100 protein-coding genes and 1 pseudogene (1 of these 101 only partly in view) are annotated in these 112,884 nt (G+C 74.2%); 49 read left to right on the top strand and 52 right to left on the bottom strand.

Annotated features, from left to right (window positions below; translation table 11 throughout):
* From ACFVTF_RS19205 to ACFVTF_RS19190, 4 genes are all read right to left on the bottom strand, one after another.
* Positions 1–445 carry the 5' portion of a flavin reductase family protein gene (locus ACFVTF_RS19205; protein WP_387814871.1) on the bottom strand. The gene continues 62 nt to the left of window position 1, outside the view, so the window shows 445 of its 507 coding nt (coding positions 1–445); its start codon is at positions 443–445; the stop codon falls past the left edge of the window.
* An 86-nt stretch (positions 446–531) separates the two neighbouring features.
* Entirely contained in the window at positions 532–1,731 is a 1,200-nt protein-coding gene (locus tag ACFVTF_RS19200; protein WP_387814869.1) for an aminotransferase class I/II-fold pyridoxal phosphate-dependent enzyme, read from the bottom strand.
* A gap of 67 nt (positions 1,732–1,798) precedes the next feature.
* Positions 1,799–2,254 (bottom strand): nuclear transport factor 2 family protein, encoded by a 456-nt coding sequence (locus ACFVTF_RS19195; protein ID WP_355669347.1) that lies wholly within the window; start codon positions 2,252–2,254, stop codon positions 1,799–1,801.
* Positions 2,255–2,457: 203 nt separating this feature from the next.
* Positions 2,458–3,489, bottom strand: a complete 1,032-nt coding sequence (locus ACFVTF_RS19190) for an aldo/keto reductase (RefSeq protein WP_387814866.1) — start codon at positions 3,487–3,489, stop codon at positions 2,458–2,460.
* A gap of 453 nt (positions 3,490–3,942) precedes the next feature.
* On the opposite strand from ACFVTF_RS19190, the gene ACFVTF_RS19185 reads away from it, so the two are divergent.
* From ACFVTF_RS19185 to argJ, 5 genes are all read left to right on the top strand, one after another.
* The gene (locus ACFVTF_RS19185; RefSeq protein ID WP_387814864.1) at positions 3,943–5,658 is read left to right on the top strand and encodes a thiamine pyrophosphate-binding protein; all 1,716 of its coding nucleotides are present in this window, start codon (positions 3,943–3,945) and stop codon (positions 5,656–5,658) included.
* Positions 5,659–5,660: 2 nt separating this feature from the next.
* The gene (locus ACFVTF_RS19180; protein WP_387814862.1) at positions 5,661–7,190 is read left to right on the top strand and encodes an asparagine synthetase B family protein; all 1,530 of its coding nucleotides are present in this window, start codon (positions 5,661–5,663) and stop codon (positions 7,188–7,190) included.
* Between the two features lie 57 nt (positions 7,191–7,247).
* Positions 7,248–8,198 carry an agmatinase gene (gene speB / locus ACFVTF_RS19175; protein ID WP_355669351.1) on the top strand — a complete coding sequence of 317 codons (951 nt, stop codon included), beginning with the start codon at positions 7,248–7,250 and terminating at the stop codon, positions 8,196–8,198.
* Positions 8,195–9,169 carry a clavaminate synthase Cs1 gene (gene cs1 / locus ACFVTF_RS19170; protein ID WP_387814860.1) on the top strand — a complete coding sequence of 325 codons (975 nt, stop codon included), beginning with the start codon at positions 8,195–8,197 and terminating at the stop codon, positions 9,167–9,169. The genes speB and cs1 overlap by 4 nt, the downstream gene beginning before the upstream one ends.
* 217 nt (positions 9,170–9,386) lie before the next feature.
* Complete coding sequence (gene argJ, locus ACFVTF_RS19165) at positions 9,387–10,568, top strand: bifunctional glutamate N-acetyltransferase/amino-acid acetyltransferase ArgJ (protein WP_387814858.1); 1,182 nt, start codon at positions 9,387–9,389, stop codon at positions 10,566–10,568.
* Positions 10,569–10,655: 87 nt separating this feature from the next.
* On the opposite strand, the gene ACFVTF_RS19160 is transcribed toward argJ, so the two are convergent.
* Positions 10,656–11,651, bottom strand: coding sequence for an alpha/beta fold hydrolase (locus ACFVTF_RS19160; RefSeq protein ID WP_387814856.1), 996 nt, complete (start codon positions 11,649–11,651; stop codon positions 10,656–10,658).
* A gap of 85 nt (positions 11,652–11,736) precedes the next feature.
* Entirely contained in the window at positions 11,737–12,921 is a 1,185-nt protein-coding gene (locus ACFVTF_RS19155; protein WP_387814854.1) for an LLM class flavin-dependent oxidoreductase, read from the bottom strand.
* 232 nt (positions 12,922–13,153) lie between these two features.
* On the opposite strand from ACFVTF_RS19155, the gene ACFVTF_RS19150 reads away from it, so the two are divergent.
* Complete coding sequence (locus ACFVTF_RS19150; protein WP_387814852.1) at positions 13,154–14,518, top strand: aspartate aminotransferase family protein; 1,365 nt, start codon at positions 13,154–13,156, stop codon at positions 14,516–14,518.
* 61 nt (positions 14,519–14,579) lie between these two features.
* Here the strand turns inward: ACFVTF_RS19150 and ACFVTF_RS19145 are convergent, their stop codons facing one another.
* The 5 genes from ACFVTF_RS19145 to ACFVTF_RS19125 all read right to left on the bottom strand — a co-directional run bounded on the left by ACFVTF_RS19145 (position 14,580) and on the right by ACFVTF_RS19125 (position 22,714).
* Positions 14,580–17,723, bottom strand: a complete 3,144-nt coding sequence (locus ACFVTF_RS19145; protein WP_387814850.1) for a BTAD domain-containing putative transcriptional regulator — start codon at positions 17,721–17,723, stop codon at positions 14,580–14,582.
* Between the two features lie 681 nt (positions 17,724–18,404).
* Positions 18,405–19,634 (bottom strand): MFS transporter, encoded by a 1,230-nt coding sequence (locus tag ACFVTF_RS19140; RefSeq protein WP_387814848.1) that lies wholly within the window; start codon positions 19,632–19,634, stop codon positions 18,405–18,407.
* Position 19,635: 1 nt separating this feature from the next.
* Complete coding sequence (locus ACFVTF_RS19135) at positions 19,636–20,904, bottom strand: ATP-grasp domain-containing protein (protein ID WP_387814846.1); 1,269 nt, start codon at positions 20,902–20,904, stop codon at positions 19,636–19,638.
* A gap of 496 nt (positions 20,905–21,400) precedes the next feature.
* On the bottom strand, positions 21,401–21,694 hold the full coding sequence (locus ACFVTF_RS19130; RefSeq protein WP_387814844.1) for a DUF6087 family protein: 294 nt from the start codon (positions 21,692–21,694) through the stop codon (positions 21,401–21,403).
* 768 nt (positions 21,695–22,462) lie between these two features.
* Positions 22,463–22,714 (bottom strand): hypothetical protein, encoded by a 252-nt coding sequence (locus ACFVTF_RS19125; RefSeq protein ID WP_387814842.1) that lies wholly within the window; start codon positions 22,712–22,714, stop codon positions 22,463–22,465.
* Positions 22,715–22,823: 109 nt separating this feature from the next.
* On the opposite strand from ACFVTF_RS19125, the gene ACFVTF_RS19120 reads away from it, so the two are divergent.
* Together ACFVTF_RS19120 and ACFVTF_RS19115 are read left to right on the top strand one after the other, a co-directional pair.
* On the top strand, positions 22,824–23,651 hold the full coding sequence (locus tag ACFVTF_RS19120) for a Scr1 family TA system antitoxin-like transcriptional regulator (protein ID WP_387814840.1): 828 nt from the start codon (positions 22,824–22,826) through the stop codon (positions 23,649–23,651).
* Positions 23,648–23,851 (top strand): DUF397 domain-containing protein, encoded by a 204-nt coding sequence (locus ACFVTF_RS19115; RefSeq protein ID WP_387814838.1) that lies wholly within the window; start codon positions 23,648–23,650, stop codon positions 23,849–23,851. The genes ACFVTF_RS19120 and ACFVTF_RS19115 overlap by 4 nt, the downstream gene beginning before the upstream one ends.
* A 157-nt stretch (positions 23,852–24,008) precedes the next feature.
* Here ACFVTF_RS19115 and ACFVTF_RS19110 read toward each other — a convergent pair whose 3' ends face one another.
* Positions 24,009–24,446: a hypothetical protein gene (locus ACFVTF_RS19110; RefSeq protein ID WP_371521916.1), complete on the bottom strand. Its 438-nt coding sequence runs from the start codon at positions 24,444–24,446 to the stop codon at positions 24,009–24,011.
* Between the two features lie 396 nt (positions 24,447–24,842).
* Between ACFVTF_RS19110 and ACFVTF_RS19105 the strand changes: the two genes are divergently transcribed.
* Positions 24,843–25,259 (top strand): DUF3592 domain-containing protein, encoded by a 417-nt coding sequence (locus tag ACFVTF_RS19105; protein ID WP_387814835.1) that lies wholly within the window; start codon positions 24,843–24,845, stop codon positions 25,257–25,259.
* A gap of 634 nt (positions 25,260–25,893) precedes the next feature.
* On the opposite strand, the gene ACFVTF_RS19100 is transcribed toward ACFVTF_RS19105, so the two are convergent.
* Positions 25,894–26,259: a hypothetical protein gene (locus ACFVTF_RS19100; RefSeq protein WP_371521913.1), complete on the bottom strand. Its 366-nt coding sequence runs from the start codon at positions 26,257–26,259 to the stop codon at positions 25,894–25,896.
* A 141-nt stretch (positions 26,260–26,400) separates the two neighbouring features.
* Between ACFVTF_RS19100 and ACFVTF_RS19095 the strand changes: the two genes are divergently transcribed.
* The 5 genes and pseudogenes from ACFVTF_RS19095 (at position 26,401) to ACFVTF_RS19075 (ending at position 30,326) form a co-directional block, all read left to right on the top strand.
* Entirely contained in the window at positions 26,401–26,760 is a 360-nt protein-coding gene (locus tag ACFVTF_RS19095) for a hypothetical protein (protein WP_363587515.1), read from the top strand.
* A complete protein-coding gene (locus ACFVTF_RS19090) occupies positions 26,757–27,779 on the top strand; it encodes a hypothetical protein (protein WP_387814832.1) in 1,023 nt (340 codons plus the stop codon). Before ACFVTF_RS19095 ends, ACFVTF_RS19090 begins: the two co-directional genes overlap by 4 nt.
* A complete protein-coding gene (locus tag ACFVTF_RS19085; protein ID WP_387814830.1) occupies positions 27,776–28,165 on the top strand; it encodes a roadblock/LC7 domain-containing protein in 390 nt (129 codons plus the stop codon). Before ACFVTF_RS19090 ends, ACFVTF_RS19085 begins: the two co-directional genes overlap by 4 nt.
* Positions 28,166–28,524: 359 nt before the next feature.
* Positions 28,525–29,478 carry an aldo/keto reductase gene (locus ACFVTF_RS19080; protein ID WP_371515313.1) on the top strand — a complete coding sequence of 318 codons (954 nt, stop codon included), beginning with the start codon at positions 28,525–28,527 and terminating at the stop codon, positions 29,476–29,478.
* Between the two features lie 328 nt (positions 29,479–29,806).
* Positions 29,807–30,326 (top strand): annotated as a pseudogene (locus tag ACFVTF_RS19075) (IS5 family transposase).
* A gap of 46 nt (positions 30,327–30,372) precedes the next feature.
* Here the strand turns inward: ACFVTF_RS19075 and ACFVTF_RS19070 are convergent.
* The 5 genes from ACFVTF_RS19070 to ACFVTF_RS19050 all read right to left on the bottom strand — a co-directional run bounded on the left by ACFVTF_RS19070 (position 30,373) and on the right by ACFVTF_RS19050 (position 37,113).
* Positions 30,373–31,431 (bottom strand): Clp protease N-terminal domain-containing protein, encoded by a 1,059-nt coding sequence (locus ACFVTF_RS19070; protein WP_387814827.1) that lies wholly within the window; start codon positions 31,429–31,431, stop codon positions 30,373–30,375.
* Between the two features lie 115 nt (positions 31,432–31,546).
* On the bottom strand, positions 31,547–33,118 hold the full coding sequence (locus ACFVTF_RS19065; RefSeq protein WP_387814825.1) for an APC family permease: 1,572 nt from the start codon (positions 33,116–33,118) through the stop codon (positions 31,547–31,549).
* A gap of 343 nt (positions 33,119–33,461) precedes the next feature.
* Positions 33,462–33,878, bottom strand: coding sequence for a hypothetical protein (locus ACFVTF_RS19060; protein WP_371521904.1), 417 nt, complete (start codon positions 33,876–33,878; stop codon positions 33,462–33,464).
* 3 nt (positions 33,879–33,881) lie between these two features.
* Positions 33,882–34,436, bottom strand: coding sequence for a universal stress protein (locus tag ACFVTF_RS19055; protein WP_387814823.1), 555 nt, complete (start codon positions 34,434–34,436; stop codon positions 33,882–33,884).
* 277 nt (positions 34,437–34,713) lie between these two features.
* Positions 34,714–37,113 (bottom strand): DUF4118 domain-containing protein, encoded by a 2,400-nt coding sequence (locus tag ACFVTF_RS19050; RefSeq protein WP_387814821.1) that lies wholly within the window; start codon positions 37,111–37,113, stop codon positions 34,714–34,716.
* A gap of 136 nt (positions 37,114–37,249) precedes the next feature.
* Here ACFVTF_RS19050 and ACFVTF_RS19045 point away from each other — a divergent pair, with 136 nt between their 5' ends.
* The 4 genes from ACFVTF_RS19045 (at position 37,250) to ACFVTF_RS19030 (ending at position 40,457) form a co-directional block, all read left to right on the top strand.
* Positions 37,250–37,597, top strand: a complete 348-nt coding sequence (locus tag ACFVTF_RS19045) for a GntR family transcriptional regulator (RefSeq protein ID WP_387814819.1) — start codon at positions 37,250–37,252, stop codon at positions 37,595–37,597.
* On the top strand, positions 37,594–38,607 hold the full coding sequence (locus tag ACFVTF_RS19040; RefSeq protein ID WP_387814817.1) for a DUF1648 domain-containing protein: 1,014 nt from the start codon (positions 37,594–37,596) through the stop codon (positions 38,605–38,607). The genes ACFVTF_RS19045 and ACFVTF_RS19040 overlap by 4 nt, the downstream gene beginning before the upstream one ends.
* A 119-nt stretch (positions 38,608–38,726) precedes the next feature.
* Entirely contained in the window at positions 38,727–39,488 is a 762-nt protein-coding gene (locus ACFVTF_RS19035; protein WP_387814815.1) for a hypothetical protein, read from the top strand.
* A gap of 129 nt (positions 39,489–39,617) precedes the next feature.
* A complete protein-coding gene (locus tag ACFVTF_RS19030) occupies positions 39,618–40,457 on the top strand; it encodes an SAM-dependent methyltransferase (RefSeq protein WP_387814813.1) in 840 nt (279 codons plus the stop codon).
* Between the two features lie 11 nt (positions 40,458–40,468).
* Here ACFVTF_RS19030 and ACFVTF_RS19025 read toward each other — a convergent pair whose 3' ends face one another.
* Entirely contained in the window at positions 40,469–41,179 is a 711-nt protein-coding gene (locus tag ACFVTF_RS19025) for a response regulator (protein WP_387814811.1), read from the bottom strand.
* Positions 41,176–42,543, bottom strand: a complete 1,368-nt coding sequence (locus tag ACFVTF_RS19020; protein WP_387814809.1) for a sensor histidine kinase — start codon at positions 42,541–42,543, stop codon at positions 41,176–41,178. Before ACFVTF_RS19020 ends, ACFVTF_RS19025 begins: the two co-directional genes overlap by 4 nt.
* Positions 42,544–42,675: 132 nt before the next feature.
* Between ACFVTF_RS19020 and ACFVTF_RS19015 the strand changes: the two genes are divergently transcribed.
* Together ACFVTF_RS19015 and ACFVTF_RS19010 are read left to right on the top strand one after the other, a co-directional pair.
* The gene (locus ACFVTF_RS19015) at positions 42,676–43,587 is read left to right on the top strand and encodes an ABC transporter ATP-binding protein (protein WP_387814807.1); all 912 of its coding nucleotides are present in this window, start codon (positions 42,676–42,678) and stop codon (positions 43,585–43,587) included.
* Complete coding sequence (locus ACFVTF_RS19010; RefSeq protein WP_387814805.1) at positions 43,584–44,435, top strand: ABC transporter permease; 852 nt, start codon at positions 43,584–43,586, stop codon at positions 44,433–44,435. The genes ACFVTF_RS19015 and ACFVTF_RS19010 overlap by 4 nt, the downstream gene beginning before the upstream one ends.
* Before the next feature lie 36 nt (positions 44,436–44,471).
* Here the strand turns inward: ACFVTF_RS19010 and ACFVTF_RS19005 are convergent, their stop codons facing one another.
* Positions 44,472–45,941 carry an MFS transporter gene (locus ACFVTF_RS19005; RefSeq protein ID WP_387814803.1) on the bottom strand — a complete coding sequence of 490 codons (1,470 nt, stop codon included), beginning with the start codon at positions 45,939–45,941 and terminating at the stop codon, positions 44,472–44,474.
* A 230-nt stretch (positions 45,942–46,171) separates the two neighbouring features.
* On the opposite strand from ACFVTF_RS19005, the gene ACFVTF_RS19000 reads away from it, so the two are divergent.
* Positions 46,172–48,238: an MDR family MFS transporter gene (locus tag ACFVTF_RS19000; RefSeq protein WP_387814801.1), complete on the top strand. Its 2,067-nt coding sequence runs from the start codon at positions 46,172–46,174 to the stop codon at positions 48,236–48,238.
* Here the strand turns inward: ACFVTF_RS19000 and ACFVTF_RS18995 are convergent.
* Positions 48,235–48,768: an N-acetyltransferase family protein gene (locus tag ACFVTF_RS18995; RefSeq protein ID WP_371521878.1), complete on the bottom strand. Its 534-nt coding sequence runs from the start codon at positions 48,766–48,768 to the stop codon at positions 48,235–48,237. The genes ACFVTF_RS19000 and ACFVTF_RS18995 overlap by 4 nt on opposite strands.
* 50 nt (positions 48,769–48,818) lie before the next feature.
* Positions 48,819–49,856: an aldo/keto reductase gene (locus ACFVTF_RS18990; RefSeq protein WP_371521876.1), complete on the bottom strand. Its 1,038-nt coding sequence runs from the start codon at positions 49,854–49,856 to the stop codon at positions 48,819–48,821.
* Between the two features lie 147 nt (positions 49,857–50,003).
* Between ACFVTF_RS18990 and ACFVTF_RS18985 the strand changes: the two genes are divergently transcribed.
* A complete protein-coding gene (locus ACFVTF_RS18985) occupies positions 50,004–50,666 on the top strand; it encodes a TetR/AcrR family transcriptional regulator (protein WP_387814799.1) in 663 nt (220 codons plus the stop codon).
* Between the two features lie 98 nt (positions 50,667–50,764).
* Here ACFVTF_RS18985 and ACFVTF_RS18980 read toward each other — a convergent pair whose 3' ends face one another.
* Positions 50,765–51,826: a TerD family protein gene (locus ACFVTF_RS18980; RefSeq protein WP_387814797.1), complete on the bottom strand. Its 1,062-nt coding sequence runs from the start codon at positions 51,824–51,826 to the stop codon at positions 50,765–50,767.
* Between the two features lie 206 nt (positions 51,827–52,032).
* Here ACFVTF_RS18980 and ACFVTF_RS18975 point away from each other — a divergent pair, with 206 nt between their 5' ends.
* Positions 52,033–53,292 (top strand): pyroglutamyl peptidase, encoded by a 1,260-nt coding sequence (locus tag ACFVTF_RS18975; protein WP_387814795.1) that lies wholly within the window; start codon positions 52,033–52,035, stop codon positions 53,290–53,292.
* Positions 53,293–53,321: 29 nt separating this feature from the next.
* Here ACFVTF_RS18975 and ACFVTF_RS18970 read toward each other — a convergent pair whose 3' ends face one another.
* Complete coding sequence (locus tag ACFVTF_RS18970) at positions 53,322–53,822, bottom strand: inorganic diphosphatase (RefSeq protein WP_387814793.1); 501 nt, start codon at positions 53,820–53,822, stop codon at positions 53,322–53,324.
* 107 nt (positions 53,823–53,929) lie between these two features.
* On the opposite strand from ACFVTF_RS18970, the gene ACFVTF_RS18965 reads away from it, so the two are divergent.
* The 4 genes from ACFVTF_RS18965 (at position 53,930) to ACFVTF_RS18950 (ending at position 57,763) form a co-directional block, all read left to right on the top strand.
* Positions 53,930–54,748 (top strand): hypothetical protein, encoded by an 819-nt coding sequence (locus ACFVTF_RS18965; RefSeq protein WP_387814792.1) that lies wholly within the window; start codon positions 53,930–53,932, stop codon positions 54,746–54,748.
* A gap of 137 nt (positions 54,749–54,885) precedes the next feature.
* On the top strand, positions 54,886–55,095 hold the full coding sequence (locus ACFVTF_RS18960; protein WP_371521868.1) for a ferredoxin: 210 nt from the start codon (positions 54,886–54,888) through the stop codon (positions 55,093–55,095).
* Entirely contained in the window at positions 55,085–56,452 is a 1,368-nt protein-coding gene (locus tag ACFVTF_RS18955) for an NAD(P)/FAD-dependent oxidoreductase (RefSeq protein WP_371521866.1), read from the top strand. The genes ACFVTF_RS18960 and ACFVTF_RS18955 overlap by 11 nt, the downstream gene beginning before the upstream one ends.
* Positions 56,453–56,545: 93 nt before the next feature.
* Complete coding sequence (locus ACFVTF_RS18950; protein WP_387814790.1) at positions 56,546–57,763, top strand: cytochrome P450; 1,218 nt, start codon at positions 56,546–56,548, stop codon at positions 57,761–57,763.
* Between the two features lie 57 nt (positions 57,764–57,820).
* On the opposite strand, the gene ACFVTF_RS18945 is transcribed toward ACFVTF_RS18950, so the two are convergent.
* The 4 genes from ACFVTF_RS18945 to ACFVTF_RS18930 form a co-directional block, all read right to left on the bottom strand.
* Positions 57,821–59,704, bottom strand: coding sequence for a CocE/NonD family hydrolase (locus tag ACFVTF_RS18945; protein WP_387814788.1), 1,884 nt, complete (start codon positions 59,702–59,704; stop codon positions 57,821–57,823).
* Complete coding sequence (locus ACFVTF_RS18940) at positions 59,701–60,126, bottom strand: cupin domain-containing protein (RefSeq protein ID WP_387814786.1); 426 nt, start codon at positions 60,124–60,126, stop codon at positions 59,701–59,703. The genes ACFVTF_RS18945 and ACFVTF_RS18940 overlap by 4 nt, the downstream gene beginning before the upstream one ends.
* Positions 60,127–60,287: 161 nt before the next feature.
* Complete coding sequence (locus ACFVTF_RS18935) at positions 60,288–61,022, bottom strand: Mut7-C RNAse domain-containing protein (protein WP_387814784.1); 735 nt, start codon at positions 61,020–61,022, stop codon at positions 60,288–60,290.
* A gap of 222 nt (positions 61,023–61,244) precedes the next feature.
* The gene (locus ACFVTF_RS18930; protein WP_387814782.1) at positions 61,245–62,510 is read right to left on the bottom strand and encodes an MFS transporter; all 1,266 of its coding nucleotides are present in this window, start codon (positions 62,508–62,510) and stop codon (positions 61,245–61,247) included.
* A 328-nt stretch (positions 62,511–62,838) separates the two neighbouring features.
* On the opposite strand from ACFVTF_RS18930, the gene ACFVTF_RS18925 reads away from it, so the two are divergent.
* The 3 genes from ACFVTF_RS18925 (at position 62,839) to ACFVTF_RS18915 (ending at position 66,968) form a co-directional block, all read left to right on the top strand.
* A complete protein-coding gene (locus ACFVTF_RS18925) occupies positions 62,839–65,220 on the top strand; it encodes a molybdopterin cofactor-binding domain-containing protein (RefSeq protein ID WP_387814780.1) in 2,382 nt (793 codons plus the stop codon).
* A gap of 29 nt (positions 65,221–65,249) precedes the next feature.
* Positions 65,250–65,714: a (2Fe-2S)-binding protein gene (locus tag ACFVTF_RS18920; RefSeq protein ID WP_387814778.1), complete on the top strand. Its 465-nt coding sequence runs from the start codon at positions 65,250–65,252 to the stop codon at positions 65,712–65,714.
* A gap of 87 nt (positions 65,715–65,801) precedes the next feature.
* Positions 65,802–66,968: an alpha/beta hydrolase family protein gene (locus ACFVTF_RS18915; RefSeq protein WP_387814776.1), complete on the top strand. Its 1,167-nt coding sequence runs from the start codon at positions 65,802–65,804 to the stop codon at positions 66,966–66,968.
* A gap of 29 nt (positions 66,969–66,997) precedes the next feature.
* On the opposite strand, the gene ACFVTF_RS18910 is transcribed toward ACFVTF_RS18915, so the two are convergent.
* From ACFVTF_RS18910 to ACFVTF_RS18865, 10 genes are all read right to left on the bottom strand, one after another.
* The gene (locus ACFVTF_RS18910) at positions 66,998–68,044 is read right to left on the bottom strand and encodes a hypothetical protein (RefSeq protein WP_387814774.1); all 1,047 of its coding nucleotides are present in this window, start codon (positions 68,042–68,044) and stop codon (positions 66,998–67,000) included.
* Positions 68,041–68,961: an ABC transporter ATP-binding protein gene (locus ACFVTF_RS18905; protein ID WP_387814772.1), complete on the bottom strand. Its 921-nt coding sequence runs from the start codon at positions 68,959–68,961 to the stop codon at positions 68,041–68,043. The genes ACFVTF_RS18910 and ACFVTF_RS18905 overlap by 4 nt, the downstream gene beginning before the upstream one ends.
* 31 nt (positions 68,962–68,992) lie before the next feature.
* A complete protein-coding gene (locus ACFVTF_RS18900; RefSeq protein ID WP_063350485.1) occupies positions 68,993–69,400 on the bottom strand; it encodes a GntR family transcriptional regulator in 408 nt (135 codons plus the stop codon).
* Positions 69,401–69,493: 93 nt separating this feature from the next.
* A complete protein-coding gene (locus ACFVTF_RS18895; RefSeq protein WP_387814770.1) occupies positions 69,494–70,885 on the bottom strand; it encodes a DUF2079 domain-containing protein in 1,392 nt (463 codons plus the stop codon).
* Positions 70,886–71,046: 161 nt separating this feature from the next.
* Positions 71,047–71,649 (bottom strand): TIGR03086 family metal-binding protein, encoded by a 603-nt coding sequence (locus ACFVTF_RS18890; protein ID WP_387814769.1) that lies wholly within the window; start codon positions 71,647–71,649, stop codon positions 71,047–71,049.
* Between the two features lie 223 nt (positions 71,650–71,872).
* Complete coding sequence (locus ACFVTF_RS18885) at positions 71,873–72,628, bottom strand: SDR family NAD(P)-dependent oxidoreductase (RefSeq protein ID WP_371521840.1); 756 nt, start codon at positions 72,626–72,628, stop codon at positions 71,873–71,875.
* A gap of 292 nt (positions 72,629–72,920) precedes the next feature.
* A complete protein-coding gene (locus ACFVTF_RS18880; RefSeq protein WP_387814768.1) occupies positions 72,921–73,685 on the bottom strand; it encodes a transglycosylase family protein in 765 nt (254 codons plus the stop codon).
* A 553-nt stretch (positions 73,686–74,238) separates the two neighbouring features.
* The gene (locus tag ACFVTF_RS18875) at positions 74,239–74,907 is read right to left on the bottom strand and encodes a response regulator transcription factor (protein WP_363374509.1); all 669 of its coding nucleotides are present in this window, start codon (positions 74,905–74,907) and stop codon (positions 74,239–74,241) included.
* A 122-nt stretch (positions 74,908–75,029) separates the two neighbouring features.
* Positions 75,030–76,679 carry a sensor histidine kinase gene (locus ACFVTF_RS18870; RefSeq protein ID WP_387814938.1) on the bottom strand — a complete coding sequence of 550 codons (1,650 nt, stop codon included), beginning with the start codon at positions 76,677–76,679 and terminating at the stop codon, positions 75,030–75,032.
* Between the two features lie 84 nt (positions 76,680–76,763).
* Positions 76,764–79,322, bottom strand: a complete 2,559-nt coding sequence (locus ACFVTF_RS18865) for a SpoIIE family protein phosphatase (RefSeq protein ID WP_387814765.1) — start codon at positions 79,320–79,322, stop codon at positions 76,764–76,766.
* A 93-nt stretch (positions 79,323–79,415) separates the two neighbouring features.
* On the opposite strand from ACFVTF_RS18865, the gene ACFVTF_RS18860 reads away from it, so the two are divergent.
* The 3 genes from ACFVTF_RS18860 to ACFVTF_RS18850 all read left to right on the top strand — a co-directional run bounded on the left by ACFVTF_RS18860 (position 79,416) and on the right by ACFVTF_RS18850 (position 81,875).
* Entirely contained in the window at positions 79,416–79,745 is a 330-nt protein-coding gene (locus tag ACFVTF_RS18860) for a DUF4326 domain-containing protein (protein ID WP_371521834.1), read from the top strand.
* A gap of 128 nt (positions 79,746–79,873) precedes the next feature.
* A complete protein-coding gene (locus tag ACFVTF_RS18855) occupies positions 79,874–81,172 on the top strand; it encodes a PQQ-binding-like beta-propeller repeat protein (RefSeq protein ID WP_387814763.1) in 1,299 nt (432 codons plus the stop codon).
* 67 nt (positions 81,173–81,239) lie between these two features.
* The gene (locus ACFVTF_RS18850; RefSeq protein ID WP_371521830.1) at positions 81,240–81,875 is read left to right on the top strand and encodes a uridine kinase; all 636 of its coding nucleotides are present in this window, start codon (positions 81,240–81,242) and stop codon (positions 81,873–81,875) included.
* Here the strand turns inward: ACFVTF_RS18850 and ACFVTF_RS18845 are convergent.
* The 5 genes from ACFVTF_RS18845 to ACFVTF_RS18825 all read right to left on the bottom strand — a co-directional run bounded on the left by ACFVTF_RS18845 (position 81,823) and on the right by ACFVTF_RS18825 (position 86,196).
* Entirely contained in the window at positions 81,823–82,680 is an 858-nt protein-coding gene (locus ACFVTF_RS18845; RefSeq protein WP_387814761.1) for a DNA-formamidopyrimidine glycosylase family protein, read from the bottom strand. The genes ACFVTF_RS18850 and ACFVTF_RS18845 overlap by 53 nt on opposite strands.
* A 42-nt stretch (positions 82,681–82,722) precedes the next feature.
* Positions 82,723–83,178, bottom strand: coding sequence for a universal stress protein (locus ACFVTF_RS18840; protein WP_387814759.1), 456 nt, complete (start codon positions 83,176–83,178; stop codon positions 82,723–82,725).
* A 221-nt stretch (positions 83,179–83,399) separates the two neighbouring features.
* Positions 83,400–84,407, bottom strand: coding sequence for a zinc metalloprotease (locus tag ACFVTF_RS18835; protein WP_387814757.1), 1,008 nt, complete (start codon positions 84,405–84,407; stop codon positions 83,400–83,402).
* A 77-nt stretch (positions 84,408–84,484) separates the two neighbouring features.
* Positions 84,485–85,150, bottom strand: a complete 666-nt coding sequence (locus ACFVTF_RS18830; protein ID WP_387814755.1) for an AAA family ATPase — start codon at positions 85,148–85,150, stop codon at positions 84,485–84,487.
* Positions 85,151–85,269: 119 nt separating this feature from the next.
* Positions 85,270–86,196, bottom strand: a complete 927-nt coding sequence (locus ACFVTF_RS18825) for an LLM class F420-dependent oxidoreductase (protein WP_371521820.1) — start codon at positions 86,194–86,196, stop codon at positions 85,270–85,272.
* Positions 86,197–86,338: 142 nt separating this feature from the next.
* Between ACFVTF_RS18825 and ACFVTF_RS18820 the strand changes: the two genes are divergently transcribed.
* Positions 86,339–86,692, top strand: coding sequence for a DUF6401 family natural product biosynthesis protein (locus tag ACFVTF_RS18820; RefSeq protein ID WP_371521818.1), 354 nt, complete (start codon positions 86,339–86,341; stop codon positions 86,690–86,692).
* Positions 86,693–86,711: 19 nt separating this feature from the next.
* Here ACFVTF_RS18820 and ACFVTF_RS18815 read toward each other — a convergent pair whose 3' ends face one another.
* The gene (locus ACFVTF_RS18815) at positions 86,712–87,533 is read right to left on the bottom strand and encodes a hypothetical protein (RefSeq protein WP_387814752.1); all 822 of its coding nucleotides are present in this window, start codon (positions 87,531–87,533) and stop codon (positions 86,712–86,714) included.
* Between the two features lie 201 nt (positions 87,534–87,734).
* Here ACFVTF_RS18815 and ACFVTF_RS18810 point away from each other — a divergent pair, with 201 nt between their 5' ends.
* On the top strand, positions 87,735–88,493 hold the full coding sequence (locus ACFVTF_RS18810) for an alpha/beta hydrolase (RefSeq protein ID WP_387814750.1): 759 nt from the start codon (positions 87,735–87,737) through the stop codon (positions 88,491–88,493).
* A 31-nt stretch (positions 88,494–88,524) separates the two neighbouring features.
* Here ACFVTF_RS18810 and ACFVTF_RS18805 read toward each other — a convergent pair whose 3' ends face one another.
* From ACFVTF_RS18805 to ACFVTF_RS18795, 3 genes are read right to left on the bottom strand one after another with little or no spacing between them, the layout of a single operon-like run.
* Positions 88,525–89,442 (bottom strand): ABC transporter permease, encoded by a 918-nt coding sequence (locus ACFVTF_RS18805; protein ID WP_387814748.1) that lies wholly within the window; start codon positions 89,440–89,442, stop codon positions 88,525–88,527.
* Positions 89,402–90,271, bottom strand: a complete 870-nt coding sequence (locus tag ACFVTF_RS18800) for an ABC transporter ATP-binding protein (RefSeq protein ID WP_387814746.1) — start codon at positions 90,269–90,271, stop codon at positions 89,402–89,404. Before ACFVTF_RS18800 ends, ACFVTF_RS18805 begins: the two co-directional genes overlap by 41 nt.
* A complete protein-coding gene (locus ACFVTF_RS18795) occupies positions 90,268–90,792 on the bottom strand; it encodes a MarR family winged helix-turn-helix transcriptional regulator (RefSeq protein WP_387814744.1) in 525 nt (174 codons plus the stop codon). Before ACFVTF_RS18795 ends, ACFVTF_RS18800 begins: the two co-directional genes overlap by 4 nt.
* 145 nt (positions 90,793–90,937) lie before the next feature.
* Here ACFVTF_RS18795 and ACFVTF_RS18790 point away from each other — a divergent pair, with 145 nt between their 5' ends.
* The gene (locus ACFVTF_RS18790; protein WP_387814742.1) at positions 90,938–92,893 is read left to right on the top strand and encodes a glycoside hydrolase family 5 protein; all 1,956 of its coding nucleotides are present in this window, start codon (positions 90,938–90,940) and stop codon (positions 92,891–92,893) included.
* 51 nt (positions 92,894–92,944) lie between these two features.
* On the opposite strand, the gene ACFVTF_RS18785 is transcribed toward ACFVTF_RS18790, so the two are convergent.
* Complete coding sequence (locus ACFVTF_RS18785) at positions 92,945–93,535, bottom strand: isochorismatase family protein (protein WP_387814740.1); 591 nt, start codon at positions 93,533–93,535, stop codon at positions 92,945–92,947.
* 174 nt (positions 93,536–93,709) lie between these two features.
* On the opposite strand from ACFVTF_RS18785, the gene ACFVTF_RS18780 reads away from it, so the two are divergent.
* Positions 93,710–94,711: a GlxA family transcriptional regulator gene (locus ACFVTF_RS18780; protein WP_387814738.1), complete on the top strand. Its 1,002-nt coding sequence runs from the start codon at positions 93,710–93,712 to the stop codon at positions 94,709–94,711.
* Between the two features lie 14 nt (positions 94,712–94,725).
* Here the strand turns inward: ACFVTF_RS18780 and ACFVTF_RS18775 are convergent, their stop codons facing one another.
* Both ACFVTF_RS18775 and ACFVTF_RS18770 read right to left on the bottom strand, forming a co-directional pair.
* A complete protein-coding gene (locus ACFVTF_RS18775) occupies positions 94,726–96,213 on the bottom strand; it encodes a sensor histidine kinase (protein ID WP_387814736.1) in 1,488 nt (495 codons plus the stop codon).
* Positions 96,214–96,239: 26 nt separating this feature from the next.
* A complete protein-coding gene (locus ACFVTF_RS18770; RefSeq protein ID WP_387814734.1) occupies positions 96,240–96,968 on the bottom strand; it encodes a response regulator transcription factor in 729 nt (242 codons plus the stop codon).
* A gap of 230 nt (positions 96,969–97,198) precedes the next feature.
* Here ACFVTF_RS18770 and ACFVTF_RS18765 point away from each other — a divergent pair, with 230 nt between their 5' ends.
* The 11 genes from ACFVTF_RS18765 to ACFVTF_RS18715 all read left to right on the top strand — a co-directional run bounded on the left by ACFVTF_RS18765 (position 97,199) and on the right by ACFVTF_RS18715 (position 110,512).
* A complete protein-coding gene (locus ACFVTF_RS18765; protein ID WP_387814732.1) occupies positions 97,199–98,554 on the top strand; it encodes a ferric reductase-like transmembrane domain-containing protein in 1,356 nt (451 codons plus the stop codon).
* A 78-nt stretch (positions 98,555–98,632) separates the two neighbouring features.
* The gene (locus tag ACFVTF_RS18760; RefSeq protein WP_387814730.1) at positions 98,633–99,178 is read left to right on the top strand and encodes an FMN-binding protein; all 546 of its coding nucleotides are present in this window, start codon (positions 98,633–98,635) and stop codon (positions 99,176–99,178) included.
* Positions 99,179–99,208: 30 nt separating this feature from the next.
* Positions 99,209–99,967, top strand: a complete 759-nt coding sequence (locus tag ACFVTF_RS18755) for an FAD:protein FMN transferase (protein ID WP_387814936.1) — start codon at positions 99,209–99,211, stop codon at positions 99,965–99,967.
* A gap of 195 nt (positions 99,968–100,162) precedes the next feature.
* Positions 100,163–100,696, top strand: coding sequence for an EF-hand domain-containing protein (locus ACFVTF_RS18750; RefSeq protein ID WP_371521794.1), 534 nt, complete (start codon positions 100,163–100,165; stop codon positions 100,694–100,696).
* A gap of 209 nt (positions 100,697–100,905) precedes the next feature.
* Positions 100,906–101,793, top strand: coding sequence for an SAM-dependent methyltransferase (locus ACFVTF_RS18745; protein ID WP_371521792.1), 888 nt, complete (start codon positions 100,906–100,908; stop codon positions 101,791–101,793).
* A gap of 126 nt (positions 101,794–101,919) precedes the next feature.
* The gene (locus ACFVTF_RS18740) at positions 101,920–102,678 is read left to right on the top strand and encodes a DeoR/GlpR family DNA-binding transcription regulator (RefSeq protein ID WP_371521790.1); all 759 of its coding nucleotides are present in this window, start codon (positions 101,920–101,922) and stop codon (positions 102,676–102,678) included.
* A gap of 217 nt (positions 102,679–102,895) precedes the next feature.
* Positions 102,896–104,167 (top strand): extracellular solute-binding protein, encoded by a 1,272-nt coding sequence (locus tag ACFVTF_RS18735; RefSeq protein ID WP_387814727.1) that lies wholly within the window; start codon positions 102,896–102,898, stop codon positions 104,165–104,167.
* Between the two features lie 43 nt (positions 104,168–104,210).
* The gene (locus tag ACFVTF_RS18730) at positions 104,211–105,140 is read left to right on the top strand and encodes a carbohydrate ABC transporter permease (protein WP_387814725.1); all 930 of its coding nucleotides are present in this window, start codon (positions 104,211–104,213) and stop codon (positions 105,138–105,140) included.
* A complete protein-coding gene (locus tag ACFVTF_RS18725; protein ID WP_371521785.1) occupies positions 105,137–105,997 on the top strand; it encodes a carbohydrate ABC transporter permease in 861 nt (286 codons plus the stop codon). The genes ACFVTF_RS18730 and ACFVTF_RS18725 overlap by 4 nt, the downstream gene beginning before the upstream one ends.
* 151 nt (positions 105,998–106,148) lie before the next feature.
* Positions 106,149–108,803 (top strand): TIM-barrel domain-containing protein, encoded by a 2,655-nt coding sequence (locus tag ACFVTF_RS18720; protein ID WP_387814723.1) that lies wholly within the window; start codon positions 106,149–106,151, stop codon positions 108,801–108,803.
* A 116-nt stretch (positions 108,804–108,919) separates the two neighbouring features.
* The gene (locus ACFVTF_RS18715) at positions 108,920–110,512 is read left to right on the top strand and encodes a phytoene desaturase family protein (RefSeq protein ID WP_387814721.1); all 1,593 of its coding nucleotides are present in this window, start codon (positions 108,920–108,922) and stop codon (positions 110,510–110,512) included.
* Positions 110,513–110,518: 6 nt separating this feature from the next.
* Here the strand turns inward: ACFVTF_RS18715 and ACFVTF_RS18710 are convergent, their stop codons facing one another.
* Positions 110,519–111,148, bottom strand: a complete 630-nt coding sequence (locus ACFVTF_RS18710) for an SRPBCC family protein (RefSeq protein ID WP_387814719.1) — start codon at positions 111,146–111,148, stop codon at positions 110,519–110,521.
* 361 nt (positions 111,149–111,509) lie between these two features.
* Between ACFVTF_RS18710 and ACFVTF_RS18705 the strand changes: the two genes are divergently transcribed.
* Positions 111,510–112,884: FAD/NAD(P)-binding protein (locus tag ACFVTF_RS18705; protein ID WP_387814717.1), on the top strand; the 1,375-nt coding region annotated here is incomplete at its 3' end.

Raw genomic sequence — 112,884 nt, 5'->3', positions numbered from 1 at the left:
CGGCCAGGTCGCGGACGGTGGCCGTGACGAACCAGTGGTCGCCCGCGTCCACCTCGCCCGCCGGTTCGCAGTCGAGCCAGGCGAGCGCGTCGAGCAGGGCGGGGCAGCCGGCCGGGGTCAGCCGGTACGGCACCTCCCAGCGGGCCGGGTCGCGGGCCGCGAAGCTGCGGCACACCTGCTGCTGGTCCGCGGCCAGCACGTTGACGCAGAACCGGCCGGCCGCGCGGATCCGCGGCCAGCTGGTCGAGGACTTGGCGGGCAGGAAGCCCACCAGGCGCGGGTCCAGCGAGACCGAGGTGAAGGTACCGACGATCATCGCGGGCGGGGACTGCGCCGGGGCCGGCGGCGGCGCGGTGACGAGCACCACCCCGGTGGGGTAGTGGCTCAGCACCGATCGGAACCGGTCCGTGCAGACCGGTGCTCCGCTCAGGGTGGAATCGGACATGGCAGCAGCGCTCCTTCCCTTCCGCGCCGCCGCGGGGACGTGCCGACCGGCGGCCGTGGCCAGCCGCGGCGCGTCCGCGCGACCGGTCAGGCCACGGCCAGTGGCGCGGGCCGGCCGGCGAAGGCGACCCCGGGGAAGGACCGGGCCAGGTCCTGCACGTCCGCGGCCACCGCCCGGGACGGCTCGCCGCGCAGCAGCAGCCGGGCGAGCAGCTCGGCCACCGTGGCCATGTCGTGCTCCTTCATGCCCCAGCGGGTCAACTCCTGGGTGCCGAGCCGCAGTCCGGAGCGGGCGCTGCTGGGCAGCACCACCGTGGTGGTACGGATGTCGGTCGCGGTGAGCAGGCGGCCCCACTCGTGCGGGGTGTTGCCCTCGGGGTGGTGCACCCAGACCTGGTGGGTGTCGGTGAAGCCGAACTCCGCGCCCGCCACGTCGAAGCCGCGGGCCGTCAGCTGCCGGGCCAGTTCGCGCGCGTTGGCGATCACCTGGCGCGGGTAGTCCTCCCGGTACGGCAGCAGCTCCTCCAGGGTGATCGCCAGGCTGCCGACGCTCGCCGAGTGGGAGCTCGACGCGGTGAACGGGATCCTGCCGCCCACCTGCTCGGCGATGGCGTCGCTGTTGGTGACCAGCAGGCCCTTCTGCGGTCCGGGCAGCGTCTTGTGGGTGCTGCCGGAGATGCTGTCGAACCCGCCGTCCAGTACCAGCGTTTCGGGCGCGGCCGGCAACAGGCCCAGCAGGTGAGAGGCGTCCAGGCAGAGCACCGCGCCGGGGGCGGCGGCGCGCAGCGCCCGGGCGTCCGGCATCCGCAACACCGTGGACGCGTCCAGGTAGATGACGTCGGCGGGGTGCTCGGCCGTCCGCTCGGCCAGTGCGGCGTAGTCGATCTCCAGTGCCTGCCGGTCGAACGGCACGTACTCGACCTGGTAGCCGAAGCCCTGGCAGATCGTCACGGTGGCGTAGTGGCCGCCGTGCTCGGGGGCCAGCACCATGACCCGGCCGCCGGGCGGCGTCACCGCGGTGAGCACGGTGTGCATGGTGTGCAGGCCGGACAGGAACTGCACATACGCGTGCCGGGCGCCGTAGAACTCCTTGGTGAGGGAGACGCAGTAGTCGTACACGCCGTTCAGGCCGCTGACGTCGCCGTAGACGGCCACGTCGGTCTCGGAGTACGGGTAGCGGTTGACCGCGTCGCTGGCGAGCGCCGCGGCCGCTCGCGGCGAGAGCCGGTTCTCGATCGGAAACAGGTTCAGGCTGTGCTTGCGTTCCAGGGCGGCCAGGACGTCCATGATGCTCCTCGGGCGGTGGGCGGTGGGCGGGTGGGGCGGCGGTGCGGGGTGGCGGGCGCGTCCGGGCTCAGAGCCACGGGTAGCGGGCGATGTCCTGGCCCGCGTAGTCGGGGTCCAGGTAGATGAAGGCGCGGTGGATCCGGAAGTCGCGGACCTCGAAGACGCCGCACCACCGGCCGGCGCCCCACTCGGGCTGACCGGCCCGCCACGGGCCGTCCCGGTGCTCGCCGTGCGTGGTGCCCTCCACCGCGAGGAGGTCCGTCCCGGAGAGGATCCAGTTGAAGGTCCAGAAGTGGTGCTGGACCGATTTGATGGAGCCACCGAGGTCGCCGAACATCTTCTCGATCGCCGGCTTGCCGTGCGCCAGGCCCCACTTGGGGAAGAAGAAGTCGGCGTCCTCGGCGAAGAAGTCGAGCACCGGGGTGCCGTCGTGGCCGGTGCCGCCGTTGTCGAAGGCTTTGAGGTAGGCGGTGACGAGCGCCTTGCGCTGTTCGTCCGTCATGTCCGCGGCTGCCGAGGGCATGGTGGGTCCTCCGAGAGTCTGTGCCCGCGAGTCTGTGCCCGCCGAGGGGATGGGCGCCCGCCGGGAGGGCGGGCCCGGCCCGCGGCGGCGGTCGATCAAGCCGCCGCCGGCCGCGTCCCACCGTGGCAGCGGGGGCTTGGACCATCCTTGGCGTCCGGTCGTCCAGCGCTTTTCAAGCGCCGCTCCACCGGGCCCGGCGTGGCTCAGTTCCCGGTCATGGCCAGCAGGTTCGGTGCGTAGCGCTCGCCGTGCACCGGCACGGCTGCTGCCTCGGCCACCGCCGCCAGGTCCTGCTCGGTGAGCTCGACCGTGGCGGCCGCCAGGTTCTCGGCCAGGTGCGCGCGCCGGCCGGTGCCCGGGATGGCGACCACGTCTCGACCGCGGTGCTGCACCCAGGCCAGCGCCAGCTGGCCGAGGGTCAGGCCGAGCCGGTCGGCGACCGGCCGCAGCCGGCGCAGCAGCAGTTGGTTGCCGGCCAGGCCCGCGGGGCTGAAGCGTGGCTGGGAGCGGCGGAAGTCGTCGGCGGCCAGGTCGGCGGTGGTGCGGATCGCGCCGGTCAGGAAGCCGCGGCCGAGCGGGGCGTAGGCGACCATGCCGATCCCCAGCTCGCGGCAGACCGGTACCACCTCGGCCTCCAGGTCGCGGGACCACAGGCTCCACTCGCTCTGCACCGCCGTCACCGGGTGCACCGCGTCGGCCCGCCGCAGGGTCGCCGCCGACGGCTCGGAGAGACCGAAGTACCGGACCTTGCCCTCCTCGACCAGTTCGGCCACGGCGGCGGCGGTCTCCTCCACCGGTACGGCCGGGTCGATCCAGTGCTGGTAGTAGAGGTCGATGTGGTCGGCGCCGAGCCGCCGCAGCGAGCGCTCGCACGCGGCGCGGACGTACGCCCGGTCACCCCGCAGGCCCTGGAACGCGCCGTCCGGCGAGCGCACCATGCCGAACTTCGTCGCCAGCACCACCTCGTCTCGGCGGCCCGCGACCGCCCGGCCGAGCAACTCCTCCCCGGCGCCCAGCCCTTGGACGTCGGCGGTGTCCAGGAGCGTGACGCCGGCCGCGATGGCGGCCCGGATCGTCGCGACCGCCTCGGCCTCGTCGGGCCGGCCGTAGAACACGGTCGTGGGCAGGCACCCCAGCCCCAGCTCCGACACGCGCAGTCCGCGCAGCTCGCGCACCGGCGGACCGGCGGGTGACGGGACGACCGGCGAACCGATCGGGGGTACGGCTGACGGCATGGCTGACCTCCGTTGAAGGGGTGCACGGGACGGGACCGGGTGCGGCCGCGCGACCATGGGCGATCGGGAGCCGGCTGCTGCCGCACCCGCCGGCTCTCCGTCACGACGGCGCCGTGGCCCCGTTGTGGGTGAGCGCGGCCGCAACGGCCCGACGCCCCCGGAGGCGTTCGCGGCCGGGGCGCGCTCGACGAACCCGACCCCAGCACCGTAGCGCCGGCGCCGTGGCGTCACAACGGGTGCTCAGCTGGGCGTTTGACGATTCGCTGACCACCCGGTGACCGCCCCGGCCGACTCCGCGCACCGGAGCTTCAAGGAGATCGTCCATGTACCTGCAAGGCCCCGGCCACAGAGTCGAGACGCAGCGTGCCGGCCGGCCGAGTCCCGGCGGCACGCGGTCCTTACGGCGCCGGGACTTCGGCGCCGCACCGAGATCCCCCTTGCCGAGGAGCTGCCATGTCCCGTGTGTCCACCAGCCCGAGCACCAACCCGACGACCGCCCACGCGCTGCTGCAGCGGCTGCGCGACCACGGGGTGCAGACGGTCTTCGGCGTGGTCGGCCGGGAGGCCGCCTCGATCCTCTTCGACGAGGTCGACGGCGTCGACTTCGTGCTGACCCGGCACGAGTTCACCGCCGGGGTGGCGGCCGACGTACTGGCCCGGATCTCCGGCCGGCCGCAGGCCTGCTGGGCCACCCTGGGCCCCGGTATGACCAACCTGTCGACCGGGGTGGCCACCTCGATCCTCGACCGCTCCCCCGTGATCGCGCTGGCCGCCCAGTCCGAGTCGCACGACATCTTCCCCAACGACACCCACCAGTGCCTGGACTCGGTCGCGGTGATGCGCCCGATGACCAAGTACGCGGTGGAGCTCCAGCGCCCCGACGACATCACCGACCTGGTGGACTCCGCGGTCGCCGCCGCGATGACCGAACCGGTCGGCCCGAGCTTCATCTCGCTGCCCGTCGACCTGCTCGGCAGCGACATCGACACCGCGCTGGTCCACCCCGCCGCCCGGACCCCCGCCAAGCCGGTCGGCGCGGTGCAGGACGGCTGGCAGGCCGCCGCGCGGCAGGCCGCGGAGCTGGTCGCGTCGGCGCAGCACCCGGTGCTGGTGGTCGGCGCCGCCGCGATCCGCTCCGGCGCCGTCCCGGCCGTCCGCGCGCTCGCCGAGCGGCTGAACATCCCGGTCATCACCACGTACATCGCCAAGGGCGTGCTGCCGCACGGCCACGACCTCAACTACGGCGCCGTCACCGGCTACATGGACGGCATTCTGTCGTTCCCGGCCCTGGAGGCGCTGTTCGGCCCGGCCGACGTCATCCTCACCCTCGGCTACGACTACGCGGAGGACCTGCGCCCGTCGATGTGGCAGCGCGGCGGGACCAAGACCACCGTCCGGGTGTCGCCCACCGTCAACCCGATCCCGCGGGTCTACCGGCCGGACGTCGACGTCGTCACCGACGTGCTCGCCTTCGTGGAGTACCTCGACGAGCAGACGGCCGAGGTCCCGGTGAAGACCCCGCACGACATCGCGCCGCTGCGCGAGCGGATCGCGGAGTTCCTCGCCGACACCGAGCACTACCAGGACGGCATGCGCGTCCACCAGGTGATCGACTCGATGAACACCGTGATGGCGGAGACCGCCGAGTCGGGCGAGGGCACCATCGTCTCCGACATCGGCTTCTTCCGGCACTACGGTGTGCTGTTCGCCCGCGCGGACCAGCCGTTCGGCTTCCTCACCTCCGCCGGCTGCTCCAGCTTCGGCTACGGCATCCCGGCGGCGATGGGCGCCCAGCTCGCCCGCCCGGGACAGCCGACCTTCCTGATCGCCGGCGACGGCGGCTTCCACTCCAACAGCGCCGACCTGGAGACCATCGCCCGGCTCAACCTGCCGATCGTCACCGTCGTCGTCAACAACGACACCAACGGCCTGATCGAGCTGTACCAGAACCTCGGCCACCACCGCTCGCACGACCCGGCGGTCAAGTTCACCGGCGTCGACTTCACCGAACTCGCCCGCGCCAACGGCGTGGAGGCCGTCAAGGCGGCCACCCGGGAGGAGCTGCTCGCCGCGCTGCGCAAGGGCGCCGCGCTCGGCCGACCGTTCCTGATCGAGGTGCCGGTGAACTACGACTTCCAGGCCGGCGGCTTCGGCGCGCTGAGCATCTGACGATGGCCCGGACACTGCCCGCCGCCACCGGCTTCCTGGCCGCCGTCCACCACGGCGGCGGCCAGGCCCCCGAGGCGGTCCTCGCCTCCGCCGGGTCCCGCGCCGCCCTGCGGGCGCGGCCCGGCGGCCTGACCCTGGACGCCGTCCTGCTGCACTCCGGCGCGCCCGACGCCGCCCACGCCCACGGGCGGGGCCGCACGGTGGTGCTCACCGGGGAGCTCTACAACCAGGACGAGCTGCTCACCCTGCTCCCGGGGCGCTCCCGGCCGGTCACCGACGCGGACCTGCTGCTCGCCCTCTTCGACACCTACGACGTGCACGCGTTCCGGCTCCTCAACGGGCGCTTCGCCGCACTGGTCGCCGGGGAGGGCCGGGCGGTCCTCGCCACCGACCACGCCGGCTCCGTCCCCCTGTACGTGAGCGCCGTACCCGGCGGCGTCCTCGCGGCGACCGAGGCCAAGGCGCTGCGGGCCGCACCGGTCGGCCGGCGGATCACGGCCGCCCGCCGGGTCCGCCGGCTGCCCGGCACCCACCAGGTGCCGGCCGGTACCGTCCTGGAGATCGAGGTGGCCACCGCCGACTGCACCGACCACCGCACCTGGGCGCCCTCGCCGGCCCGCCGGGTCATGGCCGAACAGGACGCGACCGAGGCCGTCCGGCACGCCCTGGACCGGGCCGTCCGCGCCCGTACCGGGCCGGACACCCCGCTGGTGGTGCTCTCCGGCGGCATCGACTCCTCCAGCATCGCCGCGCTGGCCAGCGGCCACCGGGCCGGGCCGGTCGACACCGTGTCGATGGGCACCGACCTGGCCGACGAGTTCCAGCAGGCCAGGGTGGTGGCCGAGCACCTCGGCTCCACCCACCGGGAGGTCACCGTCCACACGGACGACCTGCTGCGCCGGCTCCCGCACGCGGTCTGGGCCGCCGAGTCACTGGACCCGGACATCATCGAGTACCTGCTGCCGCTGACCGCCCTGTACCTGGCCCTGGAGGGCCCCGGCCGGCGCATCCTCACCGGCTACGGGGCCGACATCCCCCTTGGCGGTATGCACCGGGAGAACCGGCTCCCGGCCCTGGACACCGCCCTCGCCCACGACATGGCCACCTTCGACGGCCTGAACGAGATGACGCCGGTGCTGTCCGGGATCGCCGGCCACTGGTCGACCCACCCGTTCTGGGACCGCGAGGTGCTCGACCTGCTGGTGTCCCTGGAGTCCGGGCTCAAGCGGCGCCACGGCCGGGACAAGTGGGTGCTGCGCGCGGCCATGGCGGACCTGCTCCCGCACGAGACCGTCACCCGTCCCAAGCTCGGCGTGCACGAGGGGTCGGGCACCACCAGCTCGTTCAGCCGACTGCTGACGGACGCCGGGGTGCCCGCGGGCCGCGTGCACAGGGCCAAGGAGCTCGTTGTCCAGCACCTGTTCGACCAGGTCGTGGTCGACGGCCGGCACCCGGACGAGGTGGCGGCCGCCGAGGCGGTGCAGCTGGTCGCCGACGCCCTGGAGCACGACGCGACGCTGGTCCACCGGTGACGCCCGACGACCGGTGGCAGCGACCGCAGCACCCGAACCGAAAGGAGCGATGAACGCGTGGAACGCATCGACATCAAGGTCTCACCCCGCTACGCGCAGATCCCCACGTTCATGCGCCTGCCGCACGACCCCGAACCGCACGGCCGGGACGTCGTGGTCATCGGCGCACCGTACGACGGCGGCACCAGCTACCGCCCCGGCGCCCGCTTCGGGCCCCGCGCGATCCGCAACGAGTCCGGGCTCATCCACGGCGTCGGCATCGACCGCGGGCCCGGCACCTTCGACCTGATCAGCTGCGTGGACGCGGGGGACATCGACCTCACCCCGTTCAACATGCACATCGCGATGGAGACCGCCCAGCAGCGGCTGACCGAACTGCTGGACGACAACGGCGCCTTCCTGATGCTCGGCGGCGACCACTCGCTGACCCTCGCCGCCCTGCGCGCCGTCGCCGCCAAGCACGGGCCGGTCGCGGTGCTGCACCTGGACGCGCACTCGGACACCAACCCGGCGTTCTACGGCGGCGAGTTCCACCACGGCACGCCGTTCCGGCACGCCATCGAGGAGAAGCTCGTCGACCCGCGGCGCATGGTCCAGATCGGGATCAGGGGGCACAACCCGCAGCCCGACTCGCTGGACTACGCCCGCGGCCACGGCGTCCGGATCGTCACCTCCGACGACTTCTGCGACCGCGGGCCCGCCGCGACCGCGCGCCTGGTGCGCGAACTCGTCGGCGACGCACCCCTGTACGTCTCGGTCGACGTCGACGTGGTCGACCCGGCCTTCGCCCCCGGCACCGGCACACCGGCCCCCGGCGGGCCCAGCTCCCGCGAGGTGCTGGCGCTGCTGCGCGGCATCGGAGACCTGTCGCCCGTCGGCTTCGACGTCATGGAGGTCTCCCCGCTCTACGACCACGGCGGCATCACCTCCGTCCTGGCCACCGAAATCGGCGCGGAGCTCCTGTACCAGTACGCCCGCGCCCACGCCCGAGAAAGGACCACCTCGTGACCGTCCTGGACTGCTCCGAGCACGCGGCCGACCTGCGCGCGCTCGCCGCCCGGCTGCCGCGGGTCCCGCGCGCGGACCTGCCCGCCTTCCTCGACGCCGCGCACGCGGCGGCCGGCGACCTGCCCGCCGAACTGGCCGCGGCGCTGGACGACTTCAACACCCGCGGCAGCACCGACGGCCACCTGCTGCTGCGCGGCCTGCCGGTGGAGGAGGACGACGCCCTGCCGTCCACCCCGACCAGTACCCCGGCGCCGGTGGACCGCCCCCTGCTGGTCATGGAGGCCATGCTCGGCATCGTCGGCCGCCGGCTCGGCCTGCAGACCGGCTACCAGGAGCTGCGCTCCGCCACCGTCTACCACGACGTGTACCCCTCGCCAGGCGCCCACCACCTGTCCTCCGAGACCTCCGAGACGCTGCTGGAGTTCCACACGGAGATGGCGTACCACGTGCTGCAGCCCAACTACGTGATGCTCGCCTGCTCCCGGGCCGACCACGAGCGCAAGGCCGCCACCCTGGTCGGCTCGGTCCGCAAGGCCCTGCCGCTGGTGCCCGCCGAGGTGCGCGCCCACCTGTACGACCGGCCGGTGCCCTGCTGCGTGGACGTGGCCTTCCGAGGCGGCGAGGAGGACCCCGGGGCGATCGCCAACGTCCGGCCGCTCTACGGCGACCCGGCCGACCCGTACCTGGGCTACGACCGCGAACTGCTCGCGCCCGAGGACCCGCGGGACGTCGAGGCCGTCGCCGCGCTCTCCAAAGCGCTGGACGAGGTCACGGAGGCGGTGCACCTGGTCCCCGGGGACGTCCTGATCATCGACAACTTCCGCACCACCCACGCCCGTACGCCGTTCACCCCGCGCTGGGACGGCAAGGACCGGTGGCTGCACCGGGTCTACATCCGCACCGACCGCGGCGGCCAGCTGTCGGGCGGCGAGCGGGCCGGCGACGTGGTCGCCTTCACCCCGCGCCCCTGACCCGCCGCGCACCCGAAGGGCCCGCAGGAGTGAACGGCCGCCGGCCGCCCGCAGGCCCTTCGGCCGTACTTCCCATCAGAACGGACAAGTTGGCAGAGCGTCAGAAGCCGGCACCGGGCCGACTCGACCCGCCAGGCGGCACATGATGGGATCGACCGGACACCGCACCGGCGTGTCGGCACGCCGGTGCACTCGGACTCTCGGGAGACGATGGACCATGACCGAAATCGCAGCTGATGAGCCACGGGGGTTCGCGGTGCACACCGCGCCGGTCGGACTGGGCGACGACGGGCGGGACGACTTCACCGTCCTGCTCTCCACCCGACCGGCGGTGGTGAGCGCGGTCTTCACCCGCTCCCGGTTCGCCGGCCCCAGCGTGACCCTGAGCCGGGCCGCCGCCGCGGACCGCAGCGCCCGGGGCGTCGTCGTGCTGGCCCGCAACGCGAACGTCGCCACCGGAGCCCAGGGCGAGGCGAACGCCCGCGAGGTCCGGGCCGCCACCGCGCGGGCGCTCGGCCTCGCCGAGGACGAGTTGCTGATCGCCTCCACCGGGGTGATCGGCCGTCAGTACCCGATGGCCGGGATCCTGGACCACATCGGGACGCTGGACGGCCCGCTGCCCGAGGGCGGCTTCGACCGGGCCGCGCGGGCCATCATGACCACCGACACCCGGCCCAAGACCGCTCGCGCCCGGGTCGGCGACGCCGTGGTGATCGGCATCGCCAAGGGCGTCGGGATGATCGAGCCCGACATGGCCACCCTGCTGACCTTCTTCGCCACCGACGCGCTGCTGGACCCCGAGGAGCAGGACCGGATCTTCCGCCGGGTGATGGATCGGACCTTCAACGCGGTCAGCATCGACACCGACACCTCCACCAGCGACACCGCCGCGCTGTTCGCCAACGGCCTGGCCGGCGCCGTCGACCCGGCCGCCTTCGAGCAGGCGCTGTACGAGGTGGCGCTCGCCCTGGTCAAGGACATCGCGAGCGACGGGGAGGGCGCCGGCAAGCTCATCGAGGTCCAGGTCTCGGGCGCGCGGGACACCGCCCAGGCCAAGCGGATCGGCAAGTCCGTGGTCAACTCCCCGCTGGTGAAGACCGCCGTGCACGGCGGCGACCCGAACTGGGGCCGGGTCGCGATGGCGATCGGCAAGTGCGCCGACGACACCGACATCGACCAGGAGAAGGTTGCCATCCGCTTCGGCGACGTCGAGGTCTACCCGCCGAGCGGCCGCGGCGCCGAGGGCGAGGGCGAACTGCGGGCCGCCGTCGCCAAGCAGATGCAGGGCAGCGAGGTGGTCATCGGCATCGACCTCGGCATCGCCGCCGGTGCCTTCACCGTCTACGGCTGCGACCTGACCGAGGGGTACGTGCGGCTCAACGCCGACTACTCGACCTGACCGCGCCGGCCGCCGAACGGCGGCCGTACGGCTCGCGCCCCCGGGAGGCGGACCTCCCGGGGGCGCAGCCGCGTACGGGGCCCGCCGTCAGGCGGCCGCCGGCGCCGGCCGCCCGGCCAGCAGGGCGGAGACCGCGGCGCCGATGAACTCCCGGTCGGCGGCGGTCGCCCCCGCACCGGCCAGGTGGCCCCACACGCCCGGGATCACCCGCAGGGCGGCGCGCGGCATCAGGGTGGCCGCCCTCGCCTCGTCCTCCACCGCGAAGCACAGGTCACGGGCGCCGGGCAGCAGCACGGCCTCGGCCGTGACCGAGCCCAGCGCGGCCTCCGCCCGGCCGCCGAAGCCGGGCGTCGCCCCCACGTCGGCACGGGCCCAGGTCCCGATCATGGCCAGCAGGTCCTCGGTGGACGGCCCGGCGACGAAGAACTCCTCCCAGAAGCCGGTGAGGTACGCCTCCCGGGAGTCGAAGCCCAGCTCCCGGTACCCGCCCTCGGCCCAGAACGGGTGCGAGGCCGCCCACCCGGCGAAGACCCGGCCCGCGGCCCGCCGGCCCCGTTCGGCGCCCCCGTCGGCGCGCAGCGCGGCGGCCAGCGCCGCCAGGAACACCTGGTTGTGCTCGCTGGTCACCGCCGACCCGCAGACCGGCGCGATCCGGCGGACCATCTGCGGGTACGACACCGCCCACTGGTAGGCGTGTGCCGCGCCCATCGACCAGCCGGTCACCAGCGCCAGTTCGTTGACCCCCAGCTCCTCGGTGAGCAGCTGGTACTGGGCGTTGACGTTGTCCTGCGGGGTGATCCGGGGGAAAGCCGCCCCCAGCGGGTGGTTGCTCGGCGAGCTGGACACACCGTTGCCGAACAGGCCGACGGTGATGACGCAGTACCGGCTGGTGTCCAGCGGTCTGCCGTCCCCGATCAGCCAGTCGTACGCGGTGTGGTCGCCGCCGAAGAAGGACGGGCACAGCACGGCGTTGCGTCCCTCGGCGTCGAGCGTCCCGTGGACCGCGTAGGCGATCCTGGCCGACGGCAGGGTCCCCCCGTCGGCCAGCGGGAGGCTGTCCAGTTCGAAGACGCGGTGGTCCACCGGCTCCTCCTCTGTGATGAGCGGCCCCGCGGGGGCCGGACGGTCGGTCGGTGTCGTGGCGGGCGGTGTCCCACTACCGCCGGGTTCACAGCCAGTTGGGCGCGATCTCGGTCGCCCAGAGCTCCAGGCTGCGCATCTGCACGTCGTGCGGGATCAGGCCGGAGTACTGGCACTGCAGCAGGTACTCGGGGTCGTGCCTGGTCACCAGCTTCTCGATCTTGCGGTTGATGTCGTCGGGGGTGCCGACCCATTCGAGGCCCCGCTCGACCAGGGTCCGGTAGTCCGCGCCGATCGGGCCGGTCTCACCGACGTGGCGCAGGCTCTCGGTGAACCCCATCGGGCCGAACCAGTTCTCGAAGATGAAGCCGCCGCCGCGGGCCGCCCAGTGGTGGGCCTCGTCGGCGTCCCTGGCCACCAGCACGTCCTTCATCACCCCGACCCGCTCGCCGCGCCGCAGCCGGCCGTGCCCGGCGGCCTCGGCCTCCTCCTGGTAGAGGTCCATCAGGCGGCGGACGATCTGGTCGTCGGTGTTCATCAGGATCGGCACCACACCCTCGCGGGCACAGAACCGGAAGGTGTCCTCGCTGAAGCTGAACGGCTGGAACACCGGCGGGTGCGGGTGCTGGTACGGCTTCGGGGCGATGCCGACCTCCTGCACCACGCCGTTCTCGTCGAGGCCACGGCCGAAGCTGCGGACCGCGTCGTAGGGAAACTCCAGGCCCTTGGGCGGGATCGTCCACTGGGCGCCGGTGTGCGAGAAGGTCTCGGTGGTCCACGCCTTCTTGAGGATCTCCCAGTGCTCCTCGAACAGCGCCCGGTTGCGCACGTCGTTGGCGCCGGCGTCGGACAGCGTCCCGCCGACCCCGAACGGCTGGCCCATGATCTCGGCCCACCGCTTCTGGAAGCCGCGCGCGATCCCGACGAAGGTCCGGCCCCGGGTCATGTGGTCGAGCATCGCCAGGTCCTCGGCCAGCCGCAGCGGGTTGTGGAACGGCAGCACGTTGGCCATCTGGCCGACCCTGATGTGCTTGGTCTGCATGGCCAGGTACAGGCCCAGCATGATCGGGTTGTTGGAGACCTCGAAGCCCTCGACGTGGAAGTGGTGCTCGGTGAACGACAGTCCCCAGTAGCCGAGTTCGTCGGCCGCCTTGGCCTGCTGGGTGAGCTGCCAGAGCATGTTCTGGTAGTTCTGCCGGTTCACCCCGGACATGCCCTTGAGCACCTGGTCATGGCTGCCGACGGTCGGCAGGTAGAAGAGGATGGACTTCACTGGTGGTCCTTTCGCGCCGCGCTGCGACGCCGCGGCTGGATACGGAGGAGGGTGGGGTCGACGGTGGCACCGGGTTCTTGCGAATCGTTTGACGCGCCACCTGTCGGCCGACCGGCCCCGGCGGCGGCCGGCGCGGCCGGGCGGGTGGCGGCGCGGAGCGGGACGTCCAACGGGCGCCAAGGCGTCGCTGACAGCCTGGTGGCGGGCCTCATCCGATCCGAAGGAGCTCGCTTTGAACCCAGCAACTGCCACCGCCCCCGGTGCGACCGGCACCGGGCTCGCGGCCGCGGACCGCGCGACGCTCATCCACCCCACGCTGCCGGCCCACCGGACGGACCGCACCGTCCTGGTCTCCGGCGCGGGCTGCCGGGTCACCGACGCGGCCGGCCGCGAGTACCTGGACGCCTCCGCCGTCCTCGGCGTGACCCAGGTGGGCCACGGCCGCGCGGAGCTCGCCCGGGCCGCCGCCGACCAGATGACCCGGCTGGAGTACTTCCACACCTGGGGCACCGTGACCAACGACCGTGCGGTGGAACTCGCCTCCCGGCTCGCCGAGTTGGCCCCGGATCCGCTGCGCCGGACGTACTTCACCAGCGGGGGCGCGGAGGGCAACGAGATCGCGCTGCGGATGGCGCGGCTGTACCACCACCGGCGCGGCGAGCCGCAGCGCACCTGGATCCTGGCGCGCACGATGGGCTACCACGGCATCGGCTACGGCAGCGGCGGCGTGTCCGGATTCCCGGTCTACCACAACGGGTTCGGCCCCAGCATGCCGAACGTGCACTTCCTGACACCGCCGCACCCCTACCGCGAGGAGCTGTTCTCCGGCACGGACGTCACCGAGTTCTGCCTGGCCGAACTGCGGGAGTCGATCGAGCGGATCGGACCGGAGCGGATCGCCGCGATGATCGGCGAACCGGTGATGGGCGGCATCGGCGCGGTCGTCCCGCCGGCCGACTACTGGCCGCGCGTCGCCGAACTGCTGCGCTCCTACGGCATCCTGCTGATCCTGGACGAGGTCATCACCGGGTACGGCCGCACCGGGCACTGGTTCGCGAGCGAGCACTTCGGGGTGGTGCCCGACATCCTGGTCACCGCCAAGGGCCTCACCTCGGGGTACATCCCGCACGGCGCCGTGCTGGTCACCGACACGGTCGCCGACGCCATCACCGCCGAGCAGGGCTTCCCGGTGGGCTACACCTACACCGGGCACCCGACCGCGTGCGCCGTCGCGCTGGCCAACCTGGACATCATCGAACGCGAGGGGCTGCTGGCCAACGCCACCGCCGTCGGCGCTCATCTGCGAGGCCGGCTGGCGCAGTTGCTGGACCTGCCGGTGGTCGGGGAGGTCCGCGGGGTCGGGCTGATGCTGGCCGTCGAGCTGACCTCGGACCGGGCGGGCCGGCGCCCGCTGCCGCACGGCACCACCGAGGTGGCGGACGCGCTGCGCGAGCAGGCCGGCATCATCCTGCGGGCCAACCCGTACGCGCTGGTGATCAACCCGCCGCTGGTGTTCACCCGGCAGGACGCGGACCAACTCGTCGAGGGCCTGCGGTCGGTGCTCTCCCGGGTGGACCCCGACGGACACGTGCGCTGACCGGTCGACGGAGCCGGTCCGCGGCGGCAGCGAGGCGGACCGACCGCGCTGCCGCCGCGGGCTATCGCGTCCCGGCGAGCAGCGCGGCGAACGGCCACTGCGGCCGCCGCAGCACGTACTCGCCCCGCAGCTCGATCTCGTCGGCCATGGTCCGTACCGTCGCACGGGCCAGGTCCGGCATCCCGGCGTGGTGCTCCGCATCGGCGAGCAGCCCCAGGTGCAGGGCCCGCCGGAACACCGTGCCGGACCGGGAGGCCGCGTCCAGGGCCCAGCGCATCCGCCGCAGGCCGATGCCGGGCCGGCCGCGGTGCACCTCGGCCCAGCCGAGCAGGACGGCGAGCATGTACTGCCAGTGGCTCAGCTGGCAGCGCACGGTCAGGTCGACCCCGGCGGTGCTGGCCTGCCAGGCCCGTTCCACGTCCCCGTCGAGCACGGCCAGCAGCGCGTCGGCGTACAGTGCGAAGGCGCGGTCCCACGGCCGGTCGCAGCTGTCCGACTCGGAGAACTGCAGCAGTTCCTCGCGGTAGCGTTCGGCGGCCGCGGTGTCGCCGAGCAGGACGTGGCTGACGGCCAGGTGGGCCCGGTAGTTGATCCTGGGGTCGCTGCGGGACAGGCCCATGAACCGGTCCGGCCGTTCCTTCTCGCCCTGCGCGTCGACCAGCGGGAGCCCGCACTCCAGTTCGGCGACGGCCTCTTCCAGTCGGCCGGCGGTGTACCGCAGCACGCCCTTGCCGTAGCAGGCGGCCGTTCGGGCCTCGGTCCCGCCGCCGTGCTCGGCCAACTCGTCCAACAGCGCGACCAGTCCGGACACCCGGGGGTGGTCGCCGCCGGCCAGGTGCATGATGACCCGGGAGGCCAGCAGCGCGGTCGGCCGGGTGTTGTCGAGGGTCCTCTGCAGCACCTCCACCCGGGCACAGGCATCCGTGACCGCCGGCGACCCGTACCCGCGGGTCATGGACTGCAGCCAGACGACCCGCTTCTGCAGCTCCAGTTCGGCCGCGACGGATCGGTCCCGGGGCTGCCCGTGCAGCACGTCGATGGCATGCGACAGCCAGGCGTAGGCCTCGGAGTGCAGCAGCCGGCGCTCGGCGAGGTCGGCCAGGCCGACCAGGGGCTGCACCGCCTCGTGCAGATCGAGTTCCTGCGCCGCCCGGCCGCAGTGGTAGCCGATGGTCTCGGCGCAGTCGGCGCGGGCCGTGCCGACCGCGCCGTCGGCCAGCGCACCCGCCACCCGGTGGTGCAGCCGGGCGCGGTGGACCGGGTCGAGGTCGGCGAGCAGCATGTCCCGCACCAGGCCCTGGGCGAACCGGAAGCCGTGCGGGTCTACCGGGTCAGGACTCAGCAGCCCGCTGTGCAAGGCCTCGTTGATCAGGCCCGGCGATTCGCCCAGCCCGGCCAGCACGTCGGTGAGCAGCCGGCGGTCCACGGTCGGGCCGATCACCGCACAGGCCTGCAGCACCTGGGTGACGCCCTCCGGACACTCTGCGAGGCGCGAACGCAGCACCAGGCGCAGGTCGAAGGAGACCGCGGCGGTCGGTTCGGCGGAGTCGGCCACGGCGCCGGCCGACGGCCGCAACTTGGTGAGCAGGTACGGATTGCCGCCGGTGGCACGGTGCGCGGCCGACACCAGGTCCCAGGTGACCGGCTCGCCGTCGGTGCGGTCGATCAGCGCCCTGGTCTCGGCGAGCGAGAGCACGTTGAGGTGCATGTACTCGGCGGCGACCTCCTGGAGCAGGTCGGCCACCGCGCGCCCGAGTTCGGGGCGCAGGGCGAGCCGGTGCTCCCGGACGGTCGCGACCACCAGCAGGTCGGTGTCGCGGATCTCCTTGGTGAGCAGCTGGAGCAGGGCCAGGGTGCGAGTGTCGGCGAGGTGCAGGTCCTCCAGGAAGAGCGCCAGCGGGCGGCGGGCGGCCGTCAGCAGGGCCTGGCAGACCGCGTCCTGGTAGGCCAGGTGCTGGGCGGGAGAGAGTGTCGCCTCGGCGCCCGCGAGGCCCGGTGTCCGGTCCGGGCGCAGCATGCCGAGGGCGTCCAGGACCGGCTCGGGCAACGAGGCCAGCTCGTGCGCCCTGGTGCGGCGCAGCTTGCGGACGACCCGGGTCCACAGCCAGTAGTCCGGGAGTTCGGGTCCGGCGGCGCAGTGCGCCCAGAGGGTGTCCATGCCGGCGGCCGGCAGTCCGCTCTCCAGTTCCTGGAGCAGCCGGGTCTTGCCGACGCCCTGTTCACCGATCACCAGGACGGTACGGCCGCGGCGGCCCGGCCCGGTCAGCGCCCGGAGGGTGTCCAGCTCCCGGGTCCGGCCGACCAGGTGCCCGGCCGGTGCGGGGAGCGGCACTGGGGCCCGCGCGGGGCGCGGCGGTCCGGGCGCGGGCGCGGGGGTCGGGTCGGGCGGCCGCAGGGCGTCGACGTCGGTGACCACGGTGAGGCGGGGGCGGGGGGCGGCCGGGGAAGCGGCCGGCCGGCCCGCGTACACGAGGTCCTGACGCAGGATCGCCCCGTGCAACTCCTGGAGTTCCTTGCTGGTGTCGGCGCCCAGCTCCTCGGCGAGGTGTGCGCGGATCCGTTCGAAGGTCAGCAGCGCCTCGGCGGGCTGGCCGCAGTGGTACTGCGCCAGCATGAGTTGGCAGCCGAGGCGTTCAAGCATCGGGTTGCGCCGGACCTCGTCGTCGAGTTCGCGCACCACCTCGTCGTAGCGGGCGAGGCCCAGGCAGGCGTCGGCCCAGGTCTGCAGGCCCATCAGGCGCAGCTGTTCGAGCCGGGCGGACTCCAGCTGGGCGAAGTCATAGGCGGCCAGCTCCCCGTACGGGGTGCCGTGCCACAGACCGAGCGCGTCGTCGGTGGTGCTGCGGGCCGCGGCCAGGTCTCCACGGGCGAACTGCTCGCGCCCGCTCTCGACCGCGGACTGGAACCGGCTGGCGTCGATGCAGCACCGATCGACCTCCAGGACGTAGCCGGGGGCCTGGTAGCGCAGGGCCAGCAAGCGGTCCTTGGGCGGTCCGGGGGCGTGGTTGTCGATCGCCTTGCGCAGCCGGGAGACGTACGACTGGAGGGTGCCGACCACCGCCTGCGGCGGCGAGGATCCCCAGATGGCGTTGATGATCCCGGAGACCGACACCACCCGGCCCGCGTTGATCAGCAGCAGTGCCAGCAAAGCCCGTTGCCGCGGTGGGCCCAGGTCCAGCTCCCGTCGGCCGGCCTGCACCGACATCTGTCCCAGCACCCGGATCGGCGCGGGGGTCCGTAACACGAGATCGGCAGCTGCGTGGTCAACTTGGCTCATCTCATCACATCCCGTCAAGCAAGACAGCTGGTGCATCCGCGATGGCCGCAGGAGTGAGCCCGCGTCACGGCGCGATTCAGGTAATGTCCGAACATGGCCGGGGATGTCGCGGCAGCCAGCCGTACGGGGGTACGAACGGCGGGGGCCTCAGGGAGTCGCCGGTCCTGTGTGGTGGCCACTCCCTGCCGTCACCGACAGTTGCTGATCCGACGGTGCTGGGGGGCCGGGGAGGGCGCGGGAGCCGTCGACGGGAGTGGTGCCGGGCGCTCTCAGGCCAGGCGTCTGGAGGTGGTGCGACGAGGACGGCGTGGGGCGGAAATGGTGGTGCCTCCCTTGGCGCGACCAGCCGTGACCCGTATGCGTACGACACGGCGGAGCAGCTCGGGGCTTAGCCATGTCACTGTCATATGAATCATGAACGCTGCCAGGCTACCCCGGATGAGAGGGTCATAAAACCCACCATCGGACAGGGATACGTGTCCATCTTGACGGCTACGGAAGGTGACAGGAACGGGTCCGCGCCGGAGCACCGCACGCGGGTACGGGGGGAGCCGCCGGGCCGTCACAAGAGCGGTTTGGCAGGCGGGTCGGGCTGGAGCTGGGGCCGGATCAGGGGGACGTGGCGGTCTCCTTGCTGCCGGGCACGGCCTCGGCCCGGCGGTCCCCGCGCAGCCGGGCCAGCAGCAGGTGGCCCCCGGCGCAGACCACGGCCAGGCACAGGCAGGCACCCCACACCGTCGCGGTGCCGGAGGTCTCGATCACCCGGCTGCTGAGCACCGGCGCCAGCGCCACCGACACGCTCCAGGTCGACAGGAACCAGCCCTGGTAGCCGCCCTGCCGGCCGGGTGGCGACAGCGCGGCCACCAGCGCCATGCAGGTCGGCCAGACCACGATCTCGCCGAGGCTCCACAGCACGACAGTCGCCCCGTACCCGGCGGTGCCGTGCACGGCGGCGGTCAGCCCCATGCCGAGGCCGGTCACCAAGGTCGCCGCGGCCAGCGCGTACTCCGGCCGCAGCCGCCCCGCCAACCGGGTCAGCGGGAGCTGGAGCACTGCGATGACCAGGCCGTTCATCATCATCGCCGCGCCGTAGTCGGCGGCGGACAGCCCGTCCGCCGTCATCGCCAGCGGCAGTGCCACCAGCGGCTGTTGGAAGATCAGCCCGAGCAGCAGCACCGAGCCCAGCAGGACCAGGAACGCCGGCGCCCGGCGCACCGCCGCCGCCCCGGCCGCGCCCGCCGCCCGGCCGGTGCCCGGCGGCGGCCGGGTCTCCGGCACCCGCAGGTAGACCATGACACCGGCGAGCAGATTGGCCAGCGCGTTGACCAGGAACAGCAGCAGGAAGCCGTGGGACGCCGCGAGACCCGCCGTGACGGCGGCCGCCGAGAAACCCAGGTTGGTCGCCCAGTAGATCAGCGCGTACGCCCGCGGCAGGTCCTCGGGTGCCACCAGGTCCGCGACGGCCGCCGCCCGCGCCGGGCGGGTGGCGTTCAGGCCCACCCCCACCGTGAGGGTGAACAGCAGGACCGGCGCCCGGCCGTGGGCCAGGCCGAGCCCCAGCATGCCGATGACGGTGAGGACTTCACTCGCCAGCAGCACCGTCCGCCGCCCGACCCGGTCCGCCAGGATGCCGCCGAACAGCGAGGCGATCCCGCTGCCAACCCCGAACGTGGTCAGGGTCAGGCCGGTGAAGAAGACCGAGTAGCCGCGCACTGTGGTGAGGTAGATCGCCATGAACGGCACCACGAAGCCGCCCGCGGAGGTGACCAGCGTCCCGCCCCAGAGCCACCAGAACGGGCCCGGAAGCCCCCACGGTGCCCTGGCCGTCCGGGTCGGCACGTCAGTTCTGCCCTTCGTACTCGACCCTGAGGGTCCGTGAGAGATGGTCACGGAACTCCACCGCCGCAGCGTCCGAGGGGTGCTGCGACAGCACGATCGCCGGGTACCCCGACCAGTCCGGGTACGGCCGCAGCAGCGCACCGGGGCCGACGGTCTGCGCCACGTGGTCCACGCAGGGCTCTTCGCGCACCTCGTCCAGGCCGTGCACCCGGGCGATCCGGCCGCCGCTGCCCACCGGCACCAGGTAGGCCGCCGCGTGACCGGTGCCCACCGGCTCGCCGGTCCAGCACTCGGGTTCCCGGCCGAGGTGGATGCGGATCGCCTCCGCCGCGAGGTCGATCCCGCTGCTGACGTGCACCAAGTGGTGCATGAACCCGCCGCCGCCGATCCGCGCCCCCATCTCCAGCAGGACCGGCCGGGTGCCCGAGATCAGGCGCAGTTCGGTGTGGGTGGTGCCCTCGGTGATGCCGAAGGCGTGGTGAGCGCCGACCACCTCGCGCTCGACGGCCGCCAGCACGTCGGCCGGGAGCTGGGCGGGGGCCCGCAGCGTGGTCTCCTCGAAGTACGGTCCGCTCAACTCCCCCTTGTAGCTGATGGCGCAGACCCGGACCCGGCCGCGGTGCACCAGCGACTCGGCGGAGATCTCGGGACCGTCCAGGTACTCCTCGACCAGCACCCCGCAGCCCTCGGCCGCCGCGCCGTCGTACCCGAGGTGGGCGTTGCACAGCGCCCAGGTGGCGCGCACCGCCCGCTCCAGCTCCTGGGCCGAGTCGACCCGGATCACGCCGAGGCTCGAGTAGCCGTTGGCAGGCTTGACCACGACCGGGAAGCGCAGGCCCGCCGCGTCCGCCCAGTCGTCCGGGTGGCCGACGGCGACGAACCCCGGGACGGCCAGGCCGGCGGCGCGCAGCAGCCGGCGCATGCTGCGCTTGTCCCTGACCACCTCCGCCGCCTCCTCGGTCAGTCCGGTGAGCCCGAGCACCCGCGCGGCCCGGGCGACAAAGGGGACGGCCTTCTCGTTGCCCGCCATGATCCCGTCGAACGGCTCGCGGCCGAACCGCTCCACCAGCGCGGCCAGCGCCGCGTCGGGGTCCCCGTCGACGTCCAGCGGCAGGAGTTCGACCACCCCGGCGGCCTTACGGGCCCGCTCGACGTCGTCGTCCCCCCGGGGCACCAGGATCAGGTCGGCACCGGCGCGCTCCGCGGCCCCGAACACCCAGGGAAGAGCGGAGAACTGACCGACCAGGACGAGTTTCGGGAGCTGCCGCATAGGGATCTCCGTACGAGAGTGGTAGACGTGGGGGTGCCCGGCGACCGGGCGCCCGCCACGGCCGTTCGACCGGCCCGGTTCGCGGGCCGCGTCCGGGCGGCCGCGCGGAACACGACGCAGCCTTTCCCAGCACTCTTGGCGGATCCTTGCAAACGGTTTGACGTCCCGGTTCGAGCTCCCGGGCGGGAGCGGACCGCGGTGGCCGCCGCCTCCTGAGATCGCGGCGCGGCCTGCCGCCCACCCTCGTCCGCAAGCAGACCGTCGATGCGGTGCGAGGCATCGACTTCGACGTGGCCGCGGGGGAACCAGCCGGTTTCCTGGGCCCCAACGGGGCCGGCAAGACCAACGTGACGGCTCCCATCAGCTTCACTTCCTAAGCGGGTTCCTCACCGATAGACCTCTCATCGGCGAGGGCGGGTTCTTGCCGACGAGCAGACCGCCTGACCCTGAAACACGAAGAAGCCCCTCCCCTTTCAGGGACGGGCTTCTTCGTGTTTCAGGCCGGCTTTCGGTGCCTGCCAACCGACTTCTTACGGACCGGCGGTGGCGCTCCTTGAACCACCCCGTCACCCGAGATGCCGTGCAGGAACCTCTGGGCGCTCGCGTAGTTCTCGGCGTAGCCCTCAGGAGTCCACTGGTAGCCGTCCCAGCGGAGGAGGAGACGCGGAAGGTCCGGGTGGAGGTGAGAGGGCCGGTTCTCGTGACCGACGATGACGGCCTTCAACTGACCCACCGGGCGCAGGCGTCGATCCCGTCGCTCCGCCCACTGTGACAGCGATTCGTCGTCCATCCAGGCTTCCTTCACTCCCGCAGTCCGCCACCAGGCTACCGGCGGCCCTCCCCCAACAGACGTCGATCCGCGCCCTCACATTCCAGAAGCCGTCCTGGTCGTGCCCCTGGCCGCTCTTCGAGTCCTGGTTCGCGGTGCTTTTGGTCTCGGTTCCCGCACTGATAACCACCTGGCCTGGAGGGAGATTTCGTGGTGCGCGCCAGTGCTGACGCCGGCTCCCGCCCCCGGGGTCGCCGGGGGCGGGAGTTTCAGGCCCACCCGGGTTGTCCGTCCGTGACGTGTGACGGCTCCAGGGCGGGGGTTCCGGCCGGGGGATCAGGACTCCGCCGGCCGGTGGATTGAGGGGGACGGCCGCTCCCCGCCGGAAGGGGGGACTGGCGGGGAGCGGTGTGACTCGACGAGGGCCTGGCACCAACCCACCCTCGGAGCCGACCGGCAGGGAAGTAGGCCCGCCGGTACTCACCCGTCCGCGGCCGTCTTTCGCGGACGGGCGTTGAACCCCGTCGTCGCAGAGGATGAGTGCTCGCGCTGCGACGACGGGAGCCTGTCAGTCCGGCGGGTCCGGTTCCCACCCGCACCACACGCCGGCCGGGGTGACCACCATCCACTCGCGCCCGCCGCCCTGCTCGCGCTGCGGCCGGGCGGCCGGCTCGGCCTTGAGTCCCATACGCACTCGGATTGCGGCCAGTTCCTCAGGAGTACATCGGAGGTCTCGCGGAGCGGCGGAGATGCCCGCCAACACGCCTGTTGCGGCGACCAGTTCGACGTTCACGAGAGCGGCCGACGGTGCGGGTTGCACCCGGCGCCGGGCGCGATCTCCCGGGGGTCGCACCGCCGCAGTTGGTCGGGCCTGGTCGTCCACTCCTGTCCCCCGCCGATCGGCCTCAGGAAGGCCGCCCCGCAGAGGATCTCCATGAAGACCCCCTCTCGGGGCCTGCCGTCGGCGTCACGGTGCGCCAGGTCCTGCACCACCTCGTTGCGGACGAGGTCGGGCAGCGTGGATTTCGGGTCTTCGGACATGGGGGGCTCCGATCCGTAGTGCGATGACTACTCAGGGGCACCAACTGTCCTCTAGGCTTGACGGGTGTTCAACCTGACGGATCTGCTTGCTGAGTAGAAAGTTTGGCCCATGAACAGGTCTGAGCTAGACCCCGCCGCCTCCCCCCAGGCCAAGTTCGGCGCGTTCCTCCGCAGTTCGCGCGAGGAACGGCGGTGGACACAGAAGGACGTGGCAGAGATGATCGGCTGTTCCCCAACCCACATCTCGCATCTGGAAAATGGTCACCGACGCCCGACTCCACGCGTGGCACGGCAACTTGACACTGCATTTGGGATGGATCGGGTCTTCACCAATAAGGCGCTTGAGGTCGATTCTTCGACTCTCCTTGAGGGGTTCCCGGCGTACGTGGCCAAGGAATCGAAGGCTCGGGAGCTTCGGCTGTTCACCTTGGGCATCGTGCCGGGGGTACTTCAAACCATGGAGTATGCACGGGCCATTGCAGCGGCAGCCGTAGACCGAGGCAGCATCACAGAGGATCAGGCCGCTGAACGGGTGCGATATCTTGAGCGTCGACAAGCGAAGTTGAACCGTGAGCCTCCGCCCGTGATCCACGCCGTTCTGGATGAGAGCTGCCTCCGTCGGCCGGTCGGCGGCGATGCGGTGATGGCAGCCCAGTTTGACCGTTTGCTCAGCTTTGCCCGCCTGCCGCACACCGTGCTTCAGGTCGCCCCGTTCTGCATAGGGGAAGCCAGGGCTTTCGATCTCCCCGTGTACATCCTCACCCTGGCCGACCGCTCCCTGATGTCGTACGCCGAGAGTGCCCAACAAGGGAACCTGGAGCGGGACAGCGACGCTGTACAGCCCATGCTCACGACCTACTATCAACTACAGGCCCGAGCACTCTCGCAGGATGCGTCCGTGGCCCTGATCACGCAGCTAAGAGAGGATCTACCGTGACCGCCGAGCCTCAGTGGTTCAAGTCTTCGTACAGCAGCAACGGCGGCGAGTGCGTCGAGGTAGCCGGGAACCTGGTCGCAGAGGGTGCCGTTCCCGTCCGCGACTCCAAGGACCCCGAGGGGCCTGCTCTCATGTTCCCGGCTTCGGCTTGGTCGTCCTTCGTCTCCGCCGTCCGCTCCGGCGAGTTCGGCGACGTCTGACGTACGCGCGCTGCCCCGAGACCCCGCCACCCCTCTCCGGAGTGGCGGGGTCTCCTGGCTGACCGCTCCCTGATGAAGATGTTGAAAGCGCGCCCGGCTCGGGCAGCCGGAGCAAGATCTTCAAAAGGCTTCCAGGGATCCGGCCGCTGACTTCGGGTCAGGTCCGCTTGCGGCTCGCGATCTCGTCAGCGAGCTGCTGCACCTGGGCGGGGTCCGCGTCCCGGGCGAGGGCGACGTAGTGGTCCATGACGGCCGGCCGGTAGCGCACGGGGAACGTCTGTCCCGGGGCGAGTCGGGTGAGCTCGGTGATCGTGAGGTTTTCGTCCGCGATACCGCGGAACGAGATGCCGCCAGCGGTCTCCACGTCGAGCATCAGGACCACGCGTGGATTGCTGTTGACCTCCCGCCAGTCGACGAGAACGCCGAGCGCAAGCGCCCCCGTACGCAGTTCCGCATTGCGCTTCCGTGCCTCACTGCTCAGGACCGGGTTCGGGGCGACGCCCGGGAAGTCGGGCCCGACACCGAGCGATTCCCGACTCAGGTCGGGCCTGAGCTGCGCCATCATATCGTTGAGCTTCTTCCGCGAACCGAACATCCTGGCCCCTCCCTCACACCGGTGCCGGACTCTCGGCCTGGCGCTTCGCCTTCTCCGCGATCGTACGTCGCGGCCGTTCCCGACCTCCGGCGCATCGCGCCGTCCCGATGGGGTCGCCGTCTGCGGTCGCGGACGGACTCGGTCGGTGCACCCGCCTGTCGGACGAGCCACGTCCGCACGCCGAGAGGAGGACCAAGCCGTGATCGATACTGACCCCAACAGTGCGTCCCGGGCAAGACCGTACGGTGCCGCGATCCTGTGCGGAGAGAGGAGACCCCGTCACGCCTTTTCCGGAGTGGCGGGGCTTCGCCGTGAACTGGGCGGGTTCCAGGCGTCAGGAGTCCCTGCGGTCGGCAATACTGGGGTGTCCGGGGGCAATACGGGCAGGGAGGCGCGGTGGGCGGGACGGCCGGATTCGCCGTGGTGGTGTTCGGCGGCCTGGGCGGCGTGGTCGCCTACCTCGCCGGGGTGGTCGGCCTACGCGACCTCCGGCGGCTGCGCCGGGTCGGCGTCCCGGCCCTGGCCCTGGTGCGCGCCCGCATCCCCACCCACGAGGACCGCGCGCTGCCGCCGCGCCCGCTGCTGCAGTTCGAGACCGAGGACGGCCGGGTGGTGGAGGTCTTCTCCCCTGTCCCGTCCACCCCTCGCCACCCGCTGCCGGACGGCGGCCACGTGCAGGTCCGCTACGACCCGGCCGACCCCCGGCAGGTCCTGGTGGAAGGCCGCGAGCGCAGACGCCTGGAGTACGGCTTCGTGGCGCTCGGGCTGCTGATGGTGCTGGCCGCGATCACACTGGCGGTCGCCGTCCTGTGAGGCTGCCCGCCTGAATCGTCCTCAAGGACGAGGCCGAGGCCGCTTTCGCGATGACGCCGCCGCACGCCCGCACGTGGGGCCAGCCCGGACACACACCCTCATACACGCCCGACCTCAACCCCGTCGAAAGCCTCTGATCGCTCCTGCGCCGCGGCGTGGTCGAGCCGATTCCGCGGCACCGCCGGAACACCGGCGCTCCGGCGGTTCGGCGGTTCGGCGGTTCGGCGGTTCGGCGGTTCGGCGCTCCGGCGGTTCGGCGGTTCGGCGGTTCGGCGGTTCGGCGGTTCGGCGGTTCGGCGGTTCGGCGGTTCGGCGGTTCGGCGGTTCGGCGGTTCGGCGGTTCGGCCACGGTATTCCTACGCCCCCGTCGCCGGCCGGAACAGCCGGGGCGAATATGACGCCCAGTCATCGGAAAGTCACGCATTTCCATGGGCGGCGTACATCCGCGATATTCGCGGCCCGATTCCCACGGACGGATCTCCGTAGCCGGTTCGTCACGCCACGCATTCACTCCGCCCGGAATTCCACGCGCGAAACGCGGCCCGCGCGGGCCTTCCGGACGGGCCCTCGGGCAGGCCTTCGGGCAGGCCTTCCGGACGGCGCGCCGACACCCGGGCCACCGACCCGACCTCGGCTAGACGTCGAGGGCGGCCTCGATGCGCTTGAGACCGTGCCGGGCGAGCGCGAGGTTGGCGCGCGAGCGGTCCAGCGCCAGGTAGAGGAAGAGCGAACCGTGACTGCGGTTCAGCGGGCGGATCAGGTGGTACTGGGTGCCGAGGGTGATCAGGATGTCCTCGATGACATCGTCGATCGACAGCGCGGCCAAGGCGCGTATCTTCGCACGAACGACCTCGGTGTTGGCGGCGGCCGCAATCTCCAGGTCGAGCTGCGGCCCCCCGCCGAGGGACCCGAGCGACATACCGCTCTCGTAGTCGGCCACGGCCACTCCGATGGCCCCCTCGATGGCCATCGCGCCCTTGAGTGCGTCGTCAATGTTCATGCGCTGTTCGTCCTTTGCGTGACTTCCGGGCAGAACTCCCGTGTGCGGGAACAAAATAGCAAGAAGTCACCGGTTGTGGTCGCCTCGTGAAAATGATGGAATAAAGTACGCTACCGGGGTTCAGAACGTGAAGGGGTACTGGTGCGCGCACTCGAAGCTTCTCTCTCCGATGTGCTCGGCTCCCCCGGAGTGGTCGGTGCCGCGCTCGTCGACGCCGTCACAGGTCTCAGCTACCAGTCCGCCGGGGACCACCGGCTGCTCGGGACCGGGGCCGAACTCGCCGAGCTGACCAACCTGATCGGCGAGCGGCTGTACGAGGCAGGGGCGGAGAGCGAGTTGGAGAGCCTGGTGGTCACCAGCACCCGCCATCACCAGGTCGTCCAGGTGGTGTCCCGGAAGGGCGACCCCCTGCTGCTGGCCACCGTGCTGGACCGGGAACGGACCAACCTGGCGCTGGCCGTCCGCCAGACCGCCGACCGCGCGCAGGACTTGCTGGCATGACCGACCCGTCCCACGACACGGCGCCGCCCGCCAGGCCCGCAGCTCCCCCGGCGCCGGCTCCGCCCACCGCGCGCAACGTGCCCGCGCTGCTGCTCGCGCTGCGCCGGACGGAGTTCACCGGCTCGGTCACCGTCTCCAGCGCACCGGGCGGCACGATCCACCTGGAGCAGGGCCTGGTCACCGCGATCGAGACCCCCGGGGCCCCGACCGCCGAGACCCTGCTGCTGAAGTCCCGGCGCGTCGGCGAGGAGGAGTGGGCGTCCGCCGAGGTGGCCGCGTCCGCCGGCCGGCCGGCGGACGCTCCCCCGACCTGGGGCGGCGACCTCGGCGCGGCCCTGGTGGCTCAGGGGTCGATCGGCGCCGCCGAGCTCGAAGCCGTCTGCGCCGCCGCCGCCTTCGACGGGGCCTTCGCCCTGGTGCTGAGCCCGCCCGGCAGTTGGGAGACGGCCGAGGCGGCGCCGTCTGCCAGGATCGCGCTGCGCCCGGGCATCGAGCCGGAGCGGCTCTTCGAGGAGACCGCCCGGCGGACGGCCCTGCTGGCCCGCCTCTGGGGGCCTCCCGGCGAACTGGCCCGCATCCGGATCCGTCCTGCCGCCCGGGCCGAATCGGGCGCGCTGCGGATCCCGGTCCGCTACCGGGAGATCCTGGCCGCCGCCACCGGCCGCCGCACCGCGCGCGACCTTGGCTTCGCCCTGGGACGCGGTGTGTTCGCGGTGCTCCTCGACGTCGTACGGATGGACGCCCGGCACCTGCTCCACCGGGAACCGGCGCACCCGACTCCCCTGGCACCGAGCGTGGCCCCTCGCGTGCCGACGGGCGAACCGCCGCCGGCCGGCACCGGGCCGCTGCCGCGCCGCGTCCGCACCGGACGCGGCGCGGGTGGTCCGGGCGGCCCCGGCGGCCTGCCCGCCCGATCCGAGGGAGCGGCGGCCGCTTCCGACGGTCCACCGAACGCACACCGCGCCGAACACACCGCGCGCACCGAGACGACCCAGCAGAGCGAGAAGAGCGCACCATGAGCAGCCAGACACCGACCGCCGTGCTGGTCGACGAGTTGAAGTCCCTCCGCGACCGGGTCATGGGCATCTCGGAGAGTGTCATCTCCACCACCGACGGCCTGTTGGTGGCCGCCGACACGGCCACCGTCCACGCCGAGTCGGCCGCCGCCCTGTCGGCCGCCATGCTCGGCCTCGGCCGGCGCACCGCGGCCGAGGTCGGCGTGGGCGGCCTGCGCGACGTGGTCACCCGCTGCAACAGCGGCTACGTCGTGGTGCTGGCCATCGGGGAGCAGGCACTGCTGATGATCCTGGGAGACGAGGGCCTCGACGTCGCCGGCCTGCACCGCGAGTCGCCCGCCACGGTCCGCCGCCTGAGCGAGCTGCTCGGGATGGTCCCCGCGGTCTAGGGCCTCTCTTTCGGATCACGCCGGGCGCGCGACGTGATCCGAAAGAGAGCCCCTGGGGGACACGCCTCAGGGGCCTGTCCGGGTTGCACTCCCAGCTGAGGAACGGTCCTGGCCCGGCGCCCGCCGAGGGCAGCCGGGTGAGCGGCGGCCGACGCCCGAAGGCCGTCGCGTACGGCCTTCCCCTTCGTGCCGGTGCCGAGCGGCGGCGCCGATGCCGACCGCGCCCGCGGCGGCGGGAGAAGCCTCCCAAGTCGCGTGGGCAGGGCATGGGTTCGCGGCCGGCGGCCGGGACGTCCGTCGCGGCCGGAAGCAATCCCGGGGGTGGAACTCCCTGCAGCCGGAAGCACGTTGGTCGGGACGTGACTGAACTTCGATCCCTCGGCTCGTCCGACCTCCTCGTCTCGCCGCTCTGCCTCGGAGGCAACGTCTTCGGCTGGACCGCCGACAAGGCCCAGTCGTTCGCGGTGCTCGACGCGTACCTCGCCGGCGGCGGCAACTTCATCGACACCTCCGACTCGTACATGAACTACTTCGCCGGCAACGAGCCGGGGCAGTCCGAGAGCATCATCGGCGACTGGCTCGCCGCCCGCCGCAATCGCGACGACGTGGTCGTCGCCACCAAGGTCGGCGACCACCCCGAGTACCCGGGCCTCGCGCCCGCCAACATCAAGGCCGCCGTCGAGGAGTCCCTGCGGCGGCTGCGTACCGACCACATCGACGTCTACTACACCCACTTCGACCGGGACGAGTCCATCCCCGTCGGCGAGATCATCCTCGCTCTCGACGGTCTCGTGAAGGCCGGCAAGGTGCGTGCCATCGCGGCCTCCAACATCAGCCCCGAACGGCTCTCCGCATCGCTGGCCTTCTCCGACCGCGAAGGACTGGCCCGCTACGTGGCCCTGCAACCGCAGTACAACCTCGTCTCGCGCGACACCTACGAGGGCGCCCGGCGGGACGTCGTACAGCGCGAGGGGCTGGCCTGCGTTCCGTACTTCGCACTGGCCTCCGGCTTCCTCACCGGCAAGTACCGCCCCGGGAAGAGCACCGACAACGTGCGCGACGTCCCCGGACTCGCCGGTGGCTACGCGGACACGGAACGCGGCGTGAAGGTGCTCGACGCGTTGGAGCGGATCGCGACGGCGCGGGGGGTGGAGATGGCCACCGTGGCGCTGGCCTGGCTCGGACGGCAGCCCACCGTGACCTCGCCGATCGCCTCCGCGCGCACCGTCGAGCAACTGCCGGCGCTCTTCGCCGCGCAGGACCTGCACCTGTCGGACACCGAGCTGCGGACTCTGACGACCGCCTCCTCCTGACCGGGTGCGGGTCCTGGTGATCAGGGGGAGGCGACGCTCCCTGACTGCCGGGGATGCACCCCCGGCCAAGTCGACCTGGCCCGCTGCATCCTGACCCGGCGTCCTCCACACGCCGCGGCCGGTTCGCCAGGTGAGGCGAACCGGCCACGGCGATCGTCACCTTCGTCCCGTGCGCCCCGGCCTACGACGAACGCGACGCCGGGCCCTGCCACCGGACCTGCGATGGCAGCCCGCTCGGAGCCGGATGAACGCCCGGAGGATCAACGCGGCGCTGCGCCAAGGGTCGTCTTCAAAGCCGATCACCTGATGAGAGATCATGTCGGGCACGGTGCGTCGTCATGAGCTCTCGGATGCCGAGTGGGCTGTGTTGTCGCGGTTCCTGCCGAGTTCGGGGACCGCCGGCCGGCCACGGTCGGACGACCGGGTGGTGCTGAACGGGATCGTGTGGAAGCTGCGGACCGGCTCCTCCTGGCGGGATGTTCCGGAGCGATACGGCTCGTGGCGGACCTTGTACACGCGTTTCCGCAGGTGGGCGCTGGATGGCACCTTCTCGCGGCTGCTGCGGGCGATCCAGGCGGAGAAGGACGCGGCCGGGGACATCGCCTGGCTGGTGTCGGTCGACTCCACGATCGTGCGGGCCCACCAGCACGCGACCGGCGGTAAAAAGAAGAGGAAGCCGGGGCGGTCGCCCACCCGGCTTCGACCGCCGGATCCACAGGCTCCGCAACGTCGTAGAGCGCTGCTTCAACCGCCTCAAGCAGTGGCGCGGCCTGGCCAGCCGCTACGACAAGACCCGCGAGTCCTACCAGGCCGCCATCACCATCGCCTCAATCCTGCTCTGGATCTGACCCTTTGAAGACGACTCCTAGGCCCAACGCCGTTCGGTCACAGCAGTCAGGGGTGATCGGGCCGGTCGCCGCACAGGGCCTCGACCAACCGCCGGGCCCGGGTCTCCTCCGAGAGCAGCATCTCCACCAACGGCCCGGTTCCCTGCCTGTCCGCGGCGCCGGACAGGTAGGCATCGACTGCCCGCGGGTCGGCCGCGAGCGGCACCCGCCCGGCGGTGAGCGCGGCGTGGGCCCGGGCGTAGTCCAGGCCGAGCCGGGCCAGCCGTACCCCGCCCGCGTGCCGCTCGGCCGGGTCCACGCCGCCCTCGCCGGCCAACTGCGGGTGCCGGCAGGCGACTTCGTGCACGGCGAGAACGGCCAGCAGCACGTGCTCGGTGCCGGGCGCACGGCGGCCGAGGCGCTGCGCCTGCCCGTCGGCCTCCAGCCGGACCCAGGCCATCGGCGCGGCCGCGATGTTCACCTTGGCGAAGCCGGGTACCAGCAGCCGCTTCCAGCGCGGCAGCCGGTACGGCGTGCGGCCGAGCAGCGCGTCCCGGGTGGGGCGCAGCAGCGGGTCGAGGTCGTCGCGGTCGTCGGGGGCGCCCGGGGCGCCGGGACCGTCCGGCGCGCCGGGGCCGGCGGGCGCCGTCAGTCGCTCCAGCACCGCTCCCGGCGCGACGCCCGCCGCGCGCAGCAGTTCGACGGCCCGGGCGTGCGGATCGGCGAGCAGGGCGCGCAACAGGTGTTCGGCGCTGAACTTCCGCTCGCCGTCCCGCCGGGCCCGCTCCATGGCACCGGTCAGGGCGCGGGCGGCGGCGCCGCTGAGCAGCACGCCGCGCTCCCCGGTCGGGCCGAGCGCGTCGCGGGCCGGCACGCTCGCACCGGCCCCGTCGTCCGATCCCCAGCGTGCCTGGTCGGCCCCGCCCTGGCGGTCGCGCAGGACGGCGAGCAGGGCGGTCGCGGTCGCCCCGGCGGCCGCCAGAGCCTCGCCGGCCGGGCCCTTCGCCCCGGCGACGGCAGCCAGCAGGTGTTCCGTCCCGAGGCGGCCGTCACCCCCGCCGCGCGCGCCCCGGGCCGCGCCCAGGACGCCGAGCGTGCGCCAGTCCGGTTCCAGCGTCGTCTCCATCCGGCCCCTCCCACCACGATGCTTTGCCCGAACTATATGCCTGCTTTGCTAGCCCTTTACACGTGACTCCGCGTCAAGGAAACGTCAGAACCAGCCGGTTCGGAACGCCCTGGGCTCAGGGCGCGGAGGCCGGGTCGGCGGCGCTCACCGGGACGTCGGGGTGGCGGAACCAGGACCCCTGCACCACCCGCTGCACCAGCATCAGCACCGCGCCGAGCAGCAGCGCGCCCAGCCCGATCACCGTCACCCCGCCGACCCGGCCGATGCCCGGCAGGTCGATCGAGGTGGCGCCGTAGTCCGGGTCGGCGTAGACGTCGAAGGCGCCGTAGGCGAAGAAGTACAGCAGCATCAGGCCGCCGGCGAGCGGGAGCACACCCTTGAAGACGAAGTCCCGGACGCTGCGGGTGAGGACCCGGCGGTAGTACCAGACGCAGGCGAAGCCGGTCAGGCCGTAGTAGAAGGCGATGCCGAGGCCGACCGAGGCGATCGAGTCGGCCAGCACGTTGCCGCTGATCGCGGTGAGCAGGACGTAGAAGGCGATCGACGCCAGGCCCATGGCGACCGTCGACCAGGTCGGGGTGCGGTGGCGCGGGTGCACCCGGGCGAAGCCGGTCGGGATGGCCCGGTGGGTGGCCATCGAGAAGGTGGTGCGGGCGGTGGGCAGGATCGTCGTCTGGGTGGAGGCGGCGGCCGAGGTCAGCACCATCAGGATCAGCAGCCGGCTGAGCACCGCGCCGATCCCGGTGGTGCCGAACACCGCGTCACCGAGGCCGGACAGCACGTCCCCCGAGTGCGCCGGGTTGCCGAGCCCGATGCCGTCCGCGCCGACCCCGGCGAAGGACTGCGCCGAGGTGGCGACCAGGACGTAGATGAGGAGCAGCAGCACGGTGGAGATGACGGCCGCGCGGCCGGGGGTACGGGCGGAGTCGGCGGTCTCCTCGTTGACGGACACGGCGGTGTCCCAGCCCCAGTAGATGAAGACCGCGGCCAGCATGCCGGCGGTGAACGCGGAGGTCGAGGGCACGTTGAACGGGTTGAACCAGGAGGCGTCGACGGGGATGGCGGTCGGGGGCGCGGCGGCGCCGTACGCCTTGACGAGCGCGGTGACCGAGAAGGCGACCAGCATCACCACCTCGACGGCCAGCAGCCGGCGTTGCAGGGTCGCGGACAGTTCGATGCCGATGTAGCAGATCGCCGTCATCAGGACGATCCACAGCACCCCGGCGCCGGTCGTCCACACCCGGCTGTCCGCGAGCGAGTCCAGACCGACCAGCCGGAAGCCGTACACCCCGGCGATCTGCGCCAGGTTGGCCATCACGATGACGTCGGCGACGACGATGCCCCAGCCGCCCATCCAGCCGGTGCGCGGGCCGAACGCCCGGGCGGCCCAGGTGAAGGTGGTGCCGCAGTCCGGGTCGGCGGCGTTGAGCTCCTTGTAGGCGTAGGCGATCAGCAGCATCGGGATGAACGCCAGGACGGTGACGATCGGCGCCTGGAGGCCGACGCCGACCACGACGATGCCGAGGGTCGCGGCGAGGCTGTAGGCGGGGGCGGTGGAGGCGAGGCCGATGCACACCGAGGACAGCAGGCCCAGGGCACCGGTCTTCAGGCCTTTCTCGCCCGCGCCGGAACCCGTCGGACGGTCACGGGGACCGCCGGTCGGGGGGCTGGTCGGGGACGCCGACACTGGCCCCACCCCCTTGGGTGCGCAGCGGGGGCCGCGAGGACGGATCTGGTCGTCTCAGCGTAACGCCGCCCCCGGCGGGCGGCCCGGGGGCAGGGCTTGCGGGCGGCCGGGCTGCCGGGCTGGACGGACGACGCGCGGCGCGGGCCGTGGTGCGGTCGCGGCGGTGCCCGCCTGGCTCGGCGGGCCCGCTGTCCGAACGGCGACCGCTCCGCCGCCACGGAGCCGCGCGCCTCCTACCTGTTTTCCACCGGTTGCCGAGGGCTCCGGAGTACCGGCCGGAGCCCCGGTCTCGGCGTGGTCCGCCCGCCGGCCCGAAGGCCGGTGAGGGACCGTCCGTGGGGTTTCACCCGAGCTGGTCGAGGCGCAGCCGCGCCACCCGGACCGTCCGGCGCGGCAGCGCGGTGGGCAGGGCCACCAGCAGGGCGGTCGCGGTGAACATCGCGAAGTGCGAGCCCTCCGGCCAGGTCCCGGCCCAGCCCAGTTCGCCGTGCCGGTGCTCGGCGAAGGCGTTGCAGCACAGCCAGGCCGCCAGTCCGATCAGCGGCGCCGCCCTCGGCCGGGAGACGGCGCCGAGGATCGCGCACAGGCCGAGGTAGGCGACGTGGGCGAGGCCGCCCGAGTGCAGTTCGCCGAGCCCGCCGAGACCCATCGCCAGGACGCCGCCGGCGAGCAGGGCCACCGTGCCCGAGGTCGGGGCGGAGAGCCGCTCCAGGACCGGGTGGTAGTGCCGCCCGCCGGGCCGGGCCGCGTACATCCGCACGCCCTACCCCTTCGCGGCGACGAGTTCGGGCACCGGGCCGACCGGCAGGTGCCACCGGGTGCGCCGGTGCAGCGCCTCCAGCTCGCGCAGCAGCTCGGGCACCGGGACGGCCAGCACCGGGCAGCCCGCCTCGCGCGCGCAGTGCGCCGTGACCGAGCGCCGCAGCCGGCGGCGCAGCAGTCCGCCGCTCCGGCCGAGGACCAGCAGGTCGTCCGGCCGGTCGGCGGCCCGGACGAGGGCGGGACCGGTCTCGCCCCTGATCACCAGCGGGCGCAGCGGCACGCCGGGGTCGGCGCCGCCGAACGCCGCGTCGAGGGCGTCCAGCAGCCGTTGCTCGGCCGCCTCGCGGACCGCGGCGAGCAGCGGCGGGCACGGCGAGCGGCGGTACCCGAACTCACCGCCGGGCGGCTCCCAGGCGAGTACCGGGACGAGTTCGGCGCCACGGCTGCGGGCTTCCGCCACGCCGCGGTGCAGGGCGGCGAGGCTGCCGAGCGATCCGCTCACCCCGACCACCACCCTGCCGGTGCCGCTGCCCTGGTGCCGCCCGCTGCCGTGCATGGTCCGTCCTCGCGTCGTCGTTCCGGTACCCGGCGTGTCGCCCGGTCTGTCACCTGGTGTGTCGCCCGGTGTGTCGTCCTCCACCCAACCGCCGCGCCGGCCGGCCGCCGCCCGTCCTTGACGCCTTCCTGACGCCCCGGGCCGCCTTCCCAACGCGCTCCATACGCCGACCGCCCGCCGGCCTCCCGCCGGCACCTGGTTTCACCCGTTCGGCGGGGCCGGGAGGCGGGCGGCACGGCAACCCCGGATACCGGATCGCGGGCGATCAGCCGCGGCGTCAGGCCGGGGCGCGGGCGAGGTCGAGGGTGTAGGCGGTGCCGCCGGCCGGGGACGGCTCGACGGTGAGCTCGCCGTTCATCGCCTCGACGAAGCCCCGCGCCACGGTGAGGCCGGTGCCGTCGGCGGCCGGGCCCGGGGCCCTCACCCTGAGGTGGATCCGCCCGGCCACCGCGCCCGCGTCCACCAGGGCGGGCCCGGCGGCCCCCGCCAGGAGGTCCGCGAGGGCGCGTTCCAGCAGGCCGGCGTCGGCGAGCACGGGCGGCAGGCCGTCCGGGAGGGCGAGGCGCACGTCGCGCTGCTCGCCGCTCTGCTCGACGGGCAGGGCGGCCAGCGCGGCGGCGAGCACCGGGGCCAGGGCGGTCGGGCGCAGCAGCACCGGTTGCTCGCCGGCCCGCAGCCGGTCGAGGTCCAGCAGGTCGGCGACCAGGCGTTCCATCCGCCGTACCTCGGCGGCGATCCGCCGCCCGGGCGGCCCCGGCAGGTCGGCGGCCTCGCGGCGCAGCGCGGCGAGCGGGGCGCGCAGGTCCTGTCCGACGGCCTCCAGCAGTGCGGTGTGCAGGGCGTCGGTGTGGGCGAGGGTCTCGGCGGCGGCGGCCTGGGCGGCCAGCCGTTCGCGTTCCCGGGCCAGTCGCAGCTGGGTGACGTAGGGGCCGAGCAGTCGGGTGTCCTGCTCGGTGAGGGCCGGTCCGCGCAGGGCCAGGACGGCGTCCGGGCCGAGGTCGACGGCGAGCGAGGCCTCTTCGGGGCGCTGCGGGAGGGCGGTGCCGGAGGCGGCGGCGGGGCGCCAGAGCTCGCCGGTGCGGGCCAGGACGACGGCGCCCTCCAGGCCGAACACCTGGCGCAGGTCGGCGACCAGGTCGGGCACCGCGCGGGCGCCGGATTCGGCCGCCGCCCCGGCCAGCCGGGCCAGCACCGCCGCCTCGGCGCGGGCCCGGTCGGCCTGCTGGGAGCGGTGGGTGAGGCCGTCGATGAGGTGGGCGATGATCCCGGCGACGGCGAGGAAGAGCAGCAGCGCGGCGAGGTCGGCGCCGCGGGTGACGGCGAGGCTGTGCCAGGGCGCGGTGAAGAAGTAGTCGGCGGCGAGCGCCCCGGCGGCTGTGCTGGCGGCGGCGGGCAGCAGGCCGCCGAGCCGGGCGGTGGCGGCGACGGCCAGCAGCAGGCAGAGCAGGGCGCCGGGGAGGGCGAGCGAGTCGCGCAGTGGGGAGAGCGCCCAGGCCAGGGCGGCCGTTGCGGCCGGGCCGGCCAGCCAGGCCAGGCGTCGGCGGCGCGGCGGGACGGCGGCCGGGCGGCGGCGCCGGGGTGCGGGCGGGACGGCGAGCAGGCCGGGTTGGGGCGGGGGGACGACCCGGACGTCGATCGGGCCGGCCAGCCGGATGACGCGGTTGATCACCGAGCCCGAGACGAGTTCGCGCAGGCGGCTGCGGCTGGTCGGGCCGAGCAGGATCTGGGTGGCGCTCTCGGCGCGGGCGAAGTCCACCAGGGCCCGGGCGGCGTCGTTGCCGTCGACCTCGACGTAGCCGCCGTGGAGTTCGTGCAGCAGGGCGCGCTGGCCGGCGAGGGCGGGCGGTTCGTGGACGGTGGCGCCGTCGTCGGGCCGGACGTGCACGCCGATCAGGTCGCCGTGCACCCGGGTGGCGGTGCGGGCGCCGCGGCGGATCAGGTGCTCTCCCTGCGGGGCCCCGTTGAGGGCGACGACGATGCGTTCCTTGGTCTCCCAGGGCGCCCTGATGCCGTGCCGGGCACGGTAGTCGGCGAGTTCCTCCTCGACCCGGTCGGCCAGCCAGAGCAGCGCGAGTTCGCGCAGGGCGCCGAGGTTGCCGGCCCGGAAGTAGTGGTCGAGGGCGACGTCGATCCGGTCGGGCGGGTAGATCGCGCCCTGGGCCATCCGGGTGCGCAGGGCCTGCGGGCTGAGGTCGACGAGTTCGATCCGGTCGGCGGCACGGACCACCTCGTCGGGGATCCGCTCGCGCTGGGCGACGCCGGTGATCTGCTCGACGACGTCGTTGAGGCTCTCCAGGTGCTGGATGTTGACGGTGGTGGCCACGTCGACGCCGGCGTCGAGGAGTTCCCGGACGTCCTGCCAGCGTTTGGGGTGGCGGCCGCCGGGGGCGTTGGTGTGGGCGAGTTCGTCGACGAGCGCGAGCTGCGGGCGGCGGGCGAGCAGGGCGTCGACGTCGAGTTCGGTGAGGGTGGTGCCGCGGTGGCCGACGGTGCGGCGGGGCAGTACGGGCAGGTCCCCGAGCTGGTGCTCGGTGCCCCGCCGGCCGTAGGTCTCGACCAGTCCGACGACGACGTCGAGGGCTTCTTCGTCGCGCAGCCGGCGGCCCTCGGCGAGCATGGCGTACGTCTTGCCGACCCCCGGCGCAGCCCCCAGGTACACCCGCAGTCGTCCGCTCACCGCCGTGCCGCCACCTCCTCGGTGTCCATGCTCCGCCGGGGCGCCGGGGTGCGCGAGGGGACGGGCGCTCCGGTGGGTGGCGGGGTGCCCGAGGAGGCCGCCGCAAGATCTGGATGGTGCTATCGTCATTGGCACCATGTTGCTGAAGCTGGACACCGGCGACGCCCGCCCCCTGCACGAGCAGGTGGCGGGCGCGATCAGGCGGGCCGTCGCCGAGGGCGAGTGCGCCCCCGGGGACAGGCTGCCGCCGGCCCGGGAGCTCTCCCGGGCGCTGGGCGTGAACACCAACACCGTCCTGCGCGGGCTGCGCACGCTGCGCGACGAGGGTGTGCTGGAGTTCCGCCGGGGCCGTGGCGTCACGGTCGCCGAAGGCGCCGACAAGCGCTCCGAACTCGCCGAGCGGGTACGGCAGTTGGTCGCCGACGCGGCCCGGGCCGGCTACAGCAGGAACGATCTCGTGGACATGATCAGGGGGATGTCGTGACGGACGGGAAGCTCATAGCGAAGGAGCGCCGGGAGCCCGGGGCGGGCCACGGCGCGCTCTGGGGCGCGGTGGCCTGGTCGGCGGGCGTCCTGGCCCTGCTGATCGCGCTGCCGTGGGCCGCGCGCCACCGGCTGCCGGACCCGCTCGCCACCCACTGGAGCGGGCGGGACCCGGACGGCTCCATGTCGTTGACGGCCGCCGCGCTGTTCCCGGCCGGGGTCTGGCTGGTGCTGGTGCTGGCCGCCGCGGCCGCCCGCCGGTTCCGGGCCGGGACGGCGGGCGGCGCCACCGGGGCGGCACTGGCGTCCGTCGGGGTGCTCCTGACGGGCGCGCAGACCTCCATCGTGCACGCCAACCTGGACCGCGCCCGCTGGCAGGAGGCCGCGCCGATGGGCTTCGAGGTGGTCGTGCTGGTCGTGGCGGCGGGCCTGGCCGGCGTGCTGACCTGGCTGGCCGTCCGCCCGCGCGTCGGCGCCCCGACCGGGGCGCGCCCGACGGCCGGGGCGCCGACGCTGACGGCCGCGCCGGGCGAGCAGCTGGTCTGGCTCTCCCGGGCCGCCAACCCGTGGCTGCAACTGACCTCGGCCGTCCTCGCCCTGGGCGCCCTGGTCGCCGTGCTGGCACTGGCCAGCGGGCTGATCGCGCTCAACTGGTCGCTGATCGTGCCGTTCGCCTCCACCTCCGTCATCACGCTCGGCTGCTCCTCGGTCAAGACCCGGGTGACCACACAGGGCCTGTCCGTCGGCTTCGGCCCGTTCGGCTGGCCCAGCCGGAACTGGTCCCCCGCCGACCTCGACTCGGCCCGCGCCGAGCTGCGCACCCCCGCCCAGGCCGGCGGCTGGGGCTACCGCGTCAACGGCCTCGGCACCACCGTGATGCTGCGCGGCGGCGTCTGCCTGGTGGTCCGCACCCGGCGCGGGCGCGAGTTCGCCGTGAGCGTCGACGACGCCGAGCGCGGCGCGGCCCTGCTCAACTCCCTCATCGCCAGGTCCGCCAGCCCCACCGGCTGACCCCCGTCACGCCGCTGGGTCACATCTTCAAACCGCCCGTTCAGGTGGTGTGGACAGGGGCCGCACCGTGGGTACACCAGCTGACAGCTGCTCACAGTGCAGAGGGCAAGGAGGCGTCCGTGACCCACGAACGGCGGACGACGGAGGACCCGGAGCGCGACGCGGTCGACGCCCGGGGAGGCACCAACCAGGACGAACGGACCATCACCTTCCTACGACTCGGCGTCGGACTGATCGGCATCCTGCTGCCGCTCGCGCTACCCCTGGGAAACTGGCTGTTCGCCGAGCTCAGGGGCCAGAGCACGGCGGGATTCTGGCCGGCCTCGATGAGCGGCTCGTACTACACCAGCACCCGGAACCTCTTCGTGGGCGGCCTGTGCGCGCTCGGGGTGTTCCTGATCTGCTACCGCTCCGACCGCCGGGACGACCGCTGGAGCACCGCCGCCGGCGTGTTCGCGCTCGGGGTCGCCCTGTGCCCGACCGCGCCGCAGGGCGCCACCGCGTTCCAGAGCGCGGTCGGCCTGCTGCACTACGCCTTCGCCGGACTGCTGCTCTTCGTGCTGGCGATGTTCTGCGTCTACTCCTTCCGCAACCCGCGCTCCACCCAGCCGTCCTGGGTCAGCCGGGCCTACCTGGCGGCCGGGGTGCTGATCCTGGTGCTCCTGGCGCTCGCCGTCATCGCCGGGGTGGCCGGCATCGGCGCGGACTGGGCCGTCCGCCCGCTGTACCTGTGCGAGTGGTTCTCGACCTGGGCCTTCGGTGCCGCCTGGACCGGCGCCGCGCTCGAACTCGCCGCCGCCGGTCGATCGTACGGACACCACCCGCTCCTCCCGGGGCAGAGCGGCTCCCCGGCCACCGGCAGTCCGGCGGCCCAGCCCTAGGATGCGCTCTTAAGGGGGCCTTAACCCCAAGAGATGGTCATCTTGTCGTCCCGTAACACCGTTACCATGCGCACCAAGGCCCGCCACCAGGGCGGCCGGTGACGGAACCCCAGCAACGGGAGGACGAGCATGTCGAACGAGGTCCGGGCAGGGCGCGGTCCGCAGGAGGAGTACCCGTCGGTGGATCTGCGGATGGACGTACCGCACTCGGCGCGGGTCTACGACTACCTCATCGGCGGCAAGACCAACTTCGAGGCGGACCGCGTCGCCGCGCACGCCTCGGTGCAGGCCTGGCCGTCGCTGCCGATCTCCATGCGCACCACCCGCGACTTCATGCAGCGCGCCGTCCGCCACCTCACCGAGGAGTACGGCGTCCGGCAGTTCCTGGACATCGGCACCGGCATCCCCACCTCGCCCAACGTCCACGAGATCGCCCAGTCGATCACCCCGGACGCCCGGGTCGCCTACGTCGACAACGACCCGATCGTGCTCACCCACGCGCGGGCCCTGATGTCCAGCACGTCGCAGGGCCGCACCTGTTACGTGGACGCCGACTTCCGCGACCCGGAGTCGATCATCCAGAACCCCCGGCTGCGCGAGGTCCTCGACTTCTCGCAGCCGGTGGCGCTGTCGCTGATCGCCATCGTCCACTTCGTGCTCGACGAGGACGACCCGCAGGGCATCGTGCGCCGCTTCATGGACGCCCTGGCGCCGGGCAGCTTCCTCGCCCTCACCGTGTTCACCGGGGACACCGACCCGGTGGGCGTGGGCGGCGTCGGCCGGGAGTACAACGCGCGCGGCATCCCGCTGCAGATCCGCGACCAGAAGGAGACCGCCGCCTTCTTCGACGGCTACGACCTCCTCGACCCCGGCGTCACCCTGGTCCACCACTGGCGCCCGGACGCCGGGGCCGCGCCGATCCGCGACCAGGACATCGCGATGTACGCGGGCGTGGCGATCAAGCGCTGAGCCCGCCGACGTCAGCCGGGGACGGCGACCAGGCCCGCCTCGTAGGCCAGGATGACGAGGTGGACCCGGTCGCGGGCGTCGAGCTTGGCGAGCAGCCGGGTCATGTAGGTCTTCACGGTCGCGATGCTGAGGACCAGTTCGGCGGCGATCTCGGTGTTGGACAGGCCTCGGCCGACCAGGGTGAGGATCTCCCGCTCCCGGTCGGTGATCGCGCCCAGCCGCCGGGCGGCCGGTGTCGGCGCGGGGGCCGGTGACACGGCGGTTGTCGGGCCCGGGGCGGTCGCCGGGCCCGGGGCCGGCCGCTGCTCCGCGAAGGAGGAGATCAGCCGGCGGGTGACGCTCGGTGCGATCAGGGCGTCCCCGGCGGCCACCACCCGGACGGCCGCGAGGATGTCGTCCAACGCCATGTCCTTGACCAGGAAACCGGACGCCCCGGCGCGCAGCGCCGCGTACACGTGGTCGTCGTCGTCGAAGGTGGTGAGCACGACGACCCTGGTCGGCCCACCGCCGGCGGTGATCAGGCGGGTCGCCTCGATGCCGTCCATGCCGGGCATCCGCAGGTCCATCACCACGACGTCGGGGCGCAGTTCGCCGGCCAGCCGGACGGCCTCGGCACCGGTGCCGGCCTCGCCGACCACCTCGACGTCGGCGGTCTCGGTGATGACCATCTCCAACGCGGCCCGGACCAGCGGCTGGTCGTCGACCAGCAGGACGCGGGTCATGCGGTCACCTCCCCGGGGATCGGCAGTCGGACGGCGACCCGGAAGCCGCCCTCAGGGCGCGGCCCGGCCTCGAACTCGCCGTCCAGCAGGCCGACCCGTTCACGCAGCCCGGCCAGGCCGAAGCCGGTGCCCCCGTCCCGGCCGGTGCCGGTGCTTGTGCCGCGGCCCCGGTCGGTGATCTCCACGGCCACCTCGCCCGCCGTGCGGCGGTCGACCAGGACCTCGCAGGAGCGGGTGTCCGCGTGCCGCACCACGTTGGTGACGGACTCCTGGACGACGCGGAACGCCGAGAGGTCGATCTCCGGTGGCAGCGGGCCCTGTTCGCCCCGCCGCCGGACCTCGACCCGGACGCCGGCGGCGGTGGTCGCGGCGGCCAGCCGGTCGAGGTCGGCCAGGCCCTGTCCGGCGGATCTTGTCGGATCAGCGTGCGGCGTTGGGCGCCCGGCTGGGCGTGCGCCCGAGTCGTCCTCGTACTGGGCGTACTTGGGCGACTCGGGCGTACGTTCAGCCGGGATGCCCGGCGTCGCGCGCCCGGCAAGATCCGCCGGACAGGGCCTCTCACCTTGAGGGGTGGTGGCCGACGTCTCGCCGTCGGCCTGGCGCAGCGCGACGAGCATCCGGCGCAGCCCGGCCAGGGTGTCCCGGCCGGCGTTCTCGATCTCGCCGAGCGCCTGCTTGGCCCGTTCGGGGCGGGTGTCGATGACCCGGCGGGCGGCGCCGGCCTGGAGGGCGACGATGCCGATGGTGTGGGCGACGGTGTCGTGCATCTCGCGGGCGATCCGCAGCCGTTCGGCGGTGACGGCCTCGGTGGCCGCCCGGGTGCTCAACGCCCGGGCGTGCTCGCGGTTCTGCCGCATCGAGCGGCCGATCAGCCAGGCGACCAGGGCGAGCAGCGCGGCGCCGTCGGCGGAGCCGATGTGGGTGCCGGTGAAGATGCCGACGGTGTTGCCGTGCACCAGGCCGATGTGCAGCACGAGCAGGCTCATCACCAACGCGAACGCGGCCCGCGAGCTGCGGCGCGGCCGGGTGGCGGTGATCAGGCAGAGCGCGACGTCCACGGCCAGCAGGGCGGCCGGCGGCACCTGGGTGCCGGCGGCCCAGCCGTCGGTCTCGGTGAAGGCGGCGACGAACAGCAGCGCGACCGCGAGCACCGGAAGGCGGCGCACCAGCGCGGCGCCGGCGAAGGCCACCGCCGTGTCGGCCAGGGTGAAGGCCAGGCCGCCGTGGGCGGCGGCCCCGCCGTGGTAGCGGGCGTTGCCGCCGAGCAGGACGGCGGGGTAGGCGGCGGCCACGCACCAGGCGAGCCCGACCCAGACCTCGGGCGAAATGCGCCGGAACAGGGGCGGAGAGGGCGTCGCAAGCATACGAAGATCGTATCGGCGGCCTGAATCGCCGTCATCGGACCGTGGTTGTACGACCGGGGGTGACGGCCGGGGCCCGCGGTGTCAGCGCCGGTCCGATGCGGCGGCCCGGCCCCGCCCGGCACCGTGGAGCCCATGATCGAAGTCACCGAGCTGACCAAGCGCTACGGCCGCACCACCGCCGTCGAACGCCTCACCTTCACCGTCCGGCCCGGGCGTGTGACCGGCTTCCTGGGCCCCAACGGCGCGGGCAAGTCCACCACCCTGCGGCTGATCCTGGGCCTCAACGACCCGACCGGCGGCACCGCCACCGTCGACGGCCGCCCCTTCCGGGCGCGGACGCGCGGCCTGCGCGACGTCGGCGCCCTGCTCGACGCGGGCGACGTCCACGGCGGGCGCACCGGCGCGGCCCACCTGCGGGCGCTGGCCCGCGCCAACGCGATCCCGGCCGCGCGAGTCGAGGAGGTGCTCGCCGAGGTCGGTCTCGGCAAGGCCGCCGGGCGCCGGATCGGCGGCTACTCGCTGGGCATGAAGCAGCGGCTCGGGATCGCCGGCGCGCTGCTCGGCGACCCGCCGGTGCTGCTGTTCGACGAGCCGCTCAACGGCCTCGACCCGGAGGGCGTGCTGTGGGTGCGCGGCCTGTTCCGCCGCCTCGCCGAGGAGGGGCGGACGGTCTTCGTCTCCAGCCACATGATGGCCGAGATGGAGCACACCGCCGACCGGCTGGTGGTGATCGGGCGGGGCCGGCTGATCACGGACGAGAGCCTGGCGGAGTTCTCCGCCCGGGCCGGCCGCACCGGCGTCACCGTCCGGGCGGCCGAACCCGACCGGCTGGCGGCCGTGTTGACCGCGGCGGGCGCCACCGTCCGCCCCGACCCGGACGGCGCGCTCGCCGTGACCGGCCTGGACGCCACCCGGATCGGCGAACTCGCCCTGGAGCAGCGCCTGTTGCTGCACGCCCTGACCACCCGTGCCGCCTCCCTGGAGTCGGCGTTCATGGAACTGACCGCCGACAGCGTCGACTACCCGGCCGGAGAGCCCCGATGAGCACCGCGACCACCACCCCCCAGTCCCGCCCCCGGCCCCACCCCCGGCCGCGCGCCCGCTTCGGCGACCTGCTCGCCGCCGAGTGGATCAAGTTCTGGTCCCTGCGTTCGACCGTCTGGGTGCTGGGCCTGAGCGCCCTGTTCGTCATCGCCGCCAACCTCAAGGCGGCCCGGTACACCCACGACCACTACACCGTCGGCGACGGCGATCCGGCGACCATGCTGCAGGCCGCGCTCAGCACCTCCTTCACCATGATCGCCGCCGACGTCGTGATGATCGTCGCGGGCAGCGTCGGCGCGCTCGTCCTGGTCGGCGAGTACGCGAGCGGGCTGATCCGCACCACGCTGGTGGCCGTCCCGGACCGCCGGGCCGTGATCGCCGCCAAGGCCTGCGTACTGACCGCGGTCATGCTCGGCTACGGCGCCGTCACCGCGGGCGTCTCCTTCGGCGCCTGCCAGGCGGTCCTCGCCGACACGCACATCGGCGTGTCCGTCACCGACCCGACCGCGCTGCGCTTCGTCGCGGCCGCCGCCCTGTTCGCCCCCGTCTGCGCCCTCGCCGGATTCGCCCTCGGCGCGCTGATCCGGCACACCGCCGGAGCCGTGGTGGGCACCGTCCTGGTGCTGTTCTTCCTGCCGGCGTTCTTCAACGAGCGCTACCGCTGGTCGGCCGACCTCCTGCACGCCATGCCGCTCCAGGCCTGGCGCCGGCTGGCCCAGGTCGACCTGACCCACTCGCTGCCCTCGGCGCACCCGGCCACCGTCGCCGGCTCCTGGGCCACGTTCGCGCTCTGGGCGCTCGCCTCGGTGGTGGTCGCCGTGACCGTCGTCCAGCGCCGCGACCACTGACCCGCCGTCCGGCAGCAGCGGCGCCGGAAGCGGTGCTCACCCCTCGCGGCGGCCCGCCGCCAGGTCCGCCAGCGACACCAGCAGCGCCGCCAGGACCAGGCCCGCCGCGACCGTCACGCCCAGCTGGAAGGCCAGCGCCCAGTCCGGGCGCGGGCCCTGGGCGTGGGCGAAGAAGACCGAGCCGACGACGGCGATGCCGACCGCCGAGCCGACCCGCTGGGCGGTCTGCATGACGCCGCCGGCGCTGCCCGCCCGGGCGATCGGCACCTGCTGGAGGGTCAGGGTCTGGTTCGGCGCGATCACCAGCCCGCTGCCCACCCCGGCGACCAGCAGCGGCGCCACCGTCGCCCAGCCGATCGCCGACCCCGTCCACAGCTGCACCGCCAGGGCCGAGGCCAGCAGGCCGGCCAGCACCAGCACCAGGCCGAGCAGCACCAGCCGGCGGCCCAGCCGGTGCACCAGCCGTCCGCCGATCACCGCGGACACGCCCGAGCCCAGCGCGAACGGCGTGATCGCCAGGCCCGCCGTCAGCGCCGAGTAGTGCAGGCCCGCCTGGAGGTAGAGCGTGAAGATGAAGAAGATCGCGGTGAACCCGGCGAAGTACACCAGCGACAGCGCCACCCCCGCCGCGTACGGGCGCACCGCGAACAGCGCCATGCTCACCAGCGGCTCCCGGCCCCGCGCGTAGTACCGCTCCCAGCCCACGAAGGCCCCCAGCAGCACCGCCGCCAGCGGCAGCAGCAGCCAGCGCGTCGGACCGTGCCACTGCTGCGCCTGGACGAACGGCAGCAGCAGCGCGACCGTCCCGGCGCCGAGCAGCAGCACCCCGACCGGGTCGAAGTCCCGGTGCCCGGCCCGCGAGGCCGCCGGCGGGGGCGGCGGGAGCAGCCGGTAGGCGATCGGCAGGGCGGCCACCCCGATCGGCAGGTTGACCAGGAACACCCAGCGCCAGCCGTTCTGCGGGCCGAACAGGTGGATCAGCAGGCCGCCCAGCAGCGGACCGACGGCGGTGGACAGGCCGATGGTGGCGCCGAGCGTGCCGAAGGCCCGGCCGCGTTCGGCCCCCTGGAACAGGACCTGGATGAAGCCGGAGACCTGCGGCACCAGCACCCCGCCGGCCGCGCCCTGGAACAACCGGGCCAGCACCAGCCACTCCTGGTTCTGCGCCGCCCCGGCCAGCGCGCTGGCCGCGGTGAACAGGGCGAGCCCGGTGAGGAAGACGGCCCGGCGGCTGCGGGCGTCGCCGAGCCTCCCGGACGGGACCAGCACCAGGCCGAAGGCGAGCGCGTAGCCGCTGAGCACCCACTGCAGGCCGCTGTCGGACATGTGCAGCCCGGCCCGCACCGTCGGCAGGGCGACGTTGACGATGCTGACGTCCAGCAGCGTCATGAACCCGGCGACCAGGCAGACCGTCAGCGCCCGCCAGCGCCGCGCCTCGGCCCGCCGGCTCGCGGCGGCGGCGCCGGGCCGCTGTTCCGGGGTGCTGCACGGGGGTTGGGCCGTCATGGGAGCACCTTCCGGGCGTCCGGCGGTCGTCTGGCTTCGCGCCCGGCGGCCGGCCGTCGTCCGGCTTCCCGGTCCGGCTGTGCCCGCCCGCCACGCGTGCCCCCCTCCGAACGGCCATCGTGGACGGCGCGGCCCCGGAGCCGCCAGCCGGGCTGCGCCGCCCGCGCCGCCGCTCACCCGGACGGCCGAACCCGATCGCGGCCTCCCCCGGCGCCCCGGAGGCTGAGGACATGAACGCCGCCACCGAAACCCCGCCGACCGCCCCGCCGGTGCTGGACGCCCGGCAGCGCAACGTCGTCTTCGGCACCATCGTGCTCGGCATGCTGCTGGCCGCGCTCGACCAGACCATCGTCGGCACCGCGCTGCCCACCATCGTCGCGGACCTCGGCGGGGCCGCGCACATGTCGTGGGTGGTGACGGCCTACCTGCTGGCCGAGACGGTGGCCACCGTGCTGGCCGGCAAGTTCGGTGACCTGTACGGGCGCAAGCTGCTCTTCCAGATCTCGGCGGTCGTCTTCATCACCGGCTCGTTCCTCTGCGGCCTGGCGACCAACATGACGCTGCTGATCGCCTGGCGGGCGCTCCAGGGCATCGGTGCGGGCGGCCTGATGGTGACGGCCATGGCGCTGATCGCGGACGTCATCCCGCTGCGCGAGCGCGGCAAGTACCAGGGCGCGATCGGCGCGGTGTTCGGCGTGGCGACGGTCATCGGGCCGCTGCTGGGCGGGCTGTTCACCGACCACCTGTCCTGGCGCTGGGCGTTCTACGTCAACGTGCCGATCGCGATCCTGGTGGTGATCGCGGCCGCCCGGACCATCCCCTCGGTGCGCTCGGCGGTGCGCCCGGTGATCGACTACCTGGGGATCGCACTGGTCGCGATCGGCGCCAGCGCCCTGATCCTGGCGACCAGTTGGGGCGGCAACGAGTACGCCTGGGGCTCCGGGGTGATCATCACCCTGTTCGCCGGCGGCGCCGTCGCCCTCGGGCTGTTCTGCTGGGTGGAGAGCAGGGCCGTCGAACCGATGCTGCCGATGCGGCTGTTCCGGAACCCGGTGTTCGCGGTCTGCTCGGTGCTCAGCTTCATCGTCGGCTTCGCGATGCTCGGCGCGCTGACCTTCCTGCCGACCTTCCTGCAGTACGTCGACGGCGACTCGGCGACCGTCTCCGGGGTGCGGACGCTGCCGATGGTGATCGGGCTGCTGCTCGCCTCGATCGCCAGCGGCAACGCCGTCAGCAAGACCGGCAGGTACCGGGTGTTCCCGATCGTCGGCACCCTGGTGATGGCCGTCGGCCTCTACCTGCTCTCCCGGCTCGAGCCCGGCACGGGCACCGCGCTCGCCTCCCTCTACATGTTCGTGCTCGGCGTCGGCATCGGGCTGAGCATGCAGGTGCTCACCATCGCCGTGCAGAACACCGTCGACTACGCGGACCTCGGCACCGCCACCTCCGGGGTGACCTTCTTCCGCACCATCGGCAGCTCCTTCGGCACCGCCGTGTTCGGCACCATCTACGCCAACAGCCTCAAGACCGAACTCGCCCGGGGCGTGGCCTCCTCGGCCCGCCTCACCGGCGCGGACCCGGCGCTCCTCACCCGGGCCGCCGAGAGCCCGCAGGGCCTGCACCGGCTGCCCGCCGCGCAGGCGGCCCCGATCGTCCAGGCCTACTCCGACGCCCTGCACACCGTGTTCCTGTGGACGGTGCCGGTCGCCCTGGTCGGGTTCGTGGTCGCGCTCTTCCTCAAACAGGTGCAGCTGCGGGACACCGCCCGGGCCGGCTCCACCGACATGGGCGAGGGCTTCGCCCAACCGACCACCAGCGACTCCGACCCGCACCTGGAGTACGCCGTCGGCAAGCTCGTGCGCGGCGTGGACCTCGACACCGTCCGCTCGATCGTCGACGACGCCGACACCCGGGTCGACCTGGCCGGGGCCTGGGCGCTGATGGAGGTCGCCGGCCACACCAAGGCCGTCGGCCAGGCCTCCCTGGACCTCATCGCCGCCCGCAAGCGGGTGCCGCCCGAGGTCCTGGAGCCGGTCTTCGACCGGATGGCCGCCGAGGGCTACCTCACCCGCGACGGCGACCGGCTCTCCCCCACCGAGGCCGGCTCCCAGGAGGTCCGCGTCCTCGCCCAGGCCTGGTCGGACTGGCTCAACGCCCGGCTGGACGCCGACGCCGGCCGCCCGCGCAGCCCCCAGCTGCGCACCGCGGCGACCGCCATCGCCTGGCGCCTGATGGTCGAGGACCTCGCCAACGGCCTTCCGGCCCACGCCCGTCCGAAGGACGTGGCGCGGACCTAGGCCACCGCCAAGATCTCCTTCGCCAGGACCAGTTCGCGCCGCACGCCGTCGGCCATCAGGTCGCCGGGCTCGTCGGTCTCGGCGAACCCGTTGCGGTGGTAGAGGGCGATGGCCGCGTCGTTGTCGGGGTTCACCGCCAGCTTGAGGGTGGTGAACCCCTGCTCGGCGGCCCAGCGGGCGATCGCGCCGATCAGCCGGTCCCCCACGCCCCGGCCGCGCGCCGCCGGGCCGACCCACAGGGAGATCAGCTCGGCGGCCGCCCCGACCTCGTCGGCCGGGACGCCGCTGGCCATCGCGACCGGACGGCCGTCCAGCACCGCGACCAGGTCGAGGGCACCGGGGATCTCCAGGCGGGAGCGCCAGCGGGCCTCGTGGTCGCCGGCGCCCTGCCAGTCCGCCAGGGTGGAGCCGAAGGCGTACGGCGCCTCGGTCAGCGCGGCCAGGCGCAGCTCGCGCCAGAGCGGCCAGTCGTCGGAGCCAAGCCGGCGCAGTTCGGGTTCGTGCAGTTCGGGTTCGTGCAGTTCGGACATGGTGCGGACCTTGCCGCAGGCCGGGCGGGACGGCAAGCGGATTTCCCGGTTCAGCCCACGAGCGGCGGGTTGAGGCGGGCGAAGGCCTCCTGCCGGCGGTAGGGGAAGTACGGGTACGGCGCGGTGCGGGCGCTGGCCGCGTCGAGCCGGGCGACCTGCTCGTCGGTCAGCGACCAGCCGACCGCGCCGAGGTTCTGCCGCAGCTGCTCCTCGTTGCGGGCGCCGATGATGACCGAGGAGACGGTCGGGCGGCGCAGCAGCCAGTTGATGGCGATCTGCGGGACGGTGCGGCCGGTCTCGGCGGCGATCCCGTCGAGCGCGTCGACCACCCGGTACAGCAGTTCGTCCTCGACCGGCGGGCCGTAGTCGGCGGTGTCGTGCAGCCGGCTGTCGGCCGGGAGCGGCCGACCGCGCCGGATCCGGCCGGTGAGGCGGCCCCAGCCGAGCGGGCTCCACACCAGGGCGCCGACGCCCTCCTCCTGGGCGAGCGGCATCAGCTCCCACTCGTAGTCGCGGCCGACCAGCGAGTAGTAGACCTGGTGGGCGGCGTAGCGGGGGCGGCCGTGGCGCTCGGCGACGGCGAGGGACTTCATCAGCTGCCAGCCGGAGAAGTTGGAGACGCCGGTGTAGCGGATCTTGCCGGCCCGGACGAGGTCGTCGAGCGTGGCCAGCACCTCCTCGATCGGGGTGCCGGCGTCGTAGGCGTGCAGTTGGAAGAGGTCGAGGTAGTCGGTGCCGAGGCGGCGCAGCGCGTCGTCCACGGCCCTGGTGAGGCGGGCCCGGGAGGTGCCGGCGTCCTGCGGGCCGTCGCCGGTCGGCAGGCCGGCCTTGGTGGAGACGAGCACCTGGTCGCGGCGGCCGCGGATGGCCTGGCCGAGGACCTCTTCGGAGGCGCCGTCGGAGTAGACGTCGGCGGTGTCGAAGAGGGTGACTCCGGCGTCGATGGCGATGTCGAGCAGGCGGCGGGCCTCCTGGACGTCGGTGGTGCCCCAGGCGCCGAACAGCGGTCCACGGCCGCCGAAGGTGCCGGTGCCGAGGCTGAGCGCGGGGACCTTGAGGCCGGACGAGCCGAGTCGGCGGTACTCCATGGCGGTTGTCGTGCCGGTTGCCGTGCTGGTTGTCGTGCTGCTTTCCATGGTAGTTCTCCCCTCGGAGCCCTTAACGGGACTCCCATTCCGTTAGGATGGTTCGACCTTAGCAGGGCCCATCGACCTAATGGAACAGGAATCCCGTTAATGACTGCCGAGCCCTCCGCGCCGGACGCACCGGACACTCCGGACGCGCCGGAGACCCCCACGCCCGGGACGCGGCGCCCCGGCGGCCGCACCGCCCGGGTCCGCACCGCCGTCCTGCGGGCCGCCGAGGACGCCCTGGTCGAGCACGGTTTCGGCGGGCTCGACCTCGGCGACGTCGCCCAGCGGGCCGAGGTCGGCCGGACCACCGTCTACCGGCGCTGGGGCACCACCAGCGCGCTGGTCGCCGACCTGCTCGCGGACATGGCCGAGCAGTCGCTGCCGCGCACCCGCAGCGGCTCCCTCGCCGAGGACCTGCGGGCCAACGCCCGGCTGGTCCAGCGCACGCTGGCCGACCCCCGGCAGGGGGCGCTGTTCCGCGCCGTGATCGTCGCCGCCACCTGCGACCCGGGCGCCGCCGAGGCACTGCGGCACTTCTACCTGCGCCGGGTCGAGGAGTGGGCGCCGTGCGTCACCGAGGCCGTCGAACGCGGCGAACTCCCGCCGGACACCGACGCGTTCGAGGTGGTCCGGGCCGTCTCCGCGCCGCTCTACTACCGGATGCTCACCACCGCCGAGCCGCTCGACGAGGCCGCCGCCGACCGCGCCGCGGCCGCCGCCGAGGCGGCCGCCCGGGCGGGGGCGCACCGGCGGGAGAGCGCCTGACGGCCCGGGAACGTCCGGGAACGCCGCCGGCCGCGCAGTTCGTCGAACTCCGCGGCCGGCGGGAGGGCTGACGGTCCGGGGGCGACCCGGGAAACGACCTAGAAGAAGCTGTCGTCGTCGCCCTCGTAGTAGTTGTTCACGACCACCTCGGGCGTGTCGTCGCTGAACGCCTCGTTGAGCAGCGCGCCGCCGACCAGGCCGGCCGCGCCCGCGCCGATCAGCGCGCCGGTGCCGAAGCGGCGCCCGCCCTGGCCCTGCTGGCCCTGAGCGGGCTGGCCCTGGACCGGCTGCGGATAGCCCTGCTGGACCGGCTGCGGGTAGCCCTGCTGCGGGGTGTAGAACGGCGGCACGGTGGACTGCACCCGCTGGGCGCAGGCGGCGCAGGTCTCGATCTGGCGCGGCACGCCCCACTGCGGCGACCACAGCACCGCCGTCGAGCCGAAGCCGTGCGAGGGGTCGAAGAAACACGTCACGGGGGAACTCCCTGGTCCTGGCTGGGTCATCGGGACAGCGGGCGCCACGGCGGGCACGGCGGGCGCCATGGCCGGCGCGGCGGGCACGACCGGAGCCGGCGGGGGCGCGGGCGCGGCGGCGGGCGCCGGCTGCAGGACGTCCACCCCGAAGTCGGCGGCGATGCCCGCGAGCCCCGACGCGTACCCCTGCCCGACGGCCCGGAACTTCCAGTCCGCACCGTGCCGGTAGAGCTCGCCGAACACCATCGCCGTCTCGCTGCCCGCCTCGGCCGCCACGTCGTAGCGGGCCGCCTCGGCGCCGCCGTCCGGGTCGGTGAGCCGGATGTACGCGCCGCGGACCTGGCCGAAGCTCTGGCGCCGCTGCGCCGCGTCGTAGACCGCGACCGCGAAGACGATCTTCTCCACCCCGGCCGGGACGTCCGCGAGCCGGACGTCGATCCGCTCCTGGTCGTCGCCGCCACCGGCGCCGCCGTGGTGGCGGACCGAACCGTCCGGGCTCTGCAGGTTGTTGAAGAAGACGAAGTGCTGGTCCGAGACGACCTTCCCGGAGGCGTCGCAGAGCAGGGCGCTGGCGTCCAGGTCGTACCCGGCGCCGGCCGTCCAGCCGAGGCCGACCCGGACGACCCGCAGCCCGGGGGCCTGCTTGCCCAGGGAGACGTTGCCGCCCTTCGTCAGGGCCACACTCATGGGACTCCTCCACAACCGTTTGAATTGCCGCTGTTTCCGCTGTTCGACCACGACAACGCTGTAGAGCTCGCGCCGGTTCCCGACTTCCCGTCAGTACTGGACGGACGTTCCAGCAGGCCACGGGCCCGCGGCGCGACCTCGCCGACCGGCCCGCGCGGCCGGGGCGCCCTGGCGGGGTGTCGGCTCCCGACCTATTGTCAGGTGACATGACACGCCTTCGTCGCGCCACCACCCTGGCCGCCGCCCTCACCGGGACCCTCGCCGCCCTGCTCGCCCCGGCCACCGCCCAGGCCCGTCCGGCAGCCTGTCAGGTCGTCGGCACCGCCCCGGTGGACACCGAACAGGCCCGGCTCCAGGACCAGCGGACGACCGCCTTCACCGAGCGCTCCGGCCTGCGCGACCTGCTCCGGGGCTTCCCCGCCGCCCTGTGCGCCGCCCGGAACGCCCGGCAGGCGGAGCGGGTGGCGGGCGCCTGGGGCCGGGCGCTCTGGCAGGCCGGGGTGGACCGGGCCCAGGGCCGGCGGCCCGGCGGCGAACTCCCCGCCCGCGACGACCGCCCGCTGTACTGGACCAGGCTCGCGATGACCGTCCAACTGGCCCGCTGGCAGCCCCGGTTCGACGTCGACCCGGCCGACCTGCGGGCCCGCTTCGAGGACGCCTCCCGGGGCCTCGACGACGGCTTCACCGCCGCCCCCGGCATCCGGCGGATCTTCGTCAGCGGCTTCGACCCGTACGGCCTCGACACCGAGCCGCGCCGTGCCAACCCCTCCGGCGCGGCCGTGCTGCAACTGCACGGGCGCCGGATCACCCTCGCCGACGGCAGCCCGGCCGAAGTCCGGGCCGTCCTGCTGCCGGTCCGCTACGGCGACTTCGACGACGGCGTCGTCGAGCGCGCCTTCGGCCCGCACCTCACCCCCGGCCCACAGGCCGCCGACCTGATCACCAGCATCAGCCAGGGCTACCCGGGCCTGTTCACCCTGGAGGCCTGGGCCGGGCGGGCCCGCTCCGCCGATCCCGCCACCGACAACACCGGCACCCTCTCCGGCGGCACCCGGCAGCACCCGGTCACCGCCCCGGGCCTGGACGACGGCCCGGAGTTCATCCGCACCACCCTGCCCACCGACGCCATGACGGCCGTCCAGCAGCCCTACCCCGTCCGCCTCAACACCACCGTCACCGAGATCCCCGAGGGCGGCGTCGACCCCGTCGACCGCGCGGACGGCCCCACCCCCGGCTCCCGCGCCGTCGCCGGTGGCGGCGGCGGGTACCTCTCCAACGAGGTCGCCTACCGCTCCAACCGCCTGCGCCTCGACCTCGCCCCCGACCTCCCCGGCGGTCACCTGCACACCCCCGTGCTCACCGGCCTGCCCGCCCAGCAGGACCGCCTCACCGCCCCGGAGTTCGAGCAGAACGAGGCCGCCATCGCCGACCAGGTCCGCGAGATCCTGCGCCACGCCCGGTTCTGAGCCCTGGGCGCGCGCGGGGGGGGGGACGGCTACACCGGCCGGGCGAAGCGCGTCCCCGCCGCGCGCGCCCGGGACTCGGCGATCTGCGCGTACGCGGCCTCCCGGTCCGCCCAGTGCGAGCCCTCGACCGACTTGCCGCGCTCCAGGTCCTTGTAGACCTGGAAGAAGTGGGTGATCTCCAGCAGGTCGAACTCGCGCAGGTCGCCGATGTCGCGCAGGTCGCCGTAGCGCGGGTCGTGGGCGGGGACGCACAGCACCTTCTGGTCCGGCCCGCGTTCGTCCCGCATCACCCACATGCCGACCGCCCGGCAGGTGACCACGCACCCCGGCACGGCCGGTTCACCGCCGAGCACCAGCGCGTCCAGCGGCTCCGCGTCGCCGCCGAGGGTGCCCTCGACGTAGCCGTAGTCCGCGGGGTAGCGGGTGGCGGTGAACAGGGTGCGGTCGAGGCGGATCCGGCCCGCCGCGAAGTCCATCACGTACTTGTTCCGCGACCCCTGCGGGGTCTCGATCAACACCTCGAACTCCACCGCGGCCTCCTCCTCTGCGTCTGGGGAGATTGTCCGCCGTCCCGGCCGTCCGGGCACCCTCCGCAAACGCCCTCCGCGGCCCGCCGGGGTCCGTTAGCATCCGGATCATGGGGAGTTGGCGTGTCACCGTCCAGAACCACCACCGCCGCAGCGGCGGGCGGCCGCAGGGGCGCCCGGAGGGGCCGCTCGCCCGCCACGGCGACCTGGCGCTGTACGGGCGGGACGGCGAGATCAGCTGTGTCGACGCCGAGGGCCTGGTCCGCTGGCGCCGCCCCTGCGCGGGGCGCCCCAACGCGGCCCACCTCTCCGGCGGCCGGGCGCTGGTCACCACCGACTCCTTCGAGTACACCGCCTGGGGCCACCTCGGCCCCGCCCTGCTGCTGGACCTCGACGACGGCGCCCTGGTCGCCGAACTGCGCGGCGAGCGCGGCACGGCCCTGGGCGACGGCCGCTTCGTGCTCGGCCTGGAGGGCTACGGCGCCTTCGACACCTGGGCCTACGACCGGGACGCCACCCTGGTCGACTCCTGGCGCAGCTACGGCCACTACGTGGTCGGCGGCGGCCTGCGCGTCGTCGAGACCGACCGCCGCCGGCCGACCGGGAGCCGGGTGGTGCGGCTGCTGCCCGGCGGGGGGATCGAGAGCGGCCCGCTGCTCGCCGACCCGCAGGCCCCCGCGCCGGTGGTGCTGGCCGACGGCACCGTCCTGGTGCTGGACGCGGGGGTGCTGCGCGCCGTCGGGCACGACCTCGACGCCACCGTGCTCGCCGAGTTGCTCCCGCTGTCCGGCGACGACCTGCACCGGTTCACCGGCACCCTGCGCCGCACGGCCGACGGCCTGACCGTGACGCTCGTGGAGCGCCACCCGACCCGGATGGGCGGCTACACCACCCACCGCTGGACCCTCGGGCTGGAGTCGCCGAACTAGGGCATGCCTGGCTGCTCTCCTGGCCCCCGTCGTTCCCCGGCGGCCACTCTCCGCGACCGCTCCCACGGAGCAGTACCGGGCGCGCGGCCGCTCCGGCGGCGGTAGGACGGACACAGACGTGCCCGGGAGGAGAGACCGTGAAGATCGTCGTCGACCTCAACCGCTGCCAGGGCTACGCGCAATGCGCGTTCCTCGCTCCCCGAGTGTTCGAACTGCACGGGGAGGAGGCCCTGCTCTACACCCCGCAGGCCGCCGAGGACCAGCGTGACCGCGTCCGGCGGGCCGCCGCGGCCTGCCCGGTGCAGGCCATCGTGGTCGAGGAGGAGGACCGGTCCGATGTCCGATGACCTCAAGAACGGCCGGATCGTCATCGTCGGCGCCTCGCTGGCCGGCCTGCGCGCCGCCGAGACGCTCCGGGACGAGGGCTTCGCCGGGCAGCTGACCGTGGTCGGCGAGGAACGCCTTCCCCCGTACGACCGGCCGCCCCTGTCCAAACAGGTGCTGCTCGGGCGGGTGCGCGCCGAGGAGACCGCGCTGCCCCGGCGCCGCGAGGTGGACGCGCAGTGGAAGCTCGGCGTCCGCGCCACCGGTGTGGACGGGGCCGGCCGGCAGGTCCTGCTCGCGAACGGCGAGCAACTGCCCTACGACCGGCTGCTGATCGCCACCGGCACCCGGGCCAGGCCCTGGCCGAAGGCCGAGCAGGCCGCACTCGACGGGGTGTTCACCCTGCGCACCGCCGAGGACGCGGCCGGCCTGGCCGAGCGGCTGGACGCCGGCCCGAAGCGGGTGCTGGTGATCGGCGCCGGGTTCACCGGCTCCGAGATCGCCTCCGCCTGCCGGGAACGCGGACTGGACGTCACCGTCGCCGAGCGCGGCCCCGCCCCGCTGGTCGGGGCCCTCGGCGGGGCCTTCGGCGCCCTCGCGGCCAAGGTCCAGCTCGCCCACGGGGTCGACCTGCGCTGCGGGGTGACCGTCTCCGCGCTGACCGGCCGAGCGGGCCGGCTCACCGGCGCCGAGCTCTCCGACGGCACCCGGATCGAGGCGGACGTCGCCGTGGTCGCCCTGGGCGCCGTCCGCAACACCGAATGGCTGGCCGAGTCGGGGCTCGCCGCCGGCCCGCGCGGGGTGGCCTGCGACGCGGGCTGCCGCGCCTTCGACATGTACGGGATCGTCACCGACGACGTCTTCGTCGCGGGCGACGTCGCCCGCTTCCCGCACCCCCTCTTCGAGTACCAGCTGCTCTCCCTCGAACACTGGGGCAACGCGGTCGCACAGGCCGAGGTGGCGGCCCACAACATGGTCAGCCCGGGGCCGCAGCGGCGCCCGCACCTGAGCGTGCCGTCCTTCTGGTCCAGCCAGTTCGGGCTCAACATCAAGTCCGTCGGCGTGCCCACCTTCTCCGACCACGTGGTCCTCGCCCAGGGCTCGGTCGAGGAGCGCCGGCTCGTCGCGGTCTACGGGTACCGGGGCCGGATCACGGCCGCCGTCAGCGTGAACCGGGCCAAGTGGCTGGAGCACTACCAGCGGCTGATCGAGGCCGCCGCGCCGTTCCCGCCCGACTGGGACGGCGTGGAGCCGCCCGCCTCCCGCATCCCGGTCCCCTCCGACGTGCCCGACCCGAAGGTGCTCTCGCACGGCCCGACCGTCGCCCTCACCGGCCACCTGCCCGACCGGCGGCTGACCCTGCGGCGCTGGGGCGGCTGAGCCCACCCGCCACCGCTCGACGGGCGCACGCCCACCGGGCCCCGCCGTCCGTCGAGGACCACCACCGCCGCCACCCCCGAGGAGCCACCGCGCATGGCCGCCGCCGACACCCTGTTCCGCCGGATCACCGACTACGCCAACCGCGCCGACCCCTACCCCCTGTACGCCGAGCTCCGCGAGCACCGCGTGGCCCGCCAGGACGACGGCAGCTACCTGGTCGGCACCTACCACGAGGTCGCCGCGCTGCTGCACGACCCGAGGGTCAGCTCGGACCGCCGCAACCGCACCGTCCCGGACGAGCTGCAGGGCAGCGTCCCGGTCGCCTTCATCGGCCGGGACGACCCCGAGCACGAACGGCTGCGCAACATCGCCATGCGGCCCTTCGGCCCGCCCCACGCACCCGACCGGGTCGACGCCATGCACGACGAGATCGCGCGGATCACCGGGGAACTGATCGACGGGCTCCGGGGCCGCGACCGGATCGACCTGGTCGAGGACTTCGCCTACCCGCTGCCGGTCACCGTCATCTGCCGGCTGCTCGGCGTGCCGCGCGAGGACGAGCCGCGGTTCCACGCCTGGTCCGAGACGCTGATCGCGGGCTTCGACCCCACTCCCGACAGCGATCCGTCCGAGCGCCAGCAAGCGGCCACGCAGGCCCGGATGGAGATGGGGCTGTACCTCGGCGAACTCGCCGAGAGCCGCCGGGGCAAGCCGTCCGACGACCTGCTCTCCGCCTTCGTCAACGACCCCGGCCCGTCGGGCGGCTTCACCCAGACGGAGCTGATGGCCACCGCCGTCCTGCTGCTCATCGCCGGGCACGAGACGACCGTCAACCTGATCACCAACGGCGTGCTCACCCTGCTGCGCCACCCCGAGAACCTGGAACTGCTGCGCGACAAGCCGGAGTTGATGCCGCGCGCGGTGGAGGAGCTGCTGCGCTACGAACCCCCGGTCCAGCTGCTGCCGCAGCGCACCGCGCTCACCGACATCGAGGTCGCCGGGGTCACCATCCCCAAGGGCGCGCCGCTGATCCTGGTGCTCGCCGCCGCCAACCGGGACCCCCTGCGGTTCCAGGAGCCCGACCGCTTCGACCCGACCCGCCCGGACAACCAGCACCTCGGCTTCGGCAGCGGCGTGCACAGCTGCTTCGGCGCCCCGCTCGCCAGGGTCGAGGCGCAGCTCGCGCTCACCGCGCTCATCCACCGCCTGGACGGCCCCCGGCTGCTCCAGGACCCGCCCGAGTACCGGCGCAGCCCCGTCCTGCGCGGGCCCCGGCACCTGCCGCTCGCGCTCTCCGGGGTGAGGGACTGAGCAGCCCGGGCCCGGGAGGCGGCATCGGCCTCCCGGGCCCGGGATCGTTCGGCGGCGCTACGGGGTGCTGCGCACCACCGGCAGTTCCAGGAAGGACGGGTCGGCTCCGCCGTGCCCGATCCGGTAGCCGGCCCGGCCGTCGGCAGGGAGCAGTTGGAAGGAGTCCGGGTTGGCGGCGGCGACGGTGAGCCGGATCCGCTCGCCGGCCCGGAAGAGCACCGCGACGGGTTGCAGGTCGATGGTGACCTGACGGGCCCGGCCCTGCGGGAAGGGCGCCGCGTCGGTGGCCGCGTAGCTGCGGGGCGTGCGCAGCCGGCGCCAGTCGGGGTTGTCGTCCCGGTCGGCCACGGCCCGGTCGGCGAGGGCGAGTTGGCCCTCGGTCAGGTAGGTGACCCGGCCGTCGGGGGCGACGTCCTCCAGGTAGACGTGCAGGGCGCCCTGGGCGGTGCCGTCGAGGCCGGTGACGTCGAGCGTGACGCGGCCGTTGCCGGTCACCCGGGTGTCGCCGGTCAGCGGCGGGGTGGTGTAGCTGAGGAGTTTGGCGTCCACGGCGGCCCGGTCGGGGTAACTGACCGGGCTGCCGGTGAGGTTGGTGTTCCAGCGGTCCAGCGGGCCGGTGCCGGCGGTGGGGTCGAGGCGCAGCAGGTCGGCGCCGGGGCGGTCGTCCGGATCGGGCCGTCGGCGGCTGAGCGCGGTGTCCTCGCCGAGGTAGAGCCGCTGCGGGCGGGTGCCGGGCAGCGGCCAGCGGGTGGTGGTGCGCCAGACGCCCTCGTTGAAGGTGTAGTAGTGCAGTTGCCGGGTGCCGTCGGGGCGGCCGTCGGCCCGCACGTAGCGGTCGAAGAAGTCGAACGTCCGCTGGGCGAGCTGGGCGCGTTCCTGGTCGGTGAGGTGGCGGGCGGGTTGGAAGGGGTCGGCGAGGTAGCCCTGGCCGTGGCTCCACGGGCCGATCCAGGCGTCCTGGGTGTTGGAGAGGCCGGTGAACTGGGAGAGCACGCCGTTGGCGGTGCCCGCGTCGAGCCAGCCGGCGTCGGTGAGCACGGGGACGCCGCCGGCCTCGACGGCGTCGGCCTTCTCGCCGACGCTGCCGACCGTCCAGCTCTTCGGGCCGTCCTGGTAGTCGCGGTACACGCCGGCCTCGGCCATGTCGACCAGGTTGGCGTTGCCCGCGTGCTCGGCGCGCGCGGCGGCGAGCAGGGCCGGGCCGTCCGGGCCGTCGACCGGCCGGGGCACGGCGCCGGTCAGGCCGGCGGCGGCGCAGACCTGCCGGGTCTGCTCGTCGGTGTCGCAGGTGGTGCCGCCGGCCTGGTCGAGGATGCGCAGCAGCAGCGCGTACGGGGCGATCCGGGGCTCGATGAGCAGGCCGCCGGGGCGCACCAGGTCCTCGTACGGGTCGAAGTCGTAGGAGACCGGGGCGGCGGCGGTGATGTGGTGGTTGCCGAGGGCGGTGGCGAGCATCGCGGTGTCGCCGCCGTAGGAGACGCCGGTGGTGCCGACCCGGCCGTTGGACCAGGGCTGGGCGGCGATCCAGTCGCTGAGCGGGCCGCTGTCGGCGACGGTGTCGGCGCCGAGTTCGGAGCTCAGGGTGCCGAAGGAGGCGCCGGTGCCGCGCAGGTCGGCGACCACGTAGGCGTAGCCGTGGGCGTTCCAGCCGTCGGCGTCGCTGCTGCGGCCGCCGTTGCCGGGTGCGCCGGGGTAGACCCGGGCCCGCCAGTAGCGCTGGGTGACCAGGACGGTGGGCAGGTTCGCGCCGTCCCTGGTGCCCTCGGGCAGCCAGACGTCGACGGCGAGGCGGACGCCGTCGGGCATCGTCACGTAACGCGACTGGAGGTGCGGCTCGGCGGCCGGGGCGGCCGCGGCAGGCGCCACCGCGAGTCCGAACACGGCCGCGGCCGTGACCAGCGCCGCCAGCGGGCGGCGCGGAATCCCCCCTGTCCGGCTCACCGGGAGGTCGGCTTCCAGGGGCCTTCCTCAGGCCTGGCCTCGGTGTCGGTGCCTGGCCAGGGCGGCATGGTGACGGCGGCGATCCGCAGCGGCCGGTCGGCGTCCTCGTCGGCCCGGAACTGGAACGCCGTGCCGAGCGGGATCGAGGCCGCCGTCCCGGGCACGAGCCGGACGGTCTCCTCCCGCCCGCCCTGGCGGCGCCACAGCTCCCCGGCGCCGTCGACGACCTGCCACAGCTCCTGCACGGTGGCGTGCGACACGGCGTGCGACACCTGTCCGGGGGCGAGCTCGAACACCGCGAGGCTCCCCTGTCCGTCCAGGACCAGCAGCGGGAACACCGCGGCCCCGTCCGGTGCGGTCACCACCTGGACGTCGTCGACGTCCGCTGTCTGGAACGGTTGTTGCACTGGCTGACTGGTCATCCGACCCGGCCTCTCTCGCGTCACGGAGTACCTCGGTCTCGCCCCCCACCGCCGATGAGAACACGCCCCGGCGCCCGGCCGCCACCCTGAGATGTCCCGTAGTCCGACGCGCCGGCCCCGCGCCGCTCCGGCGGTGGCCCCGTGCCGGCCGCGCGCCGGTCTCAGCCGCCGCCGGGCGTGCCGAACTCGCGGAGGGCGTCGGTGACGATCGCGTCCAGCCGGGCGTGGTGGGCGCCGCGCCAGTAGGCCTGGCCGCAGTCGACGCACTGGGCGAAGACGTCGTAGGAGCGCTCGGTGCCGTCCCGCAGCTGCTCGCGCACCGAGGTCTTGTCGGCCTCGCGCAGCGTGCCGTTGCAGGTGGTGCAGCGGCTCCACGGGTCGAGCGGGGGCGCGAAGCGGGAGAGCACGTCGCGCAGCTGCTCGTTGGGGCGGTGGCTGTAGACGTAGGCGCCGGCCCACAGTTCGCGGCGGCGCAGCAGGCCCCGGTCGCGTGAGAGCAGGACGCGCTGCTCGGCGGCGGAGCGGGCGGCGAGCGCGGCGTCGCCGATGTCCGGGTTCTCGTAGGCGGCGTCGACGCCGAGCAGGCGCAGCCGGCGGGTGAGGGTGCCGAGGTGGACGTCCAGCAGGAAGCGCGGCGGGGCGGGCGAGGGCTGCGGCCGGTCCACGGCCCGGACGGTGACGTGTTCCTCGTCGACCGGCACGTGCGACCCGGGCACCGGCCGGCCGTCCACCAGCAGCGTGCCGACCTCGGTGAGCGGGACGCCCAGGGACTCGACGACATGGCCGAGCGTCGAGGTGCCGTCGGTGCGCAGCGCCGAGCGGCCGGCCCGCCGGGGCCCGGAGACGAAGAGGTGCAGCTCGGGGGCGAAGTCGAGCCAGATCTGGGGTCGGTCCACGCGGCCAGCATGCCAGCGGGCGGCGGCCCGGGCCACCGGTTTCCGGTCAGCCGTCGGAGCATTCTCGGGCGGGCTCGCGGCGGCGGCGGCCGGCGCGGGCCCCGACCGGGGCTGAGCAGCCGGTTCGGGGCGGCGCGCAGGGGCGTCGAGGACACCGTCGAGGCGGCGGGGAAAGCCTGTGCGAAGGGCACCGGGCCGGCGGGGAAGGCCGGCGCGGGGCCGCTACGGGACCGCGACGGCGGGGGTGACCGGCTCCGGGCGGCCCCGGTCGCGGTCCCGCTCGGCCCAGCGGACGACCGGCCCCATCGCGTACCCGGCCGCCAGGAAGAGGCCGCCCAGGACGAGCCAGCCCGCGAGCCCGCCGTCCAGCAGCAGGGTGGTCAGCAGCAGCGGCCCGAGGGTGCGGGCGACGGCCACGCCGGTGCCGAAGAAGCCCTGGTACTGGCCGATCCGCTCGGGCGGGGCGAGGTCGAAGCTGATCTGCCAGGAGCCCGCCGACTGCCGCATCTCGCCGATCACCTGGAGGACGGAGGCCGCCACCAGCAGCGCGGCGACCGCCCACACCGGGACGTCCAGGGCCGACAGGCCGAACACCGCGCAGGAGGCGAGCAGCACCGCCCCGGCCGAGCGGACGGCCCGCGCGGCCGGGCCCAGGCCGGTGACACCGCGCGCCGCCCGGACCTGGAAGACCAGCACGGCCAGGGTGTTGAGGACGAACAGGGCCGAGCCGAGCCAGCCGATCCCGGGCGCCCGGTCGGCGATCCAGAGCGGGATGACCAGGCTGAGCAGCGGCATCCGCAGCAGCAGCACGGCGTTGACCAGCGCGACGGCGGCGTACCGGCGGTCGCGCAGGACGGCCAGCCGGGGCCCGGCGCCCGACCGGGCCGGGGCGGGCGGGGCTTCGGGCAGCCGCAGCAGGATCAGCGCACCGGCCAGGAAGCCGAGCGCCGTCACCACGAAGGCGCCGAGGAAAGCGGCCCGGGTGCCGACGGTGAGCGCGATGCCGCCGATGGCGGCGCCGACGGCCAGCCCCCCGTTGAGGGTCGACTGGAGGTGGGCGAGCAATCCGGTGCGCTGGGCGGGCGGCACCAGGGTGGCGACCAGCGCCTGCCGGGCGGCGGTGAGCCCGGACTGCGTCGTGGCGTAGAGGCAGACCGCCGCCAGGAACGGCCCGTAGGAGCGGATCACCAGGAAGGCGGCGACCACCACCGCCGTGGCCAGGGCGAGCGCCACGGCCGTCCGGCGCGGGCCTCGGCGGTCGGCGAGGGCGCCGAGCGGGACGCCCGCCAGCGAGCCGAGCGCCCAGGCCACGGCGAGGCCGGCGCCGAGGGCGGTCGCCGACATGCCGACGACGTGGGTGAAGTAGAGCGCGGAGCAGGTGTAGTAGGCGCCGTCGCCGACAGAGCTGGCCAACTGGGCCGCGGCGAGGGTCCGTTGGGGCCCGGCGGGCGGGATGAGGGCGGGCGCCGGGGCGCTGCTGGTCGACACGGGTCTCCTGGCTGGGGGCGGCGCGCGGGCCGGGTGTTCGCAACGGTTCGCGGCCCAGCCTAGGCAGGAGGCGAACCGGCGGTAAGGTCCAGTGATCACGGAACTTCTTGGTCCACTTCCGGTCCCCACCGCACCGGCGGGCGAGCGCTGAACCCCCGTACGACGGCGGCGAATCGCTCCTCCCGCGGGCCCGGAACCGGCCCCGGCCGTACCGCCGCCGCGCCCTCCGTACCCGCTCCGAATCCGCCTCGCACACCGGTCTCAGGGCGTCACCGACCGTGCCGAAGGGCCAAGTTTTGCCGTATTGACCGGTCAGTAACGCGCTCCTATGCTCAACGGCATTCGCGATCCGGCACCGGGCCCGGCGCCGCCGTGCCCGCCCGATCCGCCGCCGTCATCGGCTCGAAGGGCTCTTCCCATCAGCACCTCCATCGCCCGCTCGGACGACACCGGCCACCCGGGCGACACCGGCCACCCGGGCGACGCACGGGACGGCGCCGGCACCCGCCGCCGCCGCTTCCTCACCTACCTGCTGGCCGCCCCGACCCTCACCGTCGGCGCCCGGCTCGGCCTCGACGCCGCCGCGCCCGCCACCGCGCGGGCCGCCGTCCGCGCCGCCGCCGTCGCCCAGGACGCCGCCGCCCCCTCGCAGTTGATCGGCCTGCCCGGCATCCCGGACATCCTCGACCTCGGCGACGCGCTGATCGTCGCCGGCCTGCCGACCTCGCACCTGCTCGTCCTGGAACTCACCGCCGCCGGGCGCGCCGTGCTGCACCTGCCCCGGCTGGAGGTCGGCCAGGGCCTCACCACGGCCATCGCGATGCTCGTCGCCGAGGAACTCGACGCCCGGATCGGCGACGTGGACGTGCCGCTCTCCGACGGCCGCCCCGAACTGCTCTTCAACCAGCTGACCGGCGCCTCCAACTCGGTGCGCTCGCTGTACGACCCGGTGCGCGCCGCGGCCGCCGCCGCCCGCGCCCGGCTGGTGACCGCCGCAGCGCGGCGCTGGAACGTTCCGGCAGACACCCTGCGCACCGCCGACTCCGCCGTCCTCGCCCCCGACGGCCGCCGCGCCGGCTACGGCGACCTCGCCGCCGAGGCCGCCGCCGTCGCACTCCCCGCCGTGTCCAGCTCCCCCAAGACCGCCGACCAGCTGCGCCTGGTCGGCCGGCCCACCGGCCGGATCGACGCCCGCGACATCGTCACCGGCCGCGCCAAGTACGCCGGGGACCTCGCGATCCCGGGCGCCGTCCCCACCGTCGTCGCCCGCCCGACCACCATCAAGGGCACGGTCAGGACCCTGGACGCCTCGGCCGCCCGCGCCATGCCCGGCGTGCTCGGCGTCGTCCCGATCCCCAGCGGCGTCGCCGTCCTCGCCGAGACCTTCGACCAGGCGCTCAAGGCCCGCGACGCGCTGCGCACCTCCTGGAACCCGGGCCCGGTCGCCAACCTCTCCACCCCCGACATCCGCGCCCGACTGCGCGCCGCCCACGCGCCGTTCCTCATCCCCCCGCTGCTCACCCAGTACGTGGACGGCGAATTCGACTTCGCCTTCGTCAACCACGCGCCGATGGAGGTGCTGACCGCCATCGCCGACGTACGGCCGAACCGGGCCGAGCTGTGGTTCGCCGCGCAGACGCCGATCGTCGCCCAGCAGGCCATCGCCGCCGAACTCGGCCTCCCGCAGAACGCCGTGACCGTCCACGTGGTCCGCGGCGGCGGCTCGTTCGGCCGACGGCTGTTCTTCGACGCCGCCCTGGAGGCCGCCCAGATCTCCAAGGCCGCGGGCCGACCGGTCAAACTCATGTGGACGCGCAACGACGACATGCGCCACGGCCGGATGCGCCCCGCCAGCCACCACCGGATCCGGGCCACCTACGCGCTCGGCCAGGTGCTCAGCTACGAGCACCGCGCCGCCACCGTCAAGACCGACTTCCGGCACGGCCTCGGCGAGATGCTCACCGCCGCCGGCTTCAACCTCACGCTCGCCGGGCTCAGCCTCGCCCAGGCCTTCTTCCTGCTCAGCGAGAAGAACCCGTACAACGTCGGCATCCCCACCCAGCTGCTCGCCGAAGTGCCGCTGGACGTACCCACCGGCAGCTGGCGGTCGGTCTACTCCGGCACCGTCCGGGTCGCCGACGAGATCATGATGGACGAACTCGCCCGCCGGATGGGCCAGGACGCCGTCGCGTTCCGCCGCGCCCGGCTGCGCGGCGCCGCCGGGCGGGCCGTCCTCGACACCGTCGCCAAGGCCGGCAACTGGGGCCGCCCGATGCCCCCCGGCCACGCCCAGGGCATCGGCTACCACGACGAGAACAGCGGGTGCACCGCCTACCTCGTCGAGCTCGACGCCACCGACCCGGCCGACCCCCGGGTCACCAAGGCCGTGATCGCCGCCGACGTCGGCCGGGTCATCAACCCCCGGGGCCTGGAAGCCCAGCTCACCGGCGCCCTGATCGACGGCATCTCGGTCATCCTGCAAGCCGGCAACCACATCGACAACGGGGCCGTGCGCGAGGGCAGTTACGCCGACTTCCGGTACGCCCGGCAGCGGCACACCCCGCCGGCCGTCGAGATCCACCTCATGCCGCCGAGCGGAGCGCCCGGCGGCGCCGGCGAACTGGGCGTCCCGGCGGCCTCCGCCGCGGTCGCCAACGCCTACGCGCGCGCGACCGGCACCAGCCCGCGCTCCTTCCCGATCAACTTCTGACTCCCCCAGCCAAGGAACCCCACCACCCCATGCCCACCCACACCTTCGTCCTCAACGGGCATCCCGTCACCGTCGAGGCCCCGGACGACATGCCGCTGCTCTGGGTGCTGCGCGACAAGCTCGGCGTCACCGGCCCCAAGTACGGCTGCGGGGTGGGCGTCTGCCGCGCCTGCACCAGCCACCTGGACGGCGAGGAGTTCCAGCCCTGCACCCGCTCCGTCAAGGACTGCGAGGGCCACCGCGTCACCACCATCGAGGGCCTGGCCGACGGCGACACCCTGCACCCCGTCCAGGAGGCCTGGCTCGGCTGCGACGTCGCCCAGTGCGGCTTCTGCCAGCCGGGCCAGATCATGACCGCCGTCGCCCTGCTGCGCCGCACCCCGAACCCGACCGACGCGGACATCGACCAGATCCAGAACATCTGCCGCTGCGGCAGCTACCCGCGCATCCGCGAGGCCATCAAGCAGGCGGCGGCCCGGCAGTCAGGAGCCTGACCGCACCGCTCCACCACCCCTGGCCCGGTCGGTCCGGACCGTTTAGGCTGACCGGACCTCAACCACCCCACCACCTAGGGATGCTGGATGATCAGGCGCCGTTCACTGCTGGCACTCGCGGGTCTGGGCGGCGCCGCAGCCCTGCTGCCCACCGGACCCGCCCAGGCCGCCCAGGCCTCGCAGCCCGCTCAGGCCGCCCGGCCGCGCACCATCGACCTGCCCACCCCCACCACCGGTCGCCCGGTCGGCACGACCACCCTGCACCTGGTCGACCGCGACCGCCCGGACCCGTTCGTGCCCGCCGCCGGCCCGCGCGAGCTGATGGTGCAGCTCTGGTACCCGGCCCGCGCCACCGCCGGCCACCCCCGCGCGCCGTACACCACGCCCCGGGTCGCCGCCGCCATCGATCAGCGGGTTTCGCTGGATCCGGGCACCATCGCGGCCCTCCGCTCCACCGCCCGCACCGACGCACCCGCGCTCCCCGGCCCGCTCCCGCTGCTGCTGCTCGGCCACGGCCGCACCGGCCTGCGCAGCAACTGCACCGCGCTGGCCGAGGAGTTGGCCGCCCACGGCTACCTCGTCGCATCGGTCGACCACACCTACGACTCCCTCGCCGTCGAGTTCCCGGACGGCCGGCTGGTGCGCACCGTGCTGGAGGACGAGCCGGCCGACTTGGAGGCCGCCGAGCGCCGCGAGATCGCCGCCCGGGTCGCCGACCTGCGCTTCGTCACTACCGAACTGACCGAGCGCCAGGACCGTTTCCGCGTCGACGGGAGCCGGATCGGCGTGCTCGGCCACTCGATGGGCGGCTCGGCGGCCGCCGAGGCGATGCGCCTGGACGAGCGGTTCCGGATCGGCCTCAACCTGGACGGCGGCCTGTTCGGCTCGCCCGTTCCCGACCTCGGCCTGGACCGGCCCTTCCTCCTGCTCACCTCCCTCGCCGACCACGAGACCTGGCAGCGCTGGCGCAGCCACCAGCACGCCTGGGGTCGGCAGTTGCGCACCCTCGGCGCCGGCCACCTCAGTTTCACCGACCTGCCGCACGCCGCCCTCCCCGGCAACCTGCCGGGCCACATTCCCGCCGACAGCTACGCCGCGCTGCTCGGCACCATCGCCCCGGCCAGGGCGACCGAGCTCACCCGCGCCTACACCCGGGCGTTCGCCGACCACTTCCTCCGCGGCCGCCCCGCGCCCCTCCTCGACGGCCCGTCACCGCGCTTCCCGGAGGTCGAACTCCGCTGGAGCCGCGACTGACGCCCACCCGGGGCCGCGGCCCCGGGGCGTCAGGCCCGCCGGGTCGCCCGCAGCGAGTTGCCGTCCCGCCGCACCCGGAGGAAGAGCACCGTCAGTGCCACGACGGTGAGCGCCACCAGGATCCCGGTCTCGACGAGCTGGATCGGCACGAAGTGCCCGACGGGGTGGTACTCGATCCAGTTGTTCGTGACGCCTTCGCAGCCCCTCGTTCGGTCGCCGTCCCAGCAGAACTGGTCCGAGACCCACCGGCCGTCCTGGAGCACGACCCCGCGGTCGACCAGCCACGCGTTGGTGGGCTGCCCGAAGTAGACGTTGTGCGGGACCAGTTCCCTGACCGACGGATAGAAGGAGGCGCGGTTCCACCGGAGGAGGCCGTGGACGACCGCCAGCAGCACGCCGGTGGCCAGGACCGAGGCCACCGTGCGGCGCAGCACCTGCCCGACCAGCAGGCCCAGCGCCAGCGCGAACAGCGACCAGGCGACCGGCACCACCCCGAGGCCGGGGTAGGTGAGGCCCTGGAACGGCGGATCGAAGGCGAACGGGCGGCCGCCGATGTCCGCGCGCCACACCCAGGTCGCCAGAACGGCGAGCACCCCACCGGCGGCCAGCACCGCCAGCCCGGGCAGGGCGATCCGCGCGGTGAGCCAGCGCAGCGGGCTGACGGACTGGGTCCAGGCGAGGCGGACGGTTCCCCGCTCGTACTCCTGGGCGAGCATCGGGGCGCCGAGGAACATGCCGATCAACAGGGGGACGGCGACCAGGACCGGCTGGAGCCACGTGATGTACAGGGAGGTGCGGCGGATGATGGGCCCGACCATGCCCTGGCAGCCGGCGTTGGACCAGCTGGCGATGTCGGAGCACTCGGCCCGGTGCAGATCCGCCATCAGCGACTGGACGGTGAAGTGCAGCCAGAGCAGGGTGGCCGACGCGGTGACGACCAGGACGGCGATCGCCCACAGCGCGGTGCGGCTCTGACGCCAGCTCAGCCAGAGCAGGCCGCCCGGGCGGGGCGTGGTCCGCGGCTCGCGCGGTGGCGCCGCGGTGGTGGCGCGGTCGGCCAGGACGTTGGTGCTCATGCGGCGATCCCGTTCTCGGTCGTCTGGGCCTGCGTGCCCGGTCCGGTGGCGGCCCGGGCGCTGCCGGCCGGGCTCCGGAGGTAGCCGAGCAGCAGTTCCTCCAGGCTCGGCCGGCCGCTCTCCCACGGGCCGTCGACCGGATCGCCGGTGCGGACCAGCGCGTCGACCCTGCGGCCGGTGGCGCGCTGTTCGACCAGGACGTCCTCGGGGAGCGCGCTGCCGACCGGGCCGGTGAGCAGTTGGTGTCCGTCCAGCAGGTCCTCCACGTCGCCGCAGAGCCGGATCCGCCCGGACTGCACCAGCAGCAGGTAGTCGATGACACCGTCCAGCTCGGGGATGATGTGCGAGGAGACCACGATGGTGGTGCCGCGCTCGGCGGCCTCGGCCATCAGGGTGCCCATCAGCTGGTGCCGGGCGAGCGGGTCGAGGTCGGACATCGGCTCGTCGAGCAGCAGCAGGTCGGGGCGCTTGCCGAGGGCGAGCGCCAGGGCGACCCGGGTGCGCTGGCCGCCGGAGAGCGAACCGATCTTCGCCCTCATCCGCAACTCGCCCTGATCGATGATCTGTTGAGCGAGGTCCTGGTCCCAGGACGGGTTCAGCTCCCGGCCGAGCCGCAGGGTCTCGGCCACCGTGAAGCCGGGGTAGAGCGGCTTGTCCTGGGCCACGTACGCGACCCGGGCGCGCAGGTCCTCGGTGGTGGCGGGTTCACCGAACACCCGCAGCTCCCCCTCGGTGGGGGTGAGCAGACGGGCGGCGATGCCGAGCAGGGTGCTCTTGCCCGCACCGTTGGGGCCGGCCACCCCGCAGATCCGCCCGGCCGGGACGGCGAACGTGCAGTCGCGCAGCGCCCACTCTCCCCGGTAGCGCTTGCCCAGGCCGTCGGCCGCGAGCGCCGCCGCTGCCGGTGGTGTGTTCATCGGGTCGTCCACCCGGTCCCCCCACTGTCCTCTAACTCGGTGTTTCCGGGGAGACCCCGGTGTCGAATCGCTGCTCCAGGACGGAGGCCATCAGCGCGGCGATGTCCTCACGCTCCAGTCCGACCTCTCGGGCCCGGTCCACCCAGCCGACCAGGTCCGCGCGCAGCGGCCCGTCGGCGGCCGCCTCCGGCCGGGCGAGCGAGCGCCGGACGAAGGTGCCGAGCCCCGGCCGGGGCTCGACCAGGCCCTCGCGTTCCAGTTCGCGGTAGGCCTTCAGCACGGTGTTGGGGTTGATCGCGGTCAGCTCGACGACCTCCCGCGCGGTCGGCAGCTTGTCCCCGGGCTGGAGCAGCCCGAGCCGCAAGGCCTGCTTGGTCTGCTGAACGATCTGCTGGTAGGTGGAGACGCCGCTGCGCCGCTCGATGCGGTACTCGATCACACGCGATTCGACCTTTCACTAGTCCAATAGTGGAATAGTGACCCACTGCGGCGCCCGGGTCAACCCGGACCGGGGGCCCGGCGATGCGGACGGTCAGGGCCGCTGCAGCAAGAGGAGGGAGTCCTGGTCGACGACCCGCCGGTAGCCGCGCCGCTCGTACTCGACCAGCATCCGGGCGGTGTCGGCGGTCGCGCACGGGGCCTGCACGCTCGGGTCCGTCCGGTCCACGACCACCCACTCGGGCCCCGGCCCGGTCGGCGCACGGCAGACCAGGGTGACGGTGGCCCGGCCGGTCAGCTGCGCGGCGAGGCGGTTGGAGGCGGCGACGGTCGCACCGTCGGGTATCGAGCCGAGCAGCGCCCGGGTGTGCGCGAGCCGGGCCGAGGTGCGCCACGCCTCGGGCATCACCACCTCGTGCAGCGGATAGACCGGCACCGTCACGGCCGCCACCAGGGCGCTGACGGCGAGCGCGCGCCGCGCCCGGCGCGGGTCGGTGCGGGTCAGGGCGTCCACCAGCGCGGCGAGCACCAGCGGCATCAGCACCGCGCTGTAGTGGTAACTGACGCCCCAGTAGTGCGGGTTGGCCGAGAGCAGCCGCCAGCCCAGGGTCGGCACGCAGAGCAGGACCAACGGCGAGCGCAGCCCGAGGAAGCCCGCGGTCGCGGCGAGCAGGAAGAGCAGCAGCCACTTGACCGGGGGCCAGCCGATCCGGGCCGCCAGCGACCAGGGCGAGGACTGCCCGCCGCCGTCCAGCTGCTGCCAGTAGTCGAACCCGCCGTGCGGGTTGAACGAGGGCAGCACCACCGTCACGGTCAGCACGGTGGCCGCGAGCCCGACGCCCGCGAGCACGAGCCCCGGCAGCGGGCCGCGCCGGCCGCGCCCGCCCCGGCGGGTCTGCCAGGCGATCAGCAGGCCGAAGGCGGCCACGGTCAGGCCGAGGTCCTCCTTGACCAGCAGCAGCGGCAGCGACCACAGCGCCGCGGCCAGCCGGCGGCGCCGGCCGAGCGCGGTGGCCGCGAAGGCCAACAGCGGTACGGCGAAGGCGATTTCGTGGAAGTCGTCACTGACGGCCCGGACGATCCCCCAGGACGCCCCGGTCACGCATCCGATCACCAGGGCGACCCGCGGCCCGCCCGACTCGTACGCCCACCGGGTGAGCGGCACGACCGCCAGCGCCATCAGCAGCGCCTGGGCGACCAGCAGGGTGACGGCCCCCGGGAACAACCGGTAGACCGGAGCGAGCACGGCGATCAGCGGGTGGAAGTGGTCCCCGAGCAGGTGGTAACCGGGCCCCTTGAGCGGCACGATCGGCGCCTGGCCGTGCGCGTACGCACGGACGGCCTGCTCGAAGATGCCCAGGTCGTAGGCCTTGCTCAGGCCGCGCCGGTAGCGGTTGACGGCGACGCAGGTGTAGAGCGCGGCGAACCCCGCGGCCAGGCCCCAGGCCAGGACGGCAGGTCGACGCGGCGGACGGAACAGGCGCATCGGCAAAGTACCCTTTCACTATTCGATTAGTGGAAGGGTGGTGGAAGGGCACACCGCCGTCAACCCCGGTCCGGCCGCGCCGACCGGGCCTCTGACCTGCCCGGATGCGGTCCGCTAGAGGGGTGACGCGGAGCCCGTGGAGGCTTCCGGATCAGCGGGACTCAGGGCCGCGCGGCCTCCGGGTCGCGGCCGAAGAAGCCGGCGAGCCGGTCGTACGGCGGGGCGTCCTCCGGCACGGCGACCTCGGGGCCGAAGGCGTGCTGCTCCTCCTCGGAGCCGCGGTACCCGGGCGTGAGGGCGCCGCGGGCCCAGGCCAGGGCGGCGAGGGCCACCTCGTGGTCCAGCCCCTCGGTGGACTGGTCGGTGGCATGGGCCAAGTCCCAGTCGTGGACGGCGAATTCGGCGATCTGCTGGTCCACCGGGAAGCGGGCCGGCAGGGTACCGACGCCGGGGACCTCCAGCGTGCCGGTGAGGTCGCCCGCCGCCCGCCAGGCGTCGACCAGCTCCTCGGCGCCGGCCTCGAAGGCGTGCAGCCAGTCCTCCTCCACCCGCTCGAAGGGCTGCGACCAGTCCGGCTGCCCGCCCCCGGCCCGGACGGTGAACTGCCGCAGGTCGAACAGCAGATGGCTGACCAGGTCGCCGACGTCCCAGGAGCGGCAGGCCGTCGGGTGCCCGGCCAGCTCGACGCCGACGCCGTCGATCAGCCCGGCGGTCTGCGCGAGGGCCCGGGCGAGCAGCTCGATCGGGTCTTCCGCTGCGGTCATGGCACACCTCTCGGTCGGGAGCGCGTCGCCGGCGTGGCCGGGTGCGGTCGGGAGCACCGCTCGGACCGGGCGATCGTAAACGCGCCCGTCGACGACCGCCCGCCACGACACCGGCCCGGTGGTCGCACCACCGGGCCGGTCTCCGTACTGCGACGCGCTGCGGGCCGTCAGACCCCGAGCGTCAGTCCCCCAGCATCAGTCCCTGGGTACCAGTCCCCGGCCGTCAGGCCGCGAACCCGCCGTCCACCGCGAGCTCCGCGCCCGTGACGTACCGGCCCTCCTCGCCCGCCAGGTAGGCGACGGCGGCGGCGACGTCCGCGCCCGTACCGAAGCGGCCGAGTGCGGTCAGGCTGTTCTGGAGCTCGGCGGCCTCACCGTCCGCCGGGTTCATGTCGGTGTCGATCGGGCCGGGGTGCACCACGTTCGCGGTGATCCCGCGCGGGCCGAGCTCCCTGGCCAGCGCCTTGGTCAGGCCGATCATCGCCGCCTTGCTGAGCGAGTAGATGGTGGCGCCGGGGAAGGCGACCCGCTTGGCGATGCAGCTGCCGATGGTGACGATCCGCCCGCCGTCGGCCAGGTGCGCGGAGGCGGCCTGGGCGAACAGGAACGGCGCCCGGACGTTCACCTCCAGGACCCGGTCGACGTCGTCGAGCGCCAGGTCACCGATCGGGCCGAGGACACCGACGCCCGCGTTGTTCACCAGGACGTCCAGCCGCCCGAACCGCTCCGCGACCTCCGCGACCACGGCCCGTACCGCCTGCGGGTCGGCGCAGTCCGCGCGGACCGCCCAGCCGCGGCGCCCCATCGCGGTGATCTTCGCCGCGACCTGCTCGGCCAGTTCGGCCCCGCCCTGGTAGGTCAGGGCGACGTCGGCACCGTCCTCGGCCAGCCGCAGCGCGACCGCCGCCCCGATCCCCCGGCTGCCGCCGGTCACCAGGGCCACCTTGCCGTCGAGCTTCGCCGCACCGTTCATCGTCATATCTCCAGAACTCCTCGTTCGGATGTGATCCGACTCGTTCCGATCAGAACCCCCGGTTCCGATCTCGGACATGACTCGATCCTGGGCCTCGGCGCCGGAAAGCTCCGGCGGTATTCAGACGTCGCGTTCAACCTTCAACTATCTCCCGAAGCGCCCGCGCACACAGCCTCACGCCCGCGCGCACGCCCGCCCCCTCACGCCCGGCCCCTCCCTCGTGCCCGGCCCCGGAAACGCGCCGGGCCGAGCGGCCGACCCCGGGGAGGGGCGGCCGCTCGGCGCGGGTGCGGAGGTGTCAGACGGTCAGGGTCTGGCCCGGGAAGATGAGATCCGGGTCGCCGCCGATGGTACGGGCGTTCTTGTCGTACAGGTTGCCGGTGTCGGTGCCGAACTTGGCCGCGATGCCGCTCAGCGTGTCACCGCTCTTGACGGTGTAGCCGCCACCGGAGGTGTTCTTCTCCGAGGACGGCGCCGACTGCGCCGGCTTGGCCGACTGCTGCGGCTTCGACGCCTCCTGCTGCTTCGGCACCGGCTTGCTCTTCGGCGCCTGCGGGGCCTGCGGCGCCTGGGTCCTGGGCGTCTTGGCCTTGGGCGCCGGCTTGGCGGCCGGCTTCGAGGGTGCGGTGTCGGTGGTGTCGGCGGTGTCGACGGCGGCCGGGGCGCCGCCCTTGCTCAGACCGGCCTTCTTGGAGCAGACCGGCCACGCGCCGGGCCCCTGCGAGGCGAGGACCTTCTCGGCGACCGTGATCTGCTGCGCCTTGCTGGCCTGGTGGGCCTGGGGGGCGTAGGCGGTGCCGCCGTACGCCCTCCAGGTGCTGGGGGTGAACTGCAGTCCGCCGGAGAATCCGTTGCCGTTGCTGATGCTCCAGTTGCCGCCGCTCTCGCACTGGGCGACGGAGTCCCAGCTGGAGGTGGGCGCGGCGGAGGCCGAGGTGGCCGTGACGAGGCCGGCCACCGGCAGGGCCGCGACGGCGGCTCCCGCGACGACCGCCATCCGCACGCGGTTGCGCTTGGTGGCGGTGGTGTCGGTGGCAGCGGCGGTCTCGTGACGGGAAGTCATATAAGTCCTCTCGGCAAGCCCCGGGCGGGCAGGCGGAACCAGACCCATGACGGGCCGATAGTTGCGCTCACCTCGCTCGACGGGCGGCCGGACACGTCTGGGACGCGCCGTGCCGCCCCGGCCACCTCCACTCGCCGACGACCTGTTCGAGCCGGTCGCGTCGGCGGGCACGGCCCTGGCGCCGGGGGTCAGGTCGGCGGGCCATGCGTCGGGGTGAACCCGGGTGGTGCTCGTTGCACCGCCAATGAAGCTACGGGCCACCTCGGGGTGCAGCAAGCAATTCCTGCTCCCCGCAGGTCAGTTGACTGTTACCGGCGGTATTGATCAAGGTGCCGTGCCCAGTTCGACCGGGTTTGACCACATTTACAAGATCAACTGATCAACTTTCACGCCCCCTCTTCACCTCTGTCCACCTGTGAGCCCGAGCACACCATCCACCCACCGTGACCATGGGCTGACGTACCGTCACCACCGAAGCCGGAGTTCCCCGTTCCGCCGGGCCATTTGGTGGTATCCGCCACACCCGACACGCTCCGCGACCGGTCGGACGCACTCAGTCCCGGGCGCCGAGCTCCGCGTCCCGCGCCAACAGCGCCGCCTGCACCCGGTTCTCACAGCCCAACTTGGCCAGGATCCGGCTGACGTACGTCTTCACCGTCGCCTCGCTCATGTGGATCCGCGCCCCCGCGTCCGCGTTGGACAGCCCCTCGCCGAGCAGCGCCAGCACCTCCAGCTCACGCGGCGTCAGCACCTCCAGCCGGCGCCGGGCCTCCGCACCCCGGGCGGCCGCCGAACCGCTGCGCCCGGAGGCCAGCGAGTCGACGATGTGCCGGGTGGCGGCCGGGGACAGGAAGGCGTACCCGCCGGCCGCCGCGCGCACCGCCTGGATCAGCTCGTGCGGCGCCGTGTCCTTGAGCAGGAATCCGGCGCCGCCCTCGGTCACGGCGCGCAGGACGTTCTCGCGCTCCCCGAAGGTGGTGAGGATCAGCGCCCGCGCGCCGGGTGCGACCCTCGGCAGCTCCGCGAGCGCCGTCAGCCCGTCCATCACCGGCATCTGGATGTCCAGCAGCACCACGTCCACCCGGTGCGCCCGGGCCAGCTCCAGCGCCTCCCGCCCGTCGGCGGCCTCGGCGACCACCTCGATGTCGGCGGCAGAGCCCAGGATCATCCTGATCCCGGCGCGGATGAGCGGCTCGTCGTCGGCGACGAGGACTCGGATCACGGCTGGTCATTCCCCTCGAACGGTGCTGCGGCAGGAACACCATCCTCACATCCGGCCGAAACCCGCGCCCCACCCGGTCCGAGCGGTCAGGGCGCTCCGAACGGTCAGGGCGGTCAGGGCGGTCAGGACTTCGTGAGGTAGTGCTCCTTCTCCACCAGCACCCCGTCCTTGAAGCAGAACCGCACCACGTTGTCCTGGCCCCAGGTGTCGCTGAGGTCACCGGACAGGTACCAGCGGCAGTGCGAGCCCTCCGGGGGCTTGGGCCCGCTGCCCTGGTAGTCGTCGGTGAAGAAGGTGTTCCCCGGCGGCAACCGGTTCAGCACGTCGGCCTCCGGCGTGCCGGTCTCCAGCCCGTCGTACACCGACTTCGGCACCGTCGCGTCGCCGGTGCCCTGGACGAAGGCCACCACGCCCCAGATCAGCAGGCCCAGCACGGTCAGGCCGACCGCCCCCACCCCGACCGCGCAGCCGATCGCCGGACTGCGCCGCCCCTCCTCCGCACCGACGACCGGCGGCAGGCCGTCCAGCACCCAGTCGTCGACCCCGGCGATCGCCGCGGCCCCGTCGCCCGTACCCTCCGCCCCCTCGTACGGCAGCACGCCGGCCAGCCGGAACCCCTGGTCCGGCGTCGGCCCGGCGTGCACCATGCCACCGACCAGCCGGGCCCGCTCGCGCAGGCCGGTCAGCCCCTGGCCACCGCTGACCGCCGGGCCCGCGCCGGCGGGCACGCCCACAGGCTCCGGGGCGCACGGGTTGACCACCTCCACCACCAGCGCGTCCGGCTCGTACCGGAGCGCGACGGTGATCGGCGCGCCGGGGGCGTGCTTGTGCGCGTTGGTGAGCGCCTCCTGCACCATCCGGTACGCCGCGTGGTCCACCGCGGCGGCCAGCGGACGCGGCTCGCCCTCCCGGGAGAAGGAGACCCGCGCACCGGCCGCCCGCGAGGAGTCGACCAGCCCCTCGATCCCGTCCACCCCGCCCCGGGCCGGCGCCGTGTCCGTCACCGGCCGCACCGCCGTCGACTCGTCGTGCAGGACGCCGACCACCTCGCGCAGCTCCCGCATCGCCGCGACCGCCGCCTGCCGCAGCACCCCGACCGCCTCGCGCTGCCGGTCGCTGAGCGTACGGTCCACCTCCAGCGCGCCGGAGTGCACGGAGATCAGCGCCAGCTGGTGGCCCAGGCTGTCGTGCATGTCCTGGGCGATCCGGTGCCGCTCGCGCAGCCGGGCCTGGTGCACCACCATGACCCGCTCGCGCACCAGCTGGTCGTTGCGCTCGCGCAGCGCGTCCAGCAGGGCACGGCGCTGCGCCCGGTAGCGGCCCCAGAGCGCGGGCAGCACGGCGACCAGCAGGAAGCCGCCGAGCGAGAGCCCGACGATCAGCTTGGGCGAAGCCGAGCCGGCGTCCTTCAGCACCCCGGTCACCATGAACAGCACCCAGCTCAGCACGAAGGTGCCGACCAGCGCGGTGACCTTGCGCAGCCTCGCCCCGGCCGACCAGCCGGCGCAGACCAGCAGCGGCATCGGGCCGACGGCCCAGCCGGCCGCGGCCGAGGTGAGCAGCAGCACCGTCGCCGGGAAGGCCGGCCGCAGCACCCACAGCAGCGCGACCCCCAGCCCCACCAGGACGGGGTGGCCGGTACCGGAGGCCACCTCCAGCAGGGCCGCGACCCCGCCCATCAGCAGGGCCAGCGCGCCCTGGCCCACCACCCGCCGGGGCGGCCAGGGCCCGGGAAACGCCGTCCGTACCGCCTTCTTCCAGGCCCGCGCCATCGCATCCACCCGTCGAGGCTATCGGGACGCGCCGCCCGGCCGCCGCCACCGTTCGTCGCCCCCGCCCCCGACGAAAGTCGCCGCTCACGGCGTTCCGGGCACCCCCGTGGGCATGCCCGTGGAGTCGTCCTCACCGAAGGCCATCAGCAGCAGCGCCACGTCGTCCACCCGGTGCGAGGAGCCGACCTCGCGCAGGATCCGTTCCGCCAGCAGCTCCAGGCCGTCCGGCCCCTGCTCCCCGCCGCGCCCGAGCGCGGCCCGCAGCAGGTCCACCCCCTGGTCGATCGCCACCGCCGGATCCTCCACCAGCCCGTCCGTGTACAGCGCGACCACCGTGCCGGGCTCCAGGCGCAGCTCGCTGACCGGGTACTCGGCCAGCTCCTCCACGCCCAGCAGCGGCCCGCCCGGCACGTACAGCGCCTCGGCCCACCCGTCCGGGAAGCGCAGCACCGGCGGCAGGTGCCCGGCCCGGGCGATCCGGGCGCGGCCGTCGGCGGGGGTGAGGCGGACGAGGCAGCAGCTGGCGAGCAGTCCGGGGTCGAGGTCGAGCAGGAGCCGGTTGGTGCGGGCGAGCACCTGGTCGGGCGGGTCGCCGCCGGTGGCGAAGGCGCGGACGGCGCTGCGCAGCTGGCCCATGGTGGCGGCCGCGCCGACGCTGTGGCCCTCGACGTCGCCGATCACCAGCGTGACGTCCCCGCCGGTGACGATCGCGTCGTACCAGTCGCCGCCGATCTCCATGCCCTGGGTGCCGGGCAGGTAGCGGGCGGCGATCCGGATGCCGGGCACGTCCGGGAGGCGGTGCGGCAGCAGCGCCTGCTGGAGGCCGCGGGCCAGGGTGAACTCGGCGTCGTACAGCCGGGCCCGTTCCAGGGCCTGGGCGATGAAGCCGCCGAGGGCGGTGAGCAGGCCGCGGTCCTCGGCGGTGAAGGGGCGCGGCCGGTCGAAGCCGAGGATGCAGCTGCCGACGGGGTGGCCGGAGGCGATCAGCGGCAGGAAGGCCCAGGCGCCCATCTCGTCGAGCGCGAGGCCGGGGTAGGCGGCGGCGAGTTCGCGGACCGATTCGAAGAAGATCGGGGTGCCGGTGCTGAGCGTCTCCGCGCCGGGGATGCGGGCGGCGACCGGGGTGCCCTCGAAGGCGTCCAGGAAGCCGTCCGGGTAGCCGGTCTGCGAGATCAGGTGCAGGTGCTTGTCGCGCACCCCGTAGATGGCGAGCTCCTGGCCGCCGAAGGCCGGCAGGATCTCCTCGGCCACGGCCCGACAGACCTCGCGCACGGTGACGCTTTCGGTGAGCGCGCTGGCGAGCTGGAGCAGGTGGTAGGTGCCGCCGATGCCGGCGGGGGCGTCGGTCGGGGTGGCGCCGCGGGCCGCGGGCGGCGGGGGCGCGGCCCGCGGTTCGGCGGCGCCCGGCGGGGCTTCGGCGGCCACCACCCGGACGGTGACGCCGTGCGTGTCGGGGTAGAGCGAGAAGGCGAGCCAGCCGTCCGGCGGGCGGGCGGCCAGGAAGGCGGTGGGCTGCTGGGAGAGCAGGGCGGCCCGGTAGCGGTTCTCGAAGAAGGGGTCGGCGAGCCAGGGCAGCACGTCCCACAGGTGGTGGCCGACCAGGTCCTCGCGGCGCGCCTGGAGCAGTGGCTCGGTGGCGCGGTTGGCGTAGCTGACCCGGCCGTCCGGGTCGAGCGAGAAGACGCCCGCGCGCAGTCGCTCGACGGCGGCCGCGGCCGCGGTGAGGGTGCGGGCGTCCAGCACGGCGCCGACCAGATGGGTGCGGCCGTCCGAGAGCGCCGCGGGCACCCGCGCCCAGAGCTCCACCGGGTACGGGTGGCCGTCCGGCCCGAGCACCCGGACCCTGGCCGCCAGCACCTCGCCCCGGGCCAGCGCCGTCCGGGCGGCGGCCCGGAACTCGGGCAGGTCACCGGGGGCGATCCGGCTGCCGAGGGCGGCCAGCGTGCCGTCGAACGCGCCGGGTTCGAGGCCGAAGATCGCGAGGAACTGCTGGTCGGCGGCCAGCGCCCCGGTGGCGACGTTCCAGTCGAACATCCCGAGCCGGCAGGTCGGCGCGGACGGCGGCGGCAGCTCGACCACGGCCGCGTCGCCGCCCGGTTCCACGGGGTGCCCGGCCGCCGCCAGGCCCGCCAGCCCGGCGGCCAGCCGCCCGGCCACCTCCGCCAGCCGCGGCGCGGCGTCCTCCGGGACGCCGTCGTCGGAGGCCGGCCAGAACACGCTGAGCACCCCGAACCGCTCCCCGCCGCCCGCCACCGGCACGCAGGCGGAGGCGAAGTCGTACGGCATGCCGACGGCGAGCTGCGGGAAGCGCCGCATGGTGTCCTCGGTGTCGGCGAGGGTGATGGTCCGCCCGGTGCGGAAGCTGACGGCGACGGGCAGCGGGCCGGCGGCGGCGATCCGCCGGAACGGGCTCATGATCGACAGCGGTACGCCCGCGATCGTGCAGAGCACCAGCGAGCGGCCGTCCCGCGAGCGCAGGTACACCATCGCCCCGTACGCCCCGGTGCCGCCGAGCGCCCGGCGGACGGCGCCCGCCAGCAGGTCGTCCCGCTCGGCCGCCGCCGGGGCGGCGTGGGGCTCCTGCGGCCGGTGCGGGCCGGGCGGCGCCGCCCGGTCACGGCCGCCCGCGTGCGGATGGCGCATGCTCTTTTGCTACGCCGGGCCCCGGGGCGTGTCAAGGCGAGCCCCCAGGGGCCCCGGGTGCCCGTCGGCCCCGGTTGCGCCAGCATGGACGGCATGCCGACCACCTCCGGCCGCACCACCGTGGTCAACCTCAAGGGCCACCGCGACGACCCCTCCTGCGCCGACGTCGTCTACGTCGGCCGCGCCATGCACCGCGGCGGCTGGCACCTGCCCGAATCCCCGCTGCACTGCCCCTACCGCCCCGGCCCCGACCTCACCCGCGAGCAGATGGTCGCCGACTACCGCGCCTACCTCCTCGCCCGCCCCGACCTGCTCGCCCTCGTCCCGCCCCTGCGCGGCCACCGCCTCGGCTGCTGGTGCGCCCCGCTCCCCTGCCACGCCGACGTCCTCGCCGACCTCGCCGACCACCCCCCGCACCACTGACGGGCGCGCGCCTCCGCTCCTGCGGACCGTTGCGCCCCGGGTCGGGGTTTCGGGTGGTTCGGGGGCTGTTCGATATCCTCCGGGCGAGTGGTGGCGCGCGGGGCGCCCTGGGGGAGGTGGGAGCCGGTATGCAGTCGCCGTCGTCCGAGGGGCCCGTGCGCGAGGCCTCGTGGCAGTGGGACGGGGAGGCGGACGGCGCCGCGCGGGAGCCCGTGGACGTGGTCGGCGGGGGCGGGGACGGGCCGCGGCTGAGCCGGCGCGGGCTGCTGGCGGGAGCCGGGGTGCTGGCGGCGGGCGCGGCGGTGTGGGCGTTCGGCCGTTCGGGTGCGGACCAGCCGGCCCCGCTGCCGAAGCCGCAGCCGACCGCGCTGTCCGGACCGACCCCGCTGTGGACGTACCGGGGGCCGGAGGCGATGACCCCGGAGCGGCTGACCGGCCCGCCGACCCGGCCGGTGTTCCTGTCCCGGACCGGGCTCCAGGTCCTGGACCCGGCCACCGGCGAGGCGGCGCGGCTGCTCACCCTCGACCGGCCGCGCGGGAACTGGCCGAGCGACCTGGAGGTGCCGGGCAAGGCGGTGCTCGGGCCGGACCGGCTCTTCACCACCTCCCCGGGCCACCTGGACGCCCGCCACCTCGGCGACCGCGCCGCCGACTGGAGCCTGCCGCTGCCCGACGACCTGGAAGGCTCCGTCGAGCTGTCCGGCTTCGACGACGGCACCCTGTACGGCTACGTCTGGGACTGGTCACGGGAGAGCTCGACGCCGAACGGCCGGCTCTTCGCCGTCCGGGTCGCCGACCGCTCGATGCTGTGGCACCTCCCCACCGACCGGAACGAGCAGCCGTTCACCCCGGTCACCACGCCCGGCGGCCGCCTCCCGTGCCTGCGCAACCTGGGCAACGGCAGCGAGCTGGTGGTCCGGGACGCCGCCGACGGCCGGGAGCTGTGGACGGCCCCCGGCGCCGGGGACCTGGGCTGGTGCGTCGGCGGCCCGGTGCACGTCTACGTCCCCGACGGGTCCGGCGGCGTCCGCGCGCTGCGCCCCGGCGGCGAGCCGGCCTGGACGGTCTCCCCCGCTCGGGGCGAGTCGTGGCGGGCGATGCCCGCGGTCTCCGACGGCCCGCGGGTCTACCTGGCCCGCGACAACGGCCTGGTCACCGGGCACGACGCGGTCACCGGCGCACGGCAGTGGGCCTACCGGCTGCCGTTCCTGCTGGACCGCCGCAGCCATCCGCTGGTGGTCGGCGGCACGCTGTTCGTCCCCGGCCCGGCGGCCGCCGGGGTGTGCGCGATCGACACCGCGAACGGCACGCCGCGCTGGACGTTCCTCGACTCGGGCCCCGGCAAGGACGTCTGGTCGCTCGCCGCCGACGCGAACCACCTCTACGCCGGCCACGACGACGTGCTGCACGCCCTCCCGCTCACCTGACCGCCCGGCACCACAGCCAGGACGGCACCACAGCCACGACGGCACGACGCCACGACAGGATGGCCTGATGCAGGTGCACCCGATCTCCCCCGAGCGGCTGGCCGACGTGCTCGCCGACCGCATCGCCGCGCTGCCCGGCGCCGGTGACCGGTGGCTGCGGGTCGCGGTGGACGGCGCACCCGCCGCCCGCCCCGACGTGCTCGCCGACGCCCTGGTGGAGCCGCTGCGGCTGCGCGGCCGCCCCGCGCTGCGGGTGTCGGCGGCGGGCTTCCTGCGCCCGGCCTCGATCCGGCTGGAGTACGGCCACCAGGACGCGGACGCCTTCCACGACCTCTGGCTGGACGACCGCGCCCTGCTGCGCGAGGTGCTGGACCCGCTGGAGCCCGGCGCCAGCGGCCGCGTCCTGCCCTCGCTGCGCGACCCGGTGACGGACCGCTCGACCCGCGCCGCGTACGCCGAACTGCCGCCCGGCGGCGTGCTGTTGCTGGACGGCGCGCTGCTGCTCGGCCGCTGGCTGCCGCTGGAGCTGGCCGTCCACCTCGCGCTCACCCCGACCGCCCTGGCCCGTCGCACGCCCGCCGACCAGCAGTGGACGCTGCCCGCCTTCGCCCGCTACGAGGCGGAGACCGGCCCGGCCGAGGCCGCCGACATCACCGTCCGGGTGGACGACCCGCGTCACCCGGCTCTGGTCGAGCGGACCTGACGCCCGCATCGGCGGGGGCCGGGCCGCGCTGGCAGTAGGGGCACCAGTACGCCACCCGGTCCTGCGGGGGCGTGCCCTGGCGGGCGGTCCGGACGAGGGTGCCGCAGCGCGGGCAGGGGCGGCCGGCCCGGCCGTAGACCCAGTGCTGGTGGCCGCGCCGGGTGTCGCCGGTGGTGATGTGGCCGGGGCGCAGCCGGTTGGCGTCGAGGAGCTCCCGGGCCCGCTCCACCAGCCGGTCGGGGCGCGGGAGTTGGCCGACCTCGGTCCACGGGGTGACGCCGGCCAGGTAGCAGAGTTCGGCGGCGTAGACGTTGCCGATGCCGGCGAGGTTGCGCTGGTCGAGCAGCGCCTCGGCGAGCGGGCGGCCGGGGTGGGCGAGCAGTCGACGGACGGCCTCCACCGGGTCCCAGTCGGGGCCGAGCAGGTCGGGCCCGAGGTGGCCGACGGCGCGTTGCTCGTCGGCGGTGCGCAGCAGGTCGACGACGGGCAGCCGGTAGCCGACGGCGGTGCCCCGCTCGGTGCCGAGGACGGCGCGGATCTGCCAGGCGGGGCCGCCGGACCAGCGCTCGCCGGGCCGGTAGACCTCCCAGCGGCCGTCCATCCGCAAATGGGTGTGCAGGGTGAGGCCGCCTTCGAGGCGGGTGAGCAGGTGCTTGCCGCGCGGGGCGACCTCCAGCACCCGGCGGCCGGCGAGGACGGCGGTGGCGTGCGCGGGCACCCGCAGGTCGGCGCTGGTCAGCACCTGTCCGGCGAGGGCCTCGTGCAGCCGGGCCGCCGCGCGGTAGACGGAGTCACCTTCTGGCATGTCTCCATCCTCCACCGCGCGGCGACCCGGCGGGGCCGCGCGCTACTCGGCCTCGGCCACCTGGCCCTCCCGGACGACGACGACCGGGCAGGGCGCGTGCTCGGTGAGGTGGCGGCTGACCGAGCCGAGCAGCACGCCGGAGAAGCCGCCGAGGCCGCGGCTGCCGACGACGAGCAGCGCGGCGCCCCTGGCGGCCTCCAGCAGGGCCTGGGCGGCGTTGCCGGGCATCACGCTCTCGCTGATCCGCACGCCCGGGTCGTCGCCGACGACCCTGACGACGGTGTCGGAGAGGGTCTTGCCGGCCAGTTCCTCGGGGTTGAAGACCTCGGCGGACGGCACGTTCGGCGCGGCCCAGCCGTAGAACGCCGGGTACTCCCAGGCGGCGATCGCGGTGATGGTCCCGCCGACGGCCCGTGCGTAGTCGACCGCCCAGCGCAGCGCCTGCTCCGAGGCGGGCGAGCCGTCCACGCCGACGACGATCCGGGGGTTGGCACTCATGGCGTTACTCCTTGGCGCTCAGTTCCTGCTCGGTCCCGACACCCCGAACATAGATCAAATCGGGCGTGTTGTCGGCATTTGCCACGCCGCGATCGGCGTTTTGCATTCAGATCGATGGCAATGGGCCTGAACGATCTGCGGTTCTGCGGTTCTGCGGTTCTGTGGTTCTGTGGTTCTGTGGTTCTGCGAGGACGCCCGGGCGTCGGACGAGCCCCGACGGCTCAACTCCGGTAAGCGGCCCAGGAGTCGGCCATCCGCTGGACCTGGCCGGGGGTGAACTGGCTCATGCAGGAGTCGTAGCTGTAGTCCATGAAGTTGTGGATCGGGTCCAGGCCGGGCCCGGTGCAGGTGTGGCGGCCCTCGGGGCAGCCGTACGCGGGGGTGCGCTCGGGCGGGGTGTCGTCCACGTAGTCGCCCGGGGGCAGGCAGCCGCCCTGGAAGGTGTGGAAGAGGCCGAGCCAGTGGCCGATCTCGTGGGTGGCGCTGCTGCCCTCGTTGTAGTGGGCGGCGGCGCCGCCCGGCAGGGAGGCGTCCAGGACGACCACGCCGTCGTCGGCGGGGTTCGAGCCGTAGGCGCTCGGGAAGGTCGACCAGCCGAGCAGGGACTGGCCGAGCTTGGCGGTGTAGAGGTTGAGGGTGCCCGCGTCACCCTTGCGCAGCGCGTTCTTCATCCCCGCCTCGGCCCCGGAGCCGGGGGTCATGCCGTCGTACCAGGAGGCGTTGTCGGTGTAGTCGGTGCCGGCCAGCTCGAAGTGGAACTGGCTGGGGGTGTTGCCGTCGCCCTGGCCGCCGTAGGTCGCGTTGAGGTGGTCGATCTGGGCGGCGACGACGCCCCCGTCGAGCCGGCCGGTGTCACCGGCGTGGATCACGTGGACGTAGACCGGCACCGTCGTCGGGGCGCCGATCCGGGCGTGGGCGGAGGAGAGCCGGGCGAGCCGGTCGTCGAGGTCCGTCTGCATCGCCCGGGCCTCGGCGGCGGTGACGGCGTTCGGGTCATGCCCGGCCTGGCCGCCGGCCGGCTTGCGGGCGGCGGCGTCGACAGCGTCGGAGTCGGAGTCGGAGCCCGCACAGGCCGCGGTCACGGCGGCCGCGGCGGCGGAGATCCGGGTCGCGGCGGCGGAGTGCGGGGCCGGGGCGGCGAGCTGGCCGAGACCGGCGGCCGCGACCAGCGCGGCGGCCCAGGGGAACAGACGGGGGGCACGCGAGCGCACCCGGGCAGTACGGCGCATCTGCGCTCCTGACAAGGGAGTTGGCGGATTGTCGGCCGCGCCCCGGGCCCGCCCGGCTCGGCGCGGACCCGCCGAGACTACGACGCGGCGAAGACGATCTCCCGCAGGGCGCGCGCGGCGGCCCGGTCGAGTACCACGGCCGACGCACAGCCCTCCGGCGGCCGTCCGGCCCCGGTGAGCCGGCGCCGCAGCCTGTCGACGGAGGCCCGGTGCCGGAGGAAGGCGTAGCGCGAGACGCTCTGCCCCCGGCTCTGCTGGCCCTCCCGCGCCTCGGCCGGTTCGGCGTCCAGCAGCAGCAGGTGCACCCGGCGGCCCTGCCGGGCGGCGGTGCGGGTCAGCCAGAGCCGCACCCAGGACAGCGAGCCGCAGTCGTGGACGGCGAGCGGCCCGCCGGCCAGCACCGCGCGCCGCAGCCGCCGGTAGTGCGCGATCCGCGCCAGCGGGCGGTAGAGGGCGTACGGGAGGCGGCCGGGCAGCCTGGCCGCGTACTCCTCGCGGACCAGCTGGGAGTCGACCAGCGGGGCGCGCACGCAGCGGCGCATCAGGGTGCTCTTGCCGCTGCCGGGCAGCCCGGAGACGACCAGCAGGTCGCCGGCGGGGTAGTGCAGCGCCACCGGGGCGGGGCCGGTCCGCAGGTCGTGCAGGCCGGGCTGCACCCGTAAGGCCTGCGGGGCGGCGGGGCCCCGTCCAGGGGGCGGCGGCACCCGGGGTGCCGCCGCCTCCGCCGTTCTCGTCCTGGTCACCGGTCCTCCCCGCGCCGTTCCCTCCCTCGGAGCATTACGCATTCCCAAGAGCGAGTAAAGAGCGGTGGTCTCCGGGCCCGGCCGGCCGGTGCCGGATCAGGTCGTGCCGTGCGGGTGGGTCAGCCGAGCTGGGGGGCGACCCGGGAGGCGATGAGCTCCAGGTGGTCGAGGTCGTCCAGGTCCAGAATCTGCAGGTAGACCCGCTCGCTGCCGACGGCCGCGTACCGGCCGATCTTCTCGGCGACCTCGTCCGGGGTGCCGGCCAGGCCGTTGGCCTTCAGCTCGTCCACGTCCCGGCCGATCACGGCCGCCCGGCGGGCCACCTCGGCGTCGTCGCGGCCGACGCAGGCCACCAGGGCGTTGGAGTACACCAGGTCGCCGGCCGAGCGCCCGGCCTGCTCGACGGCGGCCTTGACCCGGCCGAACTGGGCGGCGCTGTCCTCCACCGAGGCGAACGGCAGGTTGAACTCGTCGGCGAAGCGGGCGGCCAGCGCCGGGGTCCGCTTCGGGCCGAGCCCGCCGACCAGCACCGGGATCCGGTCCTGGGCCGGCTTGGGCAGCGCCGGCGAGTCGGTCAGCGTGTAGTACTCGCCGGCGAAGTCGAAGGTGTCGCCGAGCTTGGTGTTCCACAGGCCGGTGATGATCGCCAGCTGCTCCTCCAGCCGCCCGAACTTCTCCTTCGGGAAGGGGATGCCGTAGGCGGCGTGCTCGGCCTCGTACCAGCCGGCGCCGAGGCCGAACTCGACCCGGCCGCCGCTCATCGCGTCCACCTGGGCGACCTGGATCGCGGTGACGCCGGGCAGGCGGAAGGTGGCGGCGGTCATCAGGGTGCCGAGGCGGATGGTGCGGGTGTCGCGGGCGAGGCCGGCCAGGGTGATCCAGGCGTCGGTCGGCCCGGGCAGGCCGTCGACGTCGCCCATCTTCAGGTAGTGGTCGGAGCGGAAGAAGGCGCTGAAGGCGCCCAGGTCCTCGGCGGCCCGGGCGACCGCCAGGAGGGTGTCGTAGCTCGCGCCCTGCTGCGGTTCGGTGAAGATGCGGAGATCCATGCGGACCATTCTGGTACAGACCACCGGCGGATCGGCGCAGAGAACCGGCCAAGCCGCCGAAGCTCCCGAAGGTGGCCAAGGTCTCAGCACGGAACCGTCACGAGCCGCCGGTCCGGCCGACCCGCTCGCCTACCGTGGACGGATGTTCGCCACCCCCGACGAGTCCTTCCGGCGCTCCCCCCACGAGCCGGCCGGCTGCCCGCTGCCCGGCATCGTCGCCGCGTTCACGCCACGGCTGGCCGAGTTCGCCTTCGAGCCCGGCTTCGTCGCGATGGTCGACCAGCACGTCGCGATGCTGCGCGAACTGCTGTACGCACAGGGGCCGGAGCTGGCGCCCCGGCCCCTGGACCGTGAGGAACTGTCGGACTACGCGCTCGGCTTCCTGGACGCGCTCACCGAGATCGGCTGGCGGGAGCCGGTGGGGTACGACTACGCGGTGCACCGGCTGACCGCGATCTGCTGGCTGGTGCGCGAGCAGGGCCTGCTGCGGGCCTGAACCCGCTGCGGGTCGCTGCCTAGCTCGGCTGGTCGCCCGGGCGGCCCGGGTCGATGCCGGGCGGCGGCGGGGTGGTGCCCGGAGCGGCCTGGGTGGTCGGCCGGGCCGGCTGGTTGGCCAGCACGTCCGCCCGGCCCGCCTGGTAGGCGTTGCCGCGCAGTTTGGCGCTCTCCTGCTCGGCGTGGCCCAGCCAGCGCTCCCAGCGCTGGCGCATCGGCAGGATCAGGCCGCCTCCGACGCCCACCACCAGCACACCGGCGATCGTGGCGAGCACCGCGATCAGCACCGGTCCGGTGATCGCGGTGGCGATCCCGGCCTGGCCGAGCGCCGCGATCACGCCCAGCGCGACGATGAACGCCCAGGCGATCGTGGCGACCGTCCGGCCGTACGAGGCGCCGGCGAGCGCGTTGCGCACGATGTCGCGGACACCGTTGGCGATGGCCATCGCGACCACCACGATCGCGACCGCCACGATGCCCCTGGGCAGCCAGGCGACGATGCTGTGGATCATCACGCTGATCGGGTTCGGGCCGAAGACGCCGAACGCCAGTTGCAGCACCATCAGCAGGATCGCGTAGTAGACGATCTTGCAGATGATGCCGGTCATGTCGTAGTTCGACCCGCTCAGGTGGCGGGCCATCCCGGCCCGCTCGGCGACCCGCTCCGAACCGACCTTGCGCAGCACGCGGTCCAGGACCTTGGCGATCGCCTTCGCCACGATCCAGCCGATGACCAGGATCGCCAGGAAGGCGATGAACTGCGGGATGAATTTCGCGATCTTGGACCAGGCGTCGGTGAAACCCGATCCGAAGTCCACGGAGAGTGCGAGCTGCTGAGCCACGGAGTCCTCCACTCGGTGACACGGCGCCACGAGCGGCGCGTGCGGCCCCCCACCCTTCGTGGATAGCAGCACCCCGCCCGACCCGCGCGCGCCTGGTCCCCGGGCTGCTCCCCCCGGGTGAAACGGGCCCGTAGACGCCCCGCGTAAAGTGATGTTCAAGAGCACGGGGACGGGGGCGGGACGGGACGGGACGGTGCGGGTGTGAGCAGCGAGACGGTGGACGGCGGCACGACGACCGGCAGCACGGCCGGGCACCCGGCACTGCGCTGGCGGGTGCGGCCCGAGGCGCCGCGCGCCGCCGTCCTGGTGCTGCACGGGGGCGAGGAGCACAACCTCTCCCGGCCCGGTCCGGTCAACCTGCCGCTGCTGCGGATGCACGGCTTCCTGCGCTCCCTCGCCAAGGACACCGCAGGCGCCGACGTGGCCGTCGGCACCGTCCGCTACCGCCACCGGGGCTGGAACGGGCAGCGCGCCGACGCCGCGCTGGACGCCCTCGCCGCCCTCGACGAGCTGGCCCGGGAGCTGGGCGAGGTGCCGACCGTCCTGATCGGGCACTCGATGGGCGGGCGCGCGGCCCTGCGGGCCGGCGGTCACCCGGCCGTCACCGGCCTGGTCGCCCTCGCCCCCTGGTGCCCGGCCGAGGACCCGTGCGAGCAGTTGGCCGGGCGGGACGTGCTGCTGCTGCACGGCGACCGCGACAAGGTCACCCCGCCCGCCGAGACCCGGGCCTTCGCCGCCCGCAGCCGGGCCGCCGGCGCCCGCGTCTGCGGCTACACCGTCACCGGCAGCGGCCACGCCATGCTCCAGCGCATCCCCGACTGGCACCGGGCCACCACCCGCCTGGCCACCGCCCTGCTCGGCCTGCGCCCGCTCCCCGCCGAGACCGTCTCCGCGCTCGCCCTTCCGCCCGCCTCCCCCGAGGCCCTCACCCTCGCCCTGCCCCGCCAGCCGCGCGGCTGACCCCGCGTGCGGCCCGGCGGCGGCGCGGGGGTCAGCGGGCCAGGCGGCCGAGGAGGGCGGAGGCCGCGGTGATGCCGAGCACGGTGGCCAGGGTCAGGACGGCGAAGTCGAGCGGGAGGTGGGCGCGGGTGCCGATCAGCAGGCCGCGCAGGGCGTCGACCTGGTAGCTGAGCGGGTTGGCCCGGCTGACCACCTGGAGCCAGCCCGGCATCAGGTCCACCGGGTAGAGGGCGTTGGAGCCGAAGAAGAGCGGCATGGTGATCGCCTGGCCGATGCCCATCAGCCGGTCGCGGGTGAGCACGATGCCGGCGATGGTCATCGAGAGGCAGGAGAAGAACGCCGAGCCGAGCAGCACGGCGACCACGACCCCGAGCAGCCGCAGCGGGTTCCAGGTCATCGCGACTCCGAGCAGGGCGGCGATCACCACCACGACGACGGCCTGGATCACCGCCTTCACCCCGGCGGCGAAGGCCTTGCCGGTCACCAGCGCGGCCCGCGGGGTGGGGGTGACCAGCAGTTTGGTGAGCACCCCGGAGTCCCGCTCCCAGATGATCATGATGCCGTAGAAGATCGCGATGAACATGGCGGACTGGGCGATGATCCCGGGGGCGAGGAAGTCCAGGTAGGGGATGCCGCCGGTGGGTATGGCCTTGAGCCGGGTGAAGGTCTCCCCGAAGATCAGCAGCCACAGCGCGGGCTGCACGGCCCGGGTGTAGAGCTCGGTGCGGTCGTGGCGCAGCTTCTGCAGCTCGACGGTGCACATCGCCAGCGTCCGGGCGGGCACCAGCCGCCAGCCGGTGCGGGCGCGCGGGGGGACCAGCAGCAGGCCCAGGTCGGGACGGGCTGCGGTCGCGGTGGCGGAGGCGGAGGCGGAGGCGGAGGCGGAGGCGGCGGCGGGGCCCGGGGGCTCAGCCGACGCGGGAGGCGGTGCGGCGGGTACGGCGGACATCGCTGAACTCTCCTTCCGGGGCCTCGCCGGGGGCCAGCTCGCGGCCCGCGAAGTGGCGGAACACGTCGTCCAGACTGGGGTCGGTGAGCTGCGGATCCTGCGCGCGGACCACGGTCTTCAGCTCCTCGGTGGTGCCGAGCGCGCGGATCCGGCCGCGGTCCATCAGGGCGATCCGGTCGCAGTAGCGGTCGGCCTCGTCCATGTAGTGGGTGGTGACCAGCACCGTCATCCCGGTGGCCCGGCGGACCGCCTCGACGCACTCCCAGACGCCGGTGCGGGCGATCGGGTCCAGGCCGATGGTCGGCTCGTCCATCACCAGCAGGCGCGGGGCGCTGACCAGGGCCTGGGCGAGCTCCAGCCGACGGACCATGCCGCCGGAGTAGGTGCCGGCCATCCGGTCGGCCGCATCGGCGAGGCCGACGGCGGCCAGCGCCTGGGCGACCCGCTCGCGGCGCTCGCCGTGCGACACGTCGAAGACGCGGGCGAACAGCGCGACGTTCTCCCGGCCGGTCAGCCCGCCGTCCGCGGAGAGCTGCTGCGGCACGTAGCCGAGCAGCCGGCGGACCTCCATCCGCTGCCGGGCGGGGTCGTGGCCGAAGACCCGCACCATGCCGGCGCGGACCGGCAGCAGGGTGGTGATCGCCCGGATCGTGGTGGTCTTGCCGGCACCGTTGGGGCCGAGCAGGCCGAACACCTCGCCGGTGCGCACGGTCAGGTCGACACCGTCGACGGCCTTGGTGCCGGCGCCCTTCCCGCGCCCGTGGTGGAAGGTGTACTCCAGGCCGCGGCAGACCACCGCCGCGTCACCGCCGTCCTCCGGGAACGTCATCGCTCCTCCTCCCCCGGCTCACCGGGACGGGTGCGCAGGCCCGTCGCCACCTCGCGCAGCGCGGGCACCGCGGCGGCCAGGGCCGCGCGGGAGTCGGCGGGCAGCCCGGCCACCACCTCCCCCACCAGCGCCGCGCGCCGGGCCCGCCAGACCGCGAGCCGTTCGACGGCCTCGTCGGTGGCGTACAGCAGGGCGGCCCGGCGGTCGGCCGGGTCCACCTCCCGGCGCAGCAGCCGCAGCGCGACCAGCTGGTTGACCAGGGTGGAGACCGAGTTGCCGGCGAGGCACAGCTCCTCGGCCGCGTCGGACACCCGCAGTCCGGGGGCGTCCGTCACCAGGCGGAGCAGTTCGACCTGCGCTCCGCGCAGCCTCGGCTCGGTGAGTCCCTGCCGCAGCCGGCGGCGGACCAGGCGCTGGATGCCGACCAGCAGGGCGGAGAGTTCGTCGGCCACGTCGGGATCGGGGGTCGCCGGGAGGCCGGCGGCCGGTGCGGGGGCGAGCGTTTCCGGTGTCGCACTCATACCCCCGATTTTAGCTCTCAGTAAGAGGTATTCGTCCAGAGGGTGGACGGGGTGGACCGGAGGACTGCCGGGCGGGGCGCGGCTGTGCCAGGATCCCGGGTGACCGTGTACGGACACCCACCCACCCTCACCGCTGGGGACCATCATGAGAAGACTCGCGCTCCGCGTGCTGTCCGCGGCAACGGCGCTGTCCGCGTTGCTCGTTGCACCGGCGGCCACTGCCGCTGACGCCGCCCCGGCCGTCGCCACCGACAGCGCCGCCACCGCCGCCCCGGTGCCGCTCAGCGGCGCGCAGTTGGCGGCCTCCTGGGCGGGGCCGCTCAGCACCCGGGGGCGGTACGTCGTCGACGCGTCGGGCGACCGGTTCAAGCTGAAGTCCGGCAACTGGTCCGGCGCGCAGGGCACGTGGCAGGGCAGCGGCCCGACCACCGACCCGGCGAACAACCAGGCCGGCCAGGTCTCGTACAACCTGCCGCTCGGCCTCGACCGGGCGCCGCTGTCCGAGATCATGGCGGGCTTCCACAGCCTCGGGCTGAACAGCGTCCGGCTGCCGTTCGCGGACGCGATGATCCGGGACACCGCCGCCGTCCCGGACGCCGCCGTCGCCGCCAACCCCGGGCTGCGCGGCAGCACCCCGCTGCAGGTGTACGACGCGGTGGTGGCGGCGCTCACCGCCGACGGGTTCGCGGTGATCCTCAACAACCACACCACCGGGTACCGGTTCTGCTGCGGCCTGGACGGCAACGAGCGGTGGAACAGCGGCCAGTCCACCGAGACGTGGGAGCAGGACTGGCTGTTCATGGTGAACCGGTACCGGGCCAACAAGCGCGTGGTCGGCGCCGACCTGCGCAACGAGGTCCGCCGCGACACCTGGGACGACCCCAACTGGGGCCTGGGCGACGCCCACGACACGTACGCCGCCTTCGAGGAGGCGGGCAACCGGATCCTCCAGGCCGCCCCCGACCTGCTGATCATCATGGAGGGCATCAACTGGCAGGGCGTCCCGCTGGCGGGCCTGCCGCACGGCCGTCCGATGCTCAAGCCGGTGGCCACGCTCTCCCACACCCTGATCGACTCGGGCAAACTCGTCTACTCGGCGCACTTCTACGGGTACACCGGCTCGGCCAACACCGGCGCGGGCAGCGGCCCCGGCGCCACCGGCGATCCCCGCTACCAGGACCTGACGCCCAGTCAACTCGCCGCCGTGGTGGACGAGGAGGCGCTCTTCGTCACCCGCGCCGGGCAGCACTTCACCGCCCCCGTCTGGATCAGCGAGTTCGGCGCCGGTGGTCGGGGCCCGACCGACGCCAAGGAGCAGGCCTGGTTCGACCGCTTCACCGCGATCCTGGCCGAGCACGACACCGACTTCGCCGTCTGGCCGCTGGTCGGGTGGCACAACGACGGCGTACCGCAGGACAGTTGGGCGCTGCTCCACTACGACCGGGCGGGCCGGCGGCTGAGCGTCGAGGACCCGGGCGACTGGCGCGCCGCGTACTGGAACCGGCTGGTCGCCGCCCCCGGGTACACCGGCCGGGTGCCGGCCACCACCCGCTGGAACCTGCTCGACCTCGACCACGCCGACCAGAACGCCTCCCGGCGGATGCTGGCCCTGCCCGACTGGAGCAGCGGCAACCGCAAGGGGAACTGCCCGGACGGCCAGCGCCTGATCGGCCTCGGCCGCGGTGACAGCCGCGGCCTGTGCACCGACGCCGGACAGCCCGCCACCGGGCCGGACGCCTGGACGGCCGTCACGGACGAGCGCTACGTCACCGGCGGCGACTGGGCGCCCGGCTACGACAAACTCCAGTGCCCGGACGGCCGGTTCGCGGTCGGCTACAGCGTCCGCGCCGACGCGATGGCCGCCCTGCTCTGCGCCCCCGCGGCCGCGCCGCCCGCCGGGGCGAACCGGGTGCTCTGGTTCGACCACGGCGACAACCGGCCCCCGGTCACCACCGGCGCCGACTCGGCGGCCAGCGACTGGGCGCCCGGGGCCTACAAGGGGCAGTGCGCCTCGAACGAGTACGTCGCGGGGGTCGCCTTCACCTGGCGCTGGCTGCACGCCGGCGTCCCGGACGCGCTGCTCTGCCGTCCGCTGGCCTGACGCCGCCGCTGTCGGGGCCCGGCCGGCGGGCCGGGCCCCGACGGGAACGGTTCAGCCCAGCGCGGCCTGGGACTCCACGACCACGCCGTACAGGTCGCCGATGGTCGCCAGGGCGCTGCGGTGCAGCTGGTCGGCGCTCACCCGGGTACCCACCGAGGCGAGCGGGCGGGTCGCGCAGGCGTCGGCGACGACGGTCGGCCGGTTGCCGCGCAGGAAGGCGCCCGCGGTGGTGAAGGCCACGCACATGTGGGTCATGAAGCCCGCGACCACGACGTCCTGGTGGCCGGCCTCGTCGAGCAGGGCGCCCAGGCCGGTGCCGACGAAGGCGTCCGGGGCCTGCTTGACGACCACGGCCTCGCCCTCGGCCGGCGCCACGGCGGGGTGGATCTGCCCGATCTCGGCACGGACGTCGTACGGGGTGCCCGCGCCGCCGTCGTTGATCACGTGGATGACCGTGGCGCCCGCCGCGCGCGCCCGGGCGAGCAGGGCCGCGGCCGCGTCCAGCGCCTCCCGCCAGCCCTCCAGCTCCATCACGCCACGCACGTAGGTGTTCTGGTAGTCGATCAGGATCAGCGTGGACGCGGCGAGCGTGGCGGGCGTCTCGTCGAGGCCGTTCAGGGCACGCAGGGTCGTCGTGGGCATGGGGGGACCACCTTCGGTTCGGTACACGGGAAACGGCGGGCGGCGGCTGCGATGGCCGCGGCGGCCCACCTCCGGAACGCTACGGCCGGCCACCGGATGTCGGCAATGCCGTCTAACCTGCAGATTCCGACATCGAGAGAGCATCAAGAGAGCTTGAGAGAGCAAGGTGGGGCCGTGGGCGCCGTACAACGACTGATCGTCATCGTCCTGTTCGAGGGCGTCGACCTGCTCGACGTCACCGGACCGCCCGAGGTGTTCTCCCTCGTCCGGCGGGAGACCGGCGACGCGACCGGCTACCGCGTCGTCCTCGCCGCCGAGACCACGGACCCGGTCACCACCGCCGCCGGCGTGCGGATCCTGCCCGACCTCACCTTCGACGAGGCCGCCGCGAGCGCCATCGACACCCTGCTGGTGCCCGGCGCCGTCGAGGCGGACGGCCCGCGCCGGGTCCACCCGCGCACCGACCCGGCCGTGGTCGACCGGGTGCGCGCCCTCGCCGGGCGCTCGCGCCGCATCGCCTCGGTCTGCGTCGGCGCGCACCTGCTCGCCGCCGCCGGGCTCCTCGACGGCAAGCGCGCCACCACCCACTGGTCGACCGCCGCGCAGCTGGCCGCCGAGTACCCGCAGATCGAGGTGGACGCCGACCCGATCTTCATCCGCGAGGGCGACGTCTGGACCGGCGCGGGCATCAGCGCCTGCCTCGACCTCTCCCTCGCCCTGGTCGCCGAGGACTTCGGCGAGGAGCTCGCACTGAGGGTCGCCCGCCAGCTCGTGATGTACCTCAAACGCCCCAGCGGCCAGAGCCAGTTCAGCGTCCCGCTGGAACCCGTCTCCACCACCCGGCGGGTCGAGGAGCTGCGCCACCACGTCCTGCGCAACCTCACCGGCCGGCTCACCGTCCCCGATCTCGCCGCCCACGCCCACGTCAGCGAACGGCAGTTGACCCGGATCTTCAAGACCGAACTGGGCACCACGCCCAGCGCCTACATCGAGTCGGCCCGGGTCGAACTCGCCCGCCACCAGCTCGAATCCACCGATGCCACGCTCGACCGCGTCGCCGCCGACTGCGGGTTCGGCACCACCGACACCCTGGTCCGGGCCTTCCGCCGCCGGCTCGACACCACCCCGACCGAGTACCGCCAGCGCTTCCGCACCACCGCTCCCCCGCCCCGGTGACCCGGTGACCCGGATCAGAGTGGCAGCCGGACCGTGAACACGGTGCGCCCCGGCCGGCTCGCCGCGTCCACCGTGCCGCCGTGCGCCCCGACCACCGCCCGCACGATCGACAGGCCGAGCCCCGTCGACCCGGTCGAGCGCGAGCGGGCGCGGTCGCCCCGGACGAACCGCTCGAACATCCGGCCGGCCAGCTCCGGCGCGATCCCCGGGCCGTCGTCGGCGACGGCCAGCCGCACCTCCGCCCCGGCCGGCTCCAGGCTCAGCTCTACCTCGGTGCCGGGCGGGGTGTGGGTCCGGGCGTTCGCCAGCAGGTTGACCACCACCTGGCTCAGCCGGTCCGCGTCCCCGCGCACCAGCACCGGTTCCTCGGGCAGCGCCAGGCGCCAGCGGTGCCCGGGCCCGGCCGCCCGGGCGTCGGCCACCGCGTTCAGCGCGATCCGGGTCAGGTCGACCTCGGCGTCGGCCAGCGGCCGGCCGGCGTCCAACCGGGCGAGCAGCAGCAGGTCCTCGACGATCGCGCCCATCCGCACCGCTTCGGCGTCGATCCGCTCCAGCGAGTGCCGGACCGGCCCGGGCACCGCGCCCGGGTGGCGCAGCGCGAGTTCGGCGTGGCCGCGGACCGCCGCCACGGGGGTGCGCAGCTCGTGGCTGGCGTCGGCCGCGAACGCCCGCAGCCGCTCCTCCACCGCGTGCCGGCGGGCCAGCGCGTCGCCCACGTGCCCGAGCATCCGGTTGAGCGCCGCGCCGACCCGGCCGACCTCCGTCCGCGGATCGTCGTCCGGGACGCGTTCGGCCAGCGTGACGGCGCCGCTGGCGAGCGGCAGCGCGGCGACCCGCTCGGCCGTGCCCACCACCCGCCGCAGCGGGCGCAGCGACCAGCCGACCCAGACCGCCCCGGCCGCCCCCGCCCCGGCGACGGCGATCGCGAAGACGGTCAGCTCCAGGGTCGCCAGCCGGTCCACGGTGTCCTCGGCCGGGCGCAGCGGCAGTCCGCTGACCAGCACGTCACCGTCCCGGCCGGCCACCGCGCGCACCCGGTAGTGGCCCTGCGCGCGGCCCAGGTCGACGGTACGGGCCGGCCCGCCGACCGGCAGGGCGGCCAGGGCCCGCTGCTCGGCCGGCGAGAACACCAGCCGGTCGTCGGCGCTGGGGCCGTTGGCGTCGTCGGCGTCCCCGTCGACCACGCCCGCCGCGGTGACCCGGCCGTCCAGCAGCCGGGCGCCCAGGGTGCCGGGGGTCTGCGCCCGGGTGTCGGTGCCGCCGCCCTGGCCGGCGTGCTCCAGGCTGGCGGCGTAGCGCCCGCCGGCGTCGGCGAGCTGCTGGTCCAGGCGGTCCACCAGGAAGTGGCGCAGCGCCGCCGTGGTGGCGAGGCCGACCGCGGCGCAGGTCACCACCAGCAGCACCAGCAGGCCGGCGATCAGCCGGGCCCGCAGCGTCCGCGGCACCAGCCGGGCGGCCCGGCGGCGCGCCCTGGCGGCGCCCCTCGCGGGCGTGCCGGTCACGGGGCCGCCCGTCGTGGGCCCGCCGGTCACGGGGCCGCCTTGATCAGGTAGCCGGCGCCGCGCACCGTGTGGATCATCGGCGTCCGGCCCGCGTCCAGCTTCTTGCGCAGATAGCTGATGTACAGCTCGACGACGTGCGCCTGCCCGCCGAAGTCGTACGACCAGACGGCGTCCAGGATCTGCGCCTTGCTGAGCACCTGCCGCGGGTGGTGCATCAGGTGGGCGAGCAGCGCGTACTCGGTCGGGCTGAGGTCGACCACCTCGCCGGCGCGGGTGACCTCGCGGGCCCGCTCGTCGAGGACGAGGTCGCCGAGCACCAGGGCGTGCGCGGGCGGTTGGCCCGCGGCCCCCGGCGGGGCGGCGCGGCGCAGCAGCCCGCGCAGCCGGACCACCACCTCGGCCAGGCTGAACGGCTTGGTCACGTAGTCGTCGCCGCCCGCCGCGATGCCCGCGATCCGGTCCTCGACGGCGTCCCGGGCGGTGAGGAAGAGCACCCGCACCTCGGGCCGCTCGGCGTGGATGCGGCGCAGCACCTCCATGCCGTCGAGGTCGGGGAGCATCATGTCGAGCACCACGGCGTCCGGGCGCCAGTGCGCCGCCGCCCGGACGGCGGCCAGTCCGGTGGTCTCGCCCCGCGCCTGCCAGCCCTCGTAGCGGACCGCGCCGCAGACCACCTCCACCAGGTCCGGTTCGTCGTCGACGACCAGGACCCGCCAGTCCTGCCGGTCGGCGCTCCGCTCGGCGGTGTCGTCCATGGTGCTCCCTGGGTGCAGGCGGTCGGCCACCGTCATCCTGGCCCACCGCGATGAGAAAGCCCTGAGACCGGCAGCCACCCGGCAAACCCGCTCCACCTGCCCTGACCTGCGGCGACACTGTCGGGGGCGACGGGGGCGACGGCCCCGGTTCAGAGCCGGCTCAGAGGTTGCGGTGCGATCGTGGTGCGCCCCGGCGGTGCTCGCCCGCCGGGCCCGAAGGAGGATCCCCGATGGCCACCGCCGCCCCGCCGAGACCCGCCGCCCGCACCCGCCGGGCGGCCCCGCGCCGCCCGGCCGCCGCCCGGCCGGACGCGGTGCTGGGCCTGATCGCCGCCGGGGCGCTCGGCGTCCTCGCGCTGTGGTGGTCCGACACCCCGGCGGTCGCCGGCGCGGCCGGCTGGCTGACCGGGGCGGGCCGGATCACCGGCCTGCTCGCCGGGTACGCGGCGCCGGTGCTGCTCCTGCTGATGGCCCGGCTGCCGCCGGTGGAGCGCGGGGTCGGCGCCGACCGGCTGGCCCGCTGGCACGCGTTCGGCGGGCGCTGGCTGGTCGCCGTGGTGACGGTGCACGTGCTGACGGTCGTCTGGGGGTACGCGCTGACGGACGGGCGCGGCCTGTTCGGCGAGGGCGTGGAGATCGTCCTCCACTACCCCGAGATGCTCAAGGCCGCGCTGGGCACCCTGCTGATGCTGGGCACCGGCGCCGTCTCCGCCCGGGCCGCCCGGCGCCGCCTCCCGTACGAGGCCTGGTACTACCTGCACCTGGCCGCCTACCTCGCGGTGGCGCTCGCCTTCGGCCACCAGCTGGCCACCGGCGCCGACCTCGGCGACGGCCCGGCCCGCGCCGCCTGGTACGCGCTCTACCTCGGCACCGCCGCCCTGCTGGGCTGGTACCGGCTGGCCCGGCCCTGGCTGCTCGACCGCCGGCACCGGCTGCGGGTGGCGGAGGTCCGCCGGGAGGGGCCGGGCGTGGTGTCGCTGTTCCTGACCGGGCGGCGGCTGGACGAACTCCGGGCCGAGCCGGGCCAGTTCTTCCGCCTCCAGTTCCAGGCGCCCGGCCTGCGGTGGGCCGCCAACCCGTACTCGCTGTCCGCGCCGCCGCGCCCGGACTTCCTGCGCTTCACCGTCAAGGACCTCGGCGGGCACAGCGCCGCGGTGGCCGCGCTGCGCCCGGGCACCCCGGTGCGCGCCGAGGGCCCGTACGGGGCGTTCACCGGGCGGCTGCAACGGCGGCGCCGGGTGCTGCTGCTCGGGGCGGGGGTGGGGATCACCCCGCTGCGGGCGCTGTTCGAGACGCTGCCGGGCGAGCTGACCCTGGTCCAGCGGGCCGGGCGCCCGGAGGACGTGCTGTTCCGGGCCGAGCTGGCGGAGGTGGCCCGGCGGCGGGGCGCCGCGGTGCACGAACTGGTCGGCCCGCGGGCGCGGATCGGCGACCTCGGCCGCGCGCTCGCCCGGCTCGTCCCCGACCTCGCCGAGCACGAGGTCTACCTGTGCGGGCCGGACGCGCTGGCCGAGGAGGCCGTCCGTTCGCTGCGGGCCGCCGGGGTGCGGGCGAGGCGCATCCACCGGGAGTCCTTCGACTTCTGAGCCCGCTCGCCGAGCCCCCCGGACCTGCTGAGCCCGTCCCACCACGCCACCCCCGCCACACCCCGAGGAGCCCCGCCCATGCGCCGAGCCGTCGTCACCGGTGCCGCCACCGCGGCCGGAGTCGTCCTGCTGCTCTCCCTCAAACCGCACGGGGCCGCCGGGCCCGCGCCGGTGATCAGCTCCGGCGGCGCGGGCGCGTCCGGCACCGGTTCGTCCGGCACCGCAGGCTCGTCCGGCGCCGGTTCGTCGGGCGCCGCCGCCGGGGCCTCCGACGCCACCGCCGGGCCGTCGGGCTCCCCCACCGCACCGGCCGCCGGTGGCACCGGCGGCAACAGCGGCAACGGCGGCACCCGGAAGGTCACCGGCGACGCCGTGAACACCCGTTACGGCCCCGTCCAGGTCGAGGTCACCCTCGCCGGCAGCCGGATCACCGCCGTCGACGTCGTCAAGTACCCCACCGAGGACCGCCGGGACCGCGAGATCAACAGTTCCGCGCTGCCCCTGCTCAACCAGGAGGCGATCGCCGCGCAGAGCGCCGGGATCGACGTGGTCAGCGGCGCGACCTTCACCAGCGACGGCTACGTCCGCTCCCTGCAGAGCGCGCTCGACCGCGCCGGGCGGTGAGGCGCGGTGCTCCGCCACGCCGAACCCGTCATGGGCACCGTCTTCTCGATCGCCGTCCGCGATCCCGGCCCGGGCACGCCCGCCGCGCTCGGCCGGATCGCCGACCGGCTGCACCGGATCGACGCGGTGTTCTCGCCCTACCGGCCGGACAGCGACATCAGCCGCCTCGACCGGGGCGAACTCGCCCTCGCCGACTGCGATCCGCAGGTCCGCGCCGTCCTGGCCAGCTGCCGCGAGGTCACCGCGCAGACCGACGGCTTCTTCACCGAGCGGCCCGGCGGCCGGCTCGACCCGAGCGGCTGGGTCAAGGGATGGGCGGTCGAGGAGGCGGCCGGGCTGCTGCGCGCCGCCGGGGCCCGGCAGTACTGCGTCAGCGGCGGCGGGGACGTGCAGACCGCCGGCGGGCCGTGGCGGATCGGGGTCGCCCACCCGCTGCGGCCGGGCGCGCTGGCCGCCGTCCTGGGCGGCGACGGCCTCGCGGTGGCCACCTCCGGCACCGCCGAGCGCGGCGCGCACATCCTCGATCCGCACACCGGCCGGCCGGCGCTCGGCCTCGCCTCGCTGACCCTGGTCGGCGCCCCCGGCACCGGGATCGCCCGCACCGACGCCTGGGCCACCGCCGCCTTCGCGATGGGCCCCGACCGCGCGCTCGCCTGGGCCGCCCGGCGGCCCGGCGTCGAGGCCCTCGCCGTCCTGCCCGACGGGACCAAGCGCTGGACGCCCGGCCTGCCCCGGCACCTCCCGCCCACCGGCCCCGCCGACTGGCGGCCGGCCGCCCCGGCGGCCTGAGCAGGGCCGTTTGCGCGCCAACTGGCTTTCGAACGCTGATAGTTCACTCCATCAGGTGAAGAAATCGATCATGACTCATCCGCCCCGACCCGGGTGGCCGATAGTGGGGAGACCGATCGGACGCACACCATCCGGTCCCACCGGAACGCGTGGCCCCGCGGACACGCGTGAACCCACGGAAAGAGGTAGCGACACATGCCCACCGAGGCCACCCGGCGGATCGACCTCGTCTTCTCCCTGTTCGACGCCAACCGCAACGGCGTCGTCGAGGTCGACGACTTCAACCTGATGACGGCCCGCGTGGTCGCGGCCGCCGCCGATTCGGACGACGCCGCGAAGGCCGCGATCCGCGCCGCCTTCCGGCGCTACTGGACCGCCCTGGTCAGCGAGTTGGACACCGACGGCGACGGCGTGATCAGCCGCGAGGAGTTCGGCGGCTTCGTCCTCTCGCCCGAGCGCTTCGGCCCCACCGCCGGCGAGTTCGCCGACGCCCTGGCCGCGCTCGGCGACCCGGACGGCGACGGCCTGATCGAGCGCCCGCTGTTCGTGGCGCTGATGACCGCGATCGGCTTCGAGCACGCCAACATCCACGCCCTCTTCGACGCCTTCGGCCCCACCCCCGAGGACCGCATCACGGTGGCCGTCTGGGCCGCCGGGATCCGCGACTACTACGCCCCGGACAAGGCCGGCATCCCCGGCGACCTGCTGGTGGGCCGACCGGCCGCCTGATCTCCCCGGGGCGCGCCCGCCCGGACCGGCTGAGCGACGGCGGCGCCGCCCCGCACCCGCCCGGCGGCGCCGTCGCGCGCTTCACTCACTGGGTCCACGACCGCCCGCGCCACCACCCACGACCGGTCCGCCGGCCAGGTCCTGTCCGGCCGATCCGGCCGGACAGAGCCTGGCCGCGGCTTCCCCAAGTCCGAACACCAGGAGGGACCATGGCCACCGCCGCCCGCCCCCGTGCCGGCGTCGACGAGGGCGTCGGACCGACCGCCCTGATGGTCGCCGCCGCCCGCGCGATCGAGACCCACCGCCCCGACGCCCTCACCCGGGACGCCCACGCCGAGCACTTCGTGCGCGCCGCGAGGTCCTCCGCGCACTGGCCGGTCCACCCCCGGGACGTCCCGGACGGCGAGGCCGATCCGCTCTGGGGGCGGCTCGGCCGCTACCTCGCCCTCCGGACGAGGGCGTTGGACGACCAGCTGCTGTGGTCCGCCCACCTGGGCGTCCGCCAGGTGGTCCTGCTCGGCGCCGGCCTGGACACCCGGGCCTTCCGGCTCGACTGGCCCGCCGACCTCACCGTCTTCGAGGTCGACCGGCCCGAGGTCCTCGCGTTCAAGCAGCGCGTCCTCGACCGGGTCGACGCCCGGCCGGCGGCGCGCCGCGTGCCGGTGGCCGCCGACCTGCGCGGCGACTGGGCCGACGCCCTCACCGCGGCCGGCTTCCAGCCCGCCGAGCCGACCGCCTGGCTCGCCGAGGGCCTGCTCCCCTACCTGCCCGCCGCCGCCGAACAGCGGCTCGCGGCCGCCGTCGACCGACTCGGCGCCGCGGGAAGCACCTTGGCGTACGAGGCCAAGCTCGGACCGGAGTCCGCGGCGGTCCGCGACAACCCCGTCTACACGACCGCCCGCGAGCGGCTCGGCGTCGACCTGCTCGCCCTGCTCGACGCCGGGCCACGCCCCGACACCACCGCCGATCTCACCGCCCGCGGCTGGTCCACCACCGTCCACACCCCGTTCGACTTCACCCGCCACTACGGCCGCGGCCCCCGGCCCGAACCCCACGACGCCTTCGCCGCCAACCGCTGGGTCTTCGCCACCCGGTGACGCCCCCGCACCGAACCGCCCCGGGCTGCCCCGCCCGGCCCCGGCCCGCCCGGTGTTCGGTTCTGCGCACAGGCCGCCGCCGCACGGGCCCGGCGTGATCCAACGGACACGCCCTAGACTTCGGCCATGCTCAAAGCCGACCGTACCGCCCGGATCCTCACCCACATCACCGAGGCGGGCAGCGCCGATGTGCACGAGCTGGCCGGCCTCCTCCAGGTGTCACCGGCCACCGTCCGCCGGGACCTCCAGGAACTGCACGACCAGGGCCTGCTGCACCGCACCCGTGGCGGGGCCGTCACCGGCGCCGTCAACCTCGAACTGCCGCTGCGCCACAAGCACGGGACGCGGCAGGCGGAGAAGCGGCGGATCGCGCTGGCGGCCGACCGGCTGGTGCCGGACGGCGCCGTGGTGGGCCTGACGGGCGGCACCACGACGAGCGAGCTGGCCCGGGTGCTGGCCGAGCGCGGCGGGATCACCATCGTGACCAACGCGGTCAACATCGCGGCGGACCTCATCGTCCGGCCGGAGGTCCGCCTGGTGGTGGTCGGCGGCCTGGCCCGGACCACGAGTTACGAGCTGGTGGGGCCGGCCGCCGACCGGATGCTCGCCCAGTACCACCTGGACGTCGCGTTCATCGGGGTGGACGGCCTGACGGCGCAGGACGGCTGCACGACGCACGACGAGATGGAGGCCCAGACCGACCGGGCGTTCCTGCACGCCAGCGCGCGGTCGGTGGTCCTGGCGGACAGCACCAAGATCGGCCGGGTGACCTTCGCCAAGATCTGCCCGCTCGCCGAGGTGCACGACCTCGTCACCGACGACGAGGCCACCGCGGCCCAGGAGAAGGCGATCGCCGCCTGCGGGGTCCGGGTCGCGCGCGTCTGACCTGTTCACACGGGGTGCCCGGCCGGGGAGAACCGGCCGGGCACCCTGTCGCACCGTCAGTTGTCATGCAACGGTCCGATAACGACATCCGGGCGACACCTCGACCCCGCCGGTCCGCCTCGTGAATACTGCCCGACGCCACGCTCTTTCGAATCTGCTCAGAACCAGCGCTCTTCAAGCAACTAGGATCAAGCGGCGTACGAAGGCGGTAACTGCGGTGAACACACGTGTACGTGCCCTCTGGGCGGTCTGTGCCGTCGGCGCGCTCGCCCTCACGGCGTGCGGCGGCAGCAGTGGCGGCGGGTCCTCCCCGAACGGCGCCGTGACGCTCAAACTCGTCGCCGCCGACTACGGCGAGAAGGAGTCCAACAGCTCCAAGGCCTACTGGAACGGCGTCGCCACCGCGTTCACCGCGGCCAACCCCGGCATCAAGGTCGACGTCCAGGTGATGAACTGGAACGACATCGACAAGCAGGTCAAGACGATGATCCAGAGCGGCAACGTCCCCGACGTCCTGCAGACCGGGGGCTACGCCGACAAGGTCGCCGACGACCTCCTCTACAAGGCCGAGGACGTCCTGTCCGCCGGCACCCGCGCCGACCTGATCCCGAGCTTCGCCGAGGCCGGCCGGGTCGACGGCGTGCAGTACGGCATCCCGTTCGTCTCCTCCGCCCGCGCCCTCTTCTACAACAAGGCCGTCTTCCAGCAGGCCGGCATCACCCAGCCGCCCGCCACCTGGGACGAGGTGCGCGAGGACGCCGAACTGATCAAGGCCAAGGCGCCCGGGGTCACCCCGTACGCGCTGCCGCTCGGCCCGGAGGAGGCCCAGGGCGAGAGCATGATCTGGGAGCTCGGCAACGGCGGCGGCCCCACCGCCAAGGACGGCACCTACACCATCGACAGCCCGGCCAACGTCGACACCTTCCGCTGGCTCAAGGCCAACCTCGTCGACCCCGGCCTGACCTACGCCAACCCGGCCACCACCGACCGCAAGACCGCCTTCGCCGACTTCGCCGCGGGCAAGGCCGCCATGGCCGACGGCCACCCCTCGCTGATCCAGATGGCCAAGGACGGCAAGGTCGACTACGGCGTCGCGCCCATCCCCGGCAGGACCGGCCCGCTCGCCTCCACCCTCGGCGTCGCGGACTGGACGATGGCCTTCAAGAAGAACGGCCACCGCGACCAGATCAGGAAGTTCCTCGACTTCGCGTACTCCAAGGACAACACGCTCGCCTTCGACGAGACCTACAACCTGATGCCGGTCACCCAGGGCACCCTGCGCGAGATGACCGCCAGCGGCAAGCACAAGGACCTCGAACCGTTCTTCGCCCTCCTGCCGAACGCCGCCTTCTACCCGCTCGGCAACACCACCTGGGACGCGGTCTCGGCCGAGCTCAAGAAGAGCATCGGCACCGCCGTCGCCGGCGACCCGGCCAAGGTGCTCGGCGACCTGCAGAAGAAGGCCCGGGACGCCGTCGCGAACAAGTAGGGCACGCCCGCCCTGGCCCGCGCCCCGTCCGAAAGGCACCGCCGTGTCCCTCGACTCCCCCACCACCCAGGCCTCCGGGCCCGGCCGGCCCGCCCGGACGGGCTCCGGCCCCGGCCGGCTCGGACCGCTGCCGTGGATCGCCCCGGCCGTCCTGCTGATCCTGGCCGTCGTCCTGTGGCCCGTCTACGAGATGGTCCGCACCTCGTTCCTGCGCATCAGCACCAGCGGATTCGTCCGCGGCTCCGCCGGGCTGGACAAGTACCGCAAGCTCTTCGGCGAGGCCGACCTCGGCCGGGTGCTGCTCTCGACGGTGGTCTGGACGGTGGCCGTCGTCGGCCTGACGATGGCGCTCTCGCTCGGCCTGGCCCAGCTGTTCAACCAGCGCTTCCCCGGGCGCAGGTTCGCCCGCTGGGCGCTGATCGCCCCCTGGGCGGCGTCCGTCCTGATGACCGCCATCGGCTTCCGGTGGATGCTCGACCGGACGGCCGGCGTGCTCAACACCGCGCTGACCGACCTCGGCCTGGTCGACGGCCCCCGGGACTGGCTCGGCGACCCGGCGACCGCCTGGCCCTGGATGGTCCTCGTCGCCGTCTTCGTCTCGCTGCCGTTCACCACCTACACCCTGCTCGCCGGCCTGCAGACCGTCCCCGGCGAGCTGTACGAGGCGGCCCGGGTGGACGGCGCCTCCCCGTGGCAGGCCTACCGGAGGATCACCCTGCCGCTGCTGCGCCCGGCCTTCCTGGTCGGCCTCGTGATCAACCTGATCAACGTCTTCAACTCCTTCCCCGTCATCTGGGGCATGACCCAGGGCGGCCCGGGCAGCGCCACGGCCACCAGCACGGTGTTCATGTACCAGCTGAAGAACACCGACATCGGCGAGTCCGCGGCCATGTCGGTGGTCAACTTCGCCCTGGTGGTGCTCATGGTGCTGGTCTTCCTCAAGGTCGGTCGCTGGAACGGGGAGGAACGGTGACGGTCTCTCCGCCCACACGTCGGCCGCGCCCACCCGCGCGCCGGATCCGGCCGCGCACCCTGGTCATGGCGGCGGCCGCCTGGCTGCTGGCGGCGGTCTTCCTGCTGCCGTACCTGGAGATGGCCGTCACCGCGCTGCGCCCCGCCGACGAGCTGCGCGACGCGGGCTACCTGCCGCGCCACCCCGCCTGGTCCAACTTCGTCGACGTCTGGCGCGAGTCGACGCTCGGCGCCAACCTCAAGGTCACGCTGCTGGTCGCCGGCGGCTCCACCGTGCTGGCGCTGCTGGTCGCGCTGCCCGCCGCGTACTGCACCGCGCGGTTCAGGTACCGGGGCCGCAAGCTCTTCCTGCTGCTCGTCCTGGTCACCCAGATGTTCCAGCCGACCTCGCTGCTGGTGGGCCTCTACCGCGAGTTCTACCAACTGGACATGCTCAACTCGGTCTGGACGCTGATCCTCTGCAACGCCGCCTTCAACCTGGCGTTCGCCGTCTGGATCCTCACCGCCTACATCGGCTCGATCCCGGTCGAGTTGGAGGAGGCCGCGCTGCTCGACGGCCTCGGCCGGCTCGGGGCGCTGCGCCGGGTGGTGCTGCCGCTGGCCATGCCCGGCGTGGTCACCGCGGTGATCTTCACCTTCATCTCCGCCTGGAACGAGTTCGTGATGGGCCTGACCCTGTCGACGGCCCCGGAGAGCCAGCCGCTGACCGTCGGCATCAACGGCTTCATCGGCAACTACACGGTGGAGTGGAACTACCTGTTCGCCGGATCGGTCGTCGCGATCGTGCCGGTCGTGGTGCTGTTCGCCGTCATCGAGCGCCACGTCGTCTCCGGGCTGACCGCCGGATCGGTCAAGTAGCCCCCACCGCCCGGAGCGTCGGGAACGGCGACCCACCATTGACATGGACCGGCCATGACTGTGAATGTTGCTTGTATTCCCCCATGTTCAAGCAGCTTCGCGCAGTAAGTGAACATCTCTTGCTCATCCGACGGGAGAACACACCGTGCGCTTGGTACGACATCGCCTCCGCCGGGCCGCCCTCACCGTGGCCCTCACCAGCATCGCCGCCGTGGCCGGGCCCGCCCTGCCGGCCCGCGCCGCCGCCCCCGGCTCCGCCGTCCTCGACGGCGGCCACCAGAGCACCACCTGGCAGAGCCCCACGTACGCCAAGGGAACCCTCGGCGGCGCCGCCTCCTGCCCGTCCGCCGCCCAGGACCCGGACGGCACGGTCTGCGGCCGCTTCGACCTGACCGTCGACGCGCCCGCCGGCTACTGGGACGACAACCCCGAGGGCGGCGTCCCGCTCTCGATTCAGTGGCAGAACCCCACCGACGACTTCGACCTCTACGTCTACGACGCCAACGGCAAGGAGGTCGCCGAGAGCGCGGGCACCGCCAACCCCGAGGCGACCGTCATCCCGAAGGCCTCGGGCACCTACCACGTCCTGGTCGTCCCCTACGACGTGCACGGCGGCTCCTTCACCGGGCGCGCCTACCTGCCGCAGACCGCCGACGCGGGAGACCTCACCTCCTTCTCCGGTGGCCAGGGCAGCTACGACATCGCCGCCGGCACCCTCAAGGCCAAGGTCGACTTCCTCGCCGACGACCAGTTGCGGCTGCGCGCCGCCCCGGACGGCGTGCTCACCGACCCGGCGGGCAGCACGATCATCCGCAAGCAGCCCGAACTCCAGCGCGGCACCTCGTCGTTCGACGCCGGCGACTACTACGGCATCCGCTCCAAGGACCAGGTGCTGCGGGTCTACAAGCACCCCCTGAGGTTCGGCCTGTACAAGGCCGACAACCGCACCGCCGTCTGGCAGGAGGACGCCCCGCTGCGCTGGTCCACCAGCGGGCTGCGGCAGAGCCTGGTCCGCGGCGCCGACGAGCAGTTCTTCGGCGGCGGCGAGCAGAACGGCTCCTTCTCCCACCGGGACAGGACCGTCCACGTCGCCAACAGCACCAACTGGAACGAGGGCGGCTACAACAACTCGCAGCCGTTCTACATCTCCACCGCCGGCTACGGCGTGTTCCGCAACACCTTCGCGCCGGGCACCTACGACTTCGGCTCGCCCGTGCGCACCGGACAGCAGGAACGGCGCCTGGACGCCTACTACTTCACCGGTGACGTCAAGTCGGTGATCGGCAAGTACACCACCCTGGTCGGCAAGCCCTTCATGCCGCCCGTCTACGGCCTGGAGCCCGGCGACTCCGACTGCTACCTGCACAACGCCAACCGCGGCGAACGCCACACCACCGACGCGCTCAAGGTCGCGGACGGCTACGTGCAGAACCAGATGCCGCTCGGCTGGATGCTCGTCAACGACGGCTACGGCTGCGGCTACGAGAACCTCGCCCAGACCGGCGAGGGCCTGCGCAAGAACCACGCCCAGCTCGGCCTCTGGACCCAGAACGGCCTGCCCGACCAGGCCGCCGAGGTCAAGGCCGGTGCCCTGGTGCGCAAGCTCGACGTCGCCTGGGTCGGCAACGGCTACGACTTCGCGCTGAACGCCTGCGACCAGGCCAAGGCCGGCATCGAGGACGGCAGCAACGCCCGCGGCTTCGTCTGGCTGCCCGTCTCCTGGGCCGGCGCCCAGCGCTGCGGCGTCCTGTGGAGCGGCGACCAGAGCCTGTCCTGGGACTACATCCGCTGGCAGATCCCCACGTACGCGGGCGCCACCATGTCCGGCATCGCCTACAACACCGGCGACGTCGGCTCCATCTACCGCCGCGACCCGAAGATGTACACCCGCGACCTCCAGTGGAAGTCCTTCCTCCCGGCCATCATGACCATGGACGGCTGGGCCAGGGACATGGCCGGCAAGGAGCAGCGCGACCAGCAGCCCTGGCTGGACGGCGAGCCCTACACCTCGATCAACCGCAAGTACCTCCAGCTGAAGGAGCGGCTGCTGCCGTACATGTACACGCTGTCGGCGGAGGCCACCAGGACGGGCGTCGGCGCGGTGCGTCCGCTCGCCCTGGAGTACCCGGACGACCCGGCGGCCCTCGGCCCGAACGCCAAGTACGAGTTCCTGGCCGGGCCGGACTTCCTCGTCGCGCCGGTCTACTCGGACACCTCGGTGCGCGACGGCATCTACCTGCCCAAGGGCACCTGGACCGACTACTGGACCGGGCGCACCTACCAGGGCCCCACCACGATCAACGGGTACTCCGCGCCGCTGGACACCCTGCCGCTGTTCGTCAAGGGCGGCTCGATCGTGCCGATGTGGCCCGAGGGCACGCTGTCCTGGGAGAACCGGGACCGCACCCGGCTCGACTACGACCTCTACCCGCAGGGCGACTCCTCCTACACCCTGTACGAGGACGACGGCGTCACCCGCGGCTTCGCCACCGGCGCCTCGGCCACCCAGCGGGTGGACGTCCGCGCCCACGGGCCGGTCACCGTCGTCAAGGTCGGCGCCAGCGTGGGGAGTTACACCGGCAAGCCGGCCGAGCGGGGGTACCGCTTCACCGTGCACGGCAAGCCCGCCCCGCGCCTGGTCGTCACGCAGGGCGGACCGCTGCCCCGGCTGGACTCGGCGGCGGCGCTCGACTCGGCCGCCTCGGGCTGGTACTACGACGCCGCGACCGGGGTCACCCAGGTCAGGACGCCCGCCGTCTCCACCGACCACGGCTTCTCCGTCGAACTGATCCACGGCGGCCGCTGACCGGCCGGACGCCGCAGGGCCCCCTCGCGCACCGCTGCGAGGGGGTCCTGCGGCGTTCCGGGGCCGCCGTGTCCGGGGCATTCCCCGGCCCGGCTCCGTCCCGTAGCGTGGCGGGGGTGAACGCGAACCCGTCCACCCCCGCCCGGTACGACGCCGTGATCGTCGGCGGCGGCCACAACGGGCTGGTGGCCGCCGCCTACCTCGCCCGGGCCGGACGCCGGGTCCTGCTGCTCGAACGGCTGCCCCGGGTCGGCGGGGCCGCCGTCTCCGCCCGGGCGTTCCCGGGCGTGGACGCCCGGCTGTCGCGCTACTCCTACCTGGTCAGCCTGCTGCCGCACAAGATCGTCCAGGAGCTGGGCCTGCGGCTCGACCTGCGGCGCCGCCGGATCGCCTCGTACACGCCCACCGTCCGGGACGGGAAGCCCACCGGCCTGCTGGTGGACGCCGCCGACCCCGGCCGGACCAGGGAGGCGTTCCGGGCGCTCACCGGAACCGACCGGGAGTGGGAGGCCTGGCAGCGCTTCTACGGCACGACCGGACACGTCGCCCGACGGGTCTTCCCGACCCTCACCGAGCCGCTGCCCGCACGCGCCGAACTGCGCCGGCGGATCGCCGACGACGCCGCCTGGACCACCCTGTTCGAACGGCCGCTGGGCGAGACGATCGAACGGGCCTTCAGCGACGACCTGGTCCGCGGGATCGCCCTGACGGACGCGCTGATCGGCACCTTCACCCACGCCCACGACCCCTCGCTCCGGCAGAACCGCTGCTTCCTCTACCACGTGATCGGCAACGGGACGGGCGACTGGGACGTCCCGGTCGGCGGCATGGGCGCGGTGACGGACTCGCTGGCCGAGGCGGCCCTGGCCGCCGGCGCGGAGATCCGCACCGGGTGCGAGGTCACCGCCATCGCCACCGACGGCCGCGGCGACGCCGAGGTGACGTACCGCCACCACGGCGGCGAGGCCATGGCGGCCGGCCGCCGGGTGCTGGTCAACGCCGCCCCCGCCACCCTGGCCCGCCTCCTCGGCGAGGAACCCGGGCCCGCGCCCGAGGGCGCCCAGCTGAAGGTCAACCTGGTGCTGCGCCGGCTGCCGCGGCTCCGGGACACCGCCGCGGACCCCCGGGAGGCCTTCGCGGGCACCTTCCACATCGCCGAGGGCTACCGGCAGTTGGAGACCGCCTACGCCGAGGCGGCGGCCGGCCGGATGCCCTCCGCGCCCCCGTCGGAGATCTACTGCCACACCCTCACCGACCCCACCATCCTGGGCCCCGAAGCCGTCCGCCAGGGCCTCCAGACGCTGACCCTGTTCGGCCTGCACATGCCCGCCCGGCTGTTCACCGACCCGGCCGCCAAGGAACGCGCCCTGGCGGCAAGCCTGGCCCAACTGGACGAGGTGCTGGCCGAACCGATCGCCGACTGCCTCGCGCTCGACGCCACCGGCCGGCCCTGCGTGGAGGCCAGGACCCCGCCCGACCTGGAACGGGAGATCGGCCTGCCCGGCGGCCACATCTTCCACCGGGACCTCTCCTTCCCGTTCGCGACCGGGCCGGTGGACGGCCCCGCCGCCCGCTGGGGCGTGGCGACGGCCCACCCGAACGTCCTGCTGTGCGGCGCGGGCGCCGTCCGCGGCGGCGGAGTCAGCGGCATCCCCGGCCACAACGCCGCCCGGGCCGCCCTCGAATCCCTGTCCGACTCAGGTCACTAGGCCCCGTCAGCCCCGTTCGGCGTCGGCCTCGGCGGTGGTCTTCAGGTCGTGCAGCCACCCGTCGAGGCCCTGGCGCAGGATCGCGGTCGCGGTGGGGACGTCCGCGTCGACCTGGGGCCCGGTGTGGGTCTCCTCGGTGCTCACCCGGACGCCGCCCTTGACCCGGGTGAAGTTCCACACGTGGACGCCGTCGATGTGCAGCCCTTCCGCGACGGCGGGGCCCGTCCAGCGGAGGCAGGACTCCCGCTTGAGCTGCTGGACGGTCGAGACGATCTCCAGGCTGGTGGCGGTGGTCGCGGGGTTGGGCGGGAGCGGGGTCGTCCACCGGAACGCCGAGCCCGGGCGCAGGCGGCCGTGGTCGAGGCGCTCCGCGCTCGCGACGGGGCCCTGCCAGGACGGCCAGCGCTCCACGTCGGTCTGCAGCTTCCAGATGGTGTGCAGCGGCGCGTGGACCACCGTCTCGGCCCGGTAGCGGACCTGGGCCCGGGGGTCGACGCCCTGGCCGCGACAGGTCAGGGCGGTGCCGGGGTGCGAGGTGGCGGCGCCGGCGGGCGCGGCCGCGGCGCCGAGGAGGCTGACGACGAGCGGGACGGCGAACAGGGCGGCGCGGACGCCGGTGCTGCGGGTGCCGGACATGGGGTTCCCCTTGGTCGGGTGTCGGTCGGTGGGCGGGCGTTGCCCGTCGAGCCGCGAACGCGGCTGCGATGGCCCTGCATTCGATAGATACTTGCGTGTTCGTTAGAAGTTATAACGCAAATCCGCGTGAGAGGTCAACAGCTTTCGTGACACCCTCTAACCAGAAGCCCGGGCGGCGGGCGGCGGAGCGCGCCCCCAAACTCTCCTTATGGGACGGACCGTGTCGAACCAGGGACCCTACGTGACCGTCACCTCCGCCCCGGTCGGCGCGACACCGGGACACCGGGCCATAAGTCCTGCTTGGCGAGGGGCCTATGAACCGTCGTTGGACGCGGCGGCCGATCGGCTCGATGTTGGCCGCATGACGTCTCCCGCCGTGTCCGACGCGGCCGCAGTGAACCAGAACAGGACCCCGCACGAGATCGCCGTGGTGGGCGCCGGCGCCGCCGGAACCCTCACGGCGCTGCGCCTGCTCCACCACGCGGCCGCCGGGAGACCCGCACCGGACCGGATCTGGCTCATCGACCCCGGGCCCGCGGGCCCGGGGCTGGCGTTCGGCACCGACGCGCCGCACCACCTGCTGAACGTCCGGGCCGGCCAGATGAGCGCCCACCGGGACGACCCCGGCCACTTCGTGCGCTGGCTCGGCGACCGTGGCGGCGAGCACGATTTCGTCCCCCGGCGCCTCTTCGGGCGCTACCTCGCCGAGAGCCTGGCGGCGGCGGCCGACCGCCCCGGCACCCCCAACCTGGTCCGGGTGCCCGACCGCGTCGTCGCCCTCACCCACCGGCCCCGGGCGACCACCCCGCCGCTGCGCCTGTGGCTGCGCGACGGGCCGCCACTGGACGTCGACGCGGCGGTGCTGGCCCTGGGCAACTTCGCACCCGGCCAGGCCTGGGCACCGCCGGCGCTGCGCGACTCCGGGCGGTTCCTGGCCGACCCCTGGGCACCCGGCGCCCTGGCGGCCGTCCCCGAGGACCGCGACGTCCTGCTCGTCGGCACCGGCCTGACCATGGTCGACATGGCGCTCAGCCTGCAGCGCCCCGGACGCGTCGTCCACGCCCTGTCCCGGCACGGTCTGGTCCCCCGGCCGCACGCCGCCACCCCGCTCACCACCCCGGCCGCCCCACAGCTCGACGCCCGTGCGGGGCTGCCCGCGCTGCGCCGGGCGGTGCTGTGCCACATCGCCCGCTGCCGCCGCGTCCACGACGACTGGCGGACCGGGGTCGACAGCCTCCGCCCCCTCACCAGCGCCCTGTGGCGGCAGCTCCCACCCGCCGACCAGGCCCGGTTACTGGCCCGGGACCTCCGGCTCTGGGAGACCCACCGCCACCGGATCCCGCCGGTCAGCGCCAGGGCCCTGCGCGCCGCCGTCGACGCGGGTCTGGTCAGCATCGGCCGGGGCACCGTGGCCGACGCCAAGACCGCCGCGGACGGCCCCGACGGGGGCGGCGAGGTCAGGGAGGTCAGGGAGGTCGGCGAGGTCATCGACGTGCGGCTGGACGACGGCCGCACGCTGCGGGTGGGGGCGGTGCTGAACTGCACCGGCTCCGAGGCCGAACTCACCCGGGTCGACGACCCGCTGATCACCGACCTGCTCACCACCGGCCTCGGCTCCCCCGCCCCCGGGGGGGGGGGGGGGGGGCCCCCCCCCCCCCGGCCCCCCCCCCCCCCCCCCCCCCCCCCCCCCCCCCCCCCCCGGTGGCCGGGGGGGGGTGGGCGCGGGCCCGCCCCGG

Origin of the sequence: Kitasatospora sp. NPDC057940, assembly GCF_042887425.1 — a bacterium.
Classification (GTDB): domain Bacteria; phylum Actinomycetota; class Actinomycetes; order Streptomycetales; family Streptomycetaceae; genus Kitasatospora.
Note: the sequence above shows the minus strand (reverse complement) of the source record. Positions and strands in the feature narration are given on the sequence as shown.

What these genes read in the sequence shown, in the direction of transcription:
- ACFVTF_RS19015 (WP_387814807.1), top strand. Translation starts at nt 42,676, where the DNA reads ATGATCGAAGTCACCGAGCTGACCAAGCGCTACGGCCGCACCACCGCC.
- ACFVTF_RS18865 (WP_387814765.1), bottom strand. Translation starts at nt 79,322, where the DNA reads ATGCGCCATCCGCACGCGGGCGGCCGTGACCGGGCGGCGCCGCCCGGC.
- ACFVTF_RS19180 (WP_387814862.1), top strand. Translation starts at nt 5,661, where the DNA reads ATGGCCCGGACACTGCCCGCCGCCACCGGCTTCCTGGCCGCCGTCCAC.
- ACFVTF_RS18750 (WP_371521794.1), top strand. Translation starts at nt 100,163, where the DNA reads ATGCCCACCGAGGCCACCCGGCGGATCGACCTCGTCTTCTCCCTGTTC.
- ACFVTF_RS18785 (WP_387814740.1), bottom strand. Translation starts at nt 93,535, where the DNA reads ATGCCCACGACGACCCTGCGTGCCCTGAACGGCCTCGACGAGACGCCC.
- ACFVTF_RS18885 (WP_371521840.1), bottom strand. Translation starts at nt 72,628, where the DNA reads ATGACGATGAACGGTGCGGCGAAGCTCGACGGCAAGGTGGCCCTGGTG.
- ACFVTF_RS19085 (WP_387814830.1), top strand. Translation starts at nt 27,776, where the DNA reads ATGAGCAGCCAGACACCGACCGCCGTGCTGGTCGACGAGTTGAAGTCC.
- ACFVTF_RS18760 (WP_387814730.1), top strand. Translation starts at nt 98,633, where the DNA reads ATGCGCCGAGCCGTCGTCACCGGTGCCGCCACCGCGGCCGGAGTCGTC.
- ACFVTF_RS18845 (WP_387814761.1), bottom strand. Translation starts at nt 82,680, where the DNA reads ATGCCAGAAGGTGACTCCGTCTACCGCGCGGCGGCCCGGCTGCACGAG.
- ACFVTF_RS19030 (WP_387814813.1), top strand. Translation starts at nt 39,618, where the DNA reads ATGTCGAACGAGGTCCGGGCAGGGCGCGGTCCGCAGGAGGAGTACCCG.
- ACFVTF_RS19005 (WP_387814803.1), bottom strand. Translation starts at nt 45,941, where the DNA reads ATGACGGCCCAACCCCCGTGCAGCACCCCGGAACAGCGGCCCGGCGCC.
- ACFVTF_RS18790 (WP_387814742.1), top strand. Translation starts at nt 90,938, where the DNA reads ATGAGAAGACTCGCGCTCCGCGTGCTGTCCGCGGCAACGGCGCTGTCC.
- ACFVTF_RS19185 (WP_387814864.1), top strand. Translation starts at nt 3,943, where the DNA reads ATGTCCCGTGTGTCCACCAGCCCGAGCACCAACCCGACGACCGCCCAC.
- ACFVTF_RS18765 (WP_387814732.1), top strand. Translation starts at nt 97,199, where the DNA reads ATGGCCACCGCCGCCCCGCCGAGACCCGCCGCCCGCACCCGCCGGGCG.
- ACFVTF_RS18825 (WP_371521820.1), bottom strand. Translation starts at nt 86,196, where the DNA reads ATGGATCTCCGCATCTTCACCGAACCGCAGCAGGGCGCGAGCTACGAC.
- ACFVTF_RS18740 (WP_371521790.1), top strand. Translation starts at nt 101,920, where the DNA reads ATGCTCAAAGCCGACCGTACCGCCCGGATCCTCACCCACATCACCGAG.
- ACFVTF_RS19000 (WP_387814801.1), top strand. Translation starts at nt 46,172, where the DNA reads ATGAACGCCGCCACCGAAACCCCGCCGACCGCCCCGCCGGTGCTGGAC.
- ACFVTF_RS18840 (WP_387814759.1), bottom strand. Translation starts at nt 83,178, where the DNA reads ATGAGTGCCAACCCCCGGATCGTCGTCGGCGTGGACGGCTCGCCCGCC.
- ACFVTF_RS19070 (WP_387814827.1), bottom strand. Translation starts at nt 31,431, where the DNA reads ATGGAGACGACGCTGGAACCGGACTGGCGCACGCTCGGCGTCCTGGGC.
- ACFVTF_RS18870 (WP_387814938.1), bottom strand. Translation starts at nt 76,679, where the DNA reads ATGGCGCGGGCCTGGAAGAAGGCGGTACGGACGGCGTTTCCCGGGCCC.
- ACFVTF_RS18710 (WP_387814719.1), bottom strand. Translation starts at nt 111,148, where the DNA reads ATGTCCGGCACCCGCAGCACCGGCGTCCGCGCCGCCCTGTTCGCCGTC.
- ACFVTF_RS18890 (WP_387814769.1), bottom strand. Translation starts at nt 71,649, where the DNA reads ATGACCGCAGCGGAAGACCCGATCGAGCTGCTCGCCCGGGCCCTCGCG.
- ACFVTF_RS18800 (WP_387814746.1), bottom strand. Translation starts at nt 90,271, where the DNA reads ATGACGTTCCCGGAGGACGGCGGTGACGCGGCGGTGGTCTGCCGCGGC.
- ACFVTF_RS18940 (WP_387814786.1), bottom strand. Translation starts at nt 60,126, where the DNA reads ATGACCAGTCAGCCAGTGCAACAACCGTTCCAGACAGCGGACGTCGAC.
- ACFVTF_RS18755 (WP_387814936.1), top strand. Translation starts at nt 99,209, where the DNA reads ATGGGCACCGTCTTCTCGATCGCCGTCCGCGATCCCGGCCCGGGCACG.
- ACFVTF_RS18995 (WP_371521878.1), bottom strand. Translation starts at nt 48,768, where the DNA reads ATGTCCGAACTGCACGAACCCGAACTGCACGAACCCGAACTGCGCCGG.
- ACFVTF_RS18925 (WP_387814780.1), top strand. Translation starts at nt 62,839, where the DNA reads ATGCTCAACGGCATTCGCGATCCGGCACCGGGCCCGGCGCCGCCGTGC.
- ACFVTF_RS19010 (WP_387814805.1), top strand. Translation starts at nt 43,584, where the DNA reads ATGAGCACCGCGACCACCACCCCCCAGTCCCGCCCCCGGCCCCACCCC.
- ACFVTF_RS18965 (WP_387814792.1), top strand. Translation starts at nt 53,930, where the DNA reads ATGGGGAGTTGGCGTGTCACCGTCCAGAACCACCACCGCCGCAGCGGC.
- ACFVTF_RS18895 (WP_387814770.1), bottom strand. Translation starts at nt 70,885, where the DNA reads ATGCGCCTGTTCCGTCCGCCGCGTCGACCTGCCGTCCTGGCCTGGGGC.
- ACFVTF_RS19135 (WP_387814846.1), bottom strand. Translation starts at nt 20,904, where the DNA reads ATGCGGCAGCTCCCGAAACTCGTCCTGGTCGGTCAGTTCTCCGCTCTT.
- ACFVTF_RS18980 (WP_387814797.1), bottom strand. Translation starts at nt 51,826, where the DNA reads ATGAGTGTGGCCCTGACGAAGGGCGGCAACGTCTCCCTGGGCAAGCAG.
- ACFVTF_RS18880 (WP_387814768.1), bottom strand. Translation starts at nt 73,685, where the DNA reads ATGACTTCCCGTCACGAGACCGCCGCTGCCACCGACACCACCGCCACC.
- ACFVTF_RS19120 (WP_387814840.1), top strand. Translation starts at nt 22,824, where the DNA reads ATGAACAGGTCTGAGCTAGACCCCGCCGCCTCCCCCCAGGCCAAGTTC.
- ACFVTF_RS19090 (WP_387814832.1), top strand. Translation starts at nt 26,757, where the DNA reads ATGACCGACCCGTCCCACGACACGGCGCCGCCCGCCAGGCCCGCAGCT.
- ACFVTF_RS18910 (WP_387814774.1), bottom strand. Translation starts at nt 68,044, where the DNA reads ATGAGCACCAACGTCCTGGCCGACCGCGCCACCACCGCGGCGCCACCG.
- ACFVTF_RS19145 (WP_387814850.1), bottom strand. Translation starts at nt 17,723, where the DNA reads ATGTCGGTGCAGGCCGGCCGACGGGAGCTGGACCTGGGCCCACCGCGG.
- ACFVTF_RS18915 (WP_387814776.1), top strand. Translation starts at nt 65,802, where the DNA reads ATGATCAGGCGCCGTTCACTGCTGGCACTCGCGGGTCTGGGCGGCGCC.
- ACFVTF_RS18795 (WP_387814744.1), bottom strand. Translation starts at nt 90,792, where the DNA reads ATGAGTGCGACACCGGAAACGCTCGCCCCCGCACCGGCCGCCGGCCTC.
- ACFVTF_RS18990 (WP_371521876.1), bottom strand. Translation starts at nt 49,856, where the DNA reads ATGGAGTACCGCCGACTCGGCTCGTCCGGCCTCAAGGTCCCCGCGCTC.
- ACFVTF_RS18820 (WP_371521818.1), top strand. Translation starts at nt 86,339, where the DNA reads ATGTTCGCCACCCCCGACGAGTCCTTCCGGCGCTCCCCCCACGAGCCG.
- ACFVTF_RS18975 (WP_387814795.1), top strand. Translation starts at nt 52,033, where the DNA reads ATGACACGCCTTCGTCGCGCCACCACCCTGGCCGCCGCCCTCACCGGG.
- ACFVTF_RS18855 (WP_387814763.1), top strand. Translation starts at nt 79,874, where the DNA reads ATGCAGTCGCCGTCGTCCGAGGGGCCCGTGCGCGAGGCCTCGTGGCAG.
- ACFVTF_RS18745 (WP_371521792.1), top strand. Translation starts at nt 100,906, where the DNA reads ATGGCCACCGCCGCCCGCCCCCGTGCCGGCGTCGACGAGGGCGTCGGA.
- ACFVTF_RS18805 (WP_387814748.1), bottom strand. Translation starts at nt 89,442, where the DNA reads ATGTCCGCCGTACCCGCCGCACCGCCTCCCGCGTCGGCTGAGCCCCCG.
- ACFVTF_RS19055 (WP_387814823.1), bottom strand. Translation starts at nt 34,436, where the DNA reads ATGCACGGCAGCGGGCGGCACCAGGGCAGCGGCACCGGCAGGGTGGTG.
- ACFVTF_RS18920 (WP_387814778.1), top strand. Translation starts at nt 65,250, where the DNA reads ATGCCCACCCACACCTTCGTCCTCAACGGGCATCCCGTCACCGTCGAG.
- ACFVTF_RS19110 (WP_371521916.1), bottom strand. Translation starts at nt 24,446, where the DNA reads ATGTTCGGTTCGCGGAAGAAGCTCAACGATATGATGGCGCAGCTCAGG.
- ACFVTF_RS18905 (WP_387814772.1), bottom strand. Translation starts at nt 68,961, where the DNA reads ATGAACACACCACCGGCAGCGGCGGCGCTCGCGGCCGACGGCCTGGGC.
- ACFVTF_RS19100 (WP_371521913.1), bottom strand. Translation starts at nt 26,259, where the DNA reads ATGAACATTGACGACGCACTCAAGGGCGCGATGGCCATCGAGGGGGCC.
- ACFVTF_RS18950 (WP_387814790.1), top strand. Translation starts at nt 56,546, where the DNA reads ATGGCCGCCGCCGACACCCTGTTCCGCCGGATCACCGACTACGCCAAC.
- ACFVTF_RS18850 (WP_371521830.1), top strand. Translation starts at nt 81,240, where the DNA reads ATGCAGGTGCACCCGATCTCCCCCGAGCGGCTGGCCGACGTGCTCGCC.
- ACFVTF_RS18985 (WP_387814799.1), top strand. Translation starts at nt 50,004, where the DNA reads ATGACTGCCGAGCCCTCCGCGCCGGACGCACCGGACACTCCGGACGCG.
- ACFVTF_RS19125 (WP_387814842.1), bottom strand. Translation starts at nt 22,714, where the DNA reads ATGTCCGAAGACCCGAAATCCACGCTGCCCGACCTCGTCCGCAACGAG.
- ACFVTF_RS18770 (WP_387814734.1), bottom strand. Translation starts at nt 96,968, where the DNA reads ATGGACGACACCGCCGAGCGGAGCGCCGACCGGCAGGACTGGCGGGTC.
- ACFVTF_RS18955 (WP_371521866.1), top strand. Translation starts at nt 55,085, where the DNA reads ATGTCCGATGACCTCAAGAACGGCCGGATCGTCATCGTCGGCGCCTCG.
- ACFVTF_RS19130 (WP_387814844.1), bottom strand. Translation starts at nt 21,694, where the DNA reads ATGGACGACGAATCGCTGTCACAGTGGGCGGAGCGACGGGATCGACGC.
- ACFVTF_RS18860 (WP_371521834.1), top strand. Translation starts at nt 79,416, where the DNA reads ATGCCGACCACCTCCGGCCGCACCACCGTGGTCAACCTCAAGGGCCAC.
- ACFVTF_RS18835 (WP_387814757.1), bottom strand. Translation starts at nt 84,407, where the DNA reads ATGCGCCGTACTGCCCGGGTGCGCTCGCGTGCCCCCCGTCTGTTCCCC.
- ACFVTF_RS19045 (WP_387814819.1), top strand. Translation starts at nt 37,250, where the DNA reads ATGTTGCTGAAGCTGGACACCGGCGACGCCCGCCCCCTGCACGAGCAG.
- ACFVTF_RS19200 (WP_387814869.1), bottom strand. Translation starts at nt 1,731, where the DNA reads ATGGACGTCCTGGCCGCCCTGGAACGCAAGCACAGCCTGAACCTGTTT.
- ACFVTF_RS19025 (WP_387814811.1), bottom strand. Translation starts at nt 41,179, where the DNA reads ATGACCCGCGTCCTGCTGGTCGACGACCAGCCGCTGGTCCGGGCCGCG.
- ACFVTF_RS19190 (WP_387814866.1), bottom strand. Translation starts at nt 3,489, where the DNA reads ATGCCGTCAGCCGTACCCCCGATCGGTTCGCCGGTCGTCCCGTCACCC.
- argJ (WP_387814858.1), top strand. Translation starts at nt 9,387, where the DNA reads ATGACCGAAATCGCAGCTGATGAGCCACGGGGGTTCGCGGTGCACACC.
- ACFVTF_RS19020 (WP_387814809.1), bottom strand. Translation starts at nt 42,543, where the DNA reads ATGCTTGCGACGCCCTCTCCGCCCCTGTTCCGGCGCATTTCGCCCGAG.
- ACFVTF_RS19195 (WP_355669347.1), bottom strand. Translation starts at nt 2,254, where the DNA reads ATGCCCTCGGCAGCCGCGGACATGACGGACGAACAGCGCAAGGCGCTC.